The 113151-nt window shown below is 68.4% G+C and carries 108 protein-coding genes (2 of these 108 only partly in view); 41 read left to right on the forward strand and 67 right to left on the reverse strand.

Features of this window, described 5'->3' with window-relative positions:
* The 6 genes from AB0P21_RS02520 to AB0P21_RS02545 all read right to left on the reverse strand — a co-directional run.
* Nucleotides 1-175, reverse strand: partial view of a sugar ABC transporter permease gene (locus AB0P21_RS02520; RefSeq protein ID WP_363693245.1) — the 5' end (the start) only. It extends 785 nt beyond the left edge of the window; the window shows 175 of its 960 coding nt (coding positions 1-175); the start codon lies at nt 173-175; the stop codon falls past the left edge of the window.
* The gene (locus AB0P21_RS02525; protein WP_363693247.1) at nt 172-1497 is read right to left on the reverse strand and encodes a sugar ABC transporter substrate-binding protein; all 1326 of its coding nucleotides are present in this window, start codon (nt 1495-1497) and stop codon (nt 172-174) included. Before AB0P21_RS02525 ends, AB0P21_RS02520 begins: the two co-directional genes overlap by 4 nt.
* Nucleotides 1498-1655: 158 nt before the next feature.
* Nucleotides 1656-2198 carry a hypothetical protein gene (locus tag AB0P21_RS02530; RefSeq protein ID WP_363693249.1) on the reverse strand — a complete coding sequence of 181 codons (543 nt, stop codon included), beginning with the start codon at nt 2196-2198 and terminating at the stop codon, nt 1656-1658.
* A 13-nt stretch (nt 2199-2211) separates the two neighbouring features.
* Nucleotides 2212-3441: an ABC transporter permease gene (locus AB0P21_RS02535; protein ID WP_363693251.1), complete on the reverse strand. Its 1230-nt coding sequence runs from the start codon at nt 3439-3441 to the stop codon at nt 2212-2214.
* On the reverse strand, nt 3441-4133 hold the full coding sequence (locus tag AB0P21_RS02540) for an ABC transporter ATP-binding protein (protein WP_363693253.1): 693 nt from the start codon (nt 4131-4133) through the stop codon (nt 3441-3443). The genes AB0P21_RS02535 and AB0P21_RS02540 overlap by 1 nt, the downstream gene beginning before the upstream one ends.
* Nucleotides 4123-5493, reverse strand: a complete 1371-nt coding sequence (locus tag AB0P21_RS02545) for an HlyD family efflux transporter periplasmic adaptor subunit (protein ID WP_363693255.1) — start codon at nt 5491-5493, stop codon at nt 4123-4125. The genes AB0P21_RS02540 and AB0P21_RS02545 overlap by 11 nt, the downstream gene beginning before the upstream one ends.
* A 237-nt stretch (nt 5494-5730) precedes the next feature.
* Between AB0P21_RS02545 and AB0P21_RS02550 the strand changes: the two genes are divergently transcribed.
* A complete protein-coding gene (locus tag AB0P21_RS02550) occupies nt 5731-6114 on the forward strand; it encodes an RNA polymerase-binding protein RbpA (protein WP_026162638.1) in 384 nt (127 codons plus the stop codon).
* 54 nt (nt 6115-6168) lie between these two features.
* Here the strand turns inward: AB0P21_RS02550 and AB0P21_RS02555 are convergent, their stop codons facing one another.
* The 7 genes from AB0P21_RS02555 to AB0P21_RS02585 all read right to left on the reverse strand — a co-directional run bounded on the left by AB0P21_RS02555 (nt 6169) and on the right by AB0P21_RS02585 (nt 14173).
* Nucleotides 6169-6705, reverse strand: a complete 537-nt coding sequence (locus tag AB0P21_RS02555; RefSeq protein ID WP_363693258.1) for an FxsA family protein — start codon at nt 6703-6705, stop codon at nt 6169-6171.
* Nucleotides 6706-6728: 23 nt separating this feature from the next.
* Nucleotides 6729-8306 (reverse strand): apolipoprotein N-acyltransferase, encoded by a 1578-nt coding sequence (gene lnt / locus AB0P21_RS02560; protein ID WP_363693260.1) that lies wholly within the window; start codon nt 8304-8306, stop codon nt 6729-6731.
* 476 nt (nt 8307-8782) lie between these two features.
* Entirely contained in the window at nt 8783-9172 is a 390-nt protein-coding gene (locus AB0P21_RS02565) for a hotdog domain-containing protein (RefSeq protein ID WP_363693262.1), read from the reverse strand.
* Nucleotides 9169-9927 (reverse strand): OAM dimerization domain-containing protein, encoded by a 759-nt coding sequence (locus tag AB0P21_RS02570; protein ID WP_363693264.1) that lies wholly within the window; start codon nt 9925-9927, stop codon nt 9169-9171. Before AB0P21_RS02570 ends, AB0P21_RS02565 begins: the two co-directional genes overlap by 4 nt.
* Nucleotides 9924-11501: a lysine 5,6-aminomutase subunit alpha gene (locus AB0P21_RS02575; RefSeq protein WP_363693266.1), complete on the reverse strand. Its 1578-nt coding sequence runs from the start codon at nt 11499-11501 to the stop codon at nt 9924-9926. The genes AB0P21_RS02570 and AB0P21_RS02575 overlap by 4 nt, the downstream gene beginning before the upstream one ends.
* Nucleotides 11489-13090: an amidohydrolase family protein gene (locus tag AB0P21_RS02580; protein WP_363693268.1), complete on the reverse strand. Its 1602-nt coding sequence runs from the start codon at nt 13088-13090 to the stop codon at nt 11489-11491. Before AB0P21_RS02580 ends, AB0P21_RS02575 begins: the two co-directional genes overlap by 13 nt.
* 3 nt (nt 13091-13093) lie before the next feature.
* Nucleotides 13094-14173 carry an L-erythro-3,5-diaminohexanoate dehydrogenase gene (locus AB0P21_RS02585; RefSeq protein WP_363693270.1) on the reverse strand — a complete coding sequence of 360 codons (1080 nt, stop codon included), beginning with the start codon at nt 14171-14173 and terminating at the stop codon, nt 13094-13096.
* 106 nt (nt 14174-14279) lie between these two features.
* On the opposite strand from AB0P21_RS02585, the gene AB0P21_RS02590 reads away from it, so the two are divergent.
* Genes AB0P21_RS02590 through AB0P21_RS02600 form a run of 3 tightly spaced genes read left to right on the forward strand, consistent with a single transcriptional unit; the run spans nt 14280 to nt 16778 of the window.
* On the forward strand, nt 14280-15749 hold the full coding sequence (locus tag AB0P21_RS02590; RefSeq protein ID WP_363693272.1) for a lysine 2,3-aminomutase: 1470 nt from the start codon (nt 14280-14282) through the stop codon (nt 15747-15749).
* A 58-nt stretch (nt 15750-15807) separates the two neighbouring features.
* The gene (locus tag AB0P21_RS02595) at nt 15808-16146 is read left to right on the forward strand and encodes a DUF4288 domain-containing protein (protein WP_363693274.1); all 339 of its coding nucleotides are present in this window, start codon (nt 15808-15810) and stop codon (nt 16144-16146) included.
* A gap of 5 nt (nt 16147-16151) precedes the next feature.
* Complete coding sequence (locus tag AB0P21_RS02600; RefSeq protein ID WP_363693276.1) at nt 16152-16778, forward strand: class I SAM-dependent methyltransferase; 627 nt, start codon at nt 16152-16154, stop codon at nt 16776-16778.
* Here AB0P21_RS02600 and AB0P21_RS02605 read toward each other — a convergent pair.
* Genes AB0P21_RS02605 through AB0P21_RS02615 form a run of 3 tightly spaced genes read right to left on the reverse strand, consistent with a single transcriptional unit; the run spans nt 16775 to nt 18046 of the window.
* Nucleotides 16775-17215 (reverse strand): Lrp/AsnC family transcriptional regulator, encoded by a 441-nt coding sequence (locus tag AB0P21_RS02605; protein WP_363693278.1) that lies wholly within the window; start codon nt 17213-17215, stop codon nt 16775-16777. The genes AB0P21_RS02600 and AB0P21_RS02605 overlap by 4 nt on opposite strands.
* A gap of 58 nt (nt 17216-17273) precedes the next feature.
* Nucleotides 17274-17684, reverse strand: a complete 411-nt coding sequence (locus AB0P21_RS02610) for an arsenate reductase ArsC (RefSeq protein ID WP_363693280.1) — start codon at nt 17682-17684, stop codon at nt 17274-17276.
* A 5-nt stretch (nt 17685-17689) separates the two neighbouring features.
* On the reverse strand, nt 17690-18046 hold the full coding sequence (locus tag AB0P21_RS02615; protein ID WP_363693282.1) for a metalloregulator ArsR/SmtB family transcription factor: 357 nt from the start codon (nt 18044-18046) through the stop codon (nt 17690-17692).
* 82 nt (nt 18047-18128) lie between these two features.
* On the opposite strand from AB0P21_RS02615, the gene AB0P21_RS02620 reads away from it, so the two are divergent.
* On the forward strand, nt 18129-19379 hold the full coding sequence (locus AB0P21_RS02620; RefSeq protein WP_363693284.1) for an FAD-dependent oxidoreductase: 1251 nt from the start codon (nt 18129-18131) through the stop codon (nt 19377-19379).
* Here AB0P21_RS02620 and AB0P21_RS02625 read toward each other — a convergent pair whose 3' ends face one another.
* Both AB0P21_RS02625 and AB0P21_RS02630 read right to left on the reverse strand, forming a co-directional pair.
* Complete coding sequence (locus AB0P21_RS02625; protein WP_363693286.1) at nt 19380-20690, reverse strand: glycosyltransferase; 1311 nt, start codon at nt 20688-20690, stop codon at nt 19380-19382.
* Nucleotides 20687-22903 (reverse strand): glycoside hydrolase domain-containing protein, encoded by a 2217-nt coding sequence (locus AB0P21_RS02630; protein ID WP_363693288.1) that lies wholly within the window; start codon nt 22901-22903, stop codon nt 20687-20689. Before AB0P21_RS02630 ends, AB0P21_RS02625 begins: the two co-directional genes overlap by 4 nt.
* 127 nt (nt 22904-23030) lie before the next feature.
* On the opposite strand from AB0P21_RS02630, the gene AB0P21_RS02635 reads away from it, so the two are divergent.
* Nucleotides 23031-23972, forward strand: a complete 942-nt coding sequence (locus AB0P21_RS02635; protein ID WP_363693290.1) for a 5'-3' exonuclease H3TH domain-containing protein — start codon at nt 23031-23033, stop codon at nt 23970-23972.
* On the forward strand, nt 23969-25165 hold the full coding sequence (locus tag AB0P21_RS02640; protein ID WP_363693292.1) for a M20 family metallopeptidase: 1197 nt from the start codon (nt 23969-23971) through the stop codon (nt 25163-25165). The genes AB0P21_RS02635 and AB0P21_RS02640 overlap by 4 nt, the downstream gene beginning before the upstream one ends.
* A gap of 13 nt (nt 25166-25178) precedes the next feature.
* On the opposite strand, the gene AB0P21_RS02645 is transcribed toward AB0P21_RS02640, so the two are convergent.
* Both AB0P21_RS02645 and AB0P21_RS02650 read right to left on the reverse strand, forming a co-directional pair.
* Entirely contained in the window at nt 25179-25829 is a 651-nt protein-coding gene (locus AB0P21_RS02645) for a response regulator transcription factor (RefSeq protein WP_363693294.1), read from the reverse strand.
* Nucleotides 25822-27897, reverse strand: coding sequence for a sensor histidine kinase (locus AB0P21_RS02650; protein ID WP_363693296.1), 2076 nt, complete (start codon nt 27895-27897; stop codon nt 25822-25824). The genes AB0P21_RS02645 and AB0P21_RS02650 overlap by 8 nt, the downstream gene beginning before the upstream one ends.
* A 162-nt stretch (nt 27898-28059) precedes the next feature.
* On the opposite strand from AB0P21_RS02650, the gene AB0P21_RS02655 reads away from it, so the two are divergent.
* On the forward strand, nt 28060-28698 hold the full coding sequence (locus tag AB0P21_RS02655; RefSeq protein WP_363693298.1) for a hypothetical protein: 639 nt from the start codon (nt 28060-28062) through the stop codon (nt 28696-28698).
* Between the two features lie 51 nt (nt 28699-28749).
* Here AB0P21_RS02655 and AB0P21_RS02660 read toward each other — a convergent pair whose 3' ends face one another.
* From AB0P21_RS02660 to AB0P21_RS02675, 4 genes are all read right to left on the reverse strand, one after another.
* On the reverse strand, nt 28750-30699 hold the full coding sequence (locus AB0P21_RS02660; RefSeq protein ID WP_363694407.1) for an ABC transporter ATP-binding protein: 1950 nt from the start codon (nt 30697-30699) through the stop codon (nt 28750-28752).
* A 122-nt stretch (nt 30700-30821) separates the two neighbouring features.
* Entirely contained in the window at nt 30822-32555 is a 1734-nt protein-coding gene (locus AB0P21_RS02665; RefSeq protein ID WP_363693300.1) for an ABC transporter ATP-binding protein, read from the reverse strand.
* Nucleotides 32555-33160, reverse strand: a complete 606-nt coding sequence (locus tag AB0P21_RS02670; RefSeq protein WP_363693302.1) for a helix-turn-helix domain-containing protein — start codon at nt 33158-33160, stop codon at nt 32555-32557. The genes AB0P21_RS02665 and AB0P21_RS02670 overlap by 1 nt, the downstream gene beginning before the upstream one ends.
* A 42-nt stretch (nt 33161-33202) precedes the next feature.
* On the reverse strand, nt 33203-33958 hold the full coding sequence (locus AB0P21_RS02675; RefSeq protein ID WP_363693304.1) for a TetR/AcrR family transcriptional regulator C-terminal domain-containing protein: 756 nt from the start codon (nt 33956-33958) through the stop codon (nt 33203-33205).
* Between the two features lie 182 nt (nt 33959-34140).
* Here AB0P21_RS02675 and AB0P21_RS02680 point away from each other — a divergent pair, with 182 nt between their 5' ends.
* The 4 genes from AB0P21_RS02680 to AB0P21_RS02695 are packed head-to-tail and all read left to right on the forward strand — an operon-like array spanning nt 34141 to nt 41965.
* A complete protein-coding gene (locus AB0P21_RS02680; protein ID WP_363694408.1) occupies nt 34141-36024 on the forward strand; it encodes an ABC transporter ATP-binding protein in 1884 nt (627 codons plus the stop codon).
* 25 nt (nt 36025-36049) lie between these two features.
* Nucleotides 36050-38929: a DEAD/DEAH box helicase gene (locus AB0P21_RS02685; protein ID WP_363693306.1), complete on the forward strand. Its 2880-nt coding sequence runs from the start codon at nt 36050-36052 to the stop codon at nt 38927-38929.
* Nucleotides 38926-40137 carry a hypothetical protein gene (locus AB0P21_RS02690; protein ID WP_363693308.1) on the forward strand — a complete coding sequence of 404 codons (1212 nt, stop codon included), beginning with the start codon at nt 38926-38928 and terminating at the stop codon, nt 40135-40137. Before AB0P21_RS02685 ends, AB0P21_RS02690 begins: the two co-directional genes overlap by 4 nt.
* Before the next feature lie 58 nt (nt 40138-40195).
* Nucleotides 40196-41965: a gamma-glutamyltransferase gene (locus AB0P21_RS02695; RefSeq protein WP_363693310.1), complete on the forward strand. Its 1770-nt coding sequence runs from the start codon at nt 40196-40198 to the stop codon at nt 41963-41965.
* Nucleotides 41966-43144: 1179 nt separating this feature from the next.
* Here the strand turns inward: AB0P21_RS02695 and AB0P21_RS02700 are convergent.
* From AB0P21_RS02700 to AB0P21_RS02715, 4 genes are all read right to left on the reverse strand, one after another.
* On the reverse strand, nt 43145-43819 hold the full coding sequence (locus AB0P21_RS02700) for a GntR family transcriptional regulator (protein ID WP_363693312.1): 675 nt from the start codon (nt 43817-43819) through the stop codon (nt 43145-43147).
* A gap of 98 nt (nt 43820-43917) precedes the next feature.
* Nucleotides 43918-44571 (reverse strand): response regulator transcription factor, encoded by a 654-nt coding sequence (locus AB0P21_RS02705; RefSeq protein ID WP_363693314.1) that lies wholly within the window; start codon nt 44569-44571, stop codon nt 43918-43920.
* A gap of 17 nt (nt 44572-44588) precedes the next feature.
* On the reverse strand, nt 44589-45806 hold the full coding sequence (locus AB0P21_RS02710; RefSeq protein ID WP_363693316.1) for a histidine kinase: 1218 nt from the start codon (nt 45804-45806) through the stop codon (nt 44589-44591).
* A gap of 24 nt (nt 45807-45830) precedes the next feature.
* Nucleotides 45831-47603 carry a M1 family metallopeptidase gene (locus tag AB0P21_RS02715; protein WP_363693318.1) on the reverse strand — a complete coding sequence of 591 codons (1773 nt, stop codon included), beginning with the start codon at nt 47601-47603 and terminating at the stop codon, nt 45831-45833.
* Between the two features lie 146 nt (nt 47604-47749).
* On the opposite strand from AB0P21_RS02715, the gene AB0P21_RS02720 reads away from it, so the two are divergent.
* Complete coding sequence (locus AB0P21_RS02720) at nt 47750-49300, forward strand: adenylate/guanylate cyclase domain-containing protein (protein ID WP_363693320.1); 1551 nt, start codon at nt 47750-47752, stop codon at nt 49298-49300.
* Here the strand turns inward: AB0P21_RS02720 and AB0P21_RS02725 are convergent.
* The 4 genes from AB0P21_RS02725 to AB0P21_RS02740 are packed head-to-tail and all read right to left on the reverse strand — an operon-like array spanning nt 49283 to nt 53192.
* Entirely contained in the window at nt 49283-49987 is a 705-nt protein-coding gene (locus tag AB0P21_RS02725) for a MerR family transcriptional regulator (protein ID WP_363693322.1), read from the reverse strand. The two genes, AB0P21_RS02720 and AB0P21_RS02725, sit on opposite strands and share 18 nt — an antisense overlap.
* A gap of 3 nt (nt 49988-49990) precedes the next feature.
* Nucleotides 49991-50743: an SDR family oxidoreductase gene (locus tag AB0P21_RS02730; RefSeq protein WP_363693323.1), complete on the reverse strand. Its 753-nt coding sequence runs from the start codon at nt 50741-50743 to the stop codon at nt 49991-49993.
* 29 nt (nt 50744-50772) lie between these two features.
* The gene (locus AB0P21_RS02735; protein ID WP_363693324.1) at nt 50773-51627 is read right to left on the reverse strand and encodes a GNAT family N-acetyltransferase; all 855 of its coding nucleotides are present in this window, start codon (nt 51625-51627) and stop codon (nt 50773-50775) included.
* A gap of 59 nt (nt 51628-51686) precedes the next feature.
* On the reverse strand, nt 51687-53192 hold the full coding sequence (locus tag AB0P21_RS02740; RefSeq protein ID WP_363693325.1) for an SDR family oxidoreductase: 1506 nt from the start codon (nt 53190-53192) through the stop codon (nt 51687-51689).
* 110 nt (nt 53193-53302) lie between these two features.
* On the opposite strand from AB0P21_RS02740, the gene AB0P21_RS02745 reads away from it, so the two are divergent.
* A complete protein-coding gene (locus AB0P21_RS02745) occupies nt 53303-54103 on the forward strand; it encodes a metalloregulator ArsR/SmtB family transcription factor (RefSeq protein WP_363693326.1) in 801 nt (266 codons plus the stop codon).
* On the opposite strand, the gene AB0P21_RS02750 is transcribed toward AB0P21_RS02745, so the two are convergent.
* The 3 genes from AB0P21_RS02750 to AB0P21_RS02760 form a co-directional block, all read right to left on the reverse strand.
* The gene (locus tag AB0P21_RS02750; RefSeq protein WP_363693327.1) at nt 54080-56194 is read right to left on the reverse strand and encodes a DEAD/DEAH box helicase; all 2115 of its coding nucleotides are present in this window, start codon (nt 56192-56194) and stop codon (nt 54080-54082) included. The genes AB0P21_RS02745 and AB0P21_RS02750 overlap by 24 nt on opposite strands.
* Before the next feature lie 63 nt (nt 56195-56257).
* A complete protein-coding gene (gene soxR / locus AB0P21_RS02755; RefSeq protein WP_363693328.1) occupies nt 56258-56737 on the reverse strand; it encodes a redox-sensitive transcriptional activator SoxR in 480 nt (159 codons plus the stop codon).
* Between the two features lie 52 nt (nt 56738-56789).
* Nucleotides 56790-58064, reverse strand: coding sequence for an MFS transporter (locus AB0P21_RS02760; protein ID WP_363693329.1), 1275 nt, complete (start codon nt 58062-58064; stop codon nt 56790-56792).
* 70 nt (nt 58065-58134) lie between these two features.
* Here AB0P21_RS02760 and AB0P21_RS02765 point away from each other — a divergent pair, with 70 nt between their 5' ends.
* Nucleotides 58135-59109: a helix-turn-helix domain-containing protein gene (locus AB0P21_RS02765; RefSeq protein ID WP_363693330.1), complete on the forward strand. Its 975-nt coding sequence runs from the start codon at nt 58135-58137 to the stop codon at nt 59107-59109.
* Between the two features lie 629 nt (nt 59110-59738).
* On the opposite strand, the gene AB0P21_RS02770 is transcribed toward AB0P21_RS02765, so the two are convergent.
* A complete protein-coding gene (locus AB0P21_RS02770) occupies nt 59739-60866 on the reverse strand; it encodes a Xaa-Pro peptidase family protein (protein ID WP_363693331.1) in 1128 nt (375 codons plus the stop codon).
* Nucleotides 60867-60896: 30 nt separating this feature from the next.
* On the opposite strand from AB0P21_RS02770, the gene AB0P21_RS02775 reads away from it, so the two are divergent.
* From AB0P21_RS02775 to AB0P21_RS02785, 3 genes are all read left to right on the forward strand, one after another.
* Nucleotides 60897-61706, forward strand: coding sequence for an alpha/beta hydrolase (locus AB0P21_RS02775; RefSeq protein ID WP_363693332.1), 810 nt, complete (start codon nt 60897-60899; stop codon nt 61704-61706).
* A 9-nt stretch (nt 61707-61715) separates the two neighbouring features.
* Nucleotides 61716-62600: an SDR family NAD(P)-dependent oxidoreductase gene (locus AB0P21_RS02780; RefSeq protein ID WP_363693333.1), complete on the forward strand. Its 885-nt coding sequence runs from the start codon at nt 61716-61718 to the stop codon at nt 62598-62600.
* Between the two features lie 136 nt (nt 62601-62736).
* On the forward strand, nt 62737-64350 hold the full coding sequence (locus tag AB0P21_RS02785) for an AMP-binding protein (protein WP_363693334.1): 1614 nt from the start codon (nt 62737-62739) through the stop codon (nt 64348-64350).
* On the opposite strand, the gene AB0P21_RS02790 is transcribed toward AB0P21_RS02785, so the two are convergent.
* The 7 genes from AB0P21_RS02790 to AB0P21_RS02820 all read right to left on the reverse strand — a co-directional run bounded on the left by AB0P21_RS02790 (nt 64337) and on the right by AB0P21_RS02820 (nt 70502).
* Nucleotides 64337-65524 (reverse strand): FAD-dependent oxidoreductase, encoded by a 1188-nt coding sequence (locus AB0P21_RS02790; RefSeq protein ID WP_363693335.1) that lies wholly within the window; start codon nt 65522-65524, stop codon nt 64337-64339. The two genes, AB0P21_RS02785 and AB0P21_RS02790, sit on opposite strands and share 14 nt — an antisense overlap.
* Nucleotides 65525-65530: 6 nt before the next feature.
* On the reverse strand, nt 65531-65725 hold the full coding sequence (locus tag AB0P21_RS02795; protein WP_363693336.1) for a ferredoxin: 195 nt from the start codon (nt 65723-65725) through the stop codon (nt 65531-65533).
* A gap of 13 nt (nt 65726-65738) precedes the next feature.
* Nucleotides 65739-66953 (reverse strand): cytochrome P450, encoded by a 1215-nt coding sequence (locus tag AB0P21_RS02800; protein WP_363693337.1) that lies wholly within the window; start codon nt 66951-66953, stop codon nt 65739-65741.
* A gap of 109 nt (nt 66954-67062) precedes the next feature.
* Nucleotides 67063-67683 carry a TetR/AcrR family transcriptional regulator gene (locus tag AB0P21_RS02805; RefSeq protein WP_363693338.1) on the reverse strand — a complete coding sequence of 207 codons (621 nt, stop codon included), beginning with the start codon at nt 67681-67683 and terminating at the stop codon, nt 67063-67065.
* A gap of 14 nt (nt 67684-67697) precedes the next feature.
* On the reverse strand, nt 67698-68534 hold the full coding sequence (locus AB0P21_RS02810; RefSeq protein WP_363693339.1) for a citryl-CoA lyase: 837 nt from the start codon (nt 68532-68534) through the stop codon (nt 67698-67700).
* Complete coding sequence (locus AB0P21_RS02815) at nt 68531-69733, reverse strand: CaiB/BaiF CoA-transferase family protein (RefSeq protein WP_363693340.1); 1203 nt, start codon at nt 69731-69733, stop codon at nt 68531-68533. The genes AB0P21_RS02810 and AB0P21_RS02815 overlap by 4 nt, the downstream gene beginning before the upstream one ends.
* Nucleotides 69723-70502 carry an IclR family transcriptional regulator gene (locus tag AB0P21_RS02820; protein WP_363693341.1) on the reverse strand — a complete coding sequence of 260 codons (780 nt, stop codon included), beginning with the start codon at nt 70500-70502 and terminating at the stop codon, nt 69723-69725. Before AB0P21_RS02820 ends, AB0P21_RS02815 begins: the two co-directional genes overlap by 11 nt.
* Nucleotides 70503-70631: 129 nt before the next feature.
* Here AB0P21_RS02820 and AB0P21_RS02825 point away from each other — a divergent pair, with 129 nt between their 5' ends.
* The 4 genes from AB0P21_RS02825 to AB0P21_RS02840 are packed head-to-tail and all read left to right on the forward strand — an operon-like array spanning nt 70632 to nt 74125.
* A complete protein-coding gene (locus AB0P21_RS02825) occupies nt 70632-71627 on the forward strand; it encodes a tripartite tricarboxylate transporter substrate binding protein (protein ID WP_363693342.1) in 996 nt (331 codons plus the stop codon).
* Complete coding sequence (locus AB0P21_RS02830; RefSeq protein WP_363693343.1) at nt 71624-72121, forward strand: tripartite tricarboxylate transporter TctB family protein; 498 nt, start codon at nt 71624-71626, stop codon at nt 72119-72121. Before AB0P21_RS02825 ends, AB0P21_RS02830 begins: the two co-directional genes overlap by 4 nt.
* A complete protein-coding gene (locus tag AB0P21_RS02835) occupies nt 72118-73689 on the forward strand; it encodes a tripartite tricarboxylate transporter permease (RefSeq protein WP_363693344.1) in 1572 nt (523 codons plus the stop codon). Before AB0P21_RS02830 ends, AB0P21_RS02835 begins: the two co-directional genes overlap by 4 nt.
* A gap of 28 nt (nt 73690-73717) precedes the next feature.
* Nucleotides 73718-74125 carry a universal stress protein gene (locus AB0P21_RS02840; RefSeq protein WP_363693345.1) on the forward strand — a complete coding sequence of 136 codons (408 nt, stop codon included), beginning with the start codon at nt 73718-73720 and terminating at the stop codon, nt 74123-74125.
* Here AB0P21_RS02840 and AB0P21_RS02845 read toward each other — a convergent pair whose 3' ends face one another.
* Nucleotides 74126-74854, reverse strand: a complete 729-nt coding sequence (locus tag AB0P21_RS02845) for an SDR family NAD(P)-dependent oxidoreductase (RefSeq protein WP_363693346.1) — start codon at nt 74852-74854, stop codon at nt 74126-74128.
* Between the two features lie 85 nt (nt 74855-74939).
* On the opposite strand from AB0P21_RS02845, the gene AB0P21_RS02850 reads away from it, so the two are divergent.
* Both AB0P21_RS02850 and hrpA read left to right on the forward strand, forming a co-directional pair.
* Complete coding sequence (locus AB0P21_RS02850; protein ID WP_363693347.1) at nt 74940-75572, forward strand: helix-turn-helix domain-containing protein; 633 nt, start codon at nt 74940-74942, stop codon at nt 75570-75572.
* 54 nt (nt 75573-75626) lie between these two features.
* Entirely contained in the window at nt 75627-79676 is a 4050-nt protein-coding gene (gene hrpA, locus AB0P21_RS02855) for an ATP-dependent RNA helicase HrpA (protein WP_363693348.1), read from the forward strand.
* A gap of 2 nt (nt 79677-79678) precedes the next feature.
* Here hrpA and AB0P21_RS02860 read toward each other — a convergent pair whose 3' ends face one another.
* The 3 genes from AB0P21_RS02860 to AB0P21_RS02870 all read right to left on the reverse strand — a co-directional run bounded on the left by AB0P21_RS02860 (nt 79679) and on the right by AB0P21_RS02870 (nt 84391).
* Nucleotides 79679-80512 (reverse strand): alpha/beta hydrolase, encoded by an 834-nt coding sequence (locus tag AB0P21_RS02860; RefSeq protein WP_363693349.1) that lies wholly within the window; start codon nt 80510-80512, stop codon nt 79679-79681.
* Between the two features lie 61 nt (nt 80513-80573).
* The gene (locus tag AB0P21_RS02865; RefSeq protein ID WP_363693350.1) at nt 80574-83225 is read right to left on the reverse strand and encodes a discoidin domain-containing protein; all 2652 of its coding nucleotides are present in this window, start codon (nt 83223-83225) and stop codon (nt 80574-80576) included.
* A 134-nt stretch (nt 83226-83359) separates the two neighbouring features.
* Nucleotides 83360-84391 carry an aldehyde reductase gene (locus AB0P21_RS02870; RefSeq protein WP_363693351.1) on the reverse strand — a complete coding sequence of 344 codons (1032 nt, stop codon included), beginning with the start codon at nt 84389-84391 and terminating at the stop codon, nt 83360-83362.
* Nucleotides 84392-84493: 102 nt separating this feature from the next.
* On the opposite strand from AB0P21_RS02870, the gene AB0P21_RS02875 reads away from it, so the two are divergent.
* Nucleotides 84494-85363: a helix-turn-helix transcriptional regulator gene (locus AB0P21_RS02875; RefSeq protein WP_363693352.1), complete on the forward strand. Its 870-nt coding sequence runs from the start codon at nt 84494-84496 to the stop codon at nt 85361-85363.
* Here the strand turns inward: AB0P21_RS02875 and AB0P21_RS02880 are convergent.
* The 4 genes from AB0P21_RS02880 to AB0P21_RS02895 form a co-directional block, all read right to left on the reverse strand.
* A complete protein-coding gene (locus AB0P21_RS02880) occupies nt 85320-85766 on the reverse strand; it encodes a MarR family transcriptional regulator (RefSeq protein ID WP_363693353.1) in 447 nt (148 codons plus the stop codon). The two genes, AB0P21_RS02875 and AB0P21_RS02880, sit on opposite strands and share 44 nt — an antisense overlap.
* A complete protein-coding gene (locus tag AB0P21_RS02885; RefSeq protein ID WP_363693354.1) occupies nt 85766-86392 on the reverse strand; it encodes a DJ-1/PfpI family protein in 627 nt (208 codons plus the stop codon). The genes AB0P21_RS02880 and AB0P21_RS02885 overlap by 1 nt, the downstream gene beginning before the upstream one ends.
* A gap of 31 nt (nt 86393-86423) precedes the next feature.
* A complete protein-coding gene (locus AB0P21_RS02890; RefSeq protein ID WP_363693355.1) occupies nt 86424-87302 on the reverse strand; it encodes an alpha/beta hydrolase in 879 nt (292 codons plus the stop codon).
* 110 nt (nt 87303-87412) lie between these two features.
* A complete protein-coding gene (locus AB0P21_RS02895) occupies nt 87413-87814 on the reverse strand; it encodes a VOC family protein (RefSeq protein WP_363693356.1) in 402 nt (133 codons plus the stop codon).
* A gap of 165 nt (nt 87815-87979) precedes the next feature.
* Between AB0P21_RS02895 and AB0P21_RS02900 the strand changes: the two genes are divergently transcribed.
* Both AB0P21_RS02900 and AB0P21_RS02905 read left to right on the forward strand, forming a co-directional pair.
* Complete coding sequence (locus AB0P21_RS02900; RefSeq protein ID WP_363693357.1) at nt 87980-88735, forward strand: fructosamine kinase family protein; 756 nt, start codon at nt 87980-87982, stop codon at nt 88733-88735.
* 63 nt (nt 88736-88798) lie between these two features.
* The gene (locus AB0P21_RS02905) at nt 88799-90409 is read left to right on the forward strand and encodes a beta-N-acetylhexosaminidase (protein ID WP_363693358.1); all 1611 of its coding nucleotides are present in this window, start codon (nt 88799-88801) and stop codon (nt 90407-90409) included.
* 29 nt (nt 90410-90438) lie between these two features.
* Here AB0P21_RS02905 and AB0P21_RS02910 read toward each other — a convergent pair whose 3' ends face one another.
* The gene (locus AB0P21_RS02910; RefSeq protein WP_363693359.1) at nt 90439-90714 is read right to left on the reverse strand and encodes a protealysin inhibitor emfourin; all 276 of its coding nucleotides are present in this window, start codon (nt 90712-90714) and stop codon (nt 90439-90441) included.
* Nucleotides 90715-91160: 446 nt separating this feature from the next.
* On the opposite strand from AB0P21_RS02910, the gene AB0P21_RS02915 reads away from it, so the two are divergent.
* Both AB0P21_RS02915 and AB0P21_RS02920 read left to right on the forward strand, forming a co-directional pair.
* Entirely contained in the window at nt 91161-91364 is a 204-nt protein-coding gene (locus AB0P21_RS02915; RefSeq protein WP_012921273.1) for a cold-shock protein, read from the forward strand.
* Between the two features lie 92 nt (nt 91365-91456).
* A complete protein-coding gene (locus AB0P21_RS02920; protein ID WP_363693360.1) occupies nt 91457-91960 on the forward strand; it encodes a DUF6328 family protein in 504 nt (167 codons plus the stop codon).
* On the opposite strand, the gene AB0P21_RS02925 is transcribed toward AB0P21_RS02920, so the two are convergent.
* Nucleotides 91941-92795 carry an LLM class flavin-dependent oxidoreductase gene (locus AB0P21_RS02925; protein ID WP_363693361.1) on the reverse strand — a complete coding sequence of 285 codons (855 nt, stop codon included), beginning with the start codon at nt 92793-92795 and terminating at the stop codon, nt 91941-91943. The genes AB0P21_RS02920 and AB0P21_RS02925 overlap by 20 nt on opposite strands.
* Nucleotides 92796-92961: 166 nt before the next feature.
* Here AB0P21_RS02925 and AB0P21_RS02930 point away from each other — a divergent pair, with 166 nt between their 5' ends.
* From AB0P21_RS02930 to AB0P21_RS02940, 3 genes are all read left to right on the forward strand, one after another.
* Nucleotides 92962-94677, forward strand: a complete 1716-nt coding sequence (locus tag AB0P21_RS02930) for a BCCT family transporter (RefSeq protein ID WP_363693362.1) — start codon at nt 92962-92964, stop codon at nt 94675-94677.
* 77 nt (nt 94678-94754) lie between these two features.
* Nucleotides 94755-95537, forward strand: coding sequence for a class III extradiol ring-cleavage dioxygenase (locus AB0P21_RS02935; protein ID WP_363693363.1), 783 nt, complete (start codon nt 94755-94757; stop codon nt 95535-95537).
* Nucleotides 95538-95565: 28 nt separating this feature from the next.
* Nucleotides 95566-95868, forward strand: a complete 303-nt coding sequence (locus tag AB0P21_RS02940; protein WP_363693364.1) for a hypothetical protein — start codon at nt 95566-95568, stop codon at nt 95866-95868.
* Between the two features lie 7 nt (nt 95869-95875).
* On the opposite strand, the gene AB0P21_RS02945 is transcribed toward AB0P21_RS02940, so the two are convergent.
* Nucleotides 95876-96862 (reverse strand): SMP-30/gluconolactonase/LRE family protein, encoded by a 987-nt coding sequence (locus tag AB0P21_RS02945; RefSeq protein ID WP_363693365.1) that lies wholly within the window; start codon nt 96860-96862, stop codon nt 95876-95878.
* 120 nt (nt 96863-96982) lie between these two features.
* On the opposite strand from AB0P21_RS02945, the gene AB0P21_RS02950 reads away from it, so the two are divergent.
* Complete coding sequence (locus AB0P21_RS02950; RefSeq protein WP_363693366.1) at nt 96983-97390, forward strand: hypothetical protein; 408 nt, start codon at nt 96983-96985, stop codon at nt 97388-97390.
* On the opposite strand, the gene AB0P21_RS02955 is transcribed toward AB0P21_RS02950, so the two are convergent.
* A complete protein-coding gene (locus AB0P21_RS02955; protein WP_363693367.1) occupies nt 97377-97994 on the reverse strand; it encodes an NAD(P)-binding domain-containing protein in 618 nt (205 codons plus the stop codon). The genes AB0P21_RS02950 and AB0P21_RS02955 overlap by 14 nt on opposite strands.
* A 67-nt stretch (nt 97995-98061) precedes the next feature.
* Between AB0P21_RS02955 and AB0P21_RS02960 the strand changes: the two genes are divergently transcribed.
* Nucleotides 98062-98394, forward strand: a complete 333-nt coding sequence (locus AB0P21_RS02960) for a helix-turn-helix domain-containing protein (protein WP_363693368.1) — start codon at nt 98062-98064, stop codon at nt 98392-98394.
* Here the strand turns inward: AB0P21_RS02960 and AB0P21_RS02965 are convergent, their stop codons facing one another.
* A complete protein-coding gene (locus AB0P21_RS02965; protein WP_363693369.1) occupies nt 98395-98898 on the reverse strand; it encodes a DinB family protein in 504 nt (167 codons plus the stop codon).
* Between the two features lie 80 nt (nt 98899-98978).
* On the opposite strand from AB0P21_RS02965, the gene AB0P21_RS02970 reads away from it, so the two are divergent.
* From AB0P21_RS02970 to AB0P21_RS02985, 4 genes are all read left to right on the forward strand, one after another.
* Nucleotides 98979-99362, forward strand: a complete 384-nt coding sequence (locus AB0P21_RS02970) for a hypothetical protein (protein WP_363693370.1) — start codon at nt 98979-98981, stop codon at nt 99360-99362.
* Nucleotides 99363-99429: 67 nt separating this feature from the next.
* Complete coding sequence (locus tag AB0P21_RS02975) at nt 99430-100242, forward strand: LLM class F420-dependent oxidoreductase (protein WP_363693371.1); 813 nt, start codon at nt 99430-99432, stop codon at nt 100240-100242.
* Nucleotides 100243-100329: 87 nt separating this feature from the next.
* The gene (gene def / locus AB0P21_RS02980; protein ID WP_363693372.1) at nt 100330-100941 is read left to right on the forward strand and encodes a peptide deformylase; all 612 of its coding nucleotides are present in this window, start codon (nt 100330-100332) and stop codon (nt 100939-100941) included.
* 50 nt (nt 100942-100991) lie between these two features.
* A complete protein-coding gene (locus AB0P21_RS02985; RefSeq protein ID WP_363693373.1) occupies nt 100992-102095 on the forward strand; it encodes an amidase in 1104 nt (367 codons plus the stop codon).
* On the opposite strand, the gene AB0P21_RS02990 is transcribed toward AB0P21_RS02985, so the two are convergent.
* Complete coding sequence (locus AB0P21_RS02990) at nt 102081-102638, reverse strand: AAA family ATPase (protein WP_363693374.1); 558 nt, start codon at nt 102636-102638, stop codon at nt 102081-102083. The genes AB0P21_RS02985 and AB0P21_RS02990 overlap by 15 nt on opposite strands.
* A gap of 126 nt (nt 102639-102764) precedes the next feature.
* Between AB0P21_RS02990 and AB0P21_RS02995 the strand changes: the two genes are divergently transcribed.
* Nucleotides 102765-103802: a LacI family DNA-binding transcriptional regulator gene (locus AB0P21_RS02995; RefSeq protein ID WP_363694410.1), complete on the forward strand. Its 1038-nt coding sequence runs from the start codon at nt 102765-102767 to the stop codon at nt 103800-103802.
* On the opposite strand, the gene AB0P21_RS03000 is transcribed toward AB0P21_RS02995, so the two are convergent.
* The 5 genes from AB0P21_RS03000 to AB0P21_RS03020 form a co-directional block, all read right to left on the reverse strand.
* The gene (locus AB0P21_RS03000; protein ID WP_363693375.1) at nt 103792-104634 is read right to left on the reverse strand and encodes a carbohydrate ABC transporter permease; all 843 of its coding nucleotides are present in this window, start codon (nt 104632-104634) and stop codon (nt 103792-103794) included. The two genes, AB0P21_RS02995 and AB0P21_RS03000, sit on opposite strands and share 11 nt — an antisense overlap.
* The gene (locus AB0P21_RS03005; protein ID WP_363693376.1) at nt 104631-105545 is read right to left on the reverse strand and encodes a sugar ABC transporter permease; all 915 of its coding nucleotides are present in this window, start codon (nt 105543-105545) and stop codon (nt 104631-104633) included. Before AB0P21_RS03005 ends, AB0P21_RS03000 begins: the two co-directional genes overlap by 4 nt.
* 25 nt (nt 105546-105570) lie before the next feature.
* On the reverse strand, nt 105571-106890 hold the full coding sequence (locus tag AB0P21_RS03010) for an extracellular solute-binding protein (RefSeq protein ID WP_363693377.1): 1320 nt from the start codon (nt 106888-106890) through the stop codon (nt 105571-105573).
* Between the two features lie 11 nt (nt 106891-106901).
* The gene (locus AB0P21_RS03015; RefSeq protein ID WP_363693378.1) at nt 106902-108335 is read right to left on the reverse strand and encodes an aldehyde dehydrogenase family protein; all 1434 of its coding nucleotides are present in this window, start codon (nt 108333-108335) and stop codon (nt 106902-106904) included.
* Nucleotides 108336-108429: 94 nt separating this feature from the next.
* On the reverse strand, nt 108430-109062 hold the full coding sequence (locus AB0P21_RS03020; RefSeq protein ID WP_363693379.1) for a maleylpyruvate isomerase family mycothiol-dependent enzyme: 633 nt from the start codon (nt 109060-109062) through the stop codon (nt 108430-108432).
* Between the two features lie 176 nt (nt 109063-109238).
* Here AB0P21_RS03020 and AB0P21_RS03025 point away from each other — a divergent pair, with 176 nt between their 5' ends.
* A complete protein-coding gene (locus AB0P21_RS03025) occupies nt 109239-109910 on the forward strand; it encodes a GAF and ANTAR domain-containing protein (RefSeq protein WP_363693380.1) in 672 nt (223 codons plus the stop codon).
* Between the two features lie 87 nt (nt 109911-109997).
* Here AB0P21_RS03025 and AB0P21_RS03030 read toward each other — a convergent pair whose 3' ends face one another.
* Nucleotides 109998-110345: a hypothetical protein gene (locus AB0P21_RS03030; protein WP_363693381.1), complete on the reverse strand. Its 348-nt coding sequence runs from the start codon at nt 110343-110345 to the stop codon at nt 109998-110000.
* A 73-nt stretch (nt 110346-110418) separates the two neighbouring features.
* On the opposite strand from AB0P21_RS03030, the gene AB0P21_RS03035 reads away from it, so the two are divergent.
* On the forward strand, nt 110419-110571 hold the full coding sequence (locus AB0P21_RS03035; RefSeq protein WP_363693382.1) for a hypothetical protein: 153 nt from the start codon (nt 110419-110421) through the stop codon (nt 110569-110571).
* A gap of 13 nt (nt 110572-110584) precedes the next feature.
* On the opposite strand, the gene AB0P21_RS03040 is transcribed toward AB0P21_RS03035, so the two are convergent.
* The 4 genes in view from AB0P21_RS03040 to cobA are tightly spaced (at most 45 nt apart) and all read right to left on the reverse strand, a layout consistent with a single transcriptional unit that may run on beyond the window.
* A complete protein-coding gene (locus AB0P21_RS03040) occupies nt 110585-111145 on the reverse strand; it encodes a maleylpyruvate isomerase N-terminal domain-containing protein (RefSeq protein WP_363693383.1) in 561 nt (186 codons plus the stop codon).
* A 21-nt stretch (nt 111146-111166) separates the two neighbouring features.
* Nucleotides 111167-111691, reverse strand: a complete 525-nt coding sequence (locus tag AB0P21_RS03045) for a GNAT family N-acetyltransferase (protein WP_363693384.1) — start codon at nt 111689-111691, stop codon at nt 111167-111169.
* A 45-nt stretch (nt 111692-111736) separates the two neighbouring features.
* Entirely contained in the window at nt 111737-112540 is an 804-nt protein-coding gene (locus AB0P21_RS03050; RefSeq protein ID WP_363693385.1) for an RNA methyltransferase, read from the reverse strand.
* Nucleotides 112537-113151: the final stretch of a uroporphyrinogen-III C-methyltransferase gene (cobA, locus tag AB0P21_RS03055; protein ID WP_363693386.1), read on the reverse strand. The gene runs 678 nt beyond the window's last position; only the last 615 of its 1293 coding nucleotides appear in the window; its start codon lies beyond the right edge, outside the window; the stop codon is at nt 112537-112539. The genes AB0P21_RS03050 and cobA overlap by 4 nt, the downstream gene beginning before the upstream one ends.

Consider the following 113151-nt stretch of genomic DNA (forward strand, 5'->3'; position numbering starts at 1 on the left):
TCGGGATGAACTTGAAGTACACGAACAGGATCAGCGCCGGGGCCAGGAACAGCCACGGGATCCACCACTTGCCACTTCTTCTGCGCGCTCCTGCTGTGCTGCTGCTCCCCCGTCGCCGCGCCTTGCCGGCGGCGGCTGCCGAGGTTGCCGGTGGCGCGGCTTCTTTCAGGCTCACGACGCGCCGATGCCCTGCTGGCCGAGCATCTCCCCCAGCTTGCCGTCGAGCTTGGTCAGCTCGGCCGAGACGTCGAGCCCGCAGTCGGCGATCAGCGCGTTGACCGTGTCGGCGGTCGCCTGGCGGACCGGCGTCCAGTTCGGGATCGACGGCGCGTACCGGCCGCTGTCACGGTAGACATCGGCGTACACCTTCCAGCGCGGGTCCTTGCGCACCGAGGTGACGTCGACGGTCTTGTTCACCGGCAGCTGCACGTTGAAGGCCTTCTCGCCTTCCATCCCGAGCTTCTGCGCCTCGGGCGAGATCACGTACGACGCCCACTTGTCCTGCCCGGCCTGGTTGGCCGACCCGGCCATCAGGTATGCGCTGCCGCCCTCGGCGAGCACGGTCGCGTCCTTGGCGCCGGCCGGGACGGGCACGACCTCGTACTTGTCCTTGCCGAGCGACTTGTCGAAGCGCGGCATCAGGTACGGGCCGACGACGTACAGACCGGTCTTGCCGGCCTCGAAGGTCTCGTTGGTCGGCGGTGTGTCCATCGTCGCGGCACCCGGCTGAATCACCTTGCTGGTGCAGGCCAGGTCGCGGAACCACTTGGTCGCGGCCACCGACTCGGGCGTCGACATCGCCGGCTTGTACTTCCCATCGGCCTGCTTGGCGATGAAGTCGCCGCCGGCTCCCCAGAGGAAGTTGGAGAAGTACCAGGACGCGTAGCCACGCTTGGTCGAGCCCGGCACCGCCAGCCCGAAGGTGTCGGCCTTGCCGTTGCCATCCGGGTCCCCGGTGGTGAACGCCTTGGCCAGCGCGGTCAACTCGTCCCAGGTCTTCGGCACCGGCAGCCCGGTCTTGGCGCGCCAGTCTTTGCGGATCAGCAGCGCGCTCGCCTGCGCGGAGTACGGGACACCGTAGGTCTTGCCGTCCCCGGCCTTGGCCACGGTCAACGCCGACTCGATCAGCTGATCGCTGCCCTCGACCTTGCTCAGATCGACTTCCCGAACGATCCCCTGGCTGACCATCGTGCCGAGCTGGGACGAGTCGTTCATGACGATGTCCGGCAGATCCTTCTGCGCCGCGCGCTGGGACAGCTTGGTCTCGAAGTCGTCGAAGATCGCCGTCACGGCGACCTTCTGCCCCGTCTTGACCTCGAAGGCCGCGGCGAGCTTCTTCATCCCCTTCTCGCCGTCCCCACCCGGCGTGGTCCGGGTCCACAGCTCCAGCGGCGCATCGGCGTCCTGCTCCACCTTCGGCGCCCCGCTGGTGCCACACCCGGCCACCGCCAGCACCGCTCCCAGCCCCAGAGCAGCCCATCTCAACGACTTCGCCATGCCTTCTTCTCCTGTCGACGAAGAGGCGATTTGTACTTTTTGCGCCTCATTTCGTCGGAAGATAGCGCTTTCCAAGCGGCGGCGTCAATGATTGGCGAAGTGACTGCGCGTCACCAGCCGGGATGACGGGGATGAGAGCGCGACCACCGGGTGGCTGCTTACCTCGGCGAAGGCGACCGCCCGAATCCGGGAGCCAACTCTCCCTGCCGCACAGTCCGCGCGGTCAACGTCCCGTCCGTCGTCTGCCCGCTGACCACCACCTGCTCGCCAGCCTTGAGATCCGCCGCAGTCCCCTTCGACGTCGTCTCGATGGCCGTGTCACCCGTCAGCTTCACCGTCACGTCACCCGACTGCGTCTTCACGACCAGCTGCGAACTGCTGGCAGACACGACAGTTCCGATCGCCGCGTTCCCCTGCCCACCAGGTGCGCCACCCTGACCCTGGCCGCGGAACCCGCCGTACCCACCGGCACCCGGGCCTCCCGCGCGCCCGCCAGCCTGAGCCGCCGGTGCGGCATCATCCTTCGCGAACGCGGCATGCAACCCAGCCCCACCGGCCAGGCCGACCGCCAGCACCACCACCCCGGCCAGCACGGCGGTTGCCACCGGCAACTTCAATGTCTTCTTCGGTTCCAGCGCGGCGCCGACCTCCTCGTCGGTACCGATCTGGGCGAACTCGTCATCAGGCTGCGGCGTGCTCACAGGAGTGAACCTCTCATTCGTGGCGAAGTGCATCGATAGGACGAAGACCAGCAGCCCGATGCGCGGGCATGCTGCCGAAGAACAGACCGACGGCGGCAGACACACCGAAGGCCAGGACAATCGAGGAAGGCACCAGCACCGGCTGTACTCCGGCCAGCTGGAACCGGCTGACCACCAGCGCCGCCAGCACCCCCACGGCACCACCGATCAGACTCAGCAACGTCGCCTCGATCAGGAACTGACCGAGAATCGTCCGCCGCCGCGCACCGAGCGCCTTCCGGATCCCGATCTCCCGGGTCCGCTCGGTGACCGTGACCAGCATGATGTTCGTGACGCCGATCCCACCGACGATCAGACTGATCGCCGCCACCGTCGCCAGCAGCGCGGTGAACGTCGCCGCCGTGTCCTGCGAGGTCTGCAGAATCTGCGCCGAGTTGGTGATTCGGAACGGCGAGGTCTGCGCAGCCGGCACCTGATGCCGAGCCGCCAGCAGTTCGGTCACCTCGGCCTGCGCACTCGCAACCCGATCCTTGTCCGCAGCCTGCACCACGATCTGCGACAACGCGCCGTACCCAGCCTGCGTCGCACGCAACGTGCTGATCGGCACGATCACCGTCGCATTCGGATCGGTGAACCCAGCCGCATCCTTGGCAGCCAGCACCCCCAGTACGACGAAGTCGACCGCGCCAAGCTTGACCGTCTGCCCAACAGCCGACGCCGGCCGCCCGAACAGTTCCGTCGCAGCCGTCTGCCCAAGCAGTACTACGCGTTGCGTCGTGTCCACGTCCTGCTGGGTGAACGAACGCCCGGTCCCGACCGGAGTGTTCGTCGCCGGCAGGTACCCCGGCGTCGTTCCGATCACCTGGTTGACCGCGTAGCTCGTGTCGCCATTGGTCGCAGTACCGGTGCTGGTCATCACCGGAGCAACAGCCGCCACATCGGGCGCCAGCCGATCATCGGACAACGCCTCGGCATCGGCCATCGTCAAGCTGTACTGCTGAGCCGATGGCCCGGCCTGGCCGCGGACGAACCCACCGCCCCCACCCGTGGTCGAGACGGTCAGCAAGTTCGTGCCCATCGCCTCCAGCCGATCCTGCACGGCCTTCCCCGAACCATTGCCAACAGCAACCAACACGATCACCGCGCCGACCCCGATGGAAACCCCGAGCACGGTCAGCAGCGAGCGCAGCTTGTTCGCACCGAGACCGCGCAGCGCGGCCCCGAACAGGTCCCGAGGTGACATCAGCCGGTCACCTCGTCGGCGACGATCCGTCCGTCGGCGACCTTGATCAGCCGGCGCGCGCGGCGCGCCACCTCGTCCTCGTGGGTGATCACCACCACCGTGCGCCCCTCGGCGTTGAGCGCGTCGAACATCCCCAGGACCTCGTCCGTCGACTGCGCGTCCAGGTTGCCGGTCGGCTCGTCGGCGAGCAGGATCCGCGGCCCGGTGGCCAGCGCCCGGGCGATCGCGACCCGCTGCTGCTGACCGCCCGACAGCTGGTTCGGCCGATGGTCCTCGCGATCGGACAGCCCGACCAGCTCCAGCGCGCGACGCGCCCGGCGCCGCCGGTCCGCCTTCTTCAGATGCGCATAGGTCAGCGGCAACTCGACGTTCGCGAGGGCGCTGGTCCGCGGGATCAGGTTGAACGACTGGAAGATGAACCCGATCTTCCGGCCCCGCACGAGCGCCTGCTGGTCCTCGGACAACCCGGCCACGTCGGTCCCGTCCAGCCAGTACTCACCGCGGCTCGGTACGTCGAGGCAGCCGAGGATGTTCATCAAGGTCGACTTGCCCGACCCGGACGATCCCATCACCGCGACGTACTCACCGGCCTCGACCCGCAGCGACACTCCCCGCAACGCGTGCACGGCGGTCTCACCCGCGCCGTACGTTTTGGTGACCTGCTTGATCTCGATCAGGGCGTCAGCGGCCACGGTTGGCTCCCCCGCCAGTGCCGGCGCCCGGGAACTGCCCGCCGCCACCGCCAGGAAGCTGCTGCCCGCCGGTCCTGCCTTGCCCAGCGCCGCCCTGCCCGGTCGCAGTACCGATCGCACCCTGCAGCAGCTCGATCTGCTCGCCCTCGTCCAGACCCGACGTGATCTGCGTGAAGCTCCCACCCTGCACGCCGATCTGCACCTCGCGACTGCCGCCGCCGTTGGCCATCGTCACGGTGTGGGTCGTCCCGCTCGTCACGATCGCCGTGGTCGGCACGTAGAGCGCGTTGGCGGCCTTCGCCGTCTGGACGGTCACGTTCGCCGTCTGCCCGATCCGGGCGGTCGCCGGCACCTTCGCCAGCGTGAAAGTGGCCGAGTAGGACACCACCCCGTTCGTGGTGGTCGGCATCGGCGACACCGAGGTCAGAGTCGCGGTGAGCGTGCTGCCCGGTTCCGCGTTCAGCGTGACCGTCGCCGCCTGCTTCGCCTTGATCTTGACCGCGTCGGCCTCGGGGAACGCCGCGACCACCTGCAGGGTCTTCAGATCTGCGATATCCACGAAGCCGGTACCGGCCGCCGTGCTGGTCGAGGCGGTGGAGCTGCCACCCGCAGCGCCGGCACCGGTCGAGCCGGTACCGGTGGATCCCGTCGAGCCCGAGCCGCTCGAACCGCCGGCCACCGAACCGACCGAGCCGTTGATCGCCGTGATGGTGCCTGCGATCGGCGCTGTCAGAGTCGTGGCGGTGACGCCGGCCTGCGCGGCTTCGAGGTTCTGGTCAGCCTGTTCCTTGTCAGCCTTCGCCCGGGCCAGACTCGCTTTGGCATTGGTGACCGCAACCGCGGGACTCTGACCTTGGCTCTGCGTCTGGGTCTGGGTCTGCTCGCCCGGAGTCGGGGTCGGCGTCGGCTCGGCCGCCGCGGCGTCCGCCTCCTCCTTGGCCTCCTCGGCATCGTCGAGGGTCTCGTCGGCGGCGGTCACGGAGTTCTCGGCCGCGATCTGGTTCTGCTCAGCGATCCGTACGGCGCGCTGCGCGGCAGCCGGATCGATCCGCGCGATGGCCGCGCCCTTGGCGACCACCTGCCCGACCTTCACCAGCACCGCGGTCACCGTGCCCGACGTCGCGAACTGCGGAGACGCGGTCTGGGAGCTCTGCAACGTGCCGCTGGAACTCACCCCGGCCGTCACGTCGCCACGGGCCACGGCCACCGTCGGGCGCGTCGTACCGGCGGCTTCGGACTCGGGCCGGAAGAAAAGCAGGTACGCGGTGGTTGCGATGATCAGGACGATCGCCACCAGGGCTAGGTTCAGCAAGCTGGCGGCGCGGAGTTTGCGCCGTGGGAGGAGACTGGCTTTGGTCACGGACGCAGACGCTAGGGATCATTGCTGAGGAATACTTCCGGGGTACCTGGCAACTGGCTGTGAACATCGAGCGGGGTCGCTCACTGTGTCCTGCGACACACAGTGATTTGTGAACGCCCGATGACAAGGTGTGATGACGGTGCTGTCAGGTGCGTACCTGGAGCTCGGGCATGCCAAAATGGGAATGATCCGGGTCGGCCGACCGTTGGCACGGATGACGAATCTCGGAGGTTTGACATGTCTAATCGCGTTCTGCGTGGTTCGGGGCTGGGTGGGGTCAGCTTCGAGGATGACCGCGGCGTGGAGTTCGCGCCGCGCCAGATGATCACTTACGACTGCCCGCGCGGCCACGTGGTCGAGGTCACCATGGCGCACGACGCCGAGGTGCCCGCGATCTGGGAGTGCCCGCACTGCGGCAGCGAGGCCGCCCGTTCGACCGGTGAGAAGCCGGAGCCGAAGCAGGAGAAGCCGGCCCGGACGCACTGGGACATGCTGCGTGAGCGGCGCAGCATCTCCGAACTGGAGGAGCTGCTGGCCGAGCGGGTCGCGTTGCTGAGGTCCGGCGAGATCGGGCCGGCGCACCTGCACCGCACCCGTTCCACCGGCAAGCGCAGCGCCTGACGAAAACCTCGAACGGGCCGTCACCACACTGTGGTGACGGCCCGTTCGGCGTTCTCAGGCAGAAGGGTTCTGTTTGGGGAGCTGCTGGTCATCAGGCTCGATGACCTCACCCTGTACGACGTCCTCACCGGCCGTCCGCTCGCGCCGCGCCCGGTCGGCGTCGTCCGGGGTCGGCGGGCGGAAGGTACCGGGCATGAAGCCGGTGATCGGGTTGCCGCCGAGCTGGGCCGCGACCCGCCGGCTCAGGAACCCGGCCAGCACCTTGCGCGCCAGCGGCCGGGTGAACGGCAGCACGAAGAAGAACCCGAAGATGTCGGTGATGAAGCCGGGTGCCAGCAGCAGCGTGCCGCCGACCAGCACCAGCGCCGCGTCGGCCAGCTCCTTACCGGGCATCCGCGCCGTCTGGGTGGCCTCTGTCAGCGCGTTCCAGGCGCGTCGGCCCTCCCGCTTGATCAGCCAGGCGCCGAGCGCGCTCTCGACCAGCAGCAGCGCCACCGTGGGCCAGCCACCGATCGCCTGACCGACCTGGATGATGACGTAGATCTCGAGCACCGGTACGACCAGCAACGCGACCGCGATGAACCAGGGCATCTTCACACCTTCTCGCTGAACACCTAGACAGGCACCTTTTCACGGTCGGGGGCCGCTGCGGGCGGATTGCCGGTGCGCGGCTTGCGGCCGCTCAGCAATGCCACCAGTGCTCCCAGGATGCCCAGGCCGGTCAAGACCCACTGCGGCCAGCCGCCGAGCTTGGTGGCCAGCGTCTGCCGGTCGATCACCGGAACCTTGGCGACGTACACGTCCGGGACGAACTGGCCCGACTTGTGCTCGACCTTGCCGTTGGGGTTGATCACGCCGGAGATCCCGCTGGTGGAGGCGATCAGCACGGTCCGGCCGGTCTCGATCGCGCGCATCCGGGTGATCGCGAACTGCTGCTCCGGCTGCCCGGTCCCGCCGTACGTCGCGTTGTTGGTCTGCACGATCAGGATCTGGGCGCCGCCCTTGGCCACGTCGGACACCACGTTGTCGTAGGCCAGCTCGAAGCAGATCAGGTCGCCGTAGGTGACGCCGCCGATCGGCATCAGACCGGGACCGACGCCTGGCGCGGTCTGCCGGCCGACCATCTCGAGCCGCTTGATGTACGGCAGCAGCTGCTCGCGGAACGGCACGTACTCACCGAACGGCACCGGGTGGCGCTTCGCGTACCGCTGGCCGGCGCCGGTCTGCGGGTCCCAGACGATGCCGGTGGTCTGCCGCTCGTTCTCGCCCGGTCCCTCGGTCACCGCGCCGACCAGGATCGGCACCTTGACGGCCTGCACGGCGGTCTCGATGTCGGCCTTGGTCTCGGCGTCCTTGTACGGGTCGATGTCGGTCGAGTTCTCCGGCCAGATCACCAGGTCGGGTTTGACCTGGGTGCCGGCGTCGACCTGCTTCTGCAGGTCGAGGGTCGCGTTCATGTGGTTCTTGGTCACCGTCCGGGCCCGGCCGAGGAACTCCAGCCCCTTGCCCGGCACGTTGCCCTGGATCATCGCCGCGGTCACCGTCTTGCCGTTGCCCTCGGTCGACAGCGTGACCAGCCCGCTGAGCCCGACGATCGCGAACCCGGCGACCAGGGCGACCGCGCGCAGGCTCAGCGCGCTGCGGCGACGCAGTACGGCGAAGACGAGAACACCCAGCAGCGCGATCACGAAGCTGAGCCCCGCGATCCCGACCAGGGAGGCGAGCCGGCCGAGCGGCTGGTCGGCGAACGCCCAGGCCAGGCGACCCCAGGGGAACCCGCCGAACGGCACCGAACTGGTCGCATACTCGGTCGCGACCCACAGAGACGGCACCCAGAGCATCCACAGCTTGTGCTTGAGCAGCTGACTGGCGAACACCCCGAACACGCCGTAGAACAGCCCCTCGAGGATGGCCAGCGCGATCGCGGCGTCGCCGCCGATCACGGTCAGCCACGGCACCAGGACGGCGTAGTACGTGATCCCGAAACCGGATCCGACCAGGAAGCCGCCCTTCTTCGAGACGCCGCTCAGCGCGGCCAGCAGCAGCGGCACAGCGGCGACAGCCAGCCACGGATGGTCATGCGGCTCGAAGGACAACCCGAGCAGCGCGCCGGCGCCGACCGCCACGATCACCCTCGGCAGGATCCGCCCGAACGCCTTCAACCGCTCCACAGCCACGCCCCTTCGCCTCACCACCCGATCCCTACCGGGTCGCACGACGGTACAACGTCCGGCCACCCCAGATGTATCCGGTCAGTGACGGGCGGGCAAAAGGAAAGAGGCTCGGCGCCCTTCGGACCAACCGGAGACCCGCTGGTTGCGAGCCACCCGGCTGTTGTCTACTGGGCGCCGAGCCTCTTTTACCTCTGCCCCGCGGAGGGCTGACCACCGGCGATCTCTGCCCCCGTCGACTCAAGCCTGGCACTGGCCTGGTCAGCGTCGCGGGATCATCCGGTGGCTGAACTTCTTGGCACTGCTGGAAAAACGGGTGGTGACGACTCCCAAAACGATGCTCGTTCGCGGCCGTGGTGTCAACCTTTCCGGCGGCTACTTGAAGTCGTTGTAACACTTTTGCCTGTCCTGACAGGACAAACGAGCCGCCGCCACCGATGTCACGTTACAGAGCCGTCTCGGCACTCCACGTGATCGTTACCCAGGGCAACTAATCGTCACGCGACCGGTACGACGACCGTCCCGGTGGCGCGGGTGATCAGCAGCGGCTCGGCCAGTACTTCGGCCGCCGACTCCGACAGGTCCGTCCGCCCGCGGCAGACCACCGTCGCCTCGAAGCTGAGCTCGCGGCTGCGGTTGCCGACCCGGGAGATGGTGGCCTTCACCTCGACCACGTCGCCGGCCCGCAACGGCTGCAGGAACTGCACGTCGGAGTACGAAGCGAAAAGTCCTTCATCTCCGTCCGCCTGGATGCAGACCTCGGTCGCCACGTCGCCGAACAGGCCGAGCACATAAGCGCCGTCGACCAGGTTGCCCGCGTAGTGCGCGTGGCTGTACGGCACGTACCGCCGGTGGGTGACGCTGAGGCCAATAGTTGCCTTGGTCATGCACTTCTCCGAACTGACGCGAGCTTGCGACGGGTGACGAGGGCATCGACCAGGTAGCTGGCCACCTCGCCAGGAGTGGTACCGCGGCCGAACACCCGGTCGACGCCGAGCTCCGGTGCCATCGCCTCGGTGAAACGGGGGCCTCCGGCAACCAGTACCGGGCGGGCGTCCTCGGCGTACGCCTCCCGGAAGGCGGCCGACATCTCCTTGGTGTTCATCATGTGCGCCTCGCGCTGGGTGACCACCTGGGAGACCAGGATCGCGTCCGCCTTCTCGGCCTTCGCCCGCCGGACCAGTTCCGGGACCGCGACCTGGGCGCCGAGGTTGACCACCTTCAGCTCCCGGTAGTACTCCAGGCCCTTCTCCCCCGCGAACCCCTTGATGTTCATGATCGCGTCGATGCCGACGGTGTGCGCGTCGGTGCCGATACAAGCGCCGACCACGGTCAGCCGCCGGCGCAGACCCTTCCGGATGGCGAGGTTGGCGTCCTTCGGCGAGAGCAGCGGGTAGTCGCGCTCGATCACCTCGACCTTGTCGGTGTCGACCAGGTGGTTCACCGGTCCGTAGACGACGAAGAAGGTGAAGTCCGGACCCATCGGCTTGGCGTGCACGACCAGCGCCGGGTCCATCCCCATCTTGTTGGCCAGCTGGATCGCCGCGCCCTCGGCGCGCTTGTCGTGCGGGATCGGCAGCGTGAACGACATCTGCACCATCCCGTCCCCGGTGGTGTCCCCGTACGGCCGGATGATGCTCACTGTGCCTCCTCGAGCAGTTCAATCGCTGGGTTGTAGTACTCCGAGGACCGGCGGGCGACCCCATCGAGTCCACGGCCGGCGTCCTGCGGCCGCTTCATCAGCCCGAAGGTGCCGTCGCCGATCGCGTTCAGCAGACCATCGTCGACGATCCGCTCCAGCAGCTCCACCGACTCCCCCAGCACCTGCCGCGCGCGCTGCGCGATGAAGCCGTTCGGCGCCGGATGGAAGTCCTCGTGAAGGTTGCCTGCGGCACCCAATACGTACCGGACGTTCTGCAGCGCCAGGTCGCGGTCCGAGATCCACGGCGTCACGACCGCCTCGGTCATCATCCCGACCAGCAGGATGCCCTGGCCGGTCAGCGCGCCGACCAAGTTGAAGAACCCGTCCAGCAGGTAACCGCGGAAGACGTCGCCGGTCATGTGCCGGGTCGGCGGCATCCACTTCAGCGGCGCGTCCGGGAACAGCTGCCGGGCCAGCATCGCGTGCGCCAGCTCCATCCGGAACGAGTCCGGGATCTCCGGCGTGATCTCGAACGCGTGCCCGAGGCCGAGCTGCCAGTCCTCCAGCCCGGCCTCCTTGGCGAAGTACTCGTTCAGCAACTGCGACACCGTCACCGTGTGCGCGGCGTCGACCGCGTCGGCGGTGGTCAGGTAGTTGTCCTCGCCGGTGTTGATGATGATCCCGGCCCGGGCGTGGATCTGCCGGCTGAACCGCTGGTCCACGAAAGTCCGGATCGGGTTGATGTCGCGGAACAGGATCCCGTACATCGAGTCGTTCAGCATCATGTCCAGCCGCTGCAGCCCGGCCAGCGTCGCGATCTCCGGCATGCACAGCCCGGAAGCGTAGTTGGTCAGCCGGATGTACCGCCCGAGCTCACGCGACGACTCGTCCAGCGCCGCCCGCATCAGCCGGAAGTTCTCCTGCGTCGCATACGTCCCGGCGAAGCCCTCCCGGGTCGCGCCTTCGGGCACGTAGTCCAGCAGCGACTGCCCGGTCGAGCGGATCACCGCGATGATGTCCGCACCCGCCCGGGCCGCGGCCTGGGCCTGCGGGATGTCCTCGTAGATGTCGCCGGTCGCGACGATCAGGTAGATCCACGGCCGCTGCTCGGGATCGCCGTGCTTCTTGATCAGCCGATCGCGCTCCCGCCGCCGCCCGTCGACCAGCTTCAGGCCACCCGCCGCGGCCTTCCGCGACGCCGCCCGAGCCCGTACTGCGTCGCGCCCCTCCGGCAGCCGGAACGTGACCGACCCGGAGGCAGCCTTCTGCGCAAGCACGGACAGGTCCTCCGCCTCGCCGCGCAGCAACGCGTCCCACACCGGCAACGCCAGCCCGTGCTCCAGGCCGACATCGGCGCGCACGGTGTCGGCGAGCCGGTTCACCCACGGGATGCCCTCGCTGTCGGCGCCGGCCAGCCCGGCCAGGCGCAGTACGGCGCGCTCGACCGAGACCGTCGTGTGCTGCTTGGCGATGGTGACGATCGGCCGCCCGGCCTTGCGGGCCAGGCTGCGCGCCTTGCGGACGGTGACCGGATCGAGGTCCAGCTTCTTCACAGCACGGGTCACGACGGCCATCCTTCGGATTCGTACACGACACGACCGCCGACCACAGTCCGGCGGCACACAGGAACAGGTGCTTCATCACTCAGGTCGGGCAGCACGGGAACGCCTGCCCGCGGATCCGTCGACCACGCCGCGACCCGCTGATCCGGGGTCTGCACAACGAGATCGGCGTCGCTCTCCCACACCGCGTACGTCGCCGCGCTCCCCGGCGCGAGGACCCCGGCATCGTCGATCCCGGCCGCCCGCCAGCCACCCCGCGTGTGGGCAGCGAAGGCAGCCCGGACCGTGATCCGCTGCCCGGCTTCGTGGTGGAACGCAGCTGCGCGCACTGCTTCCCAGGGACCGACCTCGGTAACCGGCGAGTCCGACCCGAAGGCCAGTACGACGCCGGCGCGCGCGAGCGAGCCGAACGGGTTCATCCCCGCCCAGCGGTCACCCACGCGTTCGGCGTACATGTCGCTCGGTCCGCCCCAGTGCCGGTCGAACATCGGCTGGACGCTGGCGACGACTCCGCAGCGCGCGAGGGTCGCGATCGCGGCGTCGTCGACCATCTCGACGTGCTCCAGCCGGTGTCGCACGGCCACCAGGGCCTGCACGCCGACCTTCTCCGCGGCGAGCTCGAACCCGCGCGCGATGTTGTCGAGCGCCGCGTCGCCGATGCAGTGGAAGCCGGCCTGGACCTCGCGCTCGGTGCAGGCGATCACGTGCTCCGCGATCTCCTCGGCGGTCAGATATGCGTGCCCGGTGTGATCCGCCCGATCCGCGTACGGCGCTCGCAGGGCGGCTGTCCGTGAGCCGAGTGCGCCATCCGCGTTGAGGTCACCCGCCAGCCCGGCCAGGCCGTACTCCGTGACGTAGTCGAAGACCCCGGGCTGTCCCCAGTACAAGGTTGCCGAGAGCCCCAATTCGTCGGCGGCCCGGCGAACCAGCGGCAGCTCCCACAGCGGCCCGATGTGCGGCGCGCCCATCTCGTGGAAGGCGCCGATCCCGCGGGCGGCCATCGCCTTCACCGCGGCGCGCGCGTCGTCCAGACGCTGCTCGGCCCCGACCAGGTCACCCAACGTGTCTCGCACCGCGTGGTGGGCGTCGCGCTCGACCCGTCCGTTCACGTCGTACCCGGCCAGCGCTGCCAGACCGTCGACGGCGGCGGCCATCGATGACGAGATGACACCGGAGTGGCCGTCGATGCGAGAGAGGTAGACGCGACGGCCGTCCGCGGCCCGGTCCAGTTCTTCGGAGGTCGGCGGGCGACCCTCCGGCCACTTGGTCTCGTCCCAGCCCGACCCGTCGATCACCGCGTCGGGTCCGGCCTTGGCGGCGAAGGCCGCGAGCCGGTCCAGGGCGTCGGCGAGGTTCGTCGTACCGGCGAGGTCGAGGCCGGTCAGCAACGCGCCGATCTGCGCGGTGTGGACGTGCGCGTCGACGAACGCCGGCGCGACCAGCTTGCCCTGCAGATCGACGACCTCGTCCGCGCCGGACGCGTAGGAGGCCGCGCTGGTGTCGTCACCGAGCCAGGTGACCACGCCGTCGTCGAAGGCGATCGCGGTCGCATGGGGGTCGGCGGGTGAGTAGACGGAACCGTTCGTCAGAAGTGTGCGCACGGGCTAATCCTCCGCCAGCCTGCGCTCGAACAACTCACGGACACCCGGCTCGGACCGCAACAGCTTCAGCGCGTACTCCGCGTGGCCGGGCACGTACCCGTTTCCGACCAGCATCGTGACATCCGCCGCCAGCCCTTCGGCCCCGAGCGCGGCGGCGGAGAACGAGGTCGCCATCGAGAAGAAGATGACCGTGCCGCCGGCCTTGGTGGAGAGGACCGCGCCGTGCTCGCACCCGGGGACGTCGACGCAAAGCACCGTGATGTCGGCACTGCCGTCGGACCCGTCGCCCCCGCCGTCCACCAGTCCCCCGGCGACGGCCTTCGCCAGCGCCACGGGGTCCCGGGCGTCGGCCAGCGCGACCGCATCGGCCAGACCGGACTTCCCTAGCTTGTCCGCCTCCGCCTGGAACGGCACGACGCCGATCGTCCGCGCAGCACCGGCGTCCCGCGCCGCGGCCAGCGACAGCGACCCGCTCTTCCCTGCGCCGCCAATTACTGACACGATAGGTTTTAGCCCTTTGTCGACATATTGGCGCACCACGCGAGCGGTCAGCGCGGGCGCTCCACAGACGTCCATCACCGCCAGCGACAACTCCGGCGCGAGGTCGTCCGGCAGCTTGGCGACGATCGAGCGGGCGAAGAGGATCGCGTGCCCCTCGGCCGGCACCTGCTCGCTGCGCCCGTCCCACTTCGCCAGACCGTCGGTGATCTGCAGCGGCGTCAGGGTCAGCGACACCAGCGTGGCGACCCGGTCACCCTTCTCGACGCCGAGCGGTGAGTCGGGCCCGACCTCGTCGACCGTGCCGACGAGCATGCCGCCCGAACCGGTGACGGGGTTCTGCATCTTGCCGCGCTCGGCGACGATCCGCAGTACGGACTGCTTGACCGCCTCGCCGTCGCCGTCGTGCTGCTCGGCCAACTGCCGGTACGACGCGGCGTCCAGGTTCAGCCGCTCGACCGAGATCCGCACCTCGTCGGGCCAGAGCTCCGGTCGGGGATCGAGTCGCTGGGCCGCCTGGGGCAGCACCCCGGCCGGTTCGAAGACTCGGTGCAGTCCGACCGGCGAGGTCGTAGTGTCCGGCACGGGGGCTCCTTCAAGGGAAATCTTGCGGTGTTCTAATGGATGTACCGTAACTTCTATCGCTATCCTCACAAAGACCAACACCGTCGTTGAGCCCCCAGGAGGACTCGTGACCGATTTGATCAGCCCGGAGCTTGCAGTTGCTGACCTCAACGAGCAGCCGTACGCGTACCGTCGGGCCGACCTGGTCGAGCCCGACTGGACCCGGATGCCGGGGTTCAAGGATGTGACCGCCGAGGAGTGGCGCTCGGTCCAGTGGCAGCGCTCGCACTGCGTGAAGAACGTCAAGCAGCTGCGCGACGTGATGGGCGACCTGCTCGAGGAGCGGGTCTACGAGGACCTGAGCCGCGACCAGGCCGAGCGCGCGACGATGTCGATGCTGCTGCCGCCGCAGATGCTGAACACGATCGTCCCGCAGGGCGCCGCGGCCGGCCGCGAGTACACCGAGGCCTTCTACACCGACCCGGTCCGGCACTACATGCTGCCGATGTTCACCGACCGGCGCTCGGACTGGCCGTCACACCCGCACGCGACCCGCGACTCGCTGCACGAGCACGAGATGTGGGCGACGGAGGGCCTGACCCACCGGTACCCGACCAAGGTGCTGGCCGAGATCCTGCCGACCTGTCCGCAGTACTGCGGTCACTGCACCCGGATGGACCTGGTCGGCAACTCGACCCCGGTGATCGAGAAGCTGAAGTTCACCATCAAGCCGCAGCAGCGGCTGGACGACATGCTCGAGTACCTGCGCCGCACTCCCGGCGTCCGCGACGTCGTGGTGTCGGGTGGCGACGTGGCCAACATGCCTTGGCCGCGGCTGGAGTCGTTCCTGACCAGCCTGCTGGAGATCGAGAACATCCGCGACATCCGGCTGGCCACCAAGGCCCTGATGGGGATGCCGCAGCACTGGCTGTCGGACGACGTCCGGGCCGGGGTCGAGCGGGTCGCGCAGCTCGGTCGCCAGCGCGGCGTGATGATCGCGATGCACACGCACGTCAACGCGGCGCAGTCGGTGACCCCGCTGGTGGCTGAGGCGACCAAGGCGATGTTCGAGGCCGGTCTGCGCGACGTCCGCAACCAGGGCGTGCTGATGCGCGGCGTCAACGACTCGGTGCCGCAGCTGCTCGACCTGTGCTTCGCGCTGCTCGACGGCGCGACCATCACGCCGTACTACTTCTACATGTGCGACATGATCCCGTTCTCGGAGCACTGGCGGGTCTCGGTGAAGGAGGCGCAGCACCTGCAGCACGGGATCCTCGGCTACCTGCCGGGCTTCGCGACGCCGCGGATCGTCTGCGACGTGCCGTACGTCGGCAAGCGCTGGGTGCACCAGCTCTCGGAGTACGACGAGGTCCGTGGCATCTCGTACTGGAAGAAGAACTACCGGACCGGGATCGAGCAGCAGGACCCCGAGGCGTTGAACCGCACCTACGAGTACTACGACCCGATCGACACCCTGCCGGTCGAGGGCCAGACCTGGTGGAACCAGCACGCCGGCGATTCGCTCGCCGAAGCCGAGAAGCGCGCTGCTGCCTCCCGGGGCGCCGCTGAGGCGCAGAAGCTGATCCAGATCACCTGAGTGGGTTTCCCGCTAGTCTCGTCGGACAGGGGATGACGGGGCTAGCGGGGGTGGCGTGATGGGCTGGTACAGCGTCAGGTGCGTGTTTCAGCTGGACGGCGGGCGCGACGACCGTTCGCCGTACGAGGAGCGGATCACGCTGTGGCGAGCCGACGACTTCGACACCGCGATCGAGCTGGCCGAGAACGAGGCGCTCGACTACATCGAGGACATGGGCTGGACCTATCTGGGGCTGGCGCAGTGTTTCTACCTCGGTGACGACGTCGCGCAGATCCTTCAGGGGACCGAGGTCTACTCGTTGATCCGGAGCAGTGCGCTGCCGCCGGACGAGTACCTCGACACGTTCTTCGACACCGGCACGGAGCACCAGCAGCGCGGTAGCAGCGAGGTTGAATAGGCCGGGTGACCGACCACCTTGCCGCCACCAGGGCGTCGTACGACGCTGCCGCCGCGAACTATGCGGAGTTCGTCGAGGGGAAGCTCGAAGGCCTGCCGATGATGCGCGCCATGCTCGGGTGCTTCGCCGAGTTGGTGGACGGGCCGGTTGCCGAGGTCGGCTGCGGTCCGGGCAATGTGACCAGCTACCTGACGTCGCTCGGAGTGCAGATCCGCGGGATCGACCTGGCGCCGCGGATGGTGGAGATCGCGCGGGCGGCGTACCCGGAGCTGGTGTTCGAGGTCGGCTCGATGACCTCGCTTGCTCTGGCTGACGCGTCGCTGGCCGGGGTGATCGCCTGGTATTCGATCCATCACTTGCCGCCGGCTGAGCTGCCTGGGGTCCTTGCCGGGTTTCACCGGGTCCTGTCCCCCGGCGGTCGGCTGCTCATCGGGACGCACGCGGGTGAGGTCGAACATCGGCAGTTGAGCGAGGCGTACGGCGTACCGGTCAGCTATGAGTCGTTCATCCAGCCGCCGGAGCTGATCGTCGCGGCGATCCGGTCGGCCGGTTTCACGATCACCGCTGAACTGGTTGAGCCCGGCAACAAGCCCGGCCGGTGCCACCTGACGGTGTTCGCGCAGAAGGACTAGAGCGCGGGAGGGCGGCGCTCGTACGGCGTACTGAGCACTATCGTCGTCGTCGTGGAGACGTTGGCCCGGGCGCGGATGACGGCCAGCAACTGCTCCAGCGCGTACGGCGTCGCGACCCGGACGATCAGGATGTAGCTGGAGTCACCGGCCACCGAGTAGCAGGACTCGATCTCCGGCACGTCCCTGAGCCGCTCCGGCGAGTCGTCCGGCTGCGACGGGTCGATCGGCCGGATCGAGATGAACGCGGTCAGCGGCAGGTCGAGCGCGGTGTGGTCGATCGTTGCCGCATACCCCAAGATGACCCCGCGCTGCTCCAGCCGCTTGACCCGCTGGTGCACCGCCGACGTCGACAACCCGGTCGCCTTCCCCAGGTCGGTGAAGCTCATCCGTCCATCGGACGCGAGCAACTCCACGATCTTGTGATCCAGGTCCTCCATGCGCAGACCCTACTCTGAGAGCGCGTTCTTCCCGTACCGCGTCCAGTTCCGCCCCCGATCAATGACCCGCCACGAACTCGTCCACCAACTCCCAGACCCGCACCTCGATCTCGTCCCGGATCACCCGCACCGCCTCGATCCCCCGCCCGGCCGGATCATCGAGCGCCCAGTCGAGATACCTCTTGCCCGGGAAATACGGACACTCGTCGCCACACCCCATGGTGATCACCAGATCGGACGCCCGCACCGCCTCGTCGGTCAGCGGCTTCGGGAACTCCTTCGAGATGTCCAGCCCGATCTCCGCCATCGCCTCGACCACGGCGGGGTTCAGTTGGGAGGCCGGCTGCGATCCAGCCGATCGCACGACCACCCGCCCAGCGGCGTGATGGTCGAGCAGCGCAGCAGCCATCTGCGAACGGCCGGCGTTGTGAACGCAGACGAACAACACCTCAGGCGTGGTCCCGGACATGCCGGTCACGCGATGGCGGTCTCGGGGACCGACAGCAGTGCCGAGACCCATTTCATCCGCTCAGGCAGCGGCCAGTAGTAGACCCACGTGCCCCGTCGCTCGCAATCGACCAGCCCGGCCTGTCGCAGTACCCGCAGGTGGTGGGAGATCGTCGGACCGGACACCTCGAACTGCCCGGTGAGATCGCAGACGCAGATCTCGCCGCCGGCCGACGCGATCATCGACATCAGCCGCAGCCGGATCGGGTCCGACAAGGCCTTGAACACCGCGGCCCCGTCGACGGCCTGGGCCTCGTCCAGCGCCGAGACGGAGATCGGCGCGCAGCAGCCGCTCGACTGGTCGGAGGCCTGCTGTTTCGACATGCGTCTATCTTGACTCTTGTCTAATCAAGATGCAAGGTGGGCCTGGTTGATTAGATGATCTTCGAGACAGTGAGGACCGATCGTGAACGTAGTCGTGGTCATCGGAGCAGGCCCGGTGGGACTGGCCGCCGCCGCACACCTGGCCGAACGGAACGTGGACTTCCTGGTCCTCGAATCAGGGCCGGGCGTCGCTGCGGCGATCGAGGAATGGCGGCACGTGAGGCTGTTCAGCCCTTGGCGCTACGACCTCGACAGCGCTGCCCGGCGCCTGCTCGAGCAGGCGGGCTGGGCCGAGCCCGATCTCGGGAAGCTCCCGACCGGCGGCGACCTGATCGACTCCTACCTCGAGCCATTGGCCAAGACTCCGCAGCTCAACGACCGGATCCGCTACAACGCGACCGTCGTCGCGGTCACCCGCATCGGCTTCGACCGGGTCCGTACTGCGGGCCGCGAGCAGGCACCGTTCCTGATCCGGCTGGCCGACGACACCGAGATCCTCGCCTCCGCGGTGATCGACGCCGCCGGCACCTGGCGCCGGCCGAACGTACTGGGCGCATCCGGCATCCCTGCGCGCGGCGAAGCAGCGATCGCCGACGGCATCGCCCATGCCCTGCCCGACGTGCTCGGCCGCGATCGTGAGCGGTACGCCGGACGCCGTACGGCGGTCGTCGGCGCCGGTCACTCCGCTGCCACCACGCTGCTGGATCTCGGCGCGCTCGCCGAGGAAGTCCCTGGTACCGAGATCGTCTGGGTGGTTCGCGGTACCGACCAGGCCCGTACCTACGGTGGCGGCGACGCTGACGAGTTGCCTGCTCGCGGCGCTCTGGGCAGCCGCCTGCAGAGACTGGTCCGATCGGGCCAGGTCGAACTCGCCAGCAGCTTCCGCATCGAAGCCGTCGCCCGCACCAGCGACGGCAGGATCGAGCTGACCGCTGGAGAGCAGCGTGTGCTGGCCGACACCGTCGTGAACTCGACCGGGTTCCGGCCGGACCACGCCATGGTCGCCGAGCTACGCCTCGACCTGGACTCGATCATGGGATCCACCCGAGCTCTCGCGCCACTGATCGACCCGAACCAGCACTCCTGCGGCACCGTTCCCCCGCACGGCGTCGACGAGCTGGCTCACCCCGAGCCGGGCTACTACGCGGTCGGCGCGAAGTCCTACGGCCGCGCGCCGACCTTCCTGCTGGCCACCGGCTACGAGCAGGCCCGCTCGGTTGTCGCCGCACTCGCCGGCGACTGGGAGGCCGCCCGCGACGTACAACTCGACCTGCCCGAGACCGGTGTCTGCTCGTCGAACCTGGCTACCGTCCAGTCGAGCTGCTGCAACTGATCAAGCAACATGAGCAGCGGGCGGCTCAGCCAGCGCGAACAGGCGATCGAACACCTGCGCCCGATCGAACTGCAACGCATGCGCCCGCGCCCGCCGCTCAGCGGCCGCCCGCTGCTCATAGGTCCAGTCACAGACAACCTCATCAAGCACAGTCCGCAGCGTGGCCGGGTCGCGCGGCGGCACCAACATCGCCGTGTCGCCCACCGCCTCGGGGACTCCCCCAGTGGCGCAGGTGATGATCGGCCCGCCTCCGGCCAGAGCCTTCTCGACCAGCGCGATCCCGAACGTCTCGACGAACTCCGGCTGTTCGCGGGTCGGCAGCACGAACGCCGCGCTGCCGGCCATCAGCGCCGGCTTCTCCGCGTCATCCACATCGGTCAGCACAAGCACCCGATCGCTCAGGCCCGCTGCCGCCACCCGCGCCAGCACCTCGGCTTCCTGCGGCCCACGCCCCGCCAACACCAACTGCACGCGCTCGGCCGACCGCGATCCGGAGTACGCATCGATCAGATCGTCGATCCCCTTCGCCGACGCGATCCGGGACAGGAACAGCACGTACCCGTCCCGCGACAGGCCGCGCCGCGCGAGAGTCTCGGCGATCCTGTCGTCAGTGAGCGACAGATAGGACCAGGAGTCGACCGCCGGGTAGGAGATGGCGATCCGCTCCCGGCACCGCTGCGCGAACGTCGTACCGTGCATGGCGTCGAGGGTTGCCGCCGAGGCGACGATCAGTTCCCGCGTGTACTCCGACACCGCCACGCAGTGATCGGCCTCCAGGTAAACCGACAAGATGTGCGCGGCCGCCCCGAAGCGCCCGGTGTTCACGCAGTCGCGGACCACGTTGGTGATGTCGGAGCCCACTGCCTCGGCGACCGTGATGACCTGCGCGGGTCCGATCCTGCGCGCGACCTGGACGGCTTCCTGTACGGCGATCGCATGCGGGCTCAGGTACAGCGACATCGCCACGGTCGGCACCCCGTCGCTGAACAGCTCGACCAGCCGCCCGATCAGCCCGGCCAGATAACGCCCGTCCGGAACCCGGTAGTCGCCGACGGGATCGGGACGCTCCACCGTGATGCCCGGGCTGTACGGCGTCACGCCGTCGAGTGGCTTCATCGGCAACCCGGCCGCCTCGAGCGCGTCGAGCGGCCAGGTCACGATCCGTACGTCGTCGAACCCGCGGGTGAGCGCTACCTCCGCGAGGCACCGCGCCTCGCCGGAGTGTCCGCAGATCACTGGGTCGGCGCGGACGACGATGACCAGGCGGCGGTTGGGTGTGGACGGTACGAGTGTGTCGTCGGCGATGTTCATGCCTCACCTCCAGTGGCGGGTAGCGGGTCGGACGTGGATGGTGGCCTGATCCGGGTGCCCCAGCCGGACGGCTGGGGGCCGAGTTCGATGTGCAGGTTGCGGATGTGCCGCAGTTCGCGGCCGGAGATCCAGGGGCGTTCGAGGGTCTTGCCGTCGACCGCGATGGACTGGACGTAGGAGATCGGCCCACCTGCCTCGACCGGCTCGAACCCTGTGGTGGTGATCGACAGGTCGCCGTCCGGCAGCCGGGTGTTGGACTCCGCCACGGCCGGTGCGCTGACCAGGAACAGGTTCTGCCCGGCTACCGGGAACAGCCCGAGCGTCGCCCAGACGTACCACGCGGACAGCCCGCCGGAGTCGTCGTTACCTGGCAGCCCACCCCGGCCGGTACCGAACTGGTTGGCGACGACCGCATGCACCACTTCGGCGGTCCGGTCCGGCCGTCCCGCGTAGTGGTAGGCCCAGGGCGCCTCGTAGTCCGGTTCGTTGTTCAGCCCCTCGAACCGGCACAGGTCGTACCCGGCCTCCATCTCGGCCACGCTCGGCCGCACTCCCGGTTGGATCACCGGCGCTGCGTCGTACCCGAAGAACTGGTCGAGCAGCCCCACGAACGCGTCGTCGCCGCCGGCAACCGCGATCCGGGCGCGCATGTCATGCAGTAGCCGGAAGGAGTAGTTCCACCGGCCGCCCTCGTAGAACGCCGAGTCGCGCAGCAGCCCGGTACCGGGGTCGTACGCCGCCCGCCAGCCTTGGGCGTGCTCCCGCATCTGCTTGGCCAGCGGCCGGTCGCGCACCTTGTCGGCGATCGCCGCGGTGCAGTAGTAGGCGTACGCCAGGTCGAGGGTGTGACTGATCGGGTGTGCGACACCGTGCACCAGGTAGTCCTCGCCGTACGTTCGGCGCAGGTCCATCTCCAGGTGCACCATCGCCCAGTCCCAGTCGATCCCCGGCAGATCCAGCTGGCACAGGTCGGACAAGAAGGTGTGCGCGAGCGCGCTGCCTTGCCGGGAGAACCGGTCGGCGCCCTTGGCCATCCGGTAGCCGATCGGCAGGTTGCCCTCCTGCTCGCAGATCGACAGCAACGCGCCGGCCAACGCGACCGAGCGTTGCGGGAACAGTGTGGTCATCAGCGGCAACTGAGTGCGGTAGATGTCCCACATCGTGCAGATGTCGAACGCGTACGGCCCCTCGGTCGTCCACGGACTCTCGTCCGGGGCGAAGCACGGCTTGACCAGCGAGTGGTAGAGCGCAGTACCGAAAACCGTTGCCTGGTCCTTGGACTCGGTCTTGATCTCCACCTTGCCGAGATGGTCGTGCCAGCTAGCCACCGTCCGGTCGCGCCGCCCGCCGAAGCTGGCCTGGCTGCGGCCGACGTCCGTCCGCAGGTTGTTCCGGGCCGTCTCACACCCGCGCAGTGAGAACCCCAGCCGCACCTCGACGGTCTGCTCGGCCCGCGACGGCCCCATGAAGATCAGCCCGAACGGCCGCAACGTCGTGGGCCGGATGTAGTCGAAGTCGAGCCGGGTACCGCCGGGCATCAGCCGCCGGTCGTACCAGAGGTGCTGCCGCCAGCCCGGAGCGTCGATCTCCAGGTGCACGGCCAGCGGCACCCCCTCGACGTGGATCTCCCCCTGCGCGACCCCTGGTCCCAGCATCTCCAGGTGCGCCTTCAACGGCACCGTCTGGCTGTGCGGGATGGCCAGACCGCCGGTCGAGGCGTCGATGACGATCCGGGCGGCTTCGTTCGCCGGGAAGGTGTAGCGGTGCACGGCCGACTTGGGTCCGACCGTCACCTCGCAGCGAATCCCCGAGCCCAGCGTCGCCGCGTAGTACCCAGGCTCGGCTACCTCGTCCAGCAGGTCCCAGGTGGTCCCCAGGTCATCGAGCGGCCCGAGCATCGGCGTCACCCGGAAGTAGTTGTAGTACTTGCGGATCGCGCCGGTGCCGGACTGCTGGAAGTGGGTGAACCCGGAGGCGACCGGCCGGTCGTACAGCAGGTCGGGCACGCCCTCGGTGTTGAAGTCGTACAGCCCGTACCCGGTCGGGTAGGCCCCGGAGTACGGACAGGCCGACACCATCCCGAAGGGGTGCATGGCACCCGGGTGGGTGTTCCCGGTCTGCGGCTTGGGCCACCACCAGGTCCCCGCCAGCCCTTTCGGCGTGGGCAGGTCGGTCGCGCCGGTCCCGATGAACGGGTCAACGTGCTCGTACATGGGGCTCACCGCCTTACGCGGCCGATGTGGGCTCTCAAGGTAGAAAGCACATGTTTCCGCTGGGTTGACCGAAGGAGACGGGGAGGTTACGAGGGAAGTGGGGTCTGTGGTGTGAAACCATCCCTCCATGGCTCAGAAGTTGATGTTGCTCGACACCGCGTCTCTGTATTTCCGCGCCTTCTTCGGCGTGCCCGACACGATGAAGGCGGCCGACGGTACGCCGACCAACGCGATCCGCGGGCTGCTCGACTTCATCGCGCGCCTGGTCGACAACCACCACCCGACCCACCTGGTCGCCTGCTGGGACGACAACTGGCGCCCGTCCTGGCGGGTCGCGCTGATCCCGTCGTACAAGGCACAGCGGGTCGAGTTCGTCGCCACCGGCGGTGAGCAGGTCGAGGACGTGCCCGACCGGCTCGAGCTGCAGGTGCCGTACATCCGCGCCTGCCTCGAGGCACTCGGCATCCCGATCGTCGGCGCGGCCGACCACGAGGCCGACGACGTGATCGGCACCCTGTCGCACCAGTCGACGATGCCGGTCGACATCGTCACCGGGGACCGCGACCTGTTCCAGCTGATCGACGACTCGCGCGGCATCCGGATCGTCTACACCGCCGCCAAGGGGGTCGGCCGGGCCGACGTCTACGACGAGAAGGCGCTGCTGGCGAAGTACGAGATCCCCGCCAACCGGTACGCCGACTACGCCACCCTGCGCGGCGACGCCTCGGACGGCCTGCCCGGGGTCAAGGGGATCGGCGAGAAGACCGCCTCCGCCCTCGTCACGACGTACGGCGATCTGGCCGCGATCCGGGCCGCCGCGGCCGACCCGAGCACACCGATGTCGCCGTCGGTGAAGCGCAAGATCCTGGACTCGAGCGACTACCTGGACGTCGCGCCGAAGGTGGTCGCGGTCGCCAAGGACGCGCCGGTCGGCACGGTCGACGCGACCATGCCGACGCAGGTGCACGACCCGGAGAAGTGGCTGGACCTGGTCGAGCTGCTCGAGCTCGGCAGCAGCGCGCAGCGTGTGATGTCGGCCCTCAATCTTGGTCCGAAAGAATCCGCATGAGCAGCACGCTCGACCTCGGCGCGCAGTACGGCCAGAGCATCATCGACCTGCGCCGCGCCCTGCACCAGGTCCCGGAGTACGACCTCGACCTGCCGAAGACCCAGGGCCTGATCCTGCAGGCACTCGAGGGTCTCGACCTGGAGATCACCCTCGGCCAGGAGCTCTCCTCGGTCACCGCCGTACTCCGCGGTGGCGCCGGCCCCGGTCCTGTCGTGCTGCTGCGCGGCGACATGGACGCGCTGCCGGTCACCGAGCGGGTCGACGTGCCGTTCAAGTCGACCCATCCCGGCCTGATGCATGCCTGCGGCCACGATCTCCATGTCGCCGGTCTGGTCGGAGCGGTGAAGATCTTGCACGAGCTGCGCGAACAGCTGGCCGGCGACGTGGTCTTCATGTTCCAGCCGGGCGAGGAGACCACCGGCGGCGCGCCGATCATGATCCGCGAGGGCGTGCTGGAAGCGGCCGGGCGACGTGTCGATTCGGCGTACTGTCTGCACGTCCAGTCGGCCGGCGACCCGATCGGTCTGTGGAGCAGCAAGGCCGGGCCGCTGATGGCAGCGGCAGACCAGCTGAGCGTTCGTGTGGTCGGCGCCGGCGCCCACGGCTCCGAGCCGTACCGCGGGCTGGACCCGATCCCCGTCCTGTGCGAGATCGTCGGCGCGCTGCAGACGATGGTGACGCGGCAGTTCGACGTGTTCGACCCGGTGGTGCTGACGGTCGGCAAGATCGCCGGTGGCACCAAGGAGAACATCATCCCCGACGACGCCTTCTTCGACGCGACCATCCGCAGCTTCTCGGTCGAGGCCCAGGCCAAGGTCCAGAAGGCCAGCGTCCAGTTGGTCGAAGGCATCGCCGCCGCCCACGGCCTGACCGCCGAGGCGGACTACCGGGTCGGCTACCCGGTCACCGTCAACGACGAGCAGGAGTACGTCTTCGCCCGCCAGGCGATCGTCGACCTCTTCGGCCCCGAGGCCTTCCGCGAACGCCCGACCGCCGAATGCGGCGCCGAAGACATGTCCTTCGTCCTCAACGAGGTCCCCGGCGCTTATGTCAACCTCAGCGCCTGCTCCGCCTTCGAACCCGAACTGGCCGCCGACAACCACTCCCCACTGGCCGACTTCGACGACTCGGTCCTCCCCAACGCCGCCGCCCTCCTCGCCGAACTGGCTGTACGCCGCCTGGCCCGCGGCTGAGGCGGCGGCCGGGTCACCGGCCGAGACCCGCGTCGCGAGCGCGAATGATCGCCTCGGCCCGGTCCACCACATGCAGCTTCGCGAAGATGTTCGACACGTTGTTACGCACCGTCTTCGGTGACAGGAACAACTCCGAGGCGATCTGAGGATTCGACCGCCCGGCCGCGACCAGCGCGAGCACCTGACGCTCCCGGTCGGTCAACTGCGGGAAGGCAGCGGACCCGGTCGCGACCGGAGCGGCGGCGAAGAACTCGGCCACCCGCAGCGCCAGCGCAGGCCCGAAGATCGCCTCACCCCGCGCCACCGCGGTGATCGCCCGCAGGATCTCCGTCTGGTTGGCACCCTTCAGTAAATAGCCTCGAGCACCCGCCCGCATCGCGGCGAACAGGGTCCGGTCCTCCTCGGCCATCGTCAGGATGACCACCCCGATATGCGGGCTGTCGGTGGTGATCCGCCGGGTCGCCTCGATCCCGTCCAGCTCAGGCATCTGCACGTCCATCACCACCACGTCGGGCTGCAGATCACCAGCCCGGGCAACGGCTTCGAGCCCATCACCGGCCGTCCCGACCACCTCCACCCCGTCGAGCGAGCCAAGCAGCGCGGCCAGACCGTCCCGATAGACAGGGTGATCGTCGACGAGCATCACCCGCACGACCTCAGACACCAGCCACCTCCGGTACGGCGTACAGCGGCAGCCGAACCCGTACGACGGTCCCGCCTTCCGCCGGACAGGTCACGCTGCTCTCTCCTCCGAGTTCCGCCGCCCGCTCCCGAAGCGACAGCATGCCCACGCCGGCCACCACCTCCTCGGCGATGCCGATCCCATCGTCTTGCACGGTCAGCTGCAAGGCCGACCCATCGACCAGTCGCAGGTCGAGGTCGCACCGCGAGGCCGATGCATGCCTGGCCACATTGGTCAGCGCCTCCGAAGCAATCCGGTACGCCGCAACCTCGACCCCGGCGGGCAGCACCCCCAGCGACGACGCCTTCACGTGAACCTGCAGACCACCCAGCCGGAACCGCTCAGCCTGTTGCTCGATCGCCCGGACCAGGCCGAGCTCATCCAGCGCCGGTGGCCGCAGGTCATGCGCCAGCCGGCGGACGTCGGCCAGAGCTGCGGTGACCTCGGTTGTGGCCTGCGCGAGCATCTCGTCGGCGCGCTCGGGTGCGGACATGGCAAGGTTGCGCGCAGTCTCGATCCGCAGCGCCACCGCCCCGAGGCCGGGACCGAGGCTGTCATGCAGATCCCGGCGGATCCGGCGCCGCTCCTCCTCGCGTGCAGCCACCAACCGGCTCCGGCCGCGCTGCAGTTCGGTGCTCAGCTCACTCGCCCGGGCAGCCGCTGCCGCTTGCCGAACCAGATCGCCCAGCAAACGCTGATCCCGTTCGGACAAGGCCGTCCCGTCCCCCGGACACAACACGAGCCGCCCAACGGACTCACTCCGGTACCGGACGGGCAGAGCGATCGTCGGACCGGTCTCGGACCCGTGCTCGATGACCGCCCGGCCGCCGGATGAGCGGTCGATCTCAACCCGCACGTAGGGCAGCCGAAACGCCTCAGCCAGTGTCCGGGCGACCGCCCGCAACTGCTCGTCCGGATCCGCCGCCGACTCGAGCCGCTCGGCCAGCGTGGAGACCGTCGCATACGGATCCTCGCGTGAGCCGCGAACCAGCCGCCGTACCGCACGCGAGAGCCGGCTCCGCAGCGGCGCGTAGATCACCGCCACCACGGCAATCGCGGCCAGGGCAGCATCACGTTCCCCCAGCATGCCGCCGGCCAGCGCGAAGACGGCCAGGTCCACCGCCACCACGAGAATCGCGAGCAACCCGTAGAGAAACGTTGCTGACAGCAACCGGTCGATCGCGTACAACCGGTGCTTGGTGACCGCGCCGACGATCGCGGCAGAGGTCAGCGCGATCGCCGTACCGAACAGGATCGCGGGCACGGCCGGCGGGTCCTCCAGGGGTACGAACAGCAGGAACATGTCCACGAGCGCGGCCCACATCAGCCAGCGGATCTGCGCGCGCCGCTCCCGGGATGCAGCCCGGTAACGATGCACCGTGACGGCGAACGGGACCACCAGGCTCACGATCACCGCCGCATAGGAGATCCGGAGCAACGGTTCCCAGACCTGGTACGAGAGCGGAATGCTGAAGGGATCGACCGCCAGCCGCGTGATCTCCGGCGGCAGGACGGCACCGTGGTACCGGATCATCACCGCCATCGGCACCACGACCAGCAGCACCGGCAGCAACGCGGTCAGCGCGAGGCTGACGACGGAGAGCGAACGCCACAGGCGCGCGGTGACCAGCCGCCCGTCCGGAAACAGCAGGATGAGCAACGGCAGGCCGAGCAACAGCACGGCGCCGAACCGCGAGTAGAACCAGTACGCCGCTGCCGCGCCGGGCAGTCCCGGCGAGGTGTAGATCGCGTACGCCGCCCAGCTGGACGCGAAACCGTCCACGATCCACAGCAGGCCCGACAGCGTCAGCACCCAGGCGATCGGATGACGCGGCAACCGATGCAGCAGGAGAGCACCGGGCAGCATCTGAGCGAGCCCCGACAGTACTGCGGCCCAGCCCGAGTCCAGCTCGGCCGCGGCCGGCACACCACCTCGGTTCCGCACATCGAGAACCACCGTCAGAACCGACAGCACCACCGCAACACCCGCGATCGCAGGGGCCGGCCATCCCCTGCGGGCGGGCAGACGCAACTCCCCCACATCAGCCACCGTTGCATTGTCACCCAGGCCGTGTCCCGTCGTCTCGGGTCTGTTGTCCCGCGATCTTCGGGACAACGCACGGGGCCGGCGCCCCTGCCGCCCGGGTTCCCGGCGGCCGCAGAGTCCTCGTCAGGGGGTACGACGTGTGCTCCAGGGGAGGAAGGAACCGTCATGACGGAAACACCGGCGCGGGCCAGGACCGACGCCACCGAGTTCGGGTCCGGCGCCAGGTCGGCGCTGGACCCCGCCAGGATCAGGCGGCTCGGGCTCGGCCTGACAGCCGGCACGCTGACCTGGGCGGTGTGCATCTTCGCGTTCGACACGGTCAACGAGGGCTCGAAGGAACGGATCAATGACCTGACCGGGCTCGCGTTCCAGCTCGGGCTGTTCTGTCTGCTGACCGTCCAGTACCGGACCCGCGCGACCGGCCTGACCCGGCCGGCGGTCGCGATGCTCAAGGTCGAGGCGGTGATCCTGGGGCTGGCCACGCTCTGGTCGCTGCTGCACGGGGTGCTGCCGGAGGACCTGCAGAATGCCGGCTGGCTCGCGGTACTGGACATCTGCTGGCCGCTGTCGATGGTCGGCATGATGGTGATCGGGATCAAGCTGGCGATCACCGGACGCTGGCGTGGCCTGCTGCGCTGGTGGCCGCTGGTGGCGGAGAGCTGGGTCTTCGTGACGATGCCCGCCGTGATCGTCTTCGGCGACTCCGCGGCGCGGTGGGTGGGCGGCGGCCACCTGCTGATCGGCTACGCGACCCTCGGCGTACTGCTCGCGCGCCGCCCGGACCTGGTCATCAGCAAGCACTAGCCGCGATACGAAAGGAGGACCTCGCCGGTTCGCGAGGTCCCCCTTCATCGCTCAGATCTCTTCGTCGTCCTCGCCCCAGCGCGACGGCCCAGCCGGCGCCGGCGGGACTGTTGCCGGTACTGCCGCCAGTTCCTCGTCGTGGACGACCGCGCCGCTGAACTGCGCGTTGTACAGCCGCGCATAGGCGCCGTTCACCGCCAGCAACTGCTGGTGGGTGCCCTGCTCGACGATCGAGCCGTTCTCCATCACCAGGATCAGATCCGCGTCGCGGATCGTCGACAGCCGGTGCGCGATCACGAAGCTGGTCCGGTCCGAGCGCAGGGCGGCCATCGCCCGCTGCACCAGTACTTCGGTGCGGGTGTCGACCGAGCTGGTGGCCTCGTCGAGGATCAGCAGCTGCGGGTCGGACAGGAAGGCCCGGGCGATCGTCAGCAGCTGCTTCTCGCCGGCGCTGACGTTGCTGCCTTCCTCGTCGATCACCGTGTCGTAGCCGTCCGGCAGGCTGTGCACGAAGCGGTCCACGTACGTCGCCTTGGCGGCGGCGAGCATGTCTTCCTCGGTCGCCGACAGGTTGCCGTACAGGATGTTGTCCCGGATCGTCCCGCCGAACAGCCAGGTGTCCTGCAGCACCATCCCGATCCGCCGGCGCAGGTCGTGCCGGGTCAGCTCGGTGATGTCCACGCCGTCCAGCGTGATCCGGCCGCCATTCAGCTCGTAGAACCTCATGATCAGGTTCACCAGCGTGGTCTTGCCGGCCCCGGTCGGGCCGACGATCGCTACCGTCTGGCCCGGTTCGGCGACCAGGCTCAGGTCGGTGATCAGCGGCTTGTCCTCGGTGTACGAGAACGACACGTGCTCGAACTCGACCCGGCCGCGCGACTCCGAGAGCTTGGCCGGGGTCGCGTCCTCGGGCAGCTGCTCGGTGGCGTCCAGTACTTCGAACACCCGCTCGGCCGAGGCCACCCCGGACTGCAGCAGGTTCGCCATCGAGGCGACCTGGGTCAGCGGCTGGGTGAACTGCCGCGAGTACTGGATGAAGGCCTGCACGTCACCCAGCGACATCGAGCCCGACGCCACCCGCAGGCCACCGAGCACCGCGATCACCACGTAGTTCAGGTTCCCGATGAACATCATCGACGGCATGATCAGCCCGGAGATGAACTGTGCCCCGAAGGAGGCCTCGTAGAGCTCCTGGTTCTTCTTCGCGAAGCTCGCCTCGATCTCCTTCTGCCGGCCGAACACCTTGACCAGCTCGTGGCCGGTGAAGGCCTCCTCGATCTGGCCGTTCAGCGCGCCGGTGTGCCGCCACTGGGCGACGAACCGGGTCTGCGACCGCTTGGCGATCGCCGCCGTCAGGATCATCGAGATCGGGATCGTGACGAGTGCGATCAGCGCCAGCAGCGGCGAGATCACGAACATCAGCGTGATCACGCCGATCACCGTCAGCAACGAGGTGAGCAACTGGCTCAGGGTCTGCTGCAGGCTGGTCGAGATGTTGTCGATGTCGTTGGTGACCCGGCTCAGCAGCTCGCCGCGGGGGGCGCCGTCGAAGTAGCTCAGCGGCAACTTGTTGAGCTTGTCCTCCACCTCGGAGCGCAGCTCGAAGACGGTCCGCTGGACCACGCCGTTCAGGATGTAGCCCTGCATCCAGGACAGCAGGAACGACCCGGCGTACAGGGCCAGCACCAGCAGCAACACGTTGCGCAGGGCATCGAAGTCGATGCCGACGCCGGGGATCAGGTCGATCCCGCCGAGCAGGTCGGCCTTCCGGTTCTCGCCGGCCGCCCGGAGCTGGTCGATCAGCTGCTGCTTGCTCAGGTCCTTCGGCAGACCCTTGCCGATCGCGCCGGCGAAGATGATGTCGGTCGCCCGGCCGAGGATCTTCGGGCCGAGCACCGACAGCCCGACGCTGGCGATCGCCAGCAGGATCACGCCGAAGACCTGCACCCGGTGCGGCCGCAGCCGCCGGAGCAGCCGCTTGGCGGACGGGCCGAAGTCCATCGACTTGTCCCCCGGGATGCCCCCGGGCGGGCCGAACGCGCGCTGACCGGTCGGCCGCTCGGTCGACTTGATCGTCTCGGCCGGCTGGTCCTCGCCGGCCGGTTCTGCCAGCTTCTGATCCGTCATGCTGCTTCCTCCGCCGACCGCTGAGACTCCACGATCTCGACGTACGTCGGACAGGTTTCGAGGAGTTCGTCGTGACTGCCCTTGCCGACGATCGCGCCGTCCTCGACCACGATGATCTGGTCGGCGTCGATGATCGTGGAGACCCGCTGGGCGACGATCACCACCGCCGCGTCGGCCGTGACCGGCGCGAGCGCGGCCCGCAGCCGGGCGTCGGTGGTCAGGTCGAGCGCCGAGAACGAGTCGTCGAACAGGTAGATCTCCGGTTTGCGGACCAGCGCCCGGGCGATCGCCAGCCGTTGCCGCTGACCACCCGACACGTTGGTGCCGCCCTGCGAGATCGGCGCCTCCAGGCCGAGCGCCATCCCCTCGACGAAGTCCTTGCCCTGGGCAATCTCAAGCGCCTGCCAGAGATCCTCGTCGGTGGCCTCGGGGTTGCCGTAGCGCAGGTTGCTCGCCACCGTGCCGGAGAACAGGTACGGGCGCTGCGGAACCAGACCGATCCGCTCCCACAGCGAGTCCGGCTCGATGTCGCGGACGTCGATACCGTCCACGAGCACCCGGCCGCCGGTTGCGTCGAACAGGCGTGGCACCAGCGACAACAGCGTGGTCTTGCCGGCGCCGGTGCTGCCGATGACGGCGGTCGTCCGGCCCCGCGTCGCGGTGAAGCTGACGTCACGCAGTACGGGCTCGGCGGCGCCGGGGTACTGGAAGCTCGCGTTCTCGAAGACCAGTTCGCCGGTACCGGTGAACTCCCTGATCGGGGTGGCCGGCGGGCGGACCGACGACTCGGTGTTCAGCACCTCGCTGATCCGGTCGGCGCAGACCGCGGCGCGCGGCACCATGATCATCACGAAGGTCGCCATCATCACCGAGAACAGGATCTGGATCAGGTAGCTGATGAAGGCGGTCAGCTGGCCGACCATCATCGCGCCGCTCTCCACCCGGGAGGCGCCGAACCACAGCACCGCGACGGTGGACAGGTTGAGGATCAGCATCACCACCGGGAAGACCAGCGCCATCAGCCGGCCGGCCGAGATCGCGGTGTTGGTGACGTTGGTGTTCGCCTCGCCGAACCGCTCGGTCTCGTGCGGCTCGCGGACGAAGGCGCGGACCACCCGGATCCCGGTGATCTGCTCGCGCAGCACCCGGTTGACCGCGTCGATATTGACCTGCATCCTGCGGAACTGCGGCACCATCCGGCTGGCGATCAGCCCGATCGATGCCCCCAGCAACGGTACGGCGACGGCCACCAGCCAGGACAGGCCGGCGTCCTCGCGGACCGCCATGAAGATGCCGCCGACCATCGTGATCGGGGCCGAGACCAGCATCGTGCAGGTGGTCACCACCAGCATCTGCACCTGGGTGACGTCGTTGGTACTGCGGGAGATCAGCGTCGGCGCGCCGAACTGGTTCACCTCGCGGGCGGAGAACTCGCCCACCCGGTGGAACACCGCGGCCCGCACGTCCCGGCCGAACAGGGCAGCGGTCTTCGCGCCGAAGTACACCGCTGCCACGGTGCAGACGATCTGGACCAGGCTGATGCCCAGCATCCAGCCGCCGTTCTCGACGATGTAGCCGGTGTCGCCGGTGGCGACGCCGTTGTCGATGATCTTGCCGTTCAGGCTGGGCAGGTAGAGAGAGGCGATCGTCCCGATCAGTTGCAGGACCACCACCATGGACAGGTTGCCGGCGTACGGACGAAGGTGCGTCCGCAGCAGTCGAAGTAACATCAGCGATCCCCGGGTTCGTGGAGTCGGACACCGTCGAGCGCGAAGTCGACGATGGCCTCGGCGGTCATGGTCCGACCGTCCGAAATCATTGGGTGGGTGGCGGCGAAGGTGATCAGCCGGAGCAACTGGCAGACCTCCTCCGGTGGGTAGCGCAGTTGGCCGGCGTCGGCCCGGAAGACCTCGGCGAAGGCCTCGTCGGCCCGCTCGCCGTCGAGCTTGCGGCGCGCCTCCTCGTCGGGATCGGACTTCCAGTCCGCCGGCGGGCGGGCCATCCGCATCGCGACGAACAGTTTGAAGACCCCGCGCAGCCGGGTCTGGGCCACGTCGACGGCCTCGGTCATCCGCTCCCGCAGCGGCAGCGACCGGTCGATCCGGCCGAGCGCCTCGATCAGCGGATCGACCTCGAAGGCGGTCTTGAACGCGGCGTCGATCAGCGCGTCCTTGCTGCCGAAGGCACGGAAGATGGTGCCCTCGGCGACCCCGGCCGCCTCGGCGATCTGCCGGGTGCTCACCGCCGCGCCGAACTCCTCCAGCAGGGGCAGCGTCGCCCGCACCAGTGCGGCGCGCCGCTCATCGGGGGGCAAGGGAGTTGCTCGTGGGCTCACCCGATCGAGACTAACTGAGTGAGTACTCACTCACAACTGTATTTACCGACCGTGCAGGAGTGTCGCGATCCCGTCCAGGACCCGGGCCAGGCCGAACTCGAAACCGTGGTCCGAGTCGTACGGCGCATCGAACTCGTGACCGACAGTAGTCCCGACCCGGCTCGCCAACGGGTATTTCTTCGTGTCGCCGATCTTGTCCAGCAGCGGCTCGTGCGCCAGCCACCACTCCTTGTCGCTGATTCCCGACGTTCGGATCACCTGCGCCGCCTCCACCGCACTCCGGACGGCGCCGTGCACGTACCCGTTGACCAGCGCGACCGCCGCATCCATCTCGACATCGCTCAAACCGATCCCGTTCACCGCATGCAGTTCGTGCTCGTACTTCGCCATCACTCCCGGCCCGAGCGGCGGCCGGCTCACCGCGACTTGCAGCAGCCACGGGTGCTTCAGGTACATCTCGCGAATCTCCCGAGCCACCGCGTCCAGCTTCGCTCGCCAATCACCGGGCACCTCGCGCAGCGGCAGTTCGCCGTACGCGGTGTCGAGCATGACGTCGATCAGCTCGCCCTTGCCGGGCACATAGCGATAGAGCGTCATCGCGCCGACGCCCAACTCGTCCGCGACCCGGCGGATCGACATCGCCGCGAGCCCCTCGGCGTCGGCGATCCTGAGCGCGGCGGCAACGACCTTGTCCACGGTGAGTGCCGGCTTCGGCCCCCGGGTCGGCTTGGCCTGCAGGCCCCAAAGCAGTTCGAGGCTCTTCGCGGGGTCGCCGCTACCGCTGTACTCCTGACTCATGTGCATCTTTCTACTCGATTGGCTACACTCTCGCAGTTACCTCGTACAGCGTACTCAGTTAGGACGGGAAGCTTGACCTCTAGCAATGTTGAGGTTCTACGGTCGGAAACTGTCGGTGGTCAGGAGGATCATCGTCTACCTCTCCTCCCCCGAAGTTCCGGAGTCTCGCCGTGAGTATGGAAATGACCGCGTGGAACTCGATGTACCACGCCATGCACGCCCAGGACGACAAGCGCCCGTTCTCGAAGGCCACCCTGCTGCGGATCCTCGCGTTCGCGCGACCACACCGCCGGCAGCTGATCGCCTTCCTGCTGCTGAGCGTCGGCGCCGCCGTGCTCGCCGTCGCCACCCCGGTGCTGGCCGGCCGGGTGGTCGACGCGATCGTGAACGGCCAACAGGTCAGCGTCGTGTTCTGGCTGGCCGGAGTGATCGCCGCGATCGCGGTCGCCGAGGCGGGGCTCGGCCTGGTCACCCGCTGGCTGTCCGCCGGGATCGGTGAGGGGCTGATCCTCGACCTGCGGACCGCGGTGTTCGACCACATCCAGAAGATGCCGATCGCCTTCTTCACCCGGACCAGGACCGGCGCGCTGGTCTCCCGGCTGAACAACGACGTGATCGGCGCCCAGCGCGCCTTCAGCGACACGCTGTCCGGCGTGGTGAGCAATCTGGTGATGCTGGCGCTGACCCTGGTCGTGATGCTCAAGGTGTCCTGGCAGATCACTCTGCTGGCGCTGGTGATCCTGCCGGTCTTCGTGATCCCGGCCCGCCGGTTCGGCCGGCGGCTGGCCTCGCTCGAGCGGGAGGCCGCCAACTACAACGCGACCATGAGCACCCAGATGACCGAGCGCTTCTCGGCGCCGGGCGCGACCCTGGTCAAGCTGTTCGGCCGGCCTGCCCGCGAGTCGCACGAGTTCGCAGTACGGGCGTCCCGGGTGCGCGACATCGGCGTCCGGACCGCGATGGTGCAGTGGATCTTCGTCACCTCGCTCACGCTCGTCTCGGCGCTCGCGCTCGCGGTCGTCTACGGGCTGGGCGGCTTCTACGCGCTGCGCGACCAACTCGACGCGGGCGCCGTGGTGTCGATGGCGCTGCTGCTGACCCGGCTCTACTCCCCCTTGACCGCGCTGGCGAGCGCGCGGCTCGAGGTGATGACGGCGCTGGTCAGCTTCGAGCGGGTCTTCGAGGTGCTCGACCTCGAGCCGCTGATCAAGGACAAGCCGGACGCGGGCAAGGTCCCGGCCGGGCCGGTGTCGGTGGAGTTCTCGAAGGTGAAGTTCGCTTATCCGTCGGCGGACAAGGTGTCGCTGGCCTCGCTGGAAGAGGTGGCCAAGCTCGACACCCGCGGCGGGGTCGAGGTGCTGCACGAGATCTCGTTCAAGGCCGAGCCGGGGCAGATGGTCGCGCTGGTCGGATCGTCCGGGGCCGGCAAGTCGACGATCGCGCAACTGATCCCCCGCCTGTACGACGTGGACTCGGGCTCGGTGAAGCTCGCCGGCGTCGACGTGCGGGACGTGACGGCGGAGTCGCTGCGGGAGACGCTCGGGATGGTCACGCAGGACGGGCATCTCTTCCACGACACGCTTCGCGAGAACCTGTTGCTGGCCCGGCCGGAGGCGACTGAAGACGACTTGTGGGAAGCGCTGACGCGAGCGCGGCTTCTCGAGCTGGTCCAGGCATTGCCTGACAAGTTGGAGACTGTGGTCGGCGAGCGGGGCTACCGGTTCTCCGGTGGTGAGCGGCAACGCCTGACGATCGCGCGACTGCTGCTTGCCCAACCCCGGGTGGTGATCCTGGACGAGGCGACGGCGGCGCTCGACTCGACCTCGGAGGCCGCAGTACAGGCTGCGTTGGCCGAGGCGCTGAACGGGCGGACGGCGGTGGTGATCGCGCACCGGCTCTCCACCATCCGGGCGGCCGACCAGATTCTGGTGATCGAGGACGGCCGGATCATCGAGCAGGGCACCCACACCGAGTTGCTGGCGGCCAGTGGGCGGTACGAGGAGCTTCACCGGACGCAGTTCGAGCAGGCGGGCGTGACCGACGAGGTCACGATCGGCGCTGTCTGATTCACAGCTGAGAGGGAGTGCGGGTTTGGCAGGGTACGTACACACGGGGGCGCTGGCCGAGCTGGCAGCGGTGTTCATTCCGGCGGATCCACCGCGGGACAGCAAGGTCGCCTTCTGGGATCCAGCAGGAGGCGACCTGCCGCTCGGTATCGGCGAGCAGGCGACCCATGACCTGGTCGTGAAGGACGGTGGCGTGCTCGCCACTCGGCCGATCCGGGTCATCGAGCTGCCGATCGACCGTGCGGTTCCCGTGCTGGGCCGCGTGCGCACCACTCCCGGTGCTCACCCTGCCGGAGCGTTCTGGGGCGCGGCTGCCCTGATCGCTCTCCAGTTGGTAGCGCGCGGGCGGCTGCTTCCGGGGGTGACTCCGGCCGGGCACGATGCTTGGCGAGCAGGACCGCTCGACGCTCCCGATGTCGAGCGCATCCTCAAACTCGCCGAGGCCATCCCCTTCGAAGCCCGCTCGCTGCCTCTCCCCAGCCACACCTCCGCATCGACAACACCGGCCTCCCCTGCGTCTGACCACGCATCGGTAACACCGACCTCCTCCCCTGCGTCTGACCACGCAAGTGGCGACCTTCGACTGCCGGTCGGCGAGGATCTCGTCCGGCAGTTCCTCGATGCGGTGGCCGACGGCATGCCTCGCTCCCCTGGCGCGGTGAAGGCGCACGGCACCACGCTCTTCGCAGCCAAAGCGCCGCAGCAGGCATCCCGCCTCCGCGGCTGGGCCGACGAGGTATCAGCCGGCCTCGACACCGGCGTCCGCATCTCGCTCCGGATCGAGCTGCCGCAATCACTCGGCTTCCACGCCGTCGTGCAGCTCCACAGCCTCAAGGATCCAACGCTGGTACGAGATGCCGCCGACGTGTGGGCGGAGGACGTCACCGGCTTCGGCCCCCGCGCCCGGATCGACGCCACCCTCGCGATCCGGCGGGCAGCCCGAGTCTGGTCGCCCTTGACCCGCTTGCTCGACTCCGCAGTACCGGATCGGCTCGACCTGGCCGACGAGGAGGTCGCCGGGCTGCTGGCGACCGGCGCGCAGCGGTTGACCGCGGCCGGCGTCGACCTGCACTGGCCGCGCAGTATCGGCCGCGAGCTGACCGCCCGCGCCGCGATCACCTCCAAGGACGGCCCGCCGTCCGACATGCCGAAGTTCTTCGGTGGCGACAGCACCCTCGACTTCAGCTGGCAAGTTGCCATTGGCAAGGATCCGCTGACCGAGGCCGAGCTGGACCAGCTCGCCGAGGCGACCCGCCCGGTGGTCCGGCTGCGCGACCAGTGGATGCTGGTCGACCCCGAGCTGGCCCGCAAGGCCCGCGAGCGGATCCTCAAACCCGTCACCGCGATCGACGCGCTGAGCGCCGCCCTGACCGGCACCACCGAGGTCGACGGCCGGCAGATCACCGTCACCCCGACCCGCTGGCTGGAGGAGCTCCGCGCCAAGATCGCCGACCCGGAGCGGTCTCAGGACCAGATCGCGCCGCCCGCGGCCCTGCAAGCGACCCTGCGTGACTACCAACTGCGCGGCCTCCGCTGGCTGGTCCGGATGACAGACCTCGGCCTCGGCGGCTGTCTCGCCGACGACATGGGCCTCGGCAAAACGATCACGCTGATCTCGCTCCACCTCCATCGCCAACTCGCCGCCGAGACGACCGGCCCGACTCTCGTCGTCTGCCCGGCATCGCTGCTCGGCAACTGGGAGCGAGAGGTCGAGCGCTTCGCCCCCGGCACCCCGGTACTGCGCTTCCACGGCTCCGGCCGGTCGCTCGACGGCGCCGACAGCGGATTCGTGCTCACGACGTACGGGACACTGCGGCGCGACGCAGCCCGGCTGGCGCAGCATCGTTGGGCGCTCCTCGTCGCCGACGAGGCCCAGCACGTCAAGAACCCGACCTCCGGTACGGCGAAGGCGCTGCGCACCGTCCCCGCACTGGCCCGAGTCGCCCTCACCGGTACGCCTGTCGAGAACAACCTCTCCGAGCTGTGGGCCATCCTCGACTGGACCACCCCCGGGCTGCTCGGCCGACTGAGCACCTTCCGCAACCAGTGGGCGGCGCCGATCGAGGCCGACAAGGACGAGGCCGTCGCCGAGCGGCTCGCGAAGCTGGTCAAACCGTTCCTGCTCAGGCGCCGCAAGTCCGACCCCGGCATCGCGCCCGAGCTGCCGCCGAAGACCGAGACCGACCAGACCGTCTCGCTCACCCGCGAGCAGGTGGTGCTCTACGAGGCCACCGTGCGCGAACTGCTCGACGAGGTCGCGGCCAGCGACCAGATGGCGCGCCGCGGCCTGATCGTCAAACTGCTGACCGGCCTCAAACAGATCTGCAACCACCCGGTGCAGTATCTGAAGGAGGGCGACGAAGCCCGCCTCGGCGGTCGCTCCGGCAAGCTCGAACTCCTCGACGAACTGCTCGCGACGATCATCGCCGAGGACGGCGCGGTGCTCGTCTTCACCCAGTACGTCGCGATGGCGCGGTTGCTCGAGCGGCATCTCGCCGACCGCGGCATCCCCACTCAACTGCTGCACGGCGGCACGCCGGTGCGCAAGCGGGAGGAGATGGTCGACCGATTCCAGGCGGGCGAAGTACCGGTGTTCCTGCTGTCGCTCAAGGCGGCCGGCACCGGGCTCAACCTGACCCGAGCCGATCACGTCGTGCACTACGACCGCTGGTGGAACCCGGCCGTCGAGGACCAGGCCACCGACCGGGCGTACCGGATCGGCCAGACCCGGCCGGTGCAGGTGCACCGGTTGATTGCCGAAGGCACCATCGAGGACCGGATCGCGGCGATGCTGACGAGCAAACGCGCGCTCGCCGACGCAGTACTGACGGCTGGGGAGGCCGCGCTGACCGAGTTGACCGACACCGAACTGGCAGACCTGGTGGAACTGCGGGGTGCGCGATGAGTGGCGAGGAGGCGCGTGGATTCCCGGCTTTCCCGGCGCAGAGCGGACGCAGTACGCGGGGGAAGTCGTGGTGGGGACGCGCCTGGGTGCAGGCACTCGAGGACACCTCGCTCGACTCGAACCAGCTGAAGAAGGGCCGTCGTACGGCGAACTCGGGGCAGGTCGGCACGATCACCATCAGCCCAGGGCGGCTGGCGGCGACTGTCTATGCGCCCGACGACGTCTACGAGGCCGTGATCCAGATCGACCGGCTGGACGATGCCGAGTGGGGCCGGTTCCTCGATCAGGTCGCGGCCCGGGCCGGGCACATCGCGGCCTTGCTGGACGGCGAGATGCCGCACGACCTGGTCGACGCCGCTGCCGACGCGGGCGTCTCGTTGCTCCCTGGCATCGGCGACCTCGACCCGACCTGCACCTGCGACGGCTGGGAGCTCCCCTGCCAACACGCCGCCGGGCTCAGCTACCAGGCCGCCTGGCTCCTGGACGAGGACCCCTTCGTCCTGCTCCTGCTGCGCGGCCGGTCACGCGAGACGCTGCTCGAAGACCTCCAGCATCGCTCGTCAGCTGCCACCACTGCCGAGCCAGAGCCCGAAGGTGTTCCTGCTGCCATCGCGGCTGAGATGGCAGGCGAGCTTCCCGAGGTCCCGACGCTCCCGTCCAAGATCGCGATCGAGGATCTGGTCGTGAGTGGCACTCAACCTCTGGTTGAGCTTGAGCCGGCAACCTTGCCGCTGCTGGTCCTCGACGCCGCCCGACGAGCCCGAGCCCAACTCAACGCCCTGCTCTCCGGCGCCCCCGACCCCTGGCTCCTGGACGAGTGGCAAGACAGCGTCCGCCTGGCCACCGACTACCCGATACTCCGCGATCGCATCGACGCAGCATGGGGTCGCCCAGCAGCCCTCGCCCTCGGCGTGGAAGCCTGGTCGTACGGCGGCGCGCCCGGTCTCGACGTCCTCGAACACACCTGGACCCCCGACCCGGGCGATCTCGCCCGCGCCCGTACCGAGCTCCAAGCCGCGGCCGACGACGACCCGCAGATCACCGTCGACCACAACCGGCTGACCACGACCGGCGCGATCCACTCCCAGACCCGCCTGGACCGCGCCGGCCGCTGGCACCCTTACCGGCTGATCGACACCATCTGGCACCCGGCCGGCCCACCGGACCGCGATCCGACGGTCGCCCTTGCGGGACCCGACGGCTGGTAGCTCACCTCGACGGAGACGTGAAACAGTCGACGGAACCGCACCCACGAGGAGTTCTTCGATGACTTTCACGACCCGGCCCACCCTGCGCGGCACGTTCGGGATGGTCTCGTCGACGCACTGGCTGGCTTCGCAGTCGGCCATGCGACTTCTCGAGTTGGGCGGAAACGCTTTTGATGCCGCGGCGGCTGCCGGGTTCGTGCTGCATGTGGTGGAACCGCATCTGAACGGCCCTGCGGGGGAAGTGCCGGCCATCATCGCCACCGCGGCCGACCCGACTCCGCGGGTGCTGTGCGGGCAGGGGACGGCCCCGGCGGGTGCCACGATCGAGCACTTCCGGGGGTTAGGGTTGGAGCTCATCCCGGGGTCCGGGCCGCTGGCGGCCGCAGTACCGGGTGCTGTTGATGCTTGGTTGCTGTTGCTGCGGGATCACGGCTCGATGCCGCTGCGGACTGTGCTGGAGCCGGCGATTGGGTATGCGCGCAACGGGCATCCACTGGTCGGCCCGGTCGGTGAGACGGTCAACAGGGTGCGCGGGCTGTTCACCGAGCACTGGCCGACTTCGGCTGAGCTGTGGTTGCAGGGTGGTTCGGCGCCTGGGGCGAACAAGCTGTTCCGCAATCCGGCGTACGCGGACACGCTGGAGCGGCTGCTCGTGAGTGGCGAAGAGGCTGGTTCGGATCGGGTGGCGCAGATCGAGCGGGTTCGGGCGGCGTGGCGCGAGGGGTTTGTCGCTGAGGCGATCGATCGGTTCTCGCGGTTGCCGCATCGCGATTCGAGCGGCCGGGACCATGCCGGGCTGGTCACGGGTGAGGACGTTGCGGCGTTCGAGGCGAGCTGGGAGGAGCCGGCGACACTCGACTGGCACGGGCACACGGTCGCCAAGACTGGACCGTGGGGACAGGGGCCGGCGCTGCTGCAGTCGCTGGCGGTGCTGGCTGAGCTGGGCGACCCGGCTTCGCTTGATCTGAGCGGTGCCGAGGCGGTCCACACGGTCACGGAGATCACCAAGCTGTCTTATGCGGACCGAGAGGCATGGTACGGCGATGGCGTCGACGTACCGCTCAAAACGCTGCTCTCGCCGGGCTATGCAGCCGAGCGAGCTGCGCTGATCGGCGCGGAGGCGTCGTACGAGCTGCGGCCGGGTAGCCCCGACGGCCGTACGCCGCGGCTGCCTGGTGTCGTGTCGGGTGTAGCGGGCGACGCGAGCACCGGCGAGCCGACCGTGTCTGCCGACGGCGTTACACGGGGCGACACCTGCCACGTGGATGTGATCGACCAGTGGGGCAACGTCATCTCAGCGACCCCCAGCGGCGGCTGGTTACAGTCCTCGCCGACGATCCCTGAGCTGGGCTTCTGCCTGGGGAGCCGTCTGCAGATGTTCTGGCTGGAGGAAGGCCTTGCGTCATCTCTGGCTCCCGGGCTGCGTCCGCGAACCACCCTGACGCCAACCCTCGTACTGCGGGACGGCGTACCAATTCTGGCGTGTGGTTCGCCTGGCGGAGATCAGCAGGACCAGTGGCAACTGCTGTTCCTGCTACGCCACCTCGCTGGTGGACAGGAGTTGCAGGAGGCGATCGACGCACCTGCCTGGCACACCACTGCCTTCCCGTCCTCGTTCTACCCCCGCGCCACCGAGCCGGGCGACCTGACGATCGAGAGCCGCCTCGGCCCAGCCGTACGAGACGCGCTGATCGCCAAGGGCCACCGGGTCGTCGAGACCGCCCCCTGGAGCCTCGGCAGGCTGTGCGCGGTCGCCCGCACACCAGACGGCGTACTAGCTGCCGCTGCCAACCCCCGAGGCATGCAGGGCTACGCCACCGGCCGCTAGCGCGGCTACTAGGCGGGCGGGCGGCGAGCGCCGCTATCAGGCGGGCCGGCAGCATGGCGCCCGTCAGCATCCAGGCGCTAGCGAGGTAGCAGCCTCCATCCACCACCCACCGGACGAGGGCTCGTGGCGCTGGGCGCCACCTCGCTTACGCCTGGACGTTGTCGACGCAATCACCGCGCGTCCGGCCCGGCCGAGCGCAGCTCTCAGGTGGGCCGGCGGCGAGCCGCCGCAGTCAGGCGGGGGTTGGCGGCGAGCGCAGCTGCTAGGCAGGCCAGCAGCAGCACGGCCCGCGTCAGCATCCAGATCTAGCGAGGTGGCAGGCTTCATCCGCCAGCTGCCGGACGAGGGCTCGTGGCGCTGGGCGCCACCTCGCTTGCGCCTGGATGTTGTCGACGCAATCACCGCGCGTCCGGCCCCGCCGAGCGCAGCTCTTAGGCGGGGCCGGCGGCGAGCCGCCGCAGTCAGGTGGGGTTGGCGGTGAGCGCAGCTGCTAGGCAGGCCAGCAGCAACACGGCCCGCGGGATCACCGCGGCCGGCGCAACCGAGTGCAGCTCCCAGGCGGGGCCAGCGGCGAGCCGCCGCAGTCAGGCAGGGCAGGCTGCAAGCGCAGCTGCTAGGCAGGCCAGCAGCAGCACGGCTCGCGTCAGCATCCAGGCCCAGCGAGGTGGCAGCCTCCATCCACCACCCACCGGACGAGGGCTCGTGGCGCTGGGCGCCACCCCGCCTGCGCCTGGATGTTGTCGACGCAATCACCGCTCGGCCGGCCCAGCCGAGCGCAGCTGTCACGCGAGGCCGACGGCGAGCCGGCGCTGTGAGGCGGGGCAGCGGCGATAGCCGCTGTCAGGCGGCGCCAGCGGCAAGCGCAGCTGGTAGGCAGGCAAGCAGCAGCACGGCTCGCGTCAGCATCCAGGCCTAGCCAGGTGGCAGGCTCCATCTACCACCCACCGGACGAGGGCTCGTGGCGCTGGGCGCCACCTCGCTTGCACCTGGATGTTGTCGACGCAATCACCGCGCAGCCGGCCCGGCCGAGCGCAGCTGTTACGCGGGCCCAGCGGCGAGCCGGCGCAGTCAGGCAGGGCTGGCGGCGATCACCGCGGCCGGCCCAGCCGAGCGCAGCTGCCAGGCGGCCAGCGTCAGCGCGGCCGGGCGCGATCGCGGCCAGCCAGCCGAGCGCAGCTCTCAGGCGGGACCGGCGAGCGCAGCGTTGGCGGCAGCGAGCACGTGGTCTCGGGCCGCCTCAGTCGCGGCAGCCCGGTCACCAGCGGCGATCGCGTCCACCATCCTGATGTGTTCCTTCCACGAATGCGGCGCCCGCTGGGCAGCGCCGAGTCGGAAGACCCAGTGGACGTGGTGGTACATCGCCGCCGACAGCGACGCCAGCCACCGGTTGCCGCTGATCTCGATCACCGCCACATGCAGCGCGCTGTTCAGCTCCGCCACCAGGTCGAGGTCCTCGGCTTCGGTCGCCGTGCTCGCGTCGTCCAGCAACTGCCGCAACCGTGCCACGTCGTCCTCGGACGCCCGCTCGGCTGCCAACCCGGCGGCGAGCGTCTCCAGCTGCTCCCGTACTGCGAACAGATCCCGGATCGCCGTCTCGTCCAGCGTCGCCACCACCGCGCCTCGCCGCGGCAGGATCTGCACGAATCCCTCGGTCTCGACCACCCGCAGCGCCTCCCGGACCGGGTTGCGTGACACTCCGAAGTCGTCCGCCAGCCGGTTCTCGGTCAGCCGCTCGCCCTGCGCGTACTCACCGTCGACGATCCGCCGTCGCAGCTCGGCCAGCACCTGGTCCCTGAGCGCGAGGTGATCACCTCCGATCGTGCGCGACCGCTCTCCCCCGTACCCCGTGTCCACCCCGAACTCCCCTCCTGGACTGCCATGGTTCGGCAGCACCCTACCCGGCGCCCGTACCACCAGGTGGCATGCAGGGTCGGCTCCACAGGGGGATCGACTCAGGCGAGTCCCGCGTCGTGCGCGAGCAGCGCCACCTGGACCCGGTTGTTGAGGTCGAGCTTCGTCAGCACCCGGGTCAGGTGCGTCTTCACCGTCGGCACGCCCATCGCCAGATCGGTCGCGATCTCCGCATTACTCTTGCCTTGGGCAACAGCTGCGGCGACCTCCCGCTCCCGCTCGGTCAGCTTCGCCAGTACGCCGAGCGCCCGGTCGCGTTTGCTCTGGTCATCCGGCCCGGCCACGTAGTCCATCAGCTGCCGGGTCACCGCGCCGGACAGGATCGGGTCTCCCCCGGCCACCCTGACCACCGCATCCAGGATCTCCTGCGGCGCCGCGTCCTTCAGCAGGAACCCCGCCGCCCCGGCGCGCAGCGCCTGCAGCAAGTGCTCCTCGGACCCGAACGTCGTCAAGATGACCACCTCGGGCGCGCCTTCCTTGCCCCGAATCACCTCGGTCGCCGCCAGGCCGTCCATCACCGGCATCGTGATGTCCATCAACACCACATCCGGCTGCAGGTCCCGCACCGCGTCCACTGCCAAGCGTCCGTCGCCGACGTCTCCGACGATCTCCAGCTCCGCGGCCCCGCCGAGCATCGCCCTCAAGCCGGCCCGCACCAGCGCGTCGTCATCCACCACCAGCAACCGAACAGCCATGCCCGGCATCGTAGCCGTCACTCCGGCCAGGGCAGCCACGCCTGGAGCCGGAAGCAGTTGGTGGACGTAGCGCCATGGGACAAGGTGCCGCCGGCCAGCTTGGCGCGCTCAGCCAGACCGACCAGCCCCACCTGGGAACCAGTACCAGGAGCGTTGCCGGTCATCGGATTGCGTACTTCGATGGACAGCCCGTTGCCGGGCGCACCCGAGAGGACGACGGTCACCGGCTGACCGGCAGCGTGTTTGCGGGCATTGGTCAGACCTTCCTGGATGATCCGGTAGCCGTGCCGCGCGGTGGCCGCCGGGATCGAGTCGGGAGCGACCGCCAGCGGCGTGAACATCACGGTCATCCCCGCGGCCCTCGACTCCTCCATCAACGCGTCCAGATCGCCCAGCCCCGGTTGGGGTTGCCGATCTCCCGGTGGAGCGGAGTCCGGCGAACGCAGTACGCCGACGATCTCCCGCAGATCTTCCAAGGACTCACGAGCAGTCGACCGGATCACCCCGGCCGCCACCGCGAGCTCGTCCGGCGGCATCTCCGGCCGGAACTCCAGCGCCCCCGCGTGCACACTCAGCAACGACAGCCGGTGACCGAGCGCGTCGTGCATCTCCCGCGCGATCCGCTCCCGCTCCCGCCGACGCCCTTGCTCGACCCGCTGCTCCTGATCCTCCTCGGCCCGCCGCGCCCGCTCGGCCAGCGACAGCATCAACTGCCGCCTGGTCCGTACGACGATGCCCCAGGCAACGGATGCCACATAGAGCAAAGACGCCAGCCCCAGCACCAGCCAGTAGATGTAGGGAATCGTCGGGGCCGGCGGAAACAGCCACAACTGCACCGCGGCCGACAGCACCGCTGCCGCACACCCGAGCCCACTGATCAGCGGCCGCCGATGCACGGCCAGACTGAACACCGCCAGAGTGCTCGCACCGCCCACGGCCGGCAGCACCACCGCCACGACGGTCAGGATCAAAGTCAGGGCCAGCGGCCATTTCCGGCGTACCAGCAAGGACAGCGCAGCCACCGCGCCGGCCGCCATGTTCAGCGCGAACGGCGGGTGGATCCTGGCGCCGTCCGGCGGATTCCACGTCAGCAGGACGCCCAGGGCCGCGATCAGGACGAACGTCGCGTCCACCAGCCAGTCCCGCGGCGTACGGCGACCGTTGCCCGGGGCACCTCGTGATCCCGGGCTGATCAGCGCCACCAGCGGTCCCGGCCGGTCCAGCTCGATCGACATACCCTGACGGTAGCGCCCGAACCGTCAGCGGCCGAGGATCTTGACCACCGCCGCGATCGTGATCGGGTGATAGCCGGGCCGCGCGGCCGCGAACACCTGGTGCGCGAACTCCCGGCCGGACTCGCTGCCGACCAACGCCCGGTAGACCGGCAGCACCAGCTTCATCCGGCCCACCCGGGTCAGGAAGCCGGCCAGTTCGTCGTACCCCGGGGTGTAGTTGCTCGCAGCAACAATCGAGTACCAGCGGCGGGCGATCTCGCCGTTCGGCGTACCGGTGAGCGCGAACTCCCGGTCCAGCTCCTGCAGCTTCTCGGCCGGCAGCTGGTCGGGCGCGGTCTCCAGGAAACGCAGCCACTCCTGCGTGGTCCAGCGCTTGGCGCCGTCCGGCAGCTCACCGGTGGCCAGCCAGCGGTCCCGCGCCTCGTCGACGATCCCGAACCGGGCAGAGACCGCTCTCTCGGCGAAGGCCGGGATGCCCGGCTCGTCCAGCCAGGCGGCGAGCTCGGCCTCCGTGACGGAGCCGGGGTTCTTGTCCAGCAACTGCTCCTGCAGATGCCCGACGAAGTCCTCGGAGTTGATGCTGCGGAAGGCGAACCGGTCGAAGTACCCGCGCAGGAACGGGTCGAAGGTCTCCCGGCTGAACCGCTTCTCCAGCCAGGACAGGAACCAGTTCCCCTTCAGCGGCCCGAGCCCGGTCGTCCCGTGGTACTGCGAGCGGTGATTGAGCCCCGGCAGCTCGACCGCCTGCGCTGCCTCGGAGAGCGGATCGAGCTTCACCACGGTCGAGTGCTGCTTGATCGCGGTCTCCATCACGGCGAACTCGTTGCCGTAGACGGCCTCCACGATCCGGTTCTCGACGTACGACGTGAAGCCTTCGTTCAGCCAAATGTCGTCCCAGCTGTCCTGGGTCACCAGGTTCCCGGACCAGCTGTGCGCCAGCTCGTGTGCCACCACGCTGACCAGCGACTTGTCGCCGATCACCACGGTCGGGGTGGCGAACGTCATCCGCGGGTTCTCCATCCCGCCGTACGGGAAGGACGGCGGCAGCACCAGGATGTCGTAGCGGCCCCATCGGTACGGCCCGAACAGCGCCTCGGTGACCCGCATCATCTCCTCGGTGTCGGAGAACTCGGTCGCGGCCCGCTTGGCCATCTCCGGCTCGGCCCAGACCCCGGAGCGCTCGCCGATCGGCTCGAACACCAGGTCGCCGGCCGCGATGGCCAGCAGGTACGACGGGATCGGCTCGGGCATCACCACGTCGTACGAGCCTGTCCGGCGGGACTCGGTGCCGTTGTCGGCGCTCATCAGCACCATCAGCTCAGGCGGAGCGGTGACGTGCGCCGAGTAGCTGAACCGCACCCCCGGGGTGTCCTGCACCGGCACCCAGCTCCGGGCGTGGATCGCCTGGGACTGGCTGAACATGAACGGCAGCATGCCGCCGGCGGTCATCGCCGGCTCCAGCCACTGCAGGCCGGTAGCAGTCGGCGCGGTCCGGTAGCTGACCCGGACCCGCTCGTTCTGGCTAGTGCGGATGGTCAGCGCCGAGCCCAGCTCGTCGTCGGGCACCGAGAGGCTGTACTCCAGCGGCTCCCACTCGTCCCCGTCGGCGCCCTCCACCGCGAGAACCGTCAGGTCCCGGGTGTCGAGGACCAGCCGATCGCCCGGGCCACTCCAGGCGAGCGTGTGCGTGGCCGTGCCCGACAGCACCTTCGCGGTGAAGTCCAGGTCGATTTCCAGCGCGAGGTGGGTGGTGCGCACCAACGCCGGTTCGGCGTAGGAGTGGCGATCGTGGCTCACAGGGGCTCCCGAGGCAGAATGTCGTTCGCAGGACACTACCCACGCAACGGCTCGATGACGCGGCCTATTAGGGCCACGGGCAGCACCGTGCCAAAACCGGTTAAGGCAGCCGGTTCAGCTGATCAGACCAGCAGACTGGGGACAGGATGTCGCAGCGGCGGCCAGAGCTCGTACTGCAGCGGAAACCGTTCGGCTCGTGGCTGCTCGGCCCGGCCGGCCAGAGCCCGCGACTGCTCCGGATCCGCAGCCAACTGCTGCTCACCTGCTTCCTGCTCGGCACGAACATCATCGGCGGCTGCGTCGTTTTCGTGCTGGCGGTCTTCGTGCTGCCCAGCCCGCCGGACGACCGCCTGGACCTGGTCCGGGCGGTGGCGTTCCCGGGATATCTGCTGGCAGCGCTCCTGATCGGCGTCGTCTGGGGCACCCGGTACGCGCTGCGGGTCACCGGCTGGGTGCTGGAAGACCGCCCGGCCACCCGACGGGAGCAGATCGCCACCCTGCGGCTGCCGCTGCGGCTCACGCTGATCGAGATCTTCCTCTGGCTGCTGGCCACGGTCGTGTTCACCGTGCTGGCGTTGGTGCTGCAGCCAGAGAGCGCTCTCCGGATCGGGATCACGGTTTTCGACGGCGGCATCGTCACCTGCGTCGCGGCGTACCTGCTGACCGAGTTCGCGCTGCGTCCGATCGCCGCGAGAGCGCTCGCCGAGCAGGCTCCGCCCAAACGGCTGCTGGCGGCCGGGCTCAAGGCACGAACGTTGTTCTTCTGGGCCGTCGGCTCGGGCGTCCCGGTGCTCGGCCTGATGCTGGCCGCGGTCCTGGCGCTGATCGAGAAGGACGTCTCGGCGACCCGGCTGTCGATCATGATCCTTGCCCTCGGCACCGTTGTGCTGACCTGCGGCGGCCTGCTGACGCTGCTGTCCGCGCGCTCGGTCGTCGCGCCGGTCCGCTCGGTGCGCAACGCGCTCGCGGTGATCGGCGACGGTGAGCTGAACGTGCGGATCCCGGTCTTCGACGGAACCGAGCTGGGCTCGCTCCAGGCGGGCTTCAACCGGATGGCCGCCGGCCTACGCGAGCGGGAGCGGATCCGCGACCTCTTCGGCCGGTACGTCGGTCCCGAGGTGGTCCGGGAGGCCTTGGCCAGCGACTCGTTGGGCGGTGAGGAGCGATTCGTCGGGGTGCTGTTCGTCGACCTGGTGGGATCCACCGAACTGGCCGCCGTCCGGCCGCCGGCTGAGGTGGTGCAGTTGCTGAACAGGTTCTTCGAGATCGTCGTCGACGAGGTGGACCGTCAGGGTGGCTTCGTGAACAAGTTCGCGGGCGACGCGGTACTGGCGGTCTTCGGCGCACCGGCCGAGCTGGCCGACCCCTCAGGGAGCGCTCTCCAGGCCGGTCGCGTACTGGCCCGGCGACTGGCCGATGAGTTGCCTGAGGCAACGGCCGGGATCGGGATCACTGCCGGCACAGTCGTCGCGGGGACCGTCGGCGACGTCCGCCGGCACGAGTACACGGTGATCGGTGACCCGGTGAACGAAGCGTCCCGGCTGACCGAGCTCGCCAAGTCGGTCCCCGGCCGTCTCCTCGCCTCGATGGCCGCGGTCGACGAGTCCGCGCCTGCCGAAGCCGGGCACTGGAAGGCCGGCGAGGAGGTCACGGTCCGGGGCCGCAACCGCCCAACCCAGCTAGCGATTCCCGCCTAGATACTCGTCCAGTAGCGCCGACCCGTGAATCATCGCCCGGGTCCGCCGATCATGAGCGGCGCGTCTCTCCGCGACCGCCGCCCGCAACGCCTCCGTGCTCCCGGTCTGGCGCAGCCCGTCCAGCACAGGCCGGATCTGGTCGAACCCGTACCGCCCGCGCCGCAGCATCGCGATGATCCGCGCATCCCGCACCTGCACCGGCCCGTACCGCCGGTACTTCGTCCCCGTCTCCCGCACCGGCGTCAGCAGCCCGGCCGACTCCCAGACCCGCAACGCCGACGTCCGTACGCCGAGCTGCGCCGCCAACTCCCCCACCAGCAGGGCCGGGCCATTCACCACAGGCAGCCCGTCGAGAAACTCCTCGGCCGCTTCGCCCAGCGCCTCACTGGCCGCATCGGTCGCAAGCCGCTGCTCGTGCAACGCAGCATGACTGCCATCGATCAGCCGGAAAGCCAGCGCCTCGTCGCCGTCGTGAACGGCCCGCATTACCGCCGTCGCCGTCTCGTTGCCATACCCAGGCGTCAACGCGCGATAAGTCAGCATCGCGCGCAGATGCACCTCGTCGTACTGTCGATACCCCGAATCGCTCCGCGGCACGTCGGGCAGGATCCCGACCGACTCGTAGTTGCGGACCAGTTGCGTCGAGATCCCGGCCCGCCGGGCCAGGTCGACCGGTCGCAGTCCCATCGGTCAGCGGCCGCCCGCCACGTCGACCATCGAGCCGGTCATGTACGACGCGCGATCGGAGGCCAGGAAGGCGATCAACTCAGCGACCTCTTCCACCTGTCCCGGGCGGCCGAGTGGCGGCGTGCCGCCGATGCGCTCCAGCCGCCCTTCCTCGTGGATCTCGGTCTCGATCAGGCCGGGCCGGACACCGAGCACCCGGATGCCTTCCTTGGCGACCTCGTTGGCCAGGCCTACCGTCAGGGTGTCGACCGCCGCCTTGCTGGCCGCGTAGTCGACGTACTCGCCTGCCGACCCCAACACTGCGCCCCGCGAGGACACGTTGACGATGACTCCCCCGGCGCCACCGGACGCGGTCGACATCCGCCGTACCGCGGCGCCGGCGACCAGGAACGCCCCGACCGCGTTGATCCGGAACACCCGCTCCAACCGCGCCAGGTCGTAGTCGGCCACCCGGCCGCTCGGTGAGACGACCCCCGCATTGTTGATCACGGCACCGATCGCGCCGAGCTCGTCGGTCACCGCATCGAAGAACCGCTCGATCTGCTCCGGCTCAGCCACATCAGCCTGTACTGCGTACGCGCGCCGCCCGAGCTTCTGGCAGGCCGCGACCACCTGCGCCGCATCCTCCGAACGGGTCCGGTAGCTGACGGCGACGTCCCAGCCGTCTGCCGCCAACGCGATTGCCGCAGCTGCGCCGATCCCGCGACTTCCACCAGTGACCAGGGCGGTTCCCCGCCGGGCTTCGTTCTCGACCATGGGGTCAGCCTTTCACGCAGTCGGGGCGTTTACGTGGACACCGAGGCCGGCGGTCTCGCCATCCCCAGCTGCACCTCGGTGTCGCTGAACCCCAGCGAACGATAGATCCGGATCGCGAGATAGCCGGGATCGGCGACCATCACCAAGGTGTGCGCCCCCAACTCGTCGAACCCGTAGCGCGAAGCGCGGTGCACCAGCGTGCTCGCGATCCCCTGATTTCGGTCCTCCGGCCCAGTCTGCACATTCTGAAAGCGCGCGACCCCGGAGCCGTCGGACGCCAACCCGAGCGACGCCTGCAACCGACCTCCCGGCCAGCGGGCGTGCGCCTGGCCGCCTGCGCCGCCGTCGCCCGCGCCGCCGTCGAAGGCGCCGAACCACCGCGCGTGGCCTGCCTCGCAGAGACCACGCTCGGCCTCGACCCGACGCCGGCTGAACACCCGGTATTCCTCGTCGACCTTCATCGTCGCGCAAGCCAGCGACAACGCGACCTGCTGCTCCCAGTCGTCATCGCTGCTCAACTCACGAAACTGCGAGGTCACATTCGGCCGAGCCGGCTCGTTGACCTCCGTCGCGGTCATCACCGTACTGCGGTCGATCTCGAGACCAAGCGCCTTGAGCTCATCCTCGCTGCCGACCACTCCGTCGGTGCTGTCGATCCCCAGCGCGACGTGCTCGGCCTCAGGAAACTCGCGGTGGAAGATCACCTCCCGCACGGCGCCGTCTCCTGGCGCGAACGGCGTCCGGAACAGCAGGTAGTTGCCCCACCAGAAGCTCGGGTTGGCCGGCGTCCGGACGACCACGTAGTCGCCTTCGTCGGTCAGCACGGAGCCGCTCAACTGCAGCAGCATCAGGTCGGTTCGGTAGCCGAGGCTGGTGAAGTCCACCCGTCTATCGTCGGGGTCGCGTCAAGACGATTTGCGCGCCGGCCACCAGATCGGGTGCCTCAGGACGATTTGCGCGACGGCCGCCACCTCGGCTCGCTCGCCTTCGCCGCTGCGGCCGCGATGTTGCGCTGCATGCCGCCGAAGACAATCCCATGGAAAGGCTTGATCGCATACCAGTAGAGATGCCCCGGCAACCCGTGCGGATGGAAGAGCGCTCTCTGCCGGAACACCGTCTTCTTGTCCTCATCGGTGTCGACGATCAACTCGAGCCACGCAAGCCCCGGCAGCCGCATCTCCGCGCGCAACCGCAGCAGCTTGAGATCCTCAATGTCCTCGACCCGCCACCAATCCAGCGGGTCACCGACGGACAAGTCGTTCGGATTACGCCGACCTCGCCGCAGCCCGGGACCACCAAAGACGCGATCGAGCACACCCCTGGCCCACCAGCCGAGCCGCCAGGAGTACCAGCCGTTGCCGCCGCCGATGCCCTCGATCACCGACCAGAGTTGCTCCGGGGTGGTCGCGATCGCGCTCTCGCGCTCATCGACGTACAGGGAACCGCCGGACCAGTCCGGGTCGCCCGGAAGCGGGTCGCTCGGTGCCCCCGGCATCGAAGCGGACGCCCAACTCGTGGAGACGTCGAACTCCTGGACCCGCTTGAGGGCCAGTTCGACCGCGCGGTCGAACTCCAGGAAGCCCGGCTCGGGGTCAGGGACGAACTCCTCGATGTCGTGTTCCTTGCAGACGACCTCGTGAATGAGGCTGTCGACCAGCGGCCGGGCGATGCTGTTCGGCACCGGCGTCACCAGGCCGACCCAGTGGCTCGACAGCGACGGGGTGAGCAGCGGAAGCGTCACGATGCGCCGAGGAGTGAGGTGGGCGACCGCGGCGTACCGCTGCATCATGTCGCGATAGGTCAGGACGTCAGGCCCGCCGATGTCGAACCCACGGTTGACCGTGCTCGGCATCGACGCGCTGCCGACGAGATAGTGCAGGACGTCGCGGACCGCGATCGGCTGGATCCGCGTGTGCAGCCAGCGCGGGGTGACCATCACCGGCAGCCGGTCGGTCAGGTAGCGCAGCATCTCGAACGACGCCGAGCCCGATCCGAGGATCACCGCGGCGCGCAGTACGGTCGTCGGCACCCCGGATGCGAGCAGGATCTCGCCGACCTCGCGACGGGAATCGAGGTGCGGGGAAAGCACCTCGCCCTGCGGGTAGAGCCCGCCGAGGTAGACGATCCTGCCGACTCCAGCCTCTCGCGCCGCAGTGCCGAAGGTCAGCGCGGTGTGCCGATCGCGGGACTCGAACCGCTTCCCGGTGCCGAGCGCGTGGATCAGGTAGTAGGCGACGTCCACGCCTTCCAACGCGGCATCCAACTGATGGCGGTCAGCCGCATCGGCCTCGACCACCTCGACGTCGTCGTACCACTCACGGTCCTGCAGACGGCGCGGATTGCGGGCCATCGCCCGCACCCGGTAGCCGGCCTTAAGCAGTTCGGGCACCAACCGCCCGCCGATGTACCCCGTGACCCCTGTGACCAGAACAAGCTTCTTCGTATCCATGTGGTCCACCCGGTGCCCCGCTCTGTGTCGGCCGAATCATCCCATTGACATGCAGCCTAACGGCTGCATAAGTTGCACAGGCAGCCGCTTGGCTGCCTGAAGGAGTGGTAATGGACGACGAGGTGTTCCGGGCGCTGGCCGATCCGAGCCGACGCCAACTGCTGGACAGCCTGAACCGTCGTGACGGTCAGACACTGGCCGAGCTCTGTGCGGGGCTCGAGATGGCCCGCCAGTCGGTCAGCAAGCACCTCGCCGTCCTGGAGGGCGCGAACCTCGTCACCACCCTGCGCCGCGGCCGCGAAAAGCTGCACCACCTCAACGCGGAGCCGATCAACGCGATCGCCGACCGCTGGATCAACCAGTACGACCGCCGCCGCGTGCAGGCGCTGGCCGATCTCAAGACAGCATTGGAGCAGGAACCAGTGAGCGACAACGACTTCGTCTACACGACCTACATCAAGACGACCCCCGAGCGACTCTGGCAGGCACTGACCGACCCTGCCTTCACCCAGCAGTACTGGGGCCTCCGGCACGAGACCGACTGGAAGGTCGGCTCACCGATCGACTGGGTAATGGGCGACGTGACCATGTCAGGCCCTGGCCAGGAGGTGCTTGAGTACGACCCGTACCGCCGGCTCGCCTACACCTGGCACCACATCACCCCGGAGTTCGCCCGGGCGGTCGAGATGAGCGACGAACTCGCCGCCAAGACCAGCGCGGAACCGCTCTCCCGGGCCAGCTTCGACCTGGAGCCCGACGGCGACCAGGTGAAGCTGACCGTCATCCACACCGGCTTCCAGCCAGGCAGCGCGATCCGCGAAATGATCAACGATGGTTGGCCGCAACTGCTCTCCGACCTGAAGTCCTTGATCGAGGGAGCGGTGAAGTCAGGGGCGACGGTGGATCAGTAGTGGCAACACTGCGGCGGCGCCTGACTCGCGGAGCTTTGCGGCGGTGACTGTGATCGGCCATTGGCTCGATGACGCATCGACGACCAGCAGGACCGATCGGCCGCTGATCGCTTGAGCTGTCGCCGGTTCGATCGAGACCCCGTCGCGCCAGACCTTCGCCTCCTCGGCTGACGACAGGTCGTCGCTGAAGGCGGACCCATCGACGGTCACCTCTGCCCGCTCGAGCCGGCCGATCTCCGCCAGGTGGTTGGCGACGTCGACCACCAGCTCACGATGCCCGGCCGCCGGAAGCGTGACGACGACCTCCGGCCGACGGGACCACGCATCACGCCACCGCGACAACGCCGCAACACAACCGACCTTCAGCGCCTCCAACGCCGCCGGATCCGGAGTCGAACTGAAGACCGACCGGATCACCTCACGCCACTCCGGCGCATCGGCATACACGATGCTGCGCCCCGGCTCGGCCGCCAACCCCGCCGGAATCTTGCCCTTGGCCCCGAACGCGCCACCCGGCCACATCTTCCGCGGCTCCAGCACGTGGGTCTCTCCCCGCAGCAGCCGGGTGATCGCCTGCACGGTGTCCGGGTCCGGTCGCGCGGTCAACGGCTCGGGCAACAATCCCAGACAGACCGAGCACCGGCCACATGCCTCGGCCGTCGGATCGTCCAGCGACTCCTGAAGAAGTTGCATCAGGCAACGTTCGCCGCGGGTGTAGGCGCGCATGATGTCGGCCTCGCGCCGTCGTACCGAGACGATGCCGTCGTAGTGGGCGGCGTCGAAGCTCCAGTCCGCGGCGGTCCGCACCCACCCGCGCTCGACCCGCTCGACCGCGCCGTCGACCGCCAACTGCTTGAGCATCAGCTCGACGCGCCCCCGGCGCAGACCCGTCTCCGCCTCCAAGGCCGGCACGGTGGCAGGCTGATCCGGCCCGTAGGCCTCCAGCCCACGCAGCAACCTGTTGACCTGATCCGGCACCGGAATCGTCGCGGTGGCGAAGTAGTCCCAAACACCGGCGTCGGCATCGGACGGCAGCAACGCGACCACCGCATGATCGATGCCACGCCCCGCACGTCCGACCTGTTGGTAGTACGAGACAGGCGACGGTGGCGAGCCTACGTGCACGACGAACCCGAGGTCAGGCTTGTCGTATCCCATCCCCAGCGCCGAGGTCGCGACCAGCGCCTTCAACTCGTTGCCACGCAAGGCATCTTCGAGCCGCTCCCGCTCCCCCGCCTCGAGACCACCCGTGTACGCGGCGACCGGAACTGCCGGGCCATGCACCTCCTGGATGGCCGCAGCCAATCGCTGCGCATCCGAGACAGTCAACGTGTAGACGATGCCCGACCCGGGTAGCTTCGGCAGGTGGTCGACCACCCAGGCGAATCGGTCCAGCGGCGACAGCGCGTCAACCACGGCCAGTTGCAGGCTCGACCGGGCCAATGGGCCGCGGAGTACGAGCGTGGAGGCGCCCAGTTGATGCGCCACATCGTCGGTCACCCGCGCGTTGGCCGTCGCGGTCGTCGCGAGCACAGGCGTTTGCGGGTTGAGCTTCTGCAGCACGTCGGACACGCGCCGATAGTCCGGCCGGAAGTCGTGACCCCAGTCCGAGACGGCATGCGCTTCGTCGATCACCAGCAGGCCGATCTGCCCGGCAAGCCCGTCGAGCACCCGCCGACCGAAGCCAGGGTTGGCCAACCGCTCCGGCGATACCAGCAGGACGTCGATCGCGCCTGAGCGCAGATCGTTCTCGATGCCGGACCAGTCGTCCACGTTCGAGGAGTTCAGCGTGGCGGCGCGGAGACCGGCCCGGTCCGCCGCGGCGACCTGGTCGCGCATCAGCGACAAGAGGGGTGACACGACCAGCGTCGGCCCGGCGCCTTCCGACCGGCGGATCGCTGTCGCCGCCCAGTAGACCGCGGACTTGCCCCAGCCGGTGGCTTGGACGACCAGCACGCGGGCGTTCGGCTCACACAGCGCGGCCACCGCGGTCTCTTGGTCCGCGCGCAGGCTCGCGCCGTCTCCGGCGATCGCGTGGATCACTCCCGCGGCGGTCTTCGCCCGATCATCCGACAGCTTGATGTCACCCATGTCCGCGACCTTAGACGCCGCCACCCCCAGCCCGCTCGCCCGCATCGGCAACCTGTGGACAACTCACCCGCAACTGTCTGGCCGGCAGGGGTTTCCGGCTGGATCGACCAACCGTTGTGGTCCAGGGCCTTTGGTCGCCAGTACGTCGTACGGGTTGGCGAGGCCGCAGCGATCGAGCGAGAGGCAGCCGCATCCGACGCAGTCCTTGAAGTCGTCGCGGAGTTGTTCCAGCTGGACGATCCGCCGGTCGAGCTCGGCCTGCCAGCACTGCGAGATGTGCTCCCAGTCCTGCCGGGTCGGGGTCCGGTTGCCGGGCAGCAGGGCGAGGATCGCGGCGACCTCGGACAGCGGGATGCCGACCCGTTGCGCGATCCGGATCATCGCGACCCGGCGCAGCGTGTCGCGCTTGTACCTGCGCTGGTTGCCCGACGTACGGCGGCTGATGATCAGGTTCTGCCGCTCGTAGAAGTGCAGTGCGGAGATCGCCACTCCGCTGCGCTCCGCGAGTTGCCCGACCGTCAGCTCGCCCGGCTCGATCTCCACGCCATGCCCTCCCGAGTACCAACCTCAACAAATGTCGAGGCTAGCGGAGGTCTTAGACCACTGCGACCTTGCGTCCGATCGACGCTGACATCAACGCCGCGGCCGCGCACAACCCGCCCGCGAGGTACCAGGCAAGGTTGTAGTCGCCCTGCGCGTCGCGGATCGCGCCGGCGCCGGTCGCCGCGACGGCCGCGCCGATCTGGTGCGAGGCGAACACCCAGCCGAACACGATCGGCCCGTCCACCCCGAACCACTCCCGGCACAGCGCGACGGTCGGCGGCACGGTCGCCACCCAGTCGAGACCGTAGAAGATGATGAACACCCAGATACTCGGCTGCGCGGACGGCCCGAGCAGCGACGGCAGAATCAGCAGCGACAGCCCCCGCAGCGAGTAGTACGCGATCAGCAGGTACCGCGGATCCCAGCGATCCGTCAGCCACCCCGACGCGATCGTCCCCGCCACGTCGAAGATCCCGACCAGCGCGAGCAGCGAGGCCGCAGTGGTCGGCGGCATCCCGTGATCATGCGCGGCGGTCACGAAGTGCGTACCGATCAGCCCGTTCGTCGATGCCCCGCAGATCGCGAACCCGCCGGCCAGCATCCAGAACGCAGGCTTGTGCATGGCCATCCACAACGCCGACAGAGCCCGTACGCCGCTGTTGCCGGTCGTCTGGACCCGTTGCCCGGCAGCACTCCCCTCCGGTGCGCCGTACGCGCGCAGCCCCACATCACTCGGGTAGTCACGCAGGAACAGCAACACCAGCGGTACTACGGCCAGTGCCGCGCCGGCCGCGACCAACGCCGGTACTCGCCACCCGTAGTCGGTGGCCAGGTGTGCGATCAGGGGAAGGAAGACGAGCTGCCCGGTCGCGCCGGCGGCGGTCAGGATGCCGGTCACCAGTCCGCGACGCTCCACGAACCAGCGGCCGGTGATGGTGGCGACGAAGGTCATCGACATCGACCCGGTACCGACACCGACCAGCAGCCCCCAACAGAGCAATAGCTGCCAGGACGAGTCCATGAAGACGGTCAGGCCGCTGCCGAGCGCGATCAGTACCAGCGCGCCGCTGACGACCTTGCGCAGCCCGAGCCGATCCATCAGCGCTGCCGCGAACGGCGAGATCAAGCCGTACAGCAGCAGGTTGATCGAGACCGCACCCGAGATCGTCGCGTGCGACCACCCGAACTCCTCGTGCAACGGGTCGAGCAGCACGCTCGGTACGGACCGGAACCCGGCCGCTCCGATCAGGGTGATGAATCCGACCGCCGCGACAGGCCAGGCGCGGTGCAGCCGCCTGGACGTCTTCTTCTCCAGAATCTGTGTCACCCGAAGATTCTGCGCGAGCTTTCCCCGGCGAACCAGTGGCCAGACCGCCACCATGTGTCAAGATATGGCCATGGCTGGCTCTGTCGCTCCGCACAAGGTCGCAGTACTGGCGCTGGAGCCTGTCGTCGGCTTCGACCTCACCATCCCCCCGACCGTGCTCGGCGAGGCAACCTCGGCCGACGGCACTCGCCTGTACGACGTGAAGATCTGCGGCCTGACAGTCGCGCCGGTCCGCGCCGCCGCCGGCTTCAGCCTGCTCCCGGAGTACGGCGCGGAGGTGCTCGCCGAGGCCGACACCGTGATCATCCCAGGCACCTACATCGCCCAACCCCGCCACGAAGGCACCCTCCCCGACGACCTCGCCGCCGCGCTCGCGACCATCCGCCCCGGCACCAGAATCGCCTCGATCTGCACCGGCGCCTTCGTCCTCGCCGCAGCCGGCCTGCTAGACGGCCGCCCCGCGACCACCCACTGGCAACGCGCCGACATGTTCCGCGCGCTCTACCCCAATGTCCTCCTCGACGAGGACCTGCTCTTCATCGACGAGGGCGACATCATCACCTCAGCCGGCCTCGCCGCCGGCCTCGACCTCTGCCTGCACCTGATCCGCCGCGACTTCGGCAGCGAGGTCGCCAACCGCGCCGCCCGCCACTGCGTCGTCGCCCCCTGGCGCGACGGCGGCCAGTCACAGTTCATCGACCGCGCAGTCCCCGACGAAGGCAGCGACGGCACGGCGCCAACCCGCGCCTGGGTCCTGCAGCGCCTGGACGAGGAAGTCACCCTCGGCACGATGGCCACGCACGCGAAGATGAGCGTGCGAACCTTCAGCCGCCGCTTCAAGGCTGAGACTGGGCAGTCCCCTGGCACTTGGCTGCTGCAGCAGCGCGTCCGGCATGCTTGCCATTTGCTGGAGACGACTGGGCTGTCGGTGGATCGTGTTGCTGAGGCTGCTGGGCTCGGGACGGCTGCGTCGCTGCGGCATCATCTGCGTACGGAGGTGGGGATCCCGCCGCTTGCTTACCGGAAGACTTTCCGCGCGGGGTGATTTGTTCGGTCTACCCCGGGCCGGGCTCGCGGCGCCTGCTTCGCTTCACTACGCCTGCTGCATCGCTGATTGAAAGCGGGCGCTACGCGCTGACCCCGCGGTGGCGAGGTGAGTGGGTGACTGCGGGCCAAGACCTCGTGCCCGACATAGCTCCAGCCGCCCGCAGGTGACCTCAGCCAAGCTGCTCGCTTGGCTTTCACCCGCACCCACCCACTCACCTCGCCACCGCGGGGTCACGCGCGCAGCGCCAGCTTCTACTAGCGATGCAGCAGGCGTAGCGCAGCGGAGCAGGCGCCGCGAGCCCACCCCGCACGCGGCCGAAGCCAAGCCACTCACTCGGCCTTCACCCGCACCCAACCACCGACCCCACCACCGCGTGGTCACGCGCGCAGCGCCAGCTTCTACCAGCGATGCAGCAGGCGTAGCGCAGCGGAGCAGGCGCCGCGAGCCCACCCACACGCGGCCAAAGCCAAGCCACTCACTCGGCTCCAACCTGCACCCACCCGCCCACCTCACCACCGCGAGGTCACGCGCGCAGCGCCAGCCTTCAACCAGCGATGCAGCAGGCGTAGCGCAGCGGAGCAGGCGCCGCGAGCCCACCCACACGCGACTGGCCGCAAGCAGCAGAGTTAGACAACCGCCAACTCATGCGGCCGCAGGTTGAGCGCCTCCACCCCATCCTTCGTGACCACCACGATGTCCTCGATCCGCGCACCCCACCGACCAGGCTGATAGATCCCCGGCTCAACACTGAACGCCATCCCCGGCTCAAGAACCAACTCGTTCCCACCCACGATGTACGGCTCCTCGTGAACATCCAGCCCGATGCCATGACCAGTCCGATGGATGAAGAACTCCCCAAACCCAGCCGCCGCAATCACCTCGCGAGCAGCCTCATCAACAGAAGCAGCACTCACCCCAGGACGCACAGCATCGACAGCAGCCTGCTGAGCAAGCCGCAGTACCTCGTACGTCGCAAGCACATCAGCACCCCGCGGCTCCCCGACCGAATACGTACGAGTCGAGTCCGAGTTGTACCCCTCCGGGATCGGCCCGCCGATATCGACGACCACCACGTCCCCCGACTCGATCACCCGGTCCGACAGCGAGTGATGCGGACTCGCACCATTGGGGCCGCTAGCAACAATCACGAAGTCGGCGACAACATGCCCCTCCTCGACGATCGCAGCAGCAATATCCGCCCCCACTTCAGCCTCAGTACGACCAGCACGCAACCACTCGCCAACCCGAGCATGCACCCGGTCAATAGCCGCGCCAGCCTCGCGTAAAGCAGCAACCTCCGCAGCGTCCTTGCGCATCCGCAGCTCCCGCACGATCGGACCAGCCAGCACCTGCTCCACCCCAGGCAACGCCGCGCGCAGAGCAAGAACATGCAACGCCGGAGTGAAGTCGCTGACGGCAACCCGCGAAGCCACCCCGAGCCGCTCGGCGGTGACGGCGTACGGGTCGTCACCATCGACCCAGGTGACGACATCAATGCCCAGCTCGGCCGTCGGAATGTCGGCGAAGCCGGGTGCTTCGAGCTTCGGTACGACGAGAGCCGGCGCGCCGTCGGCGGGGATGACCAACGTGGTGAGGCGTTCGTGCGAACCGCCCTCGCGGCCAAGCAGGTAACGCAGATCGGACCCCGGCGCGATCAGCAGGCCCGTGCCGGCGGCTGCTTCCTTGGCGCGCGCGAGGCGGGCACGGAGTACGGCGGAATCTGTCGGTGGCTGGTGCGAGGATCGACGAGGCATGGATCGACGGTACTGCGAAGGGGTCCCACGATGACGCTGCACCACGTCACCTACGGCGAAGACGAGGGCACGCCGGTGCTCGCGTTGCACGGCTGGTCGCCTGACCATCGGCTGATGACCGGCTGCCTCGAGCCGATCTTCAGCAAGAGCACCGGCTATCGACGGCTCTATCCAGACCTGCCAGGGATGGGCAAGAGTCCGGCCGACGGCATCGACAGCTCGGACGGCATCATGGCCGCGCTGCGCGAGTTCATCGCGACCGAGATCGGCGCCGAGCCGTTCGTCCTGATCGGCGAGTCGTACGGCGGGTATCTGGCCCGCGCGCTGGTCGCCGAGCGGCCCGAGCAGATCCTCGGGTTGGCCCTGATCTGCCCGATCGGAGTGGCACTGGAGCACGCCGAGCGGACAGTGCCCGAGCACGTCGTCCTGGAGTCCGATCCGGCCGCGATCGCGAGCCTGACGCCGCACCAAGCCGAGGACTTCACCGGGATCGCTGTGCTGCAGACCGCCGACATCCTTCGGCAGTACCAGCAAGACGTGGAGCCGGGCCTGGACGCCGCCGACGCCGAGGCGATGGGCCGGATCCGCCAGAACTGGACACTCACCAGAGGTCCAGAGAGCGGACCTGTCTACACCGGCCCGTCGTTGATCCTCTGCGGCCGGCAGGACTCGGTCACCGGCTACGAGGATCAGTACCGACTTCTCGCCCACTACCCCCGCGCCTCGTACGCCGTACTGGATCGCGCCGGCCACAACCTGCAGATCGAGCAACCCGAGCTGTTCGGCGTCCTGATCAACGATTGGCTGGCAAGGATCGCCAGCGGGCCTACCAGCCGGTAATGTCGTGCCATGGTGACTGGGAAACGTCCGTTCGGCTGGCCCCTGCTCGTCGCGTTGACGAACGGGCGATCAAGTATTCCCGACGATCGCCTGGCCTTCGCCGTCCGCGGCAAGGTGGTGCTGGTGACCGGGTCCTCGTTCGGGATCGGCGAGGCGACAGCCAAGCGGTTGGCCCGAGCGGGCGCGACTGTCTTGCTGCTGGCCCGGACGGCTGAGCAACTGGAGATCGTCGCCGGGGAGATCCGGGCGGAGGGCGGCAAGGCGTTCACGTACCCGGCAAACCTGGCCGACCCAGCAGCGATCGAGGAGATCGTGGCCAAGGTGCTGGCTGAACACGGCCACGTCGACGTCCTGGTCAGCAACGCCGGCAAGTCGATCCGCCGTTCGGTCGCTGACTCGTACCAGCGGTTCCACGACATCGAGCGGACCAACGCGGTCAACTACCTCGGCCCCGCGAAACTCGTGCTCGAGCTGCTGCCATCGATGCGCGAGCGCGGTGCCGGTCACATCGTCAACGTGTCGACGGCCGGAGTGCGGACACCGCCGATGGCGCGCTGGTCGGCGTACCTCGCGTCGAAGAGCGCCTTCGACATGTGGCTGCGTTGCGTCTCGCAGGAGATCCGCGACGACGGCGTGACCACCTCGACCGTCTACATGGGCCTGGTCCACACCCGGATGAGCTCACCGACTGCCCTGCTGAACAGCATGCCCGGACTCAGCCCGGAGCAGGCTGCGGATCAGGTCTGTACTGCGGTCGCCGACAAGCCCCACAACATCACGCCACCGCTGGTTCGCCCGGCCGATGCCTTGGGCAACCTCCTGCGGGTGCCGACCGATCGGTTGTTCGAGCAGTACTACCGGCTGTCGAACCGGCCCCGCAAAGACGACGAATGAGGCCACGCACGGGCCGGCGCGAGACGGTGGGATCGGCATGTCCCCCGAGACCCTCCGGAAGATCGGTGAGCCGATGACTCCACTGCGACCAACACAGCCAAGGCTCGGAAGCCCAAGGCCCCGACCGATCGGCCCGATGCGACCACCCGGCTGGCTGGTGCACGCCGCCACCGAGGTCAGCGGAGTGTCGGTCGCCCTGATCAAGTCAGGTGTCTGGCGCTCGGCCCGACCGACCCACCTGCTCCCGATCGAGCGCGCGCTGCGGCAGTGGGGCCAGTCGATGGCAGCCCTCGGCGCGATCGCCGCGATCCGCTTCCCCGACCAGCCGGCCGTGATCGACGAGGTCGGCACGATCACCTACCGCGAGCTCGACCAGAGATGCGAACGGCAGGCCGCAGCGCTGCACGCGCAGTACGGGATCGCCGCCGGGAGCAAGGTCGCGGTGTTGTGCCGCAACCATCGCTGGTTCCTGGAGGCGACACTGGCCGCGTCCCGGCTCGGCGCGGACGTCTTGTTCGTCAACACCGAGTTCGCACCACCACAACTCAAGGCCGTGCTCGAGCGACACAGGCCCGACCTGCTGATCCACGACGAGGAGTTCACCGCGGCCGCGACCGACTCCCCCACGGTCCTCGCCTGGCACGACTCGCAAAGCAACGAAGCCGAAACGCTCGATCAGTTGGCCCAGAGCCAGGCACCCGAGGCGCCGAAGCCGGACAAACCCGGCCACATCACCATCCTCACCTCAGGCACCACCGGCACCCCAAAGGCCGCACCGAGATCACCAACCGCCTGGGGCCTTGCCGGACTGACCGCCAGCACACTCAACCGGATCGGCCTCAGAGCCGGCGAACCAGTGGTGATCTGTCCCCCACTGTTCCATGGCCTGGGCCTGCTCAACTCGATGCTCGCACTCTTCCTCGGCTCGCCGCTGGTCCTCGCCCGCCGGTACGACGCTGCCGCCCTGCTCGCCTCGATCGACCGGACGAGAGCCGGCGCGATCGTCGCCGTACCGGTGATGCTGCAGCGGATGCTCGAGGTCGGCCCGGCCGGGATCGCACAGCACGACCTCAGTTCGCTCCGCGCGGTGATCTCCGGCGCCTCCGCCCTGGGCCCGGCCCTGGCCGAGCGATTCATCGCCCAGTTCGGCCCCGTCCTCTGCGACGCCTACGGCTCCAGCGAGATCGGCATCGCGACCATCGCAACCTCGGCAGATCTGGCAGCAGCTCCCGGCACGGTAGGGCGACCATGCCTCGGCAGCTCGGTCCGGATCCTCGGCGACGACGACCGACCCGTCGCGACCGGCATCACCGGCCGCATCTTCGCGGGCGGCGGCCTGGTCTTCGGCGGCTACTCGGACGGGAGCAGCAAGACGACGGTCGACGGCCGGATGAGCACCGGCGATCTCGGTCATCTCGATGCCGCCGGCCGCCTGTTCGTCGACGGCCGAGAGGACGACATGATCGTCTCCGGCGGCGAGAACGTGTACCCGGTCGAGGTTGAGGACTGCCTGATGAGCCACCCGGGGGTGGTCGAGGCTGTGGTGGTCGGCGTGCCGGACGAGGAGTTCGGACAGCGCTTGATCGCGTACGTCGTACCGGCGGGTGGCGGGGTCACCGAAGAAGAACTGATTGACCACGTCCGCGCCAACCTCGCGCGCTGCAAGGCGCCGCGCAAGATCGTGCTGATGGAGGACCTCCCCCGCAACGCGACGGGGAAGATCCTCCGCTCCAAACTCACTGAGAGTTGACGGCGGTATCCCAAGAAGTGCCCTGGACGACGTGTTCGCGTAGTAGGCGGGCCTGGCGCGGGAGGTTCCAGGCAAGCGCTCCGGTCACCCGCTCGCCGTCTCCGTAGAGCGCGGCGAATCGACCCTCAGCGGGGTCGCCCGCCACCACGCGGAAGTCGAGACCGTCACCCGAGCGGCCGTAGACCTGGATCTTCACGTCGTACTGGTCGGTCCAGAAATAGGAGACCGGCTCAAACGGGATGCTCTGGCCCAGCAGGTTCTTGACCGCGTTGGTCGCCTGCTCGGTGGCGTTCATCCGGTGCTCCAGTCGGCGACGGCCGACGCCGAGGTGGTCCCACGAAGCGACGTCACCGGCCGCGACCACGCCAGGCGCGGCAACGCAGTACTGGTCGCACTCGACGCCGTCGCCGAGCGAGAGGCCGCTGCCGGCCAGCCACTCGGTGGCAGGTGTAGCGCCGACCGCCACCAGGACGAGATCGGCGGCAACGAGCGAACCGTCGGAGAGCTCGACACCAGCGACCCGGCCGCTGCCATCGTCAGTGAGCCCGGTGACACCGACTCCGCAGCGCACGTCGACGCCGTGGCCTTCGTGCAACTGCTTGAGCATCACACCCATCTGAGCCCCGAACTGACGGATCATCGGCGCCGACAACGGATCGATCATCGTCACCTTCAGCCCCATCTCACACGCCACCGCAGCGACCTCGGCGCCAAGGAAGCCCGCGCCGACGATCGCGACCGACCGCGCGCTCTTCAGCCCCTCCCGCAACAGCATCGTGTCGGCCAGCGTGCGGAGCAGATGCACCCCCGCGAGCTCATGCCCGAACGGGAGCCGCCGCGCGGTGGCGCCGGTGGCGATGACGAGACCGTCATAGCCGAGCACCCGGCCGTCGGCGAGCGTCACCTTGCGCGCCGACGGGTCCAGCGCGGTGGCCGCGGCACCGAGGATCCAGGTCGCTTTCAGGTCGGCGAGCAACTCGTCGGTGCGCAGTACGATCCGGTCGTGGTCCCACAGGCCGCGAAGAATCTGCTTCGACAACGGCGGCCGGTCGTACGGCGAGTGCGGCTCGTCGCCGATGATCGTCAACTCCCCCGCGTAGCCCTCGCGCCGCAGGGCCTCGGCCGCGGTGAGTCCCGCGGCCGAGGCGCCGACCACCACAATCTGCTTCAGCACGCGCAGCTACTCCGCGACCGCGATCGCCAGCGCCGGGCAGATCCGCGCTGCCTCCCGGGTGCCTTCCTCGGCGTCGGCCTCGGGCGTCTCCGCCAGCAGGACGGCGATACCGTCGTCGTCACGCTGGTCGAAAACCTCCGGCGCGGACAGCACACACTGCCCCGAGCCGATGCACTTGTCCTGATCCAGAGCTACCTTCATCGCAATACTTCCTTCACCAGGTGACCGGCAGCGCGTGCACGCCGTAGATGGACATGTCGTGCTTGAACGGCAGCTCGTCGACCGGCACGGCCAGCGCCAGGGTCGGGATCCGCCGGTAGAGCGTGCTGTAGACGACCTGCAACTCGACCCGGGCCAGTGGTTGCCCAAGGCACTGATGTACGCCGTACCCGAAGGCGACGTGATGCCGGGCGGCCCGGTGGATGTCGAGTTTGTCCGGATCCGGGAACGCCTCCTCGTCCCGGTTCGCGATCTCGGTCGCGACGATCACGCCCTCGCCCTTGCGGATCAGCTGTCCGCCAACCTCGAGATCGTCCAGCGCCACCCGACGGCGACCGTTGTGGACGATGGTCAGGTAGCGCAGCAGCTCCTCGACCGCGTTCGCGACCACCTTCGGGTCGTCGGTGTCGCGGAGGGCGTCGAGCTGCTCGGGGTGCTCCAGCAGTGCGACGGTGCCGAGGGCAATCATATTGGCGGTGGTCTCGTGCCCGGCGATCAGCAGCAGGAGTGCCATGTCGACGACGTCCTCGATGCTCATCTGGTCGGTGCGTAACTGCTCGACGATCAGGCGGCTGAGCAGATCGTCGGCGGGGCCCTCGTTCTTCCGGTTCACCAGGTCCCGGAGGTAGTCGCGCAGCTCCTTGTTCGCGGCCTGCGACTGCTCGGCGGTGTTCTCGCGCCGCAGCAGCGTCTTGCCGAGCCGGTGGAAGAGCGCGCGATCGTCGTACGGGACGCCGAGCAGTTCGCAGATCACCAGCGACGGCAGCGGCAGGGCGAGTGCCTCGACCAGGTCGACCGGCTTCGGGCCGGCCAGGATGTCGTCGATCAGGTCGTCGGTGATCTTCTGGATCCGCGGCCGCATCGCCTCGACCCGTTTGATCATGAAGTCCGCGGTCACCAGTCGGCGCTGAGCGGCGTGCTCGGGATCGTCGCGCACGATGAAGGCGTTGAACTGCCCCCGGTTCTGCGACTGGGCCTGGGTGCTGAACGGGAAGCCGTCGTTGCGCGGGTCGGAGCTGATCCTCGGGTCGGCGAGCACCTGGCGGGTGTGGTCGTACCGAGTCACCAGCCAGGGCGTGCTGCCGTCCCACAACTTCGTCCGGGACAGCGGCTCCTCGGCTTGCAGGCGGTCGAGCTCCGGCGGCGGGTCGAACGGGCACTTGCCCCGCGCCATCGGATAGGTCGGTGCTTCCTCCACGATCTCGGACATCGCGACTCCCCAGAGTTACCGAACGAATGTTTTCTTACTGAACAAACGTTAGGTAACTCGGGATCGTGCCACCAGACAGTGAGAGTCAAGTCACAGTTGGTGAGGACGGTCAGACGAAGATGAGCGACACGAGGTCGTCGAGGAAGTCTTCACTCGGGTGTTCCAGCTGGACGCCGTCCAGCAGCGCGGCGCGTCCGTAGACGCTGACGAAGACCAGCGAGGCGGCCCGGCGGCTCGGGATCCTTAGCTGGTGGCCGCCGTCGGCGCAGCGGTCGAAGGCAGCGATTAAGCTGGTGAACACCTCGATCAGCGGACCGCTGACCGGGCGCTCGCCGCTGATCGCGCGGCGGGTGGCCTTGCCGAAGAGCAGCCGGTAGTGGCCCGGCTTGGCATCGGCGAAATCGCGGTGCGCGTTGACCTGCGCATGCACCCGGCCCAGCACGTCCGAGGGGTCCAGACTCTCGTCGGCCGCGGCCATCGCCTTCACCAGCAGGCCGAACTCGTAGTCCACCAGGCCGTCGATCAGCGCGGCCCGATCCGCGAAGTGCTGGTAGATGCTCGCGGGCGCGATGCCGACCTCCCGGGCGACCCCGCGGATGGTCAGGCCGTCCTCGCCACCCAGCTCCGACAGCAGCCGGCCGGCGCCCTCCAGAATCTCGACTCGCAGCCGGTCGCCCTCGCCCCAGCGGTTGCGAACCCGCTGCTCGGTGATGGTCTCGTCGTCCGGCATTTCGTCATTCTGCCTCAGGGATGGCCGTCCGTCGGTGAAGCTTCCGGCAAGCTTCGCGGTGGCGCGCCGGTGTAGGTCGGCGTGATGCTCTTCGGCAGCGGGCCTTTGATCCGGGTGGGATCGAGTTGCTGTTCTCGGGCATGCGCGAGCAGGCCGACCGAACGCGAGAGCACGAACAGACCACGGGCCAGCTCCGGCGCCAGGCCGAGCTCGGCGTAGATGGTCGCGGTGGCGCCGTCGACGTTCATCGGGATCGGCTTGGAGCCCTCAGCCAGCACGGACTCCAGGGCCAGCGCGACTTCCAGATAGTGACCCTCGACGATGCCGTCGCGCGCTGCCCGCTCGATCGCGTGCATCAGCGGATCCCGTCGCGGATCGAGCGGATGGAAGCGATGACCGAAGCCGGGGATGAAAGCCTTCCGTTCCTTGTACTCCGCAACGAGCGCGCGGGCCGCCGCGGTCGGCGACTCCCCCTGATCGACCGACGTCTTGAGCTGATGCAAAACCTCCATGCATTGCTGGCCGGCGCCACCGTGGACGTCACCGAGCAGGTTCACCCCGGTCGCGATCGCGTTGTTGAGCGCGAGTCCGCAGGACGCGGCCATCCTCGCCGCTGCGATCGAAGGAGCCTGAGATCCGTGGTCGACGGCCGCCACCAGCGTGAGTTCGAGCAGCCTGGCCTCGTCCTCGGTCGGCAGCTCGCCGTTCACCATCAGCCAGATCATCTGCGGGAAGCTGACCCCGCCGATCAACTCCTCGATCGGGTAACCGCGCAACCGGATCTCGCCCGGCCGGATGTCGGTGATCGACGTACCCCACCAGTCCGCGGCCTGCTGGGCCTTGTCACTCATACCGCTCCCCGCTCATGAAGCTCGCTGATCTCCTCGGCGCTGTAGCCGAGCTCGGAGAGAATCTCATCCGTGTGCTCACCCAACCCCGGCGGCCGCCTCCCCGGCCCCACCGCCGCGCCGTCAACCTGCACGCTGCTGCCGAGAACGCGGAGAGAACGCTCGCCACCCGGCAGTTCGACCTGATGGAGAAGTTGTCTCTCAGCGATCTGGTCCAGCGACAGTGCCTGCTCGACCGTCAGCACCGGCGCGACCGGTACTCCGCTCCCGGCCAGCAACTCGTCCCACTCCGCCGCGGAACGCGTTCTCAGAGTTCTCTCCAGCTCGGTCTTGAGTTCGAGCCGGTGCCGCTTGCGAGACTCTCGCGTTGCAAAGCGAGGATCTTCGAGGAGATCAGAGCGCCCCAGAGCCGTACACAGCAAGACGTACTGCTCCTGCTTGTTCGCCGCGATGTTCAGCGCTCCCGCCGCGGTCTCGAAGGTGCCCGACGGCGCCGAGGTCACGTTTTCGTTGCCCATGGCCCGCGGTTCACGTCCGCCGATGACGAAGTCCGACACCACCCAGCCCATCGCCGCGATCGCCGTCTCCAGCATCGAGACGTCGAGGAAGCTCCCGATCCCGGTCCCGGAGCGCTTCACCAGCGCCGCCGAGATCGCGAACGCCGCCGCGTAACCACCCAACGTGTCCGCGATCGGAAACCCGGTCCGGGTCGGCGCGCTCTCCGCCGTTCCCGTCACGCTCATGATCCCGGACATTCCCTGAATGATCTGGTCGTACGCCGGCCGCCCGCGCATCGGTCCGGTCTGCCCGAAGCCCGAGACCGCGCAGTACACCAGCCCCGGATTCAGCTCGCGCAGAGTCGGCCAAGAGAAGCCGAGCCGCTCCAGAACGCCCGGCCGGAAATTCTCCAGCAACACATCGGCCTCACGGACCAGCCGTTCGAAAACCTCTTTCCCCGCAGCCGATTTCAGGTCCAGCGTCAGAGAGCGCTTCCCCGCGTTCTGCGCCAGGAACGAGACCCCCAGCCCGGCCGCGCTCAGCGACTCGTCGGCCCCCAGACTGCGGGCCAGGTCGCCCGCCCCCGGCACCTCGACCTTGATCACCTCGGCGCCCATCAACGCCAGTTGGTACCCCGCGAACGGCCCGGCCAGGACGTTCGTCAGGTCCAGCACCCGCACCCCGGCGAGCAGATCAGGATGCACTGAAACCGCTCCAGCCACTGGCGGTGATGGCCGCCGCGCAACGGCGTACCGCGGCGATGTAGCCCGGCAACCGCTCGTCGTTGAATCGCGTCGTCGGCCCACCGACCCCGACCGCGGCGACCACCCGCCCGTCGGACCGGAGTACCTGCGCGGAGACCCCGGACGCACCCAGCTCGCGCTCTCCGTGAGTCACGGCGTATCCCCGCTCCCCCGCCTGTACTGCAGCAAGCCTGAGCCGTTTGCCAAACTCGAAACCCTGCGGTGTCTCGGCCGCGACATCGTCGATCACCGACGGATCCGAGGCCAGCACCGGCGGATCACTCAGCAACACCCGCGATGCGGCGCCGCCCCACAACGGCAGCGCCGAACCGAGCGCGATCGTGTGCCGCACGCTCAACGTCCCTTGGGCTTGCGCGAGACAGACTCGGGTCCGCCCGACTCGGATGTAGAGATTCGCCGTCTCACCGGTGTCGGTGGCCAGCCGATTCAACGCTGACCGCACGGCCGGCGGAATCTCCATACTCGCGCTGCTCAGCCGCGACCAGCGCAGGAAGCCCGGCCCGATCGCGTAGCGCCCGGGACCCGTCGAGGCGACCAGTCCACGCTGCTCGAGTGTCGTCACCAGCCGCAGTACGGTCGTCTTCGGCAGGCCGCTCGCGACCGTCAACTCGGCCAGGGTCCAGTGCGGGTGCTCGTCGTCGAAGCGCTCGAGCAGATCCAGCGCCCGGTGCACGCTGCGCACTCCGGGCAGCTCGCTCTCGACATCCATCCGGACACCCCTTCCGCTCCAGCAGGTATCTCCGACGATAACCTGCCGGTCCGCGGAACGGAATCTCTGTACCTCCTGATGGAATGCTGCTAAATTCCCGGTCAAGCCTTTCTCCGAGGAGGTACCCACATGCCGCGATCGTCGATCGTCGCCGCCGGGGTCAGCCTGAGCCTGCTGCTCAGCGGCTGCTCGGCCCTGGAGGGCGGCAGCGTCGCCGGCGACTTCCCGTCCCGCAACGTCGAGATCATGGTCCCCGCCGCCCCCGGCGGTGGCTGGGACCTGACCGCACGCCAGCTCCAGCACGTGATCCAGGAAGACGACTTCCTGCCCGGCCGATCGGTCTCGGTGGTCAACGTGACCGGCGCCGGCGGCGCCGTCGGCATCTCCAAGTTGGTCACCAAGAACCGCAAGGACCCGCACACGCTGATGATCACCGGCCTGGTGATGGTCGGCGCGCTGACCCTGAACCAATCCAAGATCACCATCTCCGACACCACCCCGATCGCGACCATCACGGCCGAGCAGGAAGTGCTCGTGGTGAAGGCCGACTCGCCCCTGAAGTCCCTCAAGGACCTGGTGGACAAGTACAAGGGCGACCCGAGCTCGGTCAGCTGGGGCGGCGGCACGATCGGCGGCACCGACCACATCACCGCGGGCACCCTGGTGAAGACCGCGGGCGGCGACCCCTCGAAGGTCAAGTACATCTCGTACTCCGGTGGCGGCGAGGCGACCGCCGCGATCCTGTCCGGCGACGTCACGGTCGGCATCTCCGGGCTGAGCGAGTTCGAGGAGCAGATCACCGCCGGCAAGATGCGCGTCCTGGCCACCTCGGGCACCGAGCCGATGACCGTGGCCGGCAAGCAGCTCCCGACGATGAAGTCCGAGGGGTACGACGCCGAGGTACTGAACTGGCGCGCGATCATCGCCCCGCCGGACATCCCGGAGGCCGACCGCCAACGCCTGATCGAGTTCGTCACCAAGACGAACGACTCCCCTGAGTGGGCCGAGATCCGCAAGAAGCAAGGCTGGACCGACTTCTACAAGACCGGCGACGACGCGAAGAAGTTCATCGCCGACGAGACCACTCGGGTCGAGGCCCTGCTGAAGGAGCTGGGGATCATATGAGCACAACCGAAGAACCGGTGAAGACCTCCGACGTCGAGGTGGAGGCGTCGCGGTTGGTGCGGATCATCGCGGCCGTCGTCCTGGTGGTGCTGAGCGGCACGTTCCTGGTGGGCGTGTTCGACATCCGCAGTCCGAAGGGGCTGGATCCGGCCGGGCCGCGGTTCTTTCCGTTGCTGGTGACAACTGCCTGGTTGCTGCTCTCGATCGGCTACCTGATCGAGGGACTCCGTTCTCCGCGCACCAAGAACAACGCCGACCGCAGCTGGTTCGAGCCCGTCACCATCTCGGGCTTGCTGGTGCTCTACGCGTTCCTGGTGGTGCCGCTCGGCTACCTGATCGCCACCGCGTTGCTGTTCTTCGCCGCGGCCCGGGTGCTCGGCAGCCGGCAGATTCCCCGCGACATCATCGTCGCCGTGGTGATCTCGGTGATCGTCTACATCTCGTTCACCCAGTTCCTCGACATCTCACTGCCGGAGGGGGTGTTGGGACTGTGATCTCCCTGGCCGTCTTCGGCGATCTCCTGCACGGGTTCGGCACCGTTCTGCACCCGATGAACCTGCTCTGGGCAGTGCTCGGCGTCACCCTCGGCATGCTGGTCGGCATCCTGCCCGGGATCGGGCCGGCGCTGACGATCGCACTGCTGCTGCCGATCACCTTCAACTTCTCCGATCCGATCGGCGCCTTCATCATGTTCGCCGGGATCTACTACGGCGCCATGTACGGCGGCTCCACCACCTCGATCCTGATCAACACCCCCGGCGAGTCGGCCTCGGTGGCGACCGCGATCGAGGGCCACAAGATGGCACTCAAGGGCCGGGCCCGCGCCGCCCTGGCGACCGCGGCGATCGGCTCGTTCATCGCCGGCACCATCTCGACCGTGCTGCTGACCTTCGTCGCCAAGCCGATCGGCAACCTGGCCAGCCAGTTCCAGTCCACCGACTACTTCGCGATCACGCTGCTGGCGATGGTCGCGGTCACCGCGCTGGTCGGCCATTCGCTGATCCGCGGGCTGCTGTCACTGACCGTCGGCTTGTTCATCGGGCTGATCGGGCTCGACAGTCTGTCCGGAGCACAGCGCTACACCTTCGGCACGCTGCGGCTGCTCGACGGTGTCGACGTGGTGATCGTCATCGTGGGACTCTTCGCGATCGGCGAAACGTTGCATGTGGCATCGAAGTTGCGCAGTACGCCGGACCGGCCGGCCGTGCTGGAGAAGGGCCGGCTCCGCACCGGGTATCTCAGCAAGAACGACTGGAAACGCTCGTGGGCGCCGTGGCTGCGCGGTACCGCGCTGGGCTTCCCGTTCGGGGCGATCCCGTCGGGCGGCGCCGAAGTACCGACGTTCCTTAGCTACACGATCGAGCGGCGGCGGGCGAAGAAGGCGGGCCGCAAGCATCCCGACGAGTTCGGCGACGGCGCGATCGAAGGCGTCGCCGGTCCGGAGGCCGCCAACAACGCGTCGTTCTCCGGCGTACTGGTGCCGCTGCTGACCCTCGGACTGCCGACCTCGGCGACCGCCGCGGTGATGCTGGCCGCGTTCCAGATCTTCAACGTGCAGCCCGGCCCGCAGCTGTTCGAGGACCAGGGCACGCTGGTCTGGACGCTGATCGCGTCGCTCTACATCGGCAACCTGATCCTGCTGATCATGAACCTGCCGCTGATCCAGATCTGGGTCCAGGTGCTCAAGGTGCCGCGGCCGCTGCTGTACGCCGGCATCCTGGTCTTCGCCTGCCTCGGCGTCTACTCGCTGTCGGGTTCGGGGTACGAGGTGCTGATGGCGCTGCTGATCGGCGTGGCCGGCTTCTTCATGCGCAAACTCGACTTCCCGATCGCGCCGGTGATCCTGGGCGTCATCCTCGGGCCGACGATGGAGGAGCAGTTCCGCCGCTCACTGGTGATCTCCAACGGCGACGCGAGTGTCTTCTTCACCCGACCGCTCAGCCTGGTGATCATCATCTTGACCGTGCTTGCCCTGTTCGTCCCGTATCTGCCGCGCATCGTCGCCCGGCTCCGCGGTCAGGAGGCCGGTCGCGACCGGTTGACCTTCGGTGAGGACGACTGATGGGTCCAGTGATGAGAGAGTGGGGATCGTGAAGATCCTGGTGGGCTATGTGCCGACGCCCGAAGGCGAGGCCGCACTCGAGGCCGCCGCCGCCGAAGCCGAGCTGCGCGGAGCCTCGGTCCTGCTGCTGAACACGAGCCGCGGTGACGCCTACATCGACTCCCGCTACGCGAACCAGGCCGAGCTCGACGCGGCCGAGCAGCGGCTGCGCGAGCGCGGCGTCGAGGTGACGATCCAGCAGGCGGTCGGCACCGGCGACGTCGCCGCCGAACTGCTCAAGGCAGCCGAGGCGAACGACGTCACCCTGATTGTCCTCGGGCTGCGCCGGCGCAGCCCGGTCGGCAAACTCATCCTCGGCAGCACCGCCCAGCGGGTGCTGCTCGAATCCCCCGTCCCGGTGCTCGCGGTGAAGGTCCCGTCGTCCCGCGACGACTGATCAGGCCGGGATCGGCAGCGTGCTGAACTCGCTCTCGGGCAGCTCGCGGCCGACGTACATGCTCCAGGCCGTCTCCGCGATCTCGGCCGGATCGAGACTCGCGGGCGGCTCGGCCTCCGACTGCGCGAAGTGCCGCGTCACGGCCGCGTGGATGTCCCCGCCTTGGATCAGGCCGCCGATGGTGAGCGTCGCGGCGTAGATCCCGCGATCCTTCAGGGCTTCATGGAGGGTCAGGACGTACATCCTGAGCGCTGCTGATGCCGGGGCGAGCCGGCCCAGCATCGGGATCGGGTACTTGCCGCTCAGCCCACCGGGGATCAGGATCGCGCCGGTACCGCGGTCGAGCATGTCCGGGAGTACTGCGCTGACCAGTTCGATCGCCGGCAGGACGAGGGTCTCGAACGGTTCTCGCGCCGCCGCCGCGTCGACCTCGGTGATCGGCATCGGTCCGGCGCCTGGCTCCATCGCGACCGGACCGAAGTACACGGTGTCGATCGGCCCGAGGTCGTCGGTGATTGCCGCCAGCACCTTCCGCAGCCCGACCGGGTCGCGGACATCCGCCTGGAAGGCCCGCGACTCGATGCCGTCCGCTCGCAGACTCTCCTGATACGCCGCCTGTCGCGCGGCCTGACGGGAGACCAGGGCCACGGTGAACCCCTCTCGCCCGAAGCGCCGGGCGATCGACATCCCGAGCCCCGGCCCCACCCCGAGTACAGCAATGACGCCCATGAACGATCCTCTCGTAAGAAACTTGAGCCTCTCCTCAACTTAAGGCTAAGTTGAGGAGATCGTCAACTTTGCTAGAGTCCTGTCCATGGCCACTGCCCCGCTCCGCAAGGACGCCGAACGCAATCGCGAGCGGCTGATCCAGGCTGCTCAGCAGGTGTTCGCCGAGCGTGGTCTCGATGTCGCGCTCGAAGCCGTCGCCAAGCAGGCCGGGGTCAGCATCGGCACCCTCTACAACCGCTTCCCGACTCGCGCCGACCTCGTCCGCGCGACCTTCGCCGACCGGGTGGAGACGGTCGGGGTGCTCGCCGAGCACGCGCTCGGGCTGGATGATCCCTGGGACGGGTTCGTCTACTTCGTGCAGCAGGTGAGCCAACTGCAGGCCGCGGATCGCGGCTACAACGAACTGGCCGGCCGCGGCGGCGCACCCACCACAGAGCAGCCAACCGAGGATCAGCTGCGCGGCTATGACCTGATGAGCCAGATCGTCGAGCGTGCCCGCGACGGCGGACGGCTCCGGCCGGACTTCACCCTCGAGGACATGGCCTTCATCACCTGGTCCGTCACCCGCACGATCGAGGCGACCGCCGCGACCAGTCCGACGGTCTGGCAGCGGCACCTCGCCCTCATCCTCGACGGTCTGCAGACACCCGCCGCTCATCCCCTGCCGGAGCCGCCGCTCACCCGCGATCAGCTGGCCGGCATCTACCGCAACTGCTGATCCCGGGTAAACCGCGTGAGCGGTTGGCCCGAGCCGCCTAAACTGGTCGGTGACATGCCTGATGCCCGGACCGAATCGCAGAGTCCTACCCCAGCTACCGGTCCTTCCCAGGATCCCGGTCGCCCCCGTCGTCCTCGCCGCCGCCGCAAGAAGCCGGGTGGTGCTGCCGGCACTCCCACAGCTGGTACTGCGGGTGTCGCGGAGCTCGCTTCCCGACTCGAAGGCCTGAGCGCCACCGATCGCGAGCAGCTCGGGCGGCGGCTCGAACGATTGCGAGGGCTGCAGGACGACAAGCGGGAGAACGCGCTCTCCGACATCACCGCGCGGATCGAGCAGGCCGAGCAGCGGGTCGAGCGGCGCCGGCTCGCCGTACCGGAGATCACGTATCCCGAAGAGCTGCCGGTCAGTCAGCTCAAGGACGACATCGCCGCCGTGATCCGTGACCACCAGGTGGTGGTCATCGCGGGTGAGACCGGATCCGGCAAGACCACTCAGATCCCCAAGATCTGCCTCGAACTCGGCCGTGGCCTCCGCGGCATGATCGGGCACACCCAGCCCCGCCGGCTGGCCGCGCGGACGGTGGCCGAGCGGATCGCCGAGGAGCTCGGCACCGAACTCGGCGAGACCATCGGGTACGCCGTACGGTTCACCGACAAGGTCAGTGAGCGCTCTCTGGTGAAGCTGATGACGGACGGCATCCTGCTGGCCGAGCTGCAGCGCGACCGCGAGCTGAGCCGCTACGACACGCTCATCATCGACGAGGCGCACGAGCGCAGCCTGAACATCGACTTCATCCTCGGCTACCTCAAGCAACTGCTCCCCCGCCGTCCCGACCTCAAGGTGATCATCACCTCAGCGACGATCGACCCCGAGCGGTTCGCCGAGCACTTCGCCGACGCCAACGGCGAGCCCGCGCCGATCGTCGAGGTCTCCGGCCGCACCTACCCGGTCGAGACCCGGTACCGGCCGATCAACGACCCGGACGACCCGAGCACGATCGACCGCGACCAGACCCAGGCGATCCTGGACGCCGTCGACGAGCTCAGCGGCGAGGCGGCCGGCGACGTGCTGGTGTTCCTCAGCGGCGAGCGCGAGATCCGCGACACCGCCGACGCGCTGGCCGATCACAACCTGCGCAACACCGAGATCCTGCCACTGTACGCCCGGCTCTCGAACGCCGAGCAGCATCGCGTCTTCTCCTCGCACGGCTCCAGCCGGCGGATCGTGCTGGCCACCAACGTCGCCGAGACCTCGCTGACCGTCCCCGGCATCAAGTACGTGATCGACCCCGGCACCGCCCGGATCAGCCGCTACTCGCACCGCACCAAGGTGCAGCACCTGCCGATCGAGCCGGTATCGCAGGCCAGCGCCAACCAGCGCCTGGGCCGCTGCGGCCGGACCAGCGACGGTATCTGCATCCGTCTGTACTCCGAGGAACATTTCGACAGCCGCCCGGAGTTCACCGACCCCGAGATCCTGCGCACCAACCTGGCCTCCGTCATCCTGCAGATGACCGCGATCGGCCTCGGCGACATCCAGGCGTTCCCGTTCATCGACGAGCCGGACAACCGCAGCATCACCGACGGACTCCAGCTGTTGACCGAGCTCGGCGCGATCGACTCGGCCAAGGCCGCCGACCGCACCCGCCGGCTCACCCCGGTCGGCCGGCAGCTCGCGCAGATCCCGCTCGACCCACGGCTGGCCCGGATGATCGTCGAGGCCGACAAGCACGGCTGTGTCCGCGAGGTGATGGTGATCGCCTCCGCGCTCTCCATCCAGGACCCGCGCGAACGCCCGACCGACGCCGAGGCGCAGGCCACCCAGTCGCACGCCCGGTTCCGCGACCCGGGCTCCGACTTCCTCGGCTTCCTGAACCTGTGGAACTACCTCAAGAAGCAGCAGAAAGAACTGTCCGGCAACCAGTTCCGCCGGATGTGCAAGAGCGAGTACCTCAACTACCTGCGGGTCCGCGAGTGGCAGGACATCTTCGCCCAGCTCCGCCAGGTCGCCGCGCAGATCGGCGTCACGCTCAACTCCGGCGAGGCCGCCGACCCGCAAGCCGTGCACATCTCGTTGATGTCCGGCCTGCTGTCCCACCTCGGCCTCAAGGACCCGGCCAACCAGCACCAGTACATCGGAGCCCGCGGCGCCAAGTTCGCGATCTTCCCCGGCTCCGGGCTGTTCAAGAAGCCGCCGCAGTTCGTGATGGCCGCCGAGCTGGTCGAGACGTCGCGGCTGTGGGCCCGGGTGAACGCCAAGATCGAGCCCGAGTGGGCCGAGGATCTCGCCCAGCACCTGATCAAACGCTCGTACTCCGAACCGCACTGGGAACGCAAGGCCGGCGCGGTGATGGCCTACGAGAAGCTCACCCTGTACGGCGTACCGATCGTTGCCCACCGCAAGATCAACTACGGCGTGGTGGACGCCGAGGTGTCCCGCGAGCTGTTCATCCGGCACGCGCTGGTCGAGGGCGACTGGGACACCCACCACAAGTTCTTCCACGAGAACCGCAAGCTGATCGAGGAGGTCGAGGAGCTCGAGGAGAGGACCCGGCGACGCGACCTGCTGGTCGACGACGAGACGCTGTTCGCCTTCTACGACGAGCGGATCGGCGCCGAGGTCGTCACCGGGCGGCACTTCGACACCTGGTGGAAGACCGCCCGGCAGCGCGACCACGACCTGCTCGACTTCGAGCGCTCACTGGTCGTCCGGGAAGGCGCCGAGGTCAAGGAAGAGGAGTTCCCGCTCACCTGGTCCCAGAACGGGATGACCTTCGACCTCACCTACGCCTTCGAGCCGGGCACCGACGCGGACGGCGTCACCGTGCACCTGCCGCTGCTGGTGCTCAACCAGGTCACTGCTGACGGCTTCGAGTGGAGTGTGCCGGGCTTCCGCGAGGAGCTGGTCACCACCCTGATCAAGTCGTTGCCGAAGGCAATTCGCCGGAACATCGTGCCGGCGCCGGACCACGCGCGGCAGATCCTCCCCCAGCTCGACCCGGCCTCGGGTCCGCTGGTCGACGCGATGGCCCGCGAGCTGCGGTTGCTCCGCGACGTCGTCATCGACGAGGACGACTGGGACTGGTCCCGGGTGCCCGAGCACCTGCGGATGACGTTCCGGGTGGTCGACGACCACGGCAAGACGGTGGCCGAGGGCAAGGATCTCGCGGCCCTGAAGGAGCGGCTGAAGCCGAAGACCAAGGCCGCGATCTCGCAGGTCGCCTCGAAGGCGGTCAGCGGGCTGGAGCGGTCCGGCCTGACCGACTGGACGTTCGGCGATCTGCCGCGCAGCTTCTCCGAGCACCGCAACGGCCTGACCATCGCCGGCTACCCGGCGTTGGTTGACGAGGGCAAGAGTGTCGCCATCCGGCTGCAGGAGACCGAGCGCGACCAGGCCGCCGCGATGTGGAACGGCACCCGCCGGCTGTTGCTGCTGACGATGCCGTCGGTGATCGACGTGGTCCAGCGCAACCTGACCAACCAGCAGAAGATGACGCTGATGGCCGGTCCGCACCGCAACGTCGGCGACCTGCTCGACGACGCGATCTCGGCGGCGATCGATCAGCTGATGGCGGCCGCCGGTGGCCCGGTCTGGAACCTGACCGCGTTCTCGTTCCTGCGCGATGCGGTCCGGTCGGATCTCGCCGACACCGTGCTGACCATCCTGCAGCAGGTCGAACAGGTGCTGGCGAACGCACGAACGGTCGACAAGCTGATCTCCCGCTCGTCCAGCCCGGCGCTGCTCGCGGCGTTGTCCGACGTACGGGGTCAGCTGGAGGCGCTGGTCCACCGCGGCTTCATCACCGAGGCGGGCGCCAAGCGACTCCCAGACCTGGCCCGCTACTTGCGCGGGATCGAGCAGCGGCTGGACAAGATCGGCGCAAACGCCATGCGCGACCGCTCCGGGATGGCGATCGTGCAGACGTTGACGGACGAGTATCACAAGCGGCTGCGCGCAGTACCGACCGGCAAGTACCCGAGTCCGGAGCTCCTCGACGTGCGGTGGATGCTGGAGGAGCTCCGGATCAGCCTGTTCGCGCAGACCCTCGGTACGCCGTACCCGGTCTCCGACAAGCGGATCCGGAAGGCGCTGAACACGGCCTAGCGTCAGGCTGCCGGGGTCGGCAGGGGCGCGTCGAGGAAGGTCGTGACGACGTCCAGCACCAGGTTGGTGCGCGCCAGGCCGTTGAAGTGGGTCGTGCCCGGGAACACCGCGAGCTGCGACGCGGGCACGCCCACGAAGTCGCCGTTCACGTCGCCGCCGCGCAACTGCAGGAACTTCACCATGTGGTCGAGCTTGAACATGTCGCAGTCGCCGACCGTGATCAGGGTCGGCGCCGCGATGCCGCGGATGTCGTCGTCGGACCACACGTCGACCGAGGCGTCGAAGGCGCCGATCTTGTCCAGCAGGACCTGCAGGTGCTCCAGGTCCGGGTGCGGCGACTTCGCCAGGTACTCCGCCTCCATCGGCGTGCCGGCGATCATCTCGACCTTGAACTCCATCGGCGCGCCGTCGCCCTCGACCCGGTTGCCCTCAGGGGCGTACGACACCGACGAGAAGATCGCCTTGCGGATCAGTTCGGGATTGCGGATCGCGAGATGCACGGCGACCGCGCCGCCGACGCTGAACCCGAAGACGTCGACCTGCGACAGCCCGAGGTGGGCCAGCAGGCCGATGACGTCGGAGGCCAGGTCGGCCGGGTGCAGCCGCCGGTCGATGTCGTTGGTCCGGCCGTGGCCCTGGAAGTCGGCCGCGATCACCTGACGGTTCTCGGACAGCCCCGGGAGCAGCGCGCCGAACTGCAGATCGATGTTGAACAACCCGCCGTGCAGCAGGAGCAGCGGCGTACCGCCCTCGCCGTGGATCTCGTAGTACATCTCCAGGCCGTTGACCGGGGCGTAGCCGGTCGTCGGTGCGGCGGTGGTCTGGTCGTCGGTCACAGCGTCTCTCCCCTGGGTTGGTTGCCCCCTGATTATCAGGTCAGGGGGCAACCAATCGCTGTCAGGGGTAGTTGACTACGTAGCGCTGCTGGGTGGCCGCGTTCGCAGTACCGCCGGTGTTGTTGATGACGTTGGCGATGGTGCCGACGCCGCCGAGAGAGACCGTCACCAGATCGTGGAACCGGACTCCAGCGGTGTCGGGGGCCTCGAAGCCCCGGTCCGCCACGATGGACGGGTTCGTCTGGAAGAACGAGTAGGCGCCGACGCCCCAGGCCTCATGGCTGGTGACCCCGTTCGCCACCTTGTACGCCGCCCAGCCGCGGGTGCCGCCGCCGCTGGACCAGGACGCCTGGTCGGGGACGTCGTACGGCATCTCGTTCTGGTAGAAGTACGTCTTGCCGCCGTTGCCGTTCCAGAGGGTCTGGTACTTCTGGTAGTGCTCGACGAACAGGCCGTACATCGTCACGTTCGCGCCGTTGACGACCAGACCGGTGTCCGCGGTGTTGAGGTTCCACGCGACCTGGGCACCGTGGTCGGCACGCCACAGCCACATGTGGTCGCCGATCACGTTGTTGCTGTTGACCTGCAGGCTGACCGTGGCCCGGCCGAGGTGGGAGCCGCCGCCGATGCGGACGAACACGTCGTGCAGGGAGGTCGGATTGGCCGCGTGGTTGGCGCTGGAGCCGGCCGGACCGACCTCGACCAGGACCGGCGAGTTCACCGGGCCGGCGTCGATCAGCAGACCGGCGACCTTGACGCCGTCCACGTCGGCGACCTGGATCGCCGCCGAGCCGTTGTCCGGGGTGAGCGTGGCCAGACCGATGCCGAGCACAACAGTGTTCGGCTTGGTGACCTTGATGCTCTGGTCGAGGTGGTAGATGCCGGGCGTGAAGAGCAGGTGCTTGCCCTGGTCGAGCGCCGCGTTGATGGTGGCGACCGGCGTACTGGGCTTGGCGACCAGGAACTGGCTGAGCGAGATCGACGAACCCGCGGCCGGGCCGTTCGACCAGCTGGTGCCGGCGGTGTTCGAGCGCAGGGCGGGGACGAAGACGTTGTAGCTGCCCGCGCCGTCGACGTACAGGAACGGCTTCTCGCGGATCTGCGGGGTCGTGCCGACCACCGTGTGGGACGGGTTCGGGAAGTTCTGCGGCGGTGCGCCGTTGGTCCCGACGAACACCATGTTCCAGACCGAACCGGCCCAGCTGCCGAACTCCGAGTTCCGCGACAGCCACTGCTGCTGCGAACCCGACACGACCCGGCCGTCGATCTTGGTGTCGGCGAACAGACCGCCACTGGCCCAGCCGTCGCCACCGCTCCAGAGCTGGATCTCCGGCGCGCCCTTCAGGTGCATCCGCCGGTACGGCGCCGCCTGGGCGACCGCCCAGCGCTCGATCTGGCCGTTCGGAGGCGTGACGGCCAGGTTCTCCGCGGAGCGCCAGAAGTTCTGGGTGGCGTTCTGCTTGTTGTTCGGGTTGTCGCCCTGCTGCAGCCAGTCGGCCTCGACCCGGACGTGGCCGTTGATGTTGACGTCGTCCGGCGAGAGGCCGAGGCCGGCCACCTGGGTGTTGAAGCCGAGGTTGACGTCAGCGGTGTAGGTGCCCGGCTTGAACAGCAACGCGTTCCGCTCGGTGCCGAACTGGTTGGTGTGCTGCAGCGCCGCGACCTGGTCGAGCCGGGCCTGCATCTGCGCCTGCGGGGTGGCCGGCGTGAAGACGTCGACGTTCGGGCCGAGGTCGGGGTTCAGTGGATCGGTCGGTGGGATCACCGGGCCGCTTCCTCCATCGGTGGTGCGGACGACGAGTTCCCACAGCGAGTACCCGTATCCCGTGCCGCGCTGGGTTCCGTTGACTCGCAGGTACCGGCCGCTGCCGGTCACGTCGAGGGTCTGGTTACCGCCCGTGCCGGTGGTCGTGGTGTAGATCGAGGTCCACGGGCCACCCGCGTTGGCGGAGGTCTGAATCTGGAACGCCTTGCCGTACGCCGCTTCCCAGCTCAGACCGACCTGGCAGATCGTCTGGGTCGAGCCCAGGTCGACCTGGATCCACTGCGGATCAGCCGCGACGCTGGACCAGCGGGTGCCGGAGTTGCCGTCGACGGCGGCCGAGGCCGGTGTGCCGCCGTTCTCGGTGCTCGATGCCGTGGCGGTCTTGCCCTGGGCAGCGTTGGCGGTGCCGCAGGCGGTCGGGCCGCCGTCGTTCCCGCCGTACACCTGGAACTCCCAGAGCGAGTAGCCGTAGCCGGTGGCACGCGCGGTGCCGAGCATTCGGACGTACCGGCCGCTACCGGTCACGTTGAGGGTCTGGGTGCCACCGGCACCGGTGGTGGTCGTGTAGATCGAGGTCCACGGGCCGCCGGCGTTGGCGGAGGTCTGGATCTGGAAGGACTTCGCGTACGCCGCCTCCCAGTTGAGCACTACCTGACTGATGGCCGAGGTCGTCCCCAGGTCGACCTGGAGCCATTGCGGGTCAGCTGCGGCGCTGGACCAGCGGGTGCTGGGGTTGCCGTCGAAGGCCGCCGAGGCGGGCGTGCCACCGTTCTCGGTGCTCGAACTGGTGGCGGTCTTGCCCTGCGACAGCAGCGTGGCGGCAGCCTGAGCTCTGCCGCCAGGCACGAACGCGAGCGTCGTGGCGATCAGCAGCGCGGCCGACACCAGGATCAGCCAACGCCGGAGGACGGCTGGAGAGCGCGCTCCAGCCAACGGGGAGATGTGCATGGAGGAACCAATCAGGAGAGTGGACGGGGCGGCATCCTGCAGGGTCTAGAGAGCGCTCTCTCAGAGATTGGGCCGTGAACGAACGACTGTCAAGGGAACGTTCCCCCAGACTGGTTCCGGAACTTCCTGATGGGTCAGACGACGCCGCGGTCGAACATGCTCTCCGCGGTGGCCAGCACCGCCTCCTTGGGGCTTCTCGTCTTCAATCCGAGTACGCCGGTGGCCAGGTCGGTGCTGATGTTCTTGGTGATGCCGAGCATCGGCGCGATCTCGGCGATACCCGGGTTGAACCGGGCGGCGACCCGCAGCACGAAGGTCGGGATCGAGCGGGTCGGCACTTTGTTGGCCTTGGCCCCGAGCCGATCCCTGAGCAGCAACCCGATCTGCTTCATCGTGAGCCCCTCGCCGCTGCCGATGATGAAGCGCTTCCCGGCGGCCTCGGGGGTGGTCATCGCCAGCACGTGCGCGGCGGCCACATCGCGGACGTCGACGATCGGGAACCAGAAGTCCGGAAACCCGGGAAGCTCCCCGGCGAGCATCCGGCGGACGACGTCGTTGCCGCCGGAGACCGACCTGCTCAACAGCGGCCCGAACACCGCGACCGGGTTGATGGACACGAGCTCCATCCCGCCACCCTCGGTGGCGACGAAGTCCCAGGCCGCCCGCTCGGCGAAGGTCTTGCTCTTGTTGTAGGCGTTGATCCCTGGGCCGTCGAGGATCGACCAGTCGTCCTCGGTGAACCGGTGATCGGTCCGGCCGTAGCCGAAGCCGATGGCGCCGAACGCCGAGGTGAGGACGACTCGCTTGATGCCGGCGTCGCGGGCGGCGCGGAGTACGCGGAGAGCGCCTTCTCGGGCTGGGCGGATCACGTCGTCCTCGTTGTCGGGGATGCCGTGCGGCAGCGGCGAGGCGACGTGCAGCACGTGGTCACAACCGGCGACTGCTTCGGCCCAGCCGGCGTCACTCTCGAGATCGGCCGCCACCACGGTGAGTGCGTCACCGGGCTCGTGGCCGGCCTGGCTCAGCACGGAACGCAACTGAGCCTCGCGGTCGAGCGATCGCATCGTCGTACGGACCAGGTAGCCCTCGTCGAGGAGCTTGAGGATGCAGTGACCGGCGATGAAGCCGGAGCCGCCGGTCACGAGAACGCGTTGCTGAGTGGTCATGCGGCCAGCATCGCGACCGCTACGGGCAGCTACCAGGACCCTCTCGATCCTGGGAGTGTCAGGACCATGGGAGCGCGCACCCGCTCGGCTTACCGTGGAGGCATGAGCACCGAGCCGAATGCCCTAGGTGACTATCTTCGCGCCCGACGGGAGCTGGTGAGCCCTGAGCAGGCAGGGATTCAGGCGATCGGAGTACGACGGGTGGCCGGCCTGCGGCGGGAGGAGGTCGCGATGCTCGCCGGGATCAGCGCCGACTACTACCTCCGCCTGGAGCAGGGACGGGATCGCAATCCCTCCGTACAGGTTCTCGAAGCCATCGCCCGCGTACTACGTCTCGACGACGACACCACGGCTTACCTGCTCACCCTTGCCGCCGACAAGCCGCGCCGCCGTCCGCGACCGCGCAAGGAGACCGTCCCGGCCGGGATCGTCAAGCTCGTGGCCGCACTCCCCCTGCCGGCCTTCGTTGAGGGCCGCTACCTCGACGTGCTGGCAGCGAACTCGCTAGCAACCGCTCTCTCACCGAGACTCGTTGTCGGCGGCAACAGACTCCGGGACGTGTTCCTGGACCCCGCCGAGCAGGCGCTCTTCCCGGACTGGAAGCTGGCCACCGCCGGGCTGATCGCCGGTTTCCGCGACTCGGTCGGCACCGACACCGACGATCCGCGCTTCATCGAACTGGTCGGCGAGCTGTCCTTGGCCAGCGCCCGCTTCCGCGAACTCTGGGCCCGCCACGACGTACGCCGTCGCCGCGGCGCCGCCATGCGGTTCGCTCACCCTCAGGTCGGCGAGCTGATCCTCAACCGCGAGAAGCTCATCGTCAGCGGCGCGGAGAACCTGGTCATTGCTGTCTACCACCCCGACCCGGACACGGAGGCCGCCGACAAGCTGGCCTTGCTCGGCTCCGCCGCGCTGCCGGCCGCTGACCTCAGTCGGAGAGATCGAGAGCATCCAGCGCCGCGGAAAGCTTAGTCAGCGCCTCCACGGCCTCAGCTAGTTGCTCAGGGCCCATAACGGCCGTCAGTTCGGCGGCGTGGCGAGCGTGGTGCGGGCTGATGCCGTTGATCGCCGCGCGTCCCTCCGGCGTGATCGCCACCAGCTTCGCGCGGCGATGCGCCGGGTTGTCCCGGTACTCCGCGAAGCCGCGCTCGGCCAGCACGTCCGCAGTACGCTGCACTGCTTGGCGCGTGATGCCCATCTCGCGCGCGATCGCCGACACCGACAGCGGCTCACGCAGTACTGCGCCGAGCACCTGCCACCACGCCGCGGTCACGCCGGCCGGCCGAGCGAGATGCTCGGCCAGCTCGAGGAACTGACCGTTCAGCTTGAACGCCGTCAGCGCGGCGCCGGCGAGCAGTTCCTGGTCGCGATTCATCACACGGACATTAGCTCGTAGTACCCGGCCGGGTCCTGATCGCCGTAGAGCTTGTACCAGGAGTCCAGCACCGGCGGCTGGTACACGTCGAGCTGCGCGAAGATCGCCCGCGCGAACTCTACCGGCGCGTTGGCGCTCGCCGTGATCAGCCCGCGGTCGGTCACCGCATGCTCGTCGCGGTAAAGCTCGGATCCCTTGTAACCGTCAAGGCTGTCCAGGAATGCGGCCGCGTTGCTCGTGTGCTCGCGATCGTCCAGCAGTCCGGCCATCGCCAGCCCGCCGGTGGCTCCGCAGATCGCCGCGACCGGTACGCCGGCATCGAGGAACTCACGCGCCTTCTCGACGTACGGCTGATAGGCCTCAGTCGGCCAGAGGTCGTTGCCGGGCAGGACCAGCATCGCGCTGTTCTCCGGCTTGAGCTCGGCCAGCACCGAGTCGGGCAGCACGCGCAGCCCACCCGCTGTGGTGATCGGCTCCAGCCCCACGCTCACCGTCTGGATCTTGAATCGGCCGGGCGCCCGGTGCCAGGCGCCGTTGTTGATGTGAGCGGCGACGAACCCGTACTCCCAGTCGGCCAGGGTGTCGTAGACGGCGAGGTGGACGATGGCGTTCTCGTTCGTGGTCATGACAACAGCTTGTCATTTTGACAAGGTGTTGTCAATCTCCCAGAAAGGCCAGCAACCGCTCTCTGGTCTCGGCCGGCGCCTCCTCCGCCATGAAGTGGCCGGCCTGGACCGGCCCTCCGCTGACATCCGTCGCCCACTCACCCCACAGCTTCAGCGGGTCGTACCAAGTACCAACCGCTCCACCCGGATCCCACAGCGCGAGCACCGGGCAACTGATCTGCCGCCCGCGCCTCCGGTCGTCCGCGTCATGCTGATGATCCAGCGTCGCCGCCGCCCGGTACTCCTCGCAGATCGCATGCACGGTCTCCGGATCCCGGAACTTCGCGATGTACTCCGCGCGCACCTCCGCCGGAAACGCGTCAGGCACCTCCGACCAGCCGTCGAGCATGTGGTTCACCAGTACGTCGGGCGCTCCCGCGATCAGCGTCTCCGGGATCGGCTCGGGCGCGGCCAGAAACGACCAGACCCAGTAGCCAAGGCTGAACCGCTTGTCCGCCCGATCGAACACCTCGCCGGTCGGCACGACATCCAGTACGGCGAGCTTCGTCACCACGTCCGGATGGTCGAGCGCCATCCGGTAGCCGCAGCGCGCTCCCCGGTCATGCCCGACGACGCTGAACGTCTCGTGCCCCAGCGCGGCCATCACCTCGACCTGATCCTGGGCCAGCGCCCGCATGCTGTACGGCAAGTGCTCGGCATCGCTCGGCGGTTTCCCGCTGTCACCGAAGCCGCGCAGATCGGCGGCGACCACGGTGAAGTGTTCCGCCAGCACCGGCGCGACCCGATGCCACATCAGGTGGGTCTCGGGAATCCCGTGCAGCAACAGCACCGGCGGGCCGGAGCCGCCGCGGCGGCCGCGGATCGTCGTACCGGTGGTCTTGAGCTCGAACTGCTCGAATCCGTCGAACATGCGATCCCAATACCCATTCAATGCCTCAAGGAACGGGGGTGAACAGCTGACAGCCGCGGCCCCCAGTACGTCGGGGGCCGCGGCTGTCCGGCCGGAACGGAGCTAGCCGGCTACTCCAGGCAAATGCGGAACGGGTGGCCGGCCGGGTCGGCGTAGACCCGCCAGCCGCGCTCGTTCTCGGCCGGCGGCGCGTCGACCGGGTCGAGCGGTTCGGCACCGAGGGCGACGACCGTGGCGTGACCACTGGCCAGGTCCTCGACGATCAGGTCCAGGTGCAGTTGCTGCGCGTCCATGCTCGGCCAGGTGGCCGGCACGTAGTCCTCCGAACGCCGGAAGCCGAGCGTCGACCCGGGGCCGGTCAGGCTCCGCCAGTCGTTGTCACCGTGCTCGTCGACCTCCAGGCCGAACAGCGTCGAGTAGAACCGGGCGAGCTCGAGGGGGTCCGGGCAGTCCAGCACCACCGAGCCGAGCCGCCCGGCACTGGTGCCCGGCTGCTCTGCCACCTGAGTCATCTGACCTCCAGCTTCCTGTTCAGGAAAGTTCCGTATTTAAGCACTTCGGGCCCGCATTGGCAGGAGGCCCGGCCGCAAACAATGACAGGTCGGACCGACACTTCGCATCTTTCGACACGCCTTGTTGAGCAGTCACGAATTCCGCCCGCTGGCAGAGTGCCTTTCATGCCCGCCGCGCAATTCGTGAAGGAACGCCCCGACGCCCCACCCGGCTTCTTCGAGATCGAAGCCGCCGGCCTCCGCTGGCTGGCCGTCCCGAACGGCGTACCAGTCGTCCAGCCCCTGGACGTCTCCCCCGGTCGCCTCGTCCTGCCGCGTCTGGAGGCCGCACCCCCGACCGCTGCAGCCGCGGAAGCCTTCGGCCGACGCCTGGCCATCACGCACGCCGCCGGCGCCGCGTACTTCGGCGTACCGCCGGACGGCTGGACAGGCGACGGCTACATCGGCAACGCTGCCCTGCCGCATCCCCCAGCACCCGTGGACTCATGGGCCGAGTTCTACGTGACCTACCGGCTTGAGCCGTACCTGCGCCTGGCCTACGACAGCGGAGCCTTCGACGATCGCGAGCGGGCGCTCTTCGACCGCGTGTGCCGCAAGGTCGCCGACGAGGCACCGGAGCCGCCAAGCCGCATCCACGGAGACCTGTGGTCGGGCAACGTGCTCTGGACGCCGGATGGTGTTCAGTTGATCGACCCGGCGGCGCATGGTGGGCATCGGGAGACTGACCTCGCCATGCTCGCGGTCTTCGGGCTGCCTGAGTTGGAGCGCGTGCTGGCGGCGTACGACGAGGCTCACCCGTTGGCAGCCGGCTGGCGGGAGCGGGCTGGGCTGCATCAGCTGCACCCGCTACTGGTGCACGTGGTGCTGTTCGGTGGGTCGTATGTCGGACAGGCGGTCGCCACCGCAGCGCGGTACGGGTGAGTAATGCAAGGAGTTTGCTGAAAGATCTTGACTCTGAGTGTGAGCAGACGAACACTTCCCGTCATGACACGACTCGCCCGCCCTCGTCGTCGGGTCTCGCTGGTAGGCGTCCTCACCGCCGCCTTGCTAGCGACTCCCCTGATCGCCCTGTCCACGCCTGCCGCCGCACAGCCGACCGCTGCTCCCGGTCCCGCGCTGATCCCCAAGCCGTCGTCACAGCAAGCGCTGGCCGGCCAGGACTACTCGCTGAAGCCGTGGAGCGTCGTCGGTGTCGCCTCGACCTCCAAAGAGCGCCGTGCGGCCCAGAAGGTCGCCGAGCTGCTCACTGCCCAGTTGCGCCGCTCCACGGGCTATCCGCTGCCCGTAGTACCGCTGGTGCCTGGCGTGACCGACATCAAGCTCTCCACCAACGGCCCGGCCTCGCTCGGCGCCGAGGGATACCAACTGCGGGTCGACCGCAAGGGCCTCAGCGTCACGGCTGCGACTCCTGAAGGCCTCTTCCGCGGCGTCACCACGCTCCGGCAGCTGCTGCCCGCCAAGGCCGACGCCAAGACCCGTCAGGCCGGTCCCTGGACGCTGGCCGGTACTGCGATCGCCGACTCGCCGCGCTTCGGCTACCGCGGCGTCATGCTCGACGTCTCGCGGCACTTCTTCTCGGTGGCCGAGGTCAAGCGCTACATCGACCTCGCGTCGCTCTACAAGGTCAACAAGTTCCACATGCACCTCGCGGACGACCAGGGCTGGCGGATCCAGGTCGACTCCTGGCCGCGGCTCACGACGTACGGCGGCAGCCTGGAGACCACCGGGACGCCTGGTGGGTCGTACACCAAGGCCCAGTTCGCGGAGATCGTCCGGTACGCCGCCGATCGCTACCTGCAGGTGATCCCCGAGATCGACACTCCCGGCCACACCAACGCCGCCCTCGCGTCGTACGCCGAGCTGAACTGCGACGGGGTCGCCCCGCCGCTCTACACCGGCACCGAGGTCGGCTTCAGCACTCTGTGCATCGACAAGCCGATCACCTACGACTTCCTCGGCGACGTGTTCCGCGAGGTCGCCCAGCAGACCCCTGGTGACGTGATCCACCTTGGTGGAGACGAGGCGCACTCGACGCCGCACGAGGACTACCTGAAGTTCGTCCCGAAGGCGGCCGCACTGGTCACCAAGCAGCACAAGCGGGTGATGGGCTGGCAGGAGATCGCCGACGCACCACTGCCGCCCGGCAGCATCGCGCAGTACTGGGGCACGGATGACGCCCGGTCGCAGGAGCTGGCCCGCAAGGCAGCGGCGCAGGGCGCGAAGGTCGTCATGTCGCCGGCCAACCGGGCCTACCTGGACATGAAGTACGACGCGAGTACGCCGTGGGGTCAGGACTGGGCCGCGCTGGTCGACGTGAAGACGGCGTACGACTGGAACCCGTCGACGCTCATCCCGAACCTCCCGGAGAGCGCGATCGCCGGGGTCGAGGCGCCGCTGTGGACCGAGACGCTCGATGACCTGGACAAGCTCGAGTACATGGCGTTCCCGCGGCTGCCGGGCATCGCCGAGCTGGGCTGGTCGCAGGCTTCGGCACTCGACTGGACGGCATACAGGGAGCGGCTGGGCGGTCAGGGCTCGCGATGGGACGCACTGAGCGTCAACTTCTACCGCGCGCCTGAGATCAACTGGCGCTAGTAGCTACTTCGTAGTCGCACCGCCTGGCTCTAGGACTGCAGGATCCGGTCCAGGAGCCAGGCGGTGTCTGCGTCCAGGTCCTGTTCGGCCACGATCAGCTCTGTGGGCTCCGAGTCGGCGGCGTCATAGACCTGCAGCCGGTAGACGTACCGATCGGGCTGCGGGCGCCCTGTGCCCAGCTGCGCGCTGCTGAGGCCGCGCGCGACCTGTTCCAGCCGTTCGCTGTCCGGTTGGGCCGAGGTATCTAGCTCACCGCTCGCCATCAATCCGGCGAATCCACCGCTGCGTACCACCTTGAGGATCACCCGGCCACCCTTGCCCGCTGGCCGGACGATGTCCAGCTCTCCGACACGCCGGGGAAATCTCGTACCGGCCCGCGGCGATCACCCGGCGTACAGGCTGGTTTGTCCACCCTTGTCGGCCGCCGGAACCGCCCGCTGAGCGGTGGCCCCGGGGGAATCAGCAGGTCGGCGGGGGTTTCGTTGTCTCGTCACCCCAGTTCGCCGGGGCCCGGTCGTCACGACGGGTGATTGACGCTGCGTGGCGAGCGGCGACTTTCCGCGACACGTGTTCCCGATCACCCCCCACACCAGGCCCTGGATCGGCTACAGTTATCGCGTTGCAGTTTTGGACTCCCACTGACTTTTGCTGTGCTGTACGGCCGGTTTCGTCGTCTGGGGCCTTTCGGCGACACGCGGTTCATGAGGTGTGGATCGCGTCTTGTTACAAGCCATCAAGGAGATAGACAACAATGGCTGTCGGTACCGTTAAGTGGTTCAACGCTGACAAGGGCTTCGGCTTCATCACCCCGGATGACGGTGGCGCGGACGTGTTCGCGCACTACTCCGCCATCCAGACCTCGGGCTTCCGCTCGCTGGACGAGAACCAGCGCGTCGAGTTCGAGATCACCCAGGGCCAGAAGGGCCTGCAGGCGGAGAACATCCGCCCGATCTGATCCCCGGATCAGTCCTTCTAAGAACTGAGTAACGAGAGAGCCGTACACCTTCGGGTGTGCGGCTCTCTTCAGTGTGGGGCATCCTCTACCGCATGACCGATGAGCAGCCGCCGCCCAACGCTCGTTATCACCGCCCGGAAGAAGACGCCGGCGAACGCCTCGACCGCCAGTGGATCGAGTTGCTGCAGGAGTTGCGCCTGGCCCAGACCGGCACCCAGGTGCTGTTCGCGTTCCTGCTCGGCATCGCCTTCACCGAGGTCTTCCAGCGGGCCGACGCCTTCACCCACGACGTGTACGCCGCCACCCTGGTCGCCTCGGCGCTGGCGGCCGGACTGTTCCTGGCGCCGGTCTCGTTCCACCGGATCACCTTCCAGAAGAAGGTGCGGGACCGGATGATCCCGATCGCCGGTCACATGACGAGCGCCGGCCTGGTCTTCCTGGTCCTCGCGATCAGCGGCGGCCTGCTGCTCGCCATCGACGTGGTGCTCAACCGGACGACCGCCATCATCATCGTGACGGTCGTGCTGGCCTGGTTCATCACCTTCTGGTACGTCCTGCCGACCTGGATCCGGCGCTCTAGCGGAGCCGGGGAATGACCTCAGTGGCGATCTGCTCCAGCACCTCTTCGGAACCGGCATAGACACCTTCGGCGCGGGGCCAGTGGGTGATCACGTCGGTGAAGCCGAGCTCCGCGGCGCGGCCGACCAGGTCTTCGAAGGCGTCGACGCTGCTCAGGGCGTAGCGCGCCAGGTCGAGGGAGAGGTACCGGTCGAAGGGCCGGCCCTCTAGTACGTCGTCCAGCCGGTGGCTGAGGTCGCGGACCGAGGCGTGCCAGGTGTCGAAGTCGTCGCTCTTCAGGCCGGTCGTCACCCAGCCGGCGCCGTACTGGGTCGCCAGCCGGAGTGAGCGGGGACCGTTGGCGGCCATGATGAACGGGACCCGGGGTTGCTGGATGCAGCCGGGCAGCGTGCGGCCGTCGACGGTCTCGAAGTACTCGCCCTTGAAGTCGACCCCGTCGGTGGTCAGCAGCTTGTCGAGCAACTCGACGAACTCCTCCAGCCGGTCGACCTTCTGTCGAGGCGTCAGCTCCTCGCCGCCGAGGATCGTGCTGTCGATCCCGCCGCCCGAGCCGATCCCGCACAGGAACCGGCCGTCGGAGATGTCGTCGAGGGCGAGGATCTCGCGGGTGAGCGCGAGCGGGTGCCGGAAGTTCGGCGAGGTGACGAACGTGCCCAGTTTGATCGTCGTGGTGGCCAGCGCCGCCGCGGTCAGCGTGGGGGTGGTTCCGTACCACGGTGAGTCCGGCAGACCGCCCCAGGTCAGGTGGTCGTAGGTCCAGGCGTGGTCGAAGCCGAGTTGCTCCGCGCGGCGCCATTTCGGCTCCGCTACGGACCAGCGGTACTCCGGCAGGATGGTGATTCCGAATCGCATGGTCCGCACCCTAACGCCTGTCCCGGAGGCCCTCCTGCGCGAGGACTCGCCGGTGTGGTCGAGGCCACGATAGTTGCATTTCGCCACGATCTTAGGAATGGTCGTTGGGCAGTCCCCCTATAAAAGAAGAAACGGAGGCGCGCCCGAAGCGAGGCGTGTATCAGCTGTGGCGATCGATTTCGACAGCCGGCAAGCGAACCCCGACCACGCTAACGAGCACCCTGCGCTCGCGGCACCACCCCCGCCCGGTAGCCGAAGTACCGGCTCCGGGCTGGACAAGATCGTCTTCGGCGTCACCGCCGTCATCGCCCTGGCCTTCGTGGCCTGGGGTTTCGCCAGTGCGACCAGCCTCGGGACGGCGTCCACCTCGGCGCTGACCTGGGTGGAAACCAACACCGGCTGGCTTTTCGTGCTGCTGGCCTCGGGCTTCGTCGTGTACGTGTTGTGGCTCGCGGCCGGCCGCTACGGCAACATCCCGCTCGGCGCGGACGACGAGCAGCCCGAGTTCAAGACCGTCTCCTGGGTCGCGATGATGTTCAGCGCGGGAATGGGCATCGGGCTGATGTTCTACGGCGTGAGCGAGCCGCTCTCGCACTTCATGAAGCCGCCGCCCGGCACCGTCGAGGGCGGCAGCGACGCCGCGCTGCAGACGGCGATGGCGACCACGTTGTTCCACTGGACCCTGCACCCGTGGGCGATCTACGCGGTGGTCGGCATTGCGATTGCCTATGGCACCTTTCGGCGCGGCCGCTCGTCGCTGATCAGCTCGGCGTTCGCGCCGCTGCTGGGCAAGCGCACCGAGGGACCGATCGGCAAGGTGATCGACAGCCTGGCGATCTTCGCGACCCTGTTCGGCTCGGCCGCCTCGCTCGGGCTCGGCGCGCTGCAGATCGGATCCGGCGTACGGATCCTCGGCTGGCTCGACAAGACCGGCAACGCGGTACTGGTCGGCGTGATCGCGGTCCTCACCGCGGCGTTCGTCGCGTCCGCCGTCTCGGGTGTTGCCAAAGGCATCCAATGGCTGTCGAACGTCAACATGGTGCTCGCGGTCACGCTGGCCGCGTTCGTCTTCGTCGTCGGCCCGACGGTCCTGATCCTCAACCTGGTGCCGACCGCGATCGGCGACTACCTGCGGGACATCGCCGAGATGGCGGCGCGGACCGAGGCCAGCGGTGGCGACGACATGGCCACCTGGTTATCGTCGTGGACAGTCTTCTACTGGGCCTGGTGGATCTCGTGGACGCCGTTCGTCGGGATGTTCATCGCGCGGATCAGCCGCGGCCGGACGATCCGGCAGTTCGTCACCGGCGTCCTGCTGGTGCCGTCGATGGTGAGCCTGGTCTGGTTCTGCATCTTCGGCGGCGCTGCGATCGACACCCAGCGCAACGGCGTCGACATCGCCGGCCAGTCGACCTCGGAGGGCCAGCTCTTCGGCCTGCTGGACCACTACCCGCTGGCGTCGGTGACCACGATCCTGGTCGTCGTCCTGGTCGCGATCTTCTTCGTCTCCGGCGCTGACGCCGCGTCGATCGTGATGGGCACGCTCTCCTCTCGCGGCGCGATCAATCCTCGCAAGTCGGTCGTCGTCTTCTGGGGCGTACTGACCGGCGCAGTCGCCGCGGTGATGCTGCTGGTCGGCGGTGGCGGCGCGAAGGCGTTGCAGGGTTTGCAGAACCTCACGATCGTCGCTGCACTCCCCTTCGCGATCGTGATGGTCGGCCTCGCGGTCGCCCTCGCCAAGGACCTGCGCACGGACCCACTGGTGCTCCGCAAGACGATCGGCACGGAAGCGGTCGAGGCCGCGGTGATCGAGGGTGTCAGCACCCACGGCGACGACTTCTCGCTCGTCGTCGCGGGCACCGAGGATCCTCCGAAGAAGTAGCCCGTACGTAGCTCGTTGGAATAAATTGAGCATTCAACTACATTGGTAGGGGTAAGACACCTCGAGAGGACCTACCGATGAGTGACGCTCTGCCTGTGCTGTACCTGAGCCACGGCGCTCCCCCGCTGGCCGATGATCGGCAATGGACGGGGGAGCTCGCCGCGGTGTCGGCCGGGATCGAGAGGCCGACCGCGATCCTGATCGTCTCCGCCCACTGGGAGGCCGCGCCGCTGACCCTCGCCGCGACTAAGACCGTGCCGTTGCTCTACGACTTCTGGGGCTTCCCCGACCGGTACTACGAAGTCCAGTACGCCGCCCCCGGCGCGCCCGACCTCGCCAACCAGGTGCGCAAACTCCTGCACTCCCCCGCGACACCCGTGTACGACGACCCGCGGCGCGGGCTCGACCACGGCGCCTATGTGCCGCTCAAGGAGATGTATCCGGACGCCGACATCCCGGTGCTCCAGGTGTCGATGCCGACGCTCGACCCGACCGAGCTGTACAGCATCGGCCGCAAGCTGGCACCGCTGCGCGAGCAAGGCGTGCTGATCATCGGCAGCGGTTTCACCACGCACAACCTGAGCGCCGTGAACCTCGGCGGTCGCCCGGATGCGGCAGCGCCGTCGTGGTCGATCGAGTTCGACGACTGGGCCCAGCGGGCACTCGCCAAACAGGATGTCGACTCGCTCATCGACTTTCTGCACAAGGCGCCGGCCGCGAGCATCGCGCATCCACGGACCGAGCACTTCGCGCCGCTGTTCGTTTCTCTCGGTGCCTCGGAGGACTCCCGCGGTACGGCGGATACCGTGGTCGACGGCTTCTGGTACGGCCTGTCCAAGCGCTCGTGGAAAATCGGGTAGCTTCACCGACGAACCGAAGGACTGAGCTGTGGCTGACCGACCTGAGATCGTCTGCATCTGCGGCTCTGCCCGGTTCATGGACGAGATGCAGGCGGCCAACAGCGACTTGACCTTGGCAGGCGTCATTGTCGTCGCCCCAGGCGTCTTGCCAGGCGCCGAAGTGACCGACGAGCAGAAGGTCGCGCTGGGCGCCCTTCACCTGCGCAAGATCGACCTGGCCGACCGCGTTCTGATCGTCAACCCCGGCGGCTACCTCGGCGAGTCCACCAGCAGGGAGATCGCCTACGCCCGCGCCGCCGGCAAGCCGGTCTCGTTCACCGATCCCGGCTGACCGACCGCTAGCGATTGGGCGTCGGGAAGGTGGCCAAGTGGTTGGTCCCGATGCTGCTCAGCCAGACCTTCCCGTCGCGCTCCCGGACGCCGGTGGGCATCCGGAAGTCGGGATGCGTGCCGCGCAGGTCGTGCACCAGCTTGCCGTTGTCGTCGTACGCCTGGATCTCGATGATGTCCGCTGCCTTGGGCTTGAACGACTCCGGCAGCGCCCAGACGACCTTGCGCAGTACCGGCTGTTTCGGCAGCAGCAGGTCGAGCAATGCGTTGCGGGGTGAGCCGATCGCGACCCAGATCAGGCCATCCGAACCGCGGGCGATGTTGTCCGGCAGCCCGGGGATCATCGTGACCAGCTCCGGCTCGGCGTCGGCGGTGGTCAGGTCGAGTTTGTAGAGGCCGTAACTGGCGGTCTCGGCGAAGAACAGTGTCTTCTGGTCGCCGCTGAGCGCTACCCCGTTGGGGAACGGACGGTTCGTCGCCAAGCGGGTCAGCTCGCCGTCCGGGGTCAGCCGGTAGAGACTGCCGGTACTCGAGTGCTCCAGCAGGTCGGCCATCCACTCGTCGACGCCGAAGCGGGTCGACGAGTCGGTGAAGTAGATCGTGCCGTCGGGCAGCACGTCCGCGTTGTTGCAGAACCTCATCGGGCGACCGTCGATCTCACCCAGCAGCGTCTCGACGCGGTTGTCCTGGTCGAGCGTCAACAGGCCGCGGTTGGCATCGCAGATCAGCACCTTGCCGTCCGGCAGCCACTCCAGGCCGAGCGGCCGGCCACCGGTGTCGGCGAGCACCTCGATCGACGTACCGTCCGCCGCGACGCGCAGGATCCGCCCGTCCAGCAGCCCGGTGAGCACACTGCCGTCAGCGTCGATCAGGGCGTCTTCGGGACCATGCCCGGGCACCGCAACAGTCTGTACTTCGAGAGCCTGCGGCTGGCGCGCCGGCGGCGCCGGCGGCGGGGTCCACCGAACGGGGGCGATGCTCGACTTCGGACTCATCCTCCGACCCTAGCGGGTCCAGCACTTCGAACTTCCTCGAAGAGCTCCGACACTGCCCCCGACCGCTGCCAATACTCGTGGTGCGCCGGAATCCCGGCGCCTGACGAGGGGAGCAACACTGTGGCATTCCGAAAGGCGAGCGCGCTGGCCGTTGCCGGCACCGTGGCAGTGCTAGGCGCAGTAGCCGGTACGACGGCCTCGGCCGCGCCGGCAGTCTCCGCCGCACCCGCGGTCACCGCTGCGACCTGCCACGCGAGCAGCGGCAACCTGTACTGCGGAAACCGCGCCAACGCAGCGATCTACAAGAGTCCGCGCTACGACACCGCCAGCGGCAACCCGATCGAGATCGTCGACACGCTGCGGTCCGGCTTCAGCTACTTCCAGTGCTACACGATCGGCCAGCCGCACGGCGGCGGCAACTCCATCTGGTACCGGACCTACGGCGACGACCACGGCGCCTGGGGTTACGTCCCCGCGGTGGACGTCTGGACGCCACAGGACCCCTTCCCGGGCGTCAATTTCTGCTGATTGCCGGGTGGACGGTGCCGAAGGCGGCGGCTTTCGGCGGGAAGAGCGTCCGGGGGTCGGCGCCGTCCACCCACAGCCCGATCGCCAGCGCAGCTGTTGCCTCTAGCAACCGTGCTCTGGCCAGCCCGCCGGCCGCTACCGGCGTACAGCCGAGGGCTTGGATCAGCTCGGCGACCTGCTGGTTCGCAGCCGGGTGATCGCCGCAGTACGGGACACCGAGTGGTTCGCCGTCGAAGGTGTGCGGCGCGTCCCGCCAGACCGTGTCGGGCGCGAGGTTGAACGCCTTCACAACCTGCGCACCGACAGCCAGCCTCGCGACCTGCTCGGCCATCGCGGGTACTGCGAGGGTGAACTCCCCCGGCACGACCGCGTTCGTGCAGTCGAGCAGCGTGCGGCCGGCGAAGCGACCGGTCCGAGCGCCGACCGCTGTCAGCACTTCCTCCACTGCCGCAGCCGGTACTGCGAGCAGGGTCACCTCGCCACATTTGCTTGCCTCTAGCAAGCTTGGTCCCCTCCTGCCGACCAGCACTTCGTGCCCGGCGCGCACCCACTGCCCACCGAGCGCGTTCGCCATCAGTCCGTTGCCCAGGATTCCGATTCGCATGCCGAGCAAGCTAGGCGATCCGTCAGGCACCAACTGGTGCGTTTCGGGCCGGGCAGAATGGCGGGTGATGAACACACAGCTGAGGTTCTTCGCCGACTGCCAGGCCCGGGTCGCCGCCGATCTGATCGGCGGGAGATGGTCGATGGTGGTGCTCTACGCGCTCGCCGACGGACCGGTCCGGCCCGGCGTACTCCGGGCCCAGATCGGCGGCATCAGCCAGAAGGTGCTGACGGCGACGCTGCGCCGGCTCGAGGAGCACGGCCTGGTGCAACGTCGCCGGTACGCCGAAGCGCCGCCGCGGGTCGAGTACTCGCTGACCGAGCCTGGCCGCGATCTCCTCGTCCCCATCCGCGCCCTGGGTGACTGGGCCGCCAAGCACGCGGACCAGCTGACCGCCTGACTACTCCCCCGTCGAGCCGTCCAGGCGCTCGCGGAGCAGGTCGGCGTGGCCGTTGTGGCGGGCGTACTCCTCGATCATGTGGACCAGCACCCAACGCAACGAGTACCGCGTGCCGTCGTCCAGGCCGACGTGGTCGGGCTCGAGATCCGCGATCGCGGCCCGCGCTCGGGTCACGGCCTCGTCGTAGCGCTGGAGGTCCGCGGCGTACTCACTCGGGTTGAGGTTGTTCCAGTCGGCGCCGCGGCCGCCGGAGTCGGAGTACGGCTCGACGATCTCCTCGTCGGTGAAGGTGCCGACGAACCAGCCGACCTCGATCTCGGTCAGGTGCCGGATCAGGCCGTGCAGCGTCATCGACGAGGGGTCGACCGCGGCGGTGCCGAGTTGCTCCGGGGTGAGGCCCTCGCATTTCCAGCGGAGGGTGGCGCGCTGGAAGTCCAGGAAGGCGACCAGGGTCTCCTTCTCACCGGCTTCGGTCGGCGGGTCGGGTCTTCCGTTGAGGTCCATGCCCGGAACCTATCGGCTGCCACGGACACTTCGCCCGCGGATAAACGCCGGATGAGCCCGTGAGATCGCAGACTAAGGACATGAGCCGCCGATGGGGTGTGATCGCCGTACTGGCCGTCGCCGTACTGGCCGGGACCGCAGCCTGTGGGGACACCACCCCCAAGGCCGCCCCTCAGCCGACGGCGACACCGAAGAAGGATCCGCTGGCCAGTTGCACTGAGCAACTTGTCTACTGGGCCGGGGAGAACCTCAGAAGGGCTCCCGACCAGGCCTACGACTACCAGCACATGGGCCTGACCGCGGAGAAGTATGACGAGCTTCGCAAGATCCAGCAGGCCGCTCGGTCGCTGAAGGACGCCGGCAAGCTGCCGCCGACCTGGCTCCAGGAGCAGTCGAAGGCGGCCTGCGTCCGGATCCTCGCCACTCCGGCGCCCAGCAACACTGCCGGAGGCTGGCCCCAGTAGCTGAAGACCCGCCCATTTAGGGTGACCTCATCCGGAGGATCCTCCGCAACGGCGTACGCTGGCAGACATGACTTCGACTGACTCCCCCCGTCCGTATAGCAAGTATCCGGCCCGGATCGGCGTTCAGATTCAGCCCCAGCACGCCGAGTACGCCGAGATCCGGCGGGCCGTCGCGGCCGCCGAAGAGCTCGGTGTCGACGTGGCGTTCAACTGGGACCACTTCTACCCGTTGTCAGGTGAGCCGGACGGCCTGCACTTCGAGGCCTGGACCATGCTGGCGGCCTGGGCCGAGGCGACCGAGCGGATCGAGTTCGGCGCGCTGGTCACCTGCAACTCCTACCGCAACCCCGAACTGCTGGCCGACATGGCCCGCACGGTCGACCACATCAGCGACGGCCGGCTGATCTTCGGCATCGGCTCCGGCTGGTTCGAGCGCGACTACGACGAGTACGGCTACGAGTTCGGCACCGCGGGCGGCCGGCTGGACGCGCTCGGCGAGGCGCTGCCGCGGATCGAGTCGCGCTGGGCCAAGCTCAACCCCAAGCCGACCCGGGACATCCCGGTGCTGATCGGCGGCGGCGGCGAGAAGAAAACCCTCAAGCTGGTCGCCAGGCACGCGAGCATCTGGCACGGCTTCGGCGACGCCGAGACGATCGCGCACAAGCACGAGGTGCTGGACGCGCACTGCGCCACCCTCGGCCGCGACCCGGGCGAGATCGAGCGCTCGGCCGGCGTCGGCGACAAGAGCCCCGAGGAGCTCGGCAAGTCGCTGTTCGACATCGGCACCCGGTTGTTCACGGTGAGCACCTCCGGCCCGGACTACGACCTGGGTCTGCTGCGCGAGTGGATCAGCTGGCGCGACGAGGTCAACCAGGCCTGACCCGCCGCGGGTCCGGAGTACCGGAGCTGATCCGGTACTCCGGACGCGCGCGCCGGCGCGCCCTCGGGCTTCGCTAAGATTTCTGCCATGTCTACGCTGCCCACTGACGGTTCGGTGCGCCCCATCACCCGATGGGGCACGGACGTCATGCACCACCTGAACCAGCCGGTCACGGAGTTCGGCGACGAACTGCACCAGCTCGTCGCGGACATGGTCGCGACGATGAACGCCGCCGAGGGTGTCGGGCTGGCCGCGAACCAGGTCGGCGTCGACCTGCAGGTGTTCGTCTTCAGCTGCCCGGACAAGAAGGGCGTCTACCAGCACGGTGTCGTCTGCAACCCGGTGCTGGACCTGCCCGAGGGCAAGGACCGCCAGCTCGACGAGGGCGACGAGGGTTGTCTGTCGCTGCCTGGCGCCTTCACCAAGTGCGCCCGCCCCGACTTCGCCCGGGTCACCGGGGTCGACCAGTTCGGCGAGCCGGTGACGTTCGAGGGCGACGGACTGCTCGCTCGCTGCCTGCAGCACGAGACCGATCACACCCAGGGCATGGTGTTCGGCGACCGGCTGTCGCGCAAGTACAAGAAGCGCCTGTTCGCCGAGGCCGAGGAGTTCGCCGAGGACTACCCGGACGACTGGCCGATCTCCCCGATGCTGAACCAGGACGAGCACGACCACAGCGACGAGGGGCTCAACGCCTGATCGCCCAGCTGGTCGCCGACCTGCGCGCGGGCCGGCGTACTGCGCTCTCGGTGGTCGACGAGGCCGTCGACGGTGTCGCCCGGTGGGACCCGGTGCTGCACTTCATCGACACGTTGGACGTCGAGGGCGCTCGGGCGCGAGCCTCGAAGGTCGACCTCGGGCTGCCACTCGCCGGAGTGCCTTTCCTGATCAAGGCCCGTACTTCGCCGCAGTCGCCGATCATCACCAGATTGCTGGCGGCCGGCGCGATCCCGCTCGGTACGTCGACGCGCGCGCGGCCGGGCGCTGTCTCCCAGACCTTCGGGTGGAACGGGACGGACTACACCCGCAACCCGTGGGACTTGTCGCGCTCCCCTGGCGGCTCGTCGGCCGGCGCAGCCGCTGCTGTGGCGGCGGGCGTCGTACCGATTGCGACTGGCGGGGACAGCGCCGGCTCGTTGCGAATCCCGGCGTCGTTCTGCGGAGTGGTCGGTTTCAAGGGAACGGCCGGCCGGGTGCCTCGGGTTGATGGGCGATCGCTGGCCGGTCTGACGATCGGCGGGTTCATCGGGTCGTCACTCGAGGATGTGGCGATGGCGACCAGCCTGGTCAGTGGGCCCGACCGACTCGATCCGAGTGCTCTGCCGTATTGGCCGGAGCCGGTTCTCGGGGCTGGGCCTTGGCGGGTTGCCTATCGCAGCGCGCTGAGTCCGTTGGCCGCGGATCCGGCGGTCGACGCAGTGGTGCGGGCGAGTCTCGCGGAGGCGGCCGGCGTCGTCGTACGGGAGGCTTCGTTCGATTGGCTCCCGGTCGACGAGGCGTGGCTTGCCTTCCGGGATCTTGAGGCTGGACAGGCTGTTGCGGTGAGTGAGGCGGTCAGGGTGCGCACCCTGAACAGCACCGCGCTGGCGGATCTCTTCAGCGAGGTCGACGTACTGGTCACGCCGACCACGCCGACCGTTGCGCATGGCTATGACCAGCACGAGGAGAACATCATCGTGGGCGACCTGTGCTGGGGGTTCAACGTCACCGGGCATCCGGCCGTGAGTGTGCCGGTCGGGCTGGTGGATGGTCTGCCGGTCGGTGCTCAGGTGGTCGCGCCGCATGGACGTGACGACGTCGCGTTGTCCGTCGCTGCCTTGCTGATGAAGCCGTTGGCGCTACCAGGCCGCTGACTTGAGGTCGTCCTGGAGGATCGCCTCGACCGATTCCTCGGCGGTCTGGCCGGTGGTGTCGAGCCAGAGGCCGCGCCGCGGGATCTCGTTGAGGCCTTCCTGGAGTGTCTCGACGGCGTCGGCGAGCGTCATGCCCGGGCCTTGCCACGCCTTGTACGAGTTGGAGCCGCGGCCGAGCTCGCGGTCGACGATCGAGTCGACCGACGGGACGAGGACGACGAGGTGCGGCTCGGCGATGCCTGCGAACGAGTCGAGCCAGCGGGCGACGTGGTCGCCGAGGATGATGTCGGAGCAGACGAAGTCGAAGCCGGCCTCGAGGTAGTGGCGGGCCACCAGCGCGCTCGCGGCGTACCGGAGCTCCAGTTGGCGGACCGCTTCGGGTTCCGGGTCGGGCGTCATGCCGACGGCGCCGGAGACGACGGCGTGGAAGTAGACGTCTCCGTCGACGGTCGCCGCGGGCGGACCGAGGCGGCTCGCGAGCAGCGGCGCGATGGTGGATTTGCCTGCTGCCTGCAGACCGGTGACCAGGACGACTTTCTGCATGCCGACCATCCCATCACGCCCGTCCAGCCGTTTTCGATCGCTGGTTGGCGGGTTTCCGACAGGCAGCGGATCCCGGTTGTCCAGCGAGATCGGCTGTCGCGCCGATAAACTGCCGAGGTGAACGGGATGCTGGGTGATTCGGGGATGCGGCGTCCCGTCACGCTCGACGACGTCGCGCGGGCCGCCGGTGTCTCCCAGCCGACCGCGTCCCGGGTGCTGAACGGAAGCTCCCGCAAGGTCGCCGAGAGCTATCGCGAACGCGTCCTCGAGGCGGCGCGCGAGCTCGGCTACACCCCCAACCTGCCGGCCCAGGCGATGGCGCGCGGCACGTCGCGGACGATCGCGCTGGTGATCAGCCTGATCTCCGACCCGTACTTCTCGGCGATGGCGGCCGAGATCATGAAGCAGGCCGAGGCGATCGGCCTGCACGTCTCGATCGCGGTCACCGAGCGGCAGGCAGACCGCGAGCTCGACCTGATCCGCGAGCTCCGTGGACAGCAGCCGCGAGCGATCATCCTGGCCGGCACCGGATACGTCGATCCCCCGTCGGCGCAGCAGCTGGTCGACGAGCTGCACCGCTACGAGGAGACCGGCGGCCGGGTGGTGCTGATCAGCCGCTCCGACCTCCCGTTCGAGACCGTGGACTTCGACAACCATGAGGGCTCCCGGCAACTGGCCCGCGAGCTGGCCGGCCTCGGCTACGAGCGCTGCCTCGTCCTCGGCAGCGGCACTCCCCTGCTGTCGATGAGCCAACGCGTCGAGGGCTTCGTCACCGGCCTGGCCGAATCAGGTGTCAGCGACACCCGCGTTCACCACCCCGGCTTCAGCTGGGCCGGCGCCCGCGACTACATCCTCAGCCTGACCGACGCCGAAGTGCGCGATCTCCAGCTCGTCTTCGCAGTCACCGACGACATGGCCCTCGGAGCGCTCGCCGGCCTGCGCGAACGCGGCCTGCGCATCCCCGAGGACGTCGGCGTAGCCGGCTTCGACGACATCAGCACGCTGCGCGACGTCGTACCGAAACTGACCACGGTGCACGTGGCCCTCAACGCCGTCGCCCAGGAAGCCATCTACCGGGCGACGACGACCGACACCGAACTCACCCGGAGAACGGTGCCGGCCTACCCCGTACTGCGGGACAGCACGCCGCCGATCAGAGCTTGACGCCGCCGCTGATCAGGTCGATCTTCCAGTAGCGCTGCAGGGTCAGGAACAAGACGGCCAGCGGGACGATCGAGACCAGCACCCCGGCGATCACGATCGAGTACTGCGCCGCCTGGCCGCCGGTGATGATCATCAGGCCGTAGAGGCCGAGGGTGAGTGGGTAGAGGTGATCGTTGTTGATCATCACGAACGGGAGCAGGAAGTTGTTCCAGATCCCGATGAACTGGAGCAGGAAGACCGTCACCAGGGCCGGCAGCATCAGCGGCGCGCCGACCAGGCGGAAGATCCGCCACTCGCTGCCGCCGTCGATCCGGGCCGCCTCCATGATCTCGTCGGGGACCGAGGCCTCCGAGTAGATCTTGCACAGGTAGATGGCGAACGGGCTGACCAGTTGTGGCAGCAGCACCGACGCGTAGTTGTTGGTCATCCCGACCTTGGCCAGCAGCAGGAACTGCGGGACGGCCAGCAGGATCTGCGGCAACAGCACCGCGGCGACGATTGCCCTGAACAACAAGGTGCTGCCGGCGAAACGATACTTGCCCAGGGCATAGCCGGCCGCGCCGGCGATTGCCGTCGACAACAGTCCGCCGCCGACGGCGTAGATCACCGAGTTCAGCACCCAGCGGCCGAAGATGCCGTGGTTGTAGCTGAACAGGGCGTCCAGGTTGCTCCAGAAGCCTCCGTTGAAGGCGGGCAGGAACGGTGCCGTGGAGAACAGTTCGTCGTTCGTCTTGGTGGAGGCGATGACGATCCACAGGACCGGGAGTACGCAGTACAGGGCACCGATCAGGAGGATCAGGGTCGGCACCCAGCGGGTGCGTTGGCGGGTCATCTGGTCTGCCTCCGGGCGATCCGGCGGCCCACGGCCGAGACGAGGACGGTCGCGGCGACCGTCATGGCGATCAGCACGAACGAGGTCGCGGCGCCCTCGTAGATGCTGTTGTTGACGAAGGCATCGGTGTAGACGCGCATCAGCGGCACCCAGGTGGACGAGATCGCGTTCGCCAGCGGCTTCAGGGTGGTCGGCTCGTTGAACAGCTGCAGGGATCCGATCACCGAGAACAGCGCGACCATCGCCACCGCCGGCGCGATCATCGGCAGCTTCACCCGGACGGCGATCTGGAACTCCGACGCGCCATCCAGCTCGGCCGCCTCGAACAACTCCTTCGGCAGACTCCGTACTGCGGTGTAGAGGATCACCATGTTGAACCCGACCACACCCCAGACCGCCACGTTCGCGACGCTGAAGAAGATGCCCTTGGTGCCGAAGTAGTCGACCACGTCGCCACCGATCGGCGAGGTCGCGGGCAGGTACATGAATCCCCACAACAGCGACGCGACCACCCCCGGTACGGCGTACGGGAGGAAGATCGCCAGCCGGGCGAACCCGACCAGCCGCGCGCGTTTCGCGTCCAGGCACAGCGCGAAGAGTGTGGACAGCAGCACCGTCAGCGGTACGCCGAACGCCGCGATCAGCAGCATCCGGCCGAGGCTCGACCAGAACTCGCTGTCGCTCAAAGTCGTCGTGTAGTTGGACAGCCCGGCCCATACCTCGGTCGGTTTGCCGCCACCGAGCAGGCCCTTGCCGACCTTCATCCGGCGGAAGCTGAGGAGGATCGCGTAGATCGCCGGGGCGATCGTGAACAGCAGTAACAGCACCACCGCCGGCGTCACCAGCGCGATCGGCAGCAGCCCGCCACGGCCGCGGGACCTGCCCGCGGCCGTGACACTTGCCCTTGCCATTGGAGAACCGCTCATCTCAGCCGGCTCATCCGGCGACCTGGAAGCCGAGCTTCTTCATGTCGGCGACTGTTGCCTCTTGCATCGAATCGAGTGCTCCCGACAACGAGGTCTTCTTCTGCAGCGCGGCGCCGAACGCGTTCGAGTAGGTGTCGAAGGTGACGTTCGCGTTCGGGCCCCAGATGTCGAAGGTCCGGACGCCCTTGGCCGCGGTCGCTATCAGCGTGTTGTAGTCCGGCTGCGTCGACATGAACGGCGGCGGCGTCTTCAGCGCCGGCAGCTGCTGACCCTGCGGCGAGGCGGGGAACGCCTGCACGTTCTTGATCAGCGAGTTCATCCCGGCCTCGGAGGAGTTCATCCACTCGACGAACTTCGCCGCCTCGGCCGGGTGCTTGGAGTTGGCTGTGACGGCCTCGGTCTCGCCGCCCCAGATGCCGACGGTGGTGTCCCCGGCGGTCCAGGCAGGCAGTGGCGCCGCGGCCCACTTGCCGGCGGTGTCTTTCGCGATCGAGGGCAGCTGGTTCGGTCCCCACTGCGCGCCGACCCAGCCGACGATGGTGCCGTTGTTCATGTCGGTGTTCCACTGCGCCGACCAGTTCGGCTGCGGGCTGACCAGGCCCTTCTTGATCAGGTCGTCCCAGTAGTCCGCGACCTTCTTGCTCGCGGCATCGTTGATGCTGACGCTCCAGGTGTCGCCGTCGGCCTTCCACCAGTTGGCCTCGGCCTGCTGCGCCAGCCCGGCGAACCAGCCCGGGTCGGCAGCGGTGAAGTTGCCGATGTACTTCTTCGGGTCGGCCTTCTTGAGCGCCGCCGCCACCGTCGCGTACTCCGCCCAGGTGGCCGGTGCCTTCAGGCCGAGCTTGTCGAAGACGTCCTTGCGGTAGAAGAACACCATCGGGCAGACATTCTGCGGTACGCCGTACGTCTTGCCCTCGAACTGCACTTGGGACAGCGACGCCTTGTCGTACTTCGTGTCCAGCCCCTTCACGTAGTCGTCGATCGGCACGACCACCTGGTTGGCGATCAGGGCCGGCAGCGCCTGGTACTCGACCTCGGTGACATCAGGATTCGTGCCGGCCTTGTTGTTGGTGATCAGCTTGTTGTAGAGGGTGTAGCCGGTGCCGGACGGTTTGGTCAGCTTGACCTGGATGTCCGGGTTGAGCTTGTTCCACTCGTCGACGACCTTGTCCATGCCGCCGTCCCAGTTGACGTACGACAAGGTGATCTTCTCGCCCTTGGCCGCGCTGGAGGCGCCGCCGGCCGGGGTCGCTGGGTCGTCATTGCCCGAGCAGGCGGCCAGCGACAACGCCAGTACTACGCCGAGAGCGGCTGTGCTGCGAAGGTTCATCGGGAAGTTCCTCATTTCGACGCCCAGCCGGGATAGCCGGTGGGGGTGGTCTGGATGCCGATCCACTGCCGGTGCGTGTAGCCGGCCAGCTGGCCTTCGCCGCCGTGCCGGGCGTACCCGTCGTTGACGTGCACCTCGTTGCTCTTGACCTTCTCCGCGAACGCGAGCCCGCGCATGGGGTCGGCGGTGAAGACCGAGTTCATCAGCGTGCGATGACGGTTCACGAGGTCGAGCGCCTCGGCCTCGCTGTCCACGACGGTGATCGGCATCACCGGGCCGAAGATCTCCTCGGTGAACACCGGCATCTGCGGGGTCACGCCGGTCAGGACGGCCGGCTGGTAGAACAGTCCGTCGTACGTGCCACCGGTCGCCAGCTTCGCGCCGGCCTTCAGCGACGGCTGCACGAGGCCTTCGTGGAATCGCTTCAGTTGCTGGTCGGTGATGATCGGCCCGAGGTCGACGTCGTCGCGCAGCGGGTCGCCGACCCTTAGCTTGGCCACCCGTTCGACCACGGCCTCGGTGAAGTCGTCGGCGATCGAGCGCATCACGATGTGCCGGCCGGACGTGATGCAGGTCTGCCCTTGGTACCAAAGAGATGACCACAGCGCGCAGCTGACCGCCTGGTCGAGATCAGCGTCGTCCAGTACGACGAACGCGTTGTCGCCGCCCAGCTCAGTCGCCGCCGCGCGGAAGTTCTTCCCGGCGAACGACGAGATCTGCTGACCGACCTCGAACGAACCGGTGAAGTGGATCAGATCCAGGTCGGGATGCTCAGAGAGCGTTCTCCCGGTGGTTGCTCCGTCACCTGGCACGACGTTGAAGACCCCCGCCGGCACACCGGCCGCTTTGGCCGCCTCGGCGAGAACCTGCCCGCCGGCGATCGGGGTCAGCTCGGCCGGCTTGAGCACCACGGCGTTGCCGTAGGCCAGCCCCGGCGCGAGCGCCCGCATCGCGAGGCTCATCGGGTAGTTCCACGGCACGATCAGCCCGATCACGCCGAGCGGCACCGCCCGGGAGAGCGAGATCTTGCCCTTCTTGTACGGCGGCAGGATGGCGCCGGCGTTCTCGGTCAGCTGAGTGGCCGAGTTGAGCAGTTGGTTGACCGACTGCCCGAGTTCCTCTTCCGCCTTCTCCGCCGTACCACCGGTCTCCCGGATGATCAGCGTGATCAGCTCGTCGTGCCGCTTCTCCAGCTCCCGCGCGAACGCCCGCAGAATCTCGCTCCTGCTGTTGGCATCCACCTCGGCCCACTCCGCCTGCGCCCGCCGAGCACTCCGGACCGCCCGATCCACCTGCTCGCCCGACGCACTCCCATACCGGGCGAACGCCTTCCCGGACGACTTGTCGAGCACCGGCACCCACTCCGACGCCGGCGGCTCACACCACCCGTCGATCCAGACCTGCGCCTCGTAGTCCCGCAACCCACTCGCAGGAACCGACCTCATCGGCTACCTCCACTCGAACCATCTCAGGAATGCGCTTTCCTCGCAGGATTGCGCATTCCCGAGTGTCGGTCAAGAGTTCAGTAACCGCCTGGCTTCAGCAGCGAGCGCGGAGGGTTGCGACGCCCTCACCCTCCAGCTCCTCGCAGAAGGTGCCGCGGCCAACCATCGCCATCACCAACGCGATCGTCGGACCACTCACGACGGCACCATCGCCGGTGCCGAAGCCGGTGTCAGTGGCAACCAACCGCAGCCCCTCGATCCGTCCCTTGGCAAGAACCGCGAGGTCGGTACCGGCGTAGTACTCCGCGACCGTGGTGAGCACCTCGGCCGGGTACGAGCGATGGATTCCCAGCGGCCGGCGAATATCCTCGGCATGCGCGACCGTCTCAGCGAGGGCGAACTCCGGGCTCCCCCGCCGGCCGAGCGGCGTGGTGGATCGATCACCAGCAGCGCGGAACAGTGCGAGCGTCTCGGCGGAGGAATCCCCAAGCTGCTCGCGCAGTCGCATCAACACCTGGGCGTCGAAGTCGAAGCGGTGCCGCAGTACGCCGGCGAACCAGCGTGGGAACGACAGCGTGGCGCCGGCGGTCAAGTGCGCCACGACCTCGCGGACGGTCAATTCGGTGCACAGGGACGTCGTCCGCCACTGGTCCGGAATCAGCTCGGACAGGTCGATGGCAAGCGCGGCACGCTCGGCGTGGACTAGTGACCAGGTGGTGTTGCTCACGGTGAGTGCTCCTCGGGGAAGGGGTATCGGTAGTAGGACCGATCGGTGCGCGAAGACTCACCGGAGAAGTGGTAGTTGCATAAGTTTCTTTCGGGCTGAGGCATAATTGACGGGTCTTTTCGGCGTCCAGACAGTGGCGCCAGTAGGTGAGAACGGCCTGTTACGAGGAGTGACAGATGATGAACCAAGCGGCCGATTTCGGTGAGCTGGCCATGAACCTGCACGACCAGAGCGGGACGCTGGCCACCGTCGAGGGTGTGTTGCAGTTCGCGACCGAGGTGCTGCCCTACGACCACGCCTCGGTGATGCTGATGCGCCGCCGGAAGCCGGAGACGGTGGCGGCGACCGACGAACTGGTGACCAAGGCGGACCAGCTGCAGATCGACTTCGGCGAGGGCCCGAGTCTGCTGGCGATCTCCGATCACGACGACGTGCTGGTCGAGGACACCACCACCGACAGCCGCTGGCCGGAGTGGGCGCCGATCGCCGCGGAGTACGGGATCCGGAGCGCGCTGGCGATCCGGCTGTTCACCGAACACTCGACCAGCGGCGTCCTGAACCTGCTGTCCTCGCGTCCTTTCGTCTTCAGCGACAGTGACCGCGAATCGGCCCGCCTGCTCGCCCTGCACGCCTCGATCGCGATCGCCTCGTCCCGGCTCGAGACGTCGTTGCGCGAGGCCATCGACTCCCGCAAGATCGTCGGTCAGGCAGTCGGCCGGCTGATGGAGCGCTACGGCCTCGACGCCGTCCAGGCTTTCGTCGTACTGCGCCGGTACTCGCAAGACCGCAACCAGCGCCTGAACGCGGTCGCGGCCTTCGTCACCGAAACCGGCAACCTGCCCGACTAGCCGTCGCCGCGGGGCAGCGGACCGACCGATCCCCCTGCCCCGCCACCGAACTAGGCTGCCGCAATGACCGATGGTCCAGCCGCGAAGCTAGTCGCTCTCGACGAGCTCTTCGCCCGCGAAGTAGCGCCGCCACCCGCCATCGCCGCCTATCTCGCCGATCCGGCCTGGGCCGCCGTGTGGGATCGCCTCCGCACCGCCACCGAGCAGATCGTCCGCGACAGCGTGCAAGCCGGCATCCTCGACCTTTCCGAACCCCACGACGAGCTCGTCTGGTCGCTGAACGAGTTGCAGCAGTTCATCTACGGGAAGGTCGTCCGCGCCGACCAGCCACCGAACCTGGTCGTACAAGACGCGATCGCGCAGCACCTGACCGCGGTCTTCGACCAGATCACCCTCCCCCGGGCCACGCTGCTCGACCCGCTGGTCACCAAGCACCTCGAGGCCCTACCCGGCTGGTCCAGCCGCACCGACGACAACTCCTACACAGTCGGCGACTTCGAGCTCCCTCGTGACCTCACCGCTCGCCGCCGTCATCTCCGCCCTCAACGCCCCAGACGGCGCACCCCTGCTGATCCCATCGGATCGCCACCAAGAAACCTTCCCGGAGACAGGCACCCCCACCTACAACTTCGACGACTGGCTCGCCACCCGCGTCAGCTGATCGCTTGCGCGTCTCAGGCGGTCAGGCGGCGACCGAAAGCGTCGAGTAGGCGGTCCTGTGGTGAGGCGTCCGGCGGCAGGCTGCCGCTCGCGCCGGTGCCGAAGGTGCCCATGGCCCGCATCTCGTCGAGGTGCGGCTCGACCATCGTCCAGAGTCCGTTGACGAGCAGGGCGTCCAGGGTTGGGTCGAGGTTGGCGCCGATCGCGAGGTCCCAGGCGTGGATGACCAGTTCGCCGAGGCGGAAGCGCAGGAAGGTCTGGTACGAGATGTCGCCGCTCGGGTGATGCAGCATGGCGGTTTGGTCGGCGTGGGTGAAGGCGAGCCGTTGAGCTTTGCAAGAGGTGGTGAGTGCTGTAAGTGGGTCGTTGCCGAGGTGGTCGTTGTCCAGGTCGGCGGTGGCGGTCTTCGCTGATTCTCCGGAGAGGAGGCGTTCGGCGAAGATGTTTCCGGCCACCAGGTGGTCGGCGACTTCCCGGACTGTGAGGTCGGCAGGGGTGGTGTGCTCCCAGGAGGACGCCGGTATCGCGGCGGCGATCCGCAGGAGTTGGGCGTCGGCTACCTCGAGGAGAACCACGGTCGGGAGGCTATCGGGGAGTCAGGTCAGGCCGCGCCAGGTGGCTTGGGTGATCGAGTAGATGACCGCGCTGAAGGTGGTGCCGTCTTCCTCCAGTTCGGCGGCGTGGTTGAAGGTCATGCCCAGGCGCTTCATCACAGCGATGCTCTTCGCGTTGGGAACGTCCGTGATGGAGATGACTTCGGGGAGGTCGAGGTCGTTGAAGGCGTAGTCGAGCCAGGAGGCGGCGGCTTCGGTGGCGTAGCCGTTGCCCCAGTACTCGCGGGCCAGGCGCCAGCCGAGTTCCATGTCGTCGGGGTACCAGGGCTCGTGCTGGAGACCGCCGGCGCCGAGGAAGGCGCCGTCCGATCGGCGTTCGATGGCCAGGAAGCCGGTGCCGTCGATGGCGTGGCGGCGGTTAACCGCGGCGGCGATCTCGTCGGATTGGGCGCGGCTCAGTGGGGAGCCGAGGTATTTCATCACTTCGGGGTCGGCGTTGAGGTGTGCCCAGGCAGGGAGGTCGTCGTCGCGGAAGGGGCGAAGGAGTAGGCGTTCGGTGGTCCGCATCGGTGCCTCCTGGGAGGTTGCTGACTGCTGATTCCGTCGTACTGGCTACACCCGAGTGGCGTAGAAGGCTACTGCTGCGGAGGAGGCGACGTTGAGGGAGTCGACTCCGCCGGACATCGGGATTTTCACGGTGAGGTCGGTTTGCTCTAGGACATGGGGTTTCAGGCCGTGGCCTTCGGTGCCGAAGATCAGGGCGAGCTTCTCGTCGTGGCGGGCGGTGAGGTCGTCGAGGGTGATCGAGTCGTCGGTGAGCGCCAGTCCTGCGGTGACGAAGCCGTGGGATTTGAGGACGGACAGCGCACCTGGCCAGGAGGACAGCCGGGTCCAGGGGATCTGGAAGACCGTGCCCATGGAGACCTTGATCGAGCGGCGGTACAGAGGGTCGGCACAGGTTGGCGTGATCAGCACTGCGTCGACACCCATCGCGGCAGCGGCGCGGAAGCCGGCGCCGACATTCGTGTGGTCGACGATGTCGTCGAAGATCGCGATCCGCCGGCCGGACAGGAGGTCTTCCAGGTCCACCGCAGGCTGACGCCGGTACGACGCGAGCGCGCCGCGGTGCACGTGGAAGCCGGTGACCTGCTCGGCCAGCTCCTCGGTCACCACATAGACGGGTGCCTCCGGCCACTTCTCCAGTACGTCGGAGAGCGAGTCCAGCCAGCGCGGGGCGAGAAGGAAAGAGCGCGGCTCGTACCCCGCTTCCGCCGCGCGGCGGATGACCTTGTCGCCCTCGGCGATGAACAGGCCGTGCTCCTCTTCGAGCATCCGCCGCAGGTTCACCTCGCGCAGCTGGACGTAGTCCCCCAGGCGCGGGTCGGCAGGGTCCTCGACCGAGACGAGCGGACTCATGACGCAGCGTCAGACGCAGTGGTCTCAGACGCAGTGATGTCAGGCAGCGCACTCTCAGCCGCAGTGTTCTCAGGCCCGCCGGCCAGCCCCGCCGCGACTTCCACAACGTTGCCGATGACAACAATCGCCGGAGCACCCACCCCCGCGGCAGACATCGCGTCAGCGATCCCCGCCAGCGACGACGTCACCTGATGCTGCCCAGGCAGCGTCCCATCAGCGATAGCCGCCGCCGGCGTCCCAGGATCCTTGCCATGCGCAATCAAAGTCGCAGCAATCACCGGCAGGTTCTCGACCGCCATCAGCAGCACCAGCGTCCCGCGCAACGCCGCCAGCGCTTCCCAGTTGATCAGCGAATCCGCATGCCCCGGCGGGATATGCCCAGAAACCACAGTGAACTCGTGCGTCACCCCGCGATGCGTCACCGGAATCCCCGCCACCGCCGGCACAGCGATCGAGCTGGTGATCCCCGGCACCACCGTCCAGGTCACCCCAGCCTCAGCGCACGCCAACGCCTCCTCGAACCCCCGCCCGAACACATAGGGATCGCCACCCTTGAGCCGTACGACGACCTTGCCCTGCTGGGCCCGATCCACCAGGATCCGGTTGATCTC

Source organism: Kribbella sp. NPDC056861, assembly GCF_040687575.1.
In the GTDB taxonomy this organism is placed as follows: domain Bacteria; phylum Actinomycetota; class Actinomycetes; order Propionibacteriales; family Kribbellaceae; genus Kribbella.

Coding starts and splice junctions, on each gene's coding strand:
- AB0P21_RS02525 (WP_363693247.1), bottom strand. CDS start 1,497: ATGGCGAAGTCGTTGAGATGGGCTGCTCTGGGGCTGGGAGCGGTGCTG.
- AB0P21_RS02535 (WP_363693251.1), bottom strand. CDS start 3,441: ATGTCACCTCGGGACCTGTTCGGGGCCGCGCTGCGCGGTCTCGGTGCG.
- AB0P21_RS02550 (WP_026162638.1), top strand. CDS start 5,731: ATGTCTAATCGCGTTCTGCGTGGTTCGGGGCTGGGTGGGGTCAGCTTC.
- AB0P21_RS02555 (WP_363693258.1), bottom strand. CDS start 6,705: ATGCCCTGGTTCATCGCGGTCGCGTTGCTGGTCGTACCGGTGCTCGAG.
- AB0P21_RS02565 (WP_363693262.1), bottom strand. CDS start 9,172: ATGACCAAGGCAACTATTGGCCTCAGCGTCACCCACCGGCGGTACGTG.
- AB0P21_RS02575 (WP_363693266.1), bottom strand. CDS start 11,501: ATGGCCGTCGTGACCCGTGCTGTGAAGAAGCTGGACCTCGATCCGGTC.
- AB0P21_RS02595 (WP_363693274.1), top strand. CDS start 15,808: ATGGGCTGGTACAGCGTCAGGTGCGTGTTTCAGCTGGACGGCGGGCGC.
- AB0P21_RS02605 (WP_363693278.1), bottom strand. CDS start 17,215: ATGGAGGACCTGGATCACAAGATCGTGGAGTTGCTCGCGTCCGATGGA.
- AB0P21_RS02610 (WP_363693280.1), bottom strand. CDS start 17,684: ATGTCCGGGACCACGCCTGAGGTGTTGTTCGTCTGCGTTCACAACGCC.
- AB0P21_RS02615 (WP_363693282.1), bottom strand. CDS start 18,046: ATGTCGAAACAGCAGGCCTCCGACCAGTCGAGCGGCTGCTGCGCGCCG.
- AB0P21_RS02625 (WP_363693286.1), bottom strand. CDS start 20,690: ATGAACATCGCCGACGACACACTCGTACCGTCCACACCCAACCGCCGC.
- AB0P21_RS02630 (WP_363693288.1), bottom strand. CDS start 22,903: ATGTACGAGCACGTTGACCCGTTCATCGGGACCGGCGCGACCGACCTG.
- AB0P21_RS02635 (WP_363693290.1), top strand. CDS start 23,031: ATGGCTCAGAAGTTGATGTTGCTCGACACCGCGTCTCTGTATTTCCGC.
- AB0P21_RS02640 (WP_363693292.1), top strand. CDS start 23,969: ATGAGCAGCACGCTCGACCTCGGCGCGCAGTACGGCCAGAGCATCATC.
- AB0P21_RS02655 (WP_363693298.1), top strand. CDS start 28,060: ATGACGGAAACACCGGCGCGGGCCAGGACCGACGCCACCGAGTTCGGG.
- AB0P21_RS02660 (WP_363694407.1), bottom strand. CDS start 30,699: ATGGACTTCGGCCCGTCCGCCAAGCGGCTGCTCCGGCGGCTGCGGCCG.
- AB0P21_RS02665 (WP_363693300.1), bottom strand. CDS start 32,555: ATGTTACTTCGACTGCTGCGGACGCACCTTCGTCCGTACGCCGGCAAC.
- AB0P21_RS02675 (WP_363693304.1), bottom strand. CDS start 33,958: ATGAGTCAGGAGTACAGCGGTAGCGGCGACCCCGCGAAGAGCCTCGAA.
- AB0P21_RS02680 (WP_363694408.1), top strand. CDS start 34,141: ATGACCGCGTGGAACTCGATGTACCACGCCATGCACGCCCAGGACGAC.
- AB0P21_RS02690 (WP_363693308.1), top strand. CDS start 38,926: ATGAGTGGCGAGGAGGCGCGTGGATTCCCGGCTTTCCCGGCGCAGAGC.
- AB0P21_RS02695 (WP_363693310.1), top strand. CDS start 40,196: ATGACTTTCACGACCCGGCCCACCCTGCGCGGCACGTTCGGGATGGTC.
- AB0P21_RS02705 (WP_363693314.1), bottom strand. CDS start 44,571: ATGGCTGTTCGGTTGCTGGTGGTGGATGACGACGCGCTGGTGCGGGCC.
- AB0P21_RS02710 (WP_363693316.1), bottom strand. CDS start 45,806: ATGTCGATCGAGCTGGACCGGCCGGGACCGCTGGTGGCGCTGATCAGC.
- AB0P21_RS02720 (WP_363693320.1), top strand. CDS start 47,750: ATGTCGCAGCGGCGGCCAGAGCTCGTACTGCAGCGGAAACCGTTCGGC.
- AB0P21_RS02725 (WP_363693322.1), bottom strand. CDS start 49,987: ATGGGACTGCGACCGGTCGACCTGGCCCGGCGGGCCGGGATCTCGACG.
- AB0P21_RS02730 (WP_363693323.1), bottom strand. CDS start 50,743: ATGGTCGAGAACGAAGCCCGGCGGGGAACCGCCCTGGTCACTGGTGGA.
- AB0P21_RS02740 (WP_363693325.1), bottom strand. CDS start 53,192: ATGGATACGAAGAAGCTTGTTCTGGTCACAGGGGTCACGGGGTACATC.
- AB0P21_RS02745 (WP_363693326.1), top strand. CDS start 53,303: ATGGACGACGAGGTGTTCCGGGCGCTGGCCGATCCGAGCCGACGCCAA.
- AB0P21_RS02750 (WP_363693327.1), bottom strand. CDS start 56,194: ATGGGTGACATCAAGCTGTCGGATGATCGGGCGAAGACCGCCGCGGGA.
- AB0P21_RS02765 (WP_363693330.1), top strand. CDS start 58,135: ATGGCTGGCTCTGTCGCTCCGCACAAGGTCGCAGTACTGGCGCTGGAG.
- AB0P21_RS02770 (WP_363693331.1), bottom strand. CDS start 60,866: ATGCCTCGTCGATCCTCGCACCAGCCACCGACAGATTCCGCCGTACTC.
- AB0P21_RS02775 (WP_363693332.1), top strand. CDS start 60,897: ATGACGCTGCACCACGTCACCTACGGCGAAGACGAGGGCACGCCGGTG.
- AB0P21_RS02780 (WP_363693333.1), top strand. CDS start 61,716: ATGGTGACTGGGAAACGTCCGTTCGGCTGGCCCCTGCTCGTCGCGTTG.
- AB0P21_RS02785 (WP_363693334.1), top strand. CDS start 62,737: ATGCGACCACCCGGCTGGCTGGTGCACGCCGCCACCGAGGTCAGCGGA.
- AB0P21_RS02795 (WP_363693336.1), bottom strand. CDS start 65,725: ATGAAGGTAGCTCTGGATCAGGACAAGTGCATCGGCTCGGGGCAGTGT.
- AB0P21_RS02800 (WP_363693337.1), bottom strand. CDS start 66,953: ATGTCCGAGATCGTGGAGGAAGCACCGACCTATCCGATGGCGCGGGGC.
- AB0P21_RS02805 (WP_363693338.1), bottom strand. CDS start 67,683: ATGCCGGACGACGAGACCATCACCGAGCAGCGGGTTCGCAACCGCTGG.
- AB0P21_RS02810 (WP_363693339.1), bottom strand. CDS start 68,534: ATGAGTGACAAGGCCCAGCAGGCCGCGGACTGGTGGGGTACGTCGATC.
- AB0P21_RS02820 (WP_363693341.1), bottom strand. CDS start 70,502: ATGGATGTCGAGAGCGAGCTGCCCGGAGTGCGCAGCGTGCACCGGGCG.
- AB0P21_RS02825 (WP_363693342.1), top strand. CDS start 70,632: ATGCCGCGATCGTCGATCGTCGCCGCCGGGGTCAGCCTGAGCCTGCTG.
- AB0P21_RS02830 (WP_363693343.1), top strand. CDS start 71,624: ATGAGCACAACCGAAGAACCGGTGAAGACCTCCGACGTCGAGGTGGAG.
- AB0P21_RS02845 (WP_363693346.1), bottom strand. CDS start 74,854: ATGGGCGTCATTGCTGTACTCGGGGTGGGGCCGGGGCTCGGGATGTCG.
- AB0P21_RS02850 (WP_363693347.1), top strand. CDS start 74,940: ATGGCCACTGCCCCGCTCCGCAAGGACGCCGAACGCAATCGCGAGCGG.
- hrpA (WP_363693348.1), top strand. CDS start 75,627: ATGCCTGATGCCCGGACCGAATCGCAGAGTCCTACCCCAGCTACCGGT.
- AB0P21_RS02865 (WP_363693350.1), bottom strand. CDS start 83,225: ATGCACATCTCCCCGTTGGCTGGAGCGCGCTCTCCAGCCGTCCTCCGG.
- AB0P21_RS02870 (WP_363693351.1), bottom strand. CDS start 84,391: ATGACCACTCAGCAACGCGTTCTCGTGACCGGCGGCTCCGGCTTCATC.
- AB0P21_RS02875 (WP_363693352.1), top strand. CDS start 84,494: ATGAGCACCGAGCCGAATGCCCTAGGTGACTATCTTCGCGCCCGACGG.
- AB0P21_RS02880 (WP_363693353.1), bottom strand. CDS start 85,766: ATGAATCGCGACCAGGAACTGCTCGCCGGCGCCGCGCTGACGGCGTTC.
- AB0P21_RS02885 (WP_363693354.1), bottom strand. CDS start 86,392: ATGACCACGAACGAGAACGCCATCGTCCACCTCGCCGTCTACGACACC.
- AB0P21_RS02890 (WP_363693355.1), bottom strand. CDS start 87,302: ATGTTCGACGGATTCGAGCAGTTCGAGCTCAAGACCACCGGTACGACG.
- AB0P21_RS02895 (WP_363693356.1), bottom strand. CDS start 87,814: ATGACTCAGGTGGCAGAGCAGCCGGGCACCAGTGCCGGGCGGCTCGGC.
- AB0P21_RS02900 (WP_363693357.1), top strand. CDS start 87,980: ATGCCCGCCGCGCAATTCGTGAAGGAACGCCCCGACGCCCCACCCGGC.
- AB0P21_RS02905 (WP_363693358.1), top strand. CDS start 88,799: ATGACACGACTCGCCCGCCCTCGTCGTCGGGTCTCGCTGGTAGGCGTC.
- AB0P21_RS02915 (WP_012921273.1), top strand. CDS start 91,161: ATGGCTGTCGGTACCGTTAAGTGGTTCAACGCTGACAAGGGCTTCGGC.
- AB0P21_RS02920 (WP_363693360.1), top strand. CDS start 91,457: ATGACCGATGAGCAGCCGCCGCCCAACGCTCGTTATCACCGCCCGGAA.
- AB0P21_RS02925 (WP_363693361.1), bottom strand. CDS start 92,795: ATGCGATTCGGAATCACCATCCTGCCGGAGTACCGCTGGTCCGTAGCG.
- AB0P21_RS02935 (WP_363693363.1), top strand. CDS start 94,755: ATGAGTGACGCTCTGCCTGTGCTGTACCTGAGCCACGGCGCTCCCCCG.
- AB0P21_RS02945 (WP_363693365.1), bottom strand. CDS start 96,862: ATGAGTCCGAAGTCGAGCATCGCCCCCGTTCGGTGGACCCCGCCGCCG.
- AB0P21_RS02955 (WP_363693367.1), bottom strand. CDS start 97,994: ATGCGAATCGGAATCCTGGGCAACGGACTGATGGCGAACGCGCTCGGT.
- AB0P21_RS02960 (WP_363693368.1), top strand. CDS start 98,062: ATGAACACACAGCTGAGGTTCTTCGCCGACTGCCAGGCCCGGGTCGCC.
- AB0P21_RS02965 (WP_363693369.1), bottom strand. CDS start 98,898: ATGGACCTCAACGGAAGACCCGACCCGCCGACCGAAGCCGGTGAGAAG.
- AB0P21_RS02970 (WP_363693370.1), top strand. CDS start 98,979: ATGAGCCGCCGATGGGGTGTGATCGCCGTACTGGCCGTCGCCGTACTG.
- AB0P21_RS02975 (WP_363693371.1), top strand. CDS start 99,430: ATGACTTCGACTGACTCCCCCCGTCCGTATAGCAAGTATCCGGCCCGG.
- def (WP_363693372.1), top strand. CDS start 100,330: ATGTCTACGCTGCCCACTGACGGTTCGGTGCGCCCCATCACCCGATGG.
- AB0P21_RS02990 (WP_363693374.1), bottom strand. CDS start 102,638: ATGCAGAAAGTCGTCCTGGTCACCGGTCTGCAGGCAGCAGGCAAATCC.
- AB0P21_RS02995 (WP_363694410.1), top strand. CDS start 102,765: ATGCTGGGTGATTCGGGGATGCGGCGTCCCGTCACGCTCGACGACGTC.
- AB0P21_RS03000 (WP_363693375.1), bottom strand. CDS start 104,634: ATGACCCGCCAACGCACCCGCTGGGTGCCGACCCTGATCCTCCTGATC.
- AB0P21_RS03005 (WP_363693376.1), bottom strand. CDS start 105,545: ATGGCAAGGGCAAGTGTCACGGCCGCGGGCAGGTCCCGCGGCCGTGGC.
- AB0P21_RS03010 (WP_363693377.1), bottom strand. CDS start 106,890: ATGAACCTTCGCAGCACAGCCGCTCTCGGCGTAGTACTGGCGTTGTCG.
- AB0P21_RS03015 (WP_363693378.1), bottom strand. CDS start 108,335: ATGAGGTCGGTTCCTGCGAGTGGGTTGCGGGACTACGAGGCGCAGGTC.
- AB0P21_RS03025 (WP_363693380.1), top strand. CDS start 109,239: ATGATGAACCAAGCGGCCGATTTCGGTGAGCTGGCCATGAACCTGCAC.
- AB0P21_RS03045 (WP_363693384.1), bottom strand. CDS start 111,691: ATGCGGACCACCGAACGCCTACTCCTTCGCCCCTTCCGCGACGACGAC.
- AB0P21_RS03050 (WP_363693385.1), bottom strand. CDS start 112,540: ATGAGTCCGCTCGTCTCGGTCGAGGACCCTGCCGACCCGCGCCTGGGG.